Genomic DNA, 106,624 nt, shown 5'->3' with positions numbered 1-106,624 from the left:
TCCAAAGCCCGAAGCGGTCGCTTAGCGAGACCTTCTCCTCAACCGCCTCGTTCGGGTTGATCGCCGTGCTGCGCTCGTTCTCGATCATGTCGCGCTGACATCAGGTGGCGGCGGTTGGAGGTCGCGTAGAACAGCACATTGGCTGGTCGCCCCTCGATGCCGCCATCCAGCACCGACTTGAGCGCCTTGTAGTCGGCATCCTCCTTCTCGAAGGACAGGTCGTCGCAGAAGACCAGGGCGCGGCGGTCCTGGGCGCGCAGGATGTTCACGCAGGTCTCGGCAGGGTGCGGATGTCCTCCCGGTGGATTTCGATCAGCGCGAGGCTGCCGGGCCGCTCGGCATTCGCCGCGGCATGCGCGGCCTTCACCAGGGACGACTTGCCCGTGCCGCGGGCGCCCCAGAGCATCACGTTGTTGGCGGGAAAGCCGCGGGCGAAGCGCAGCGTGTTCTCCACCAGCAGGTCCTTCTGCCGGTCGATCCCCTGCAGCAGGCCGATCTCGACGCGGGAGACCCGCGGCACGGGGGAAAGGCGCGGGGCCGGTGTCGGGTGCCAGACGAAGGCATCGGCCCCTTCCAGGCGGGGCGGCTCGGGCGGCGGCGGCGCCAAGCGCTCCAGCGCCTCCACGATGCGGGTCATCAAAGCGATATCCATGGTCGTTTCCGGAAATTGGGCCGCCCTTGACGGGAAGGGGCGGAAGCTAGTTTGCGGCCGGCTTGCCCGGCAAGCCGGAACCACAAGGAATTCGCCCCGGATGCTCATCTCCCCCGCTTATGCGCAGGATTCCCTCGGGGGCGGCCTGGCGATGGTCACCCAGATCGCGCCCTTGCTGCTGATCTTCGCCGTCTTCTACTTCCTGCTGATCCGCCCGCAGCAGAAAAAGCAGAAGGAGCACAAGGCGCTGCTCGCGGCGCTGAAGCGCGGCGACCGCGTGCTGACCGCCGGCGGCATCATCGGCAAGGTGATGGTCGTGAAGGACGGCATCGACGAGGTTGAGGTTGAGATCGCCCCGAATGTCCGCGTCAGCGTCCTGCGCCAGACCATCGGCGACGTGCTGAAGCCGCTCGGTGCGAATGATTCCGGCGCCAAGAGCTGAGACGGCGTCTCGCAGTCGCGGTTCTTGCCGCCTGGGCGTTGCTGTCCGCGGCGCCGGTACGAGCTGCCTCGCCCGAGGCGGCTGCGACCCGACAGGCGGCTGGCGGCAGCATGGTGCAGCTTGCGGCCCAGCCTGCGGTCGCCATCCTGTTGCGCGGCGCGGCACGCGGCCGACAGCAGCAGGTCTATGAGGGGCTGCGCCTGCCCGGGCCGCCAGTGGCGCTGGTCGAGGACCGCTGGCTGGTCGGTTGGGGCTGCGCCGATCCGGAACCGCGCAGCGGCGTGCAGCGGGCGCGGCCTCTTCATGGCCTTCGATGCGGGAACAGAGCGGCTGTTCCTGATGCTGCTGGAGGACGGCGCGCCCATGTTCCTGGCCCCTGCGCGTACCGGCCATTGGCCGGCGATGCTGGAAAGGGCCTTCGCGGGCTTCGCGCCCGGCCTGGCTCACCCGCCGGCTTTCGACCAGGACTGAGCCGCAGGCAAAAAGAGGCGCCCGGTTGCCCGGGCGCCCCTGTCCTCCGGAAGCCCTGTGGACCTCAGGCCGACTGGCCGGACTTCAGCCCGCCCTGCTGCATCAGGCCTTCGACCACTTCCCAATCGACCAGTTTGTTCAGGAAATTGTCGAGGTAGTTCGGCCGGACGTTGCGGAAGTCCAGGTAGTAGGCGTGCTCCCAAACATCGACGCCGAGGATAGGCGTGCCCTCGCCGGTGGCGATCGGGTTGGAGCCGTTCGCGGTCTTGGTCACCTTCAGCTTGCCATCGGCGCCAACAACCAGCCAGGCCCAGCCCGAGCCGAACTGGGTCACGCCGGCCTGCTTGAAGGCCTCCTTGAACGGCGCCAAGCCGCCGAGGTCCTGGTCGATCTTGGCGGCCAGCTTGGCCGGCAGCTTGTCACCGCCGCCCTTGGGCGACATCACCTGCCAGAACAGGATGTGGTTCCAGTGCTGCCCGGCCTGGTTCAGCACCGGCAGGCCGTCGGTGCCGGCTTTACCGGCTTCCGCCACGATCTGCTCGAGGCTCTTGCCGGCGAGGCCCTTGCTCTCGACCAGGCCGTTGAGCGCGGTGACATAGGCGTTGTGGTGCTTGCCGTGGTGGAGCTCGAGCGTCTCCTGGCACATGCCCTGACCGGCGAGCGCATTGGTGGAATAGGGCAGCGGCGGCAGGCTGGAAGGCCATGGCGTTGTCTCCTCGTGCTTCGATGGAACGCGCCCGGAGCGGTCTTCCGCGAGGCCCGGGAGCCGGCGAAACAGCTAAGCGGGGTGCCGTGGCGCGTCAAGCAAGGGCCGGGCATAAGGCGCGGCATGGCCACAACGCCCGAACTCTCCCCGGTTGCAGAATTCGCCCGTCGGCATGACCCCGATCGCTTCCTCTGCGCGCTGTTCGCCCCTGTGGCGCTGCGCGAGCCCCTGTTCGCGCTGATTGCCTACAACCACGAGCGCTGGCCCGGGCGCGGGAGGCGGCGAAGACGCCGCTGATCGCATTGATGCGGCTCCAATGGTGGCGCGAGGCGGTGGAACATGCCGCCGAGGGCAAGCCGCCGCGGCGGCATGAGGTGGCCGGCCCGTTGCATGCGGCGATCGGCGCAGGCCTGCTGGATCCGGCCGACCTGGTGGCCCTGGCCGATGCGAGGGAGGCCGAGGCGGAGGAGGAAGGGCTGCCGACGCGGGAAGCCTTCTCAGCGTATCTGCGCGGCACTGCCGGCGGCTTCGCGGTCACGGCCGGGCGCCTGCTCGGCGCTGCACCCGGCCTGCTGCCGGCGCTCCAGCAGGCGGGGGCCGCCTATGGGCTGGCGGGGGTACTGCGCAGCCTGCCGGCCCTGGCGAGGCAGGGCCGCTGCCTGTTGCCGCAGGACGCACTCGCCGCCGCCAGGCTTACGCCGGAGGAGGTGGTGCAGGCACCGGCGCTGGCCGGGCCGGTGGTCGCGGCGCTCGCGGCCGATGGCGTTGCAGCGCTCGAGGCCACGCGCCGTGCTTTGCGCCCGCTCGGCCGGGCGGCGAATGCCGCGGCGCTGCCGCTGGTGCTGGCACGGCGCGACCTGCGCCGGCTGGCCGCCGGCCGGGCGCTCCCGGCAGGGGCGCGCGGCCTCGGCGACCGGTTGGCGGTGGTGCTGGCGGGCATCGCCGGACGGGCCTGAGGCCGGCGCCTCAGGCGAAGAGGAAATCCGCCGCGGTGAAGTCGGAATGGCCGAGGACGGTGACGCTGCCTGCAGCCCCCCTGGAGTGGCCGAGGGCAGGGCGATCACCTCCCCTGAAATACCGAGGTCGGCCATATGGTGGATGCCGAGCGCGGCGAAGTAGCGCAGATTGATCACGTCCCGCCCCGCCTCGAAATCATAGATGACGTCGTCACCATTGCCCGGCTTGAACAGGAAGACGTCGTGGCCGGTGGTGGCCCCTGCCTCCACCGTCGGCGCGTCGCCCACATCCAGTCGTTGCCCTGGCCGCTGACCAGCAGGTCGTCGCCGCCATGCGCGCCGGCGCCGAGCAGCCCGGCATCGCCGTAGATCATGCAGATGCCGCTGGCATTGCCGCCATGGATCGTGTCGTTGCCGGCCTGCGCTTGGCCGGTGATTCGGTTGCCGTCTCCGATCAGCACGGCATCGCCGGCGCGTAAGTTGATCAGGAGGTCGTCGCCGCCACGCGCATGGCCGGTCAGGTCGCCGTCACCGACGAAGAACCGGTCGGCTGTGCCGCTATTGCCGGCAATGGTGTCATTGCCGCCGACCGCGTCATCGGACAGCGCGCCGTCGCCGTAGATCGACTGCCAAGCATCGACCGAGGCTAGGATCGAGTCGTTGCCGCCATGCGCATGTCCGGCCAGCGTCAGCGCGTCGCCATAGACGTCACCGTGCTCGAGCGCGATCCGGTCATCGCCGCCGACCGTCCAGTCGGCCATGCTGCGGGCATCGCCGAAGGCCAGCATGTGCTCGACCCCACCGGACAAGTGGTCATTCCCGCCATGCGCATGGTCAGTCATCGCAACCGCATCGCCGTACAGGAAGTACTCCGTCGCCGAGCGGAGTGGTCCCATAGCCGCCCGCGGCGCAGAGCCGGTCGTCGCCGCCGCGCGCCTCGCCGCTGATGCTGGTGGCGTCGCCAATGATGACGATGCTGAAGCTGCCGGCGATCGACAGCACGTCATTGCCGCCGACGGCCGAGCCGGAAATCCAGTCGGCATCGCCGCGGACGCCGATATAGGAACCGTTGCCATAGAAGTGCAGATCGCCGCCGCGCGCCTGCTCCTCGAGGTCTGATTGCGTCGAGGATGTAGGTCGGCATGGTGAAGCCGTGGGTGCTGAGGCTGCGCGGCGCCAATTGGGTGGTGCCGCCATACACCGAGGTGGAGCCATACAGGGCGACCGCGCTGCTCGGGTCCCACCAACTGCCGTTGCTCATGCCGCGTGCTCCCGCCCATCGTTAGGAGGGAGCCTTGCCGAACAGATGGCAACTTATCGTTGATTTAGCGCAAGCTGCTATATCTTTGCGTCAGGCACGCTTGCGCCGCTTTGCCGGCGGAGCCTCGGTGGCCAGCAGCGGCGAGAGGAAACGCCCGGTATGGCTGCCCTCGGTTGCCGCCACCTCCTCCGGCGTCCCGGCGGCGACGATGCGACCGCCACCATCGCCGCCCTCGGGCCCAAGGTCGAGGATCCAGTCGGCGGTCTTGATGACCTCGAGGTTGTGCTCGATCACCACGACGGTGTTGCCGGTCTCGACCAGCTGGTGCAACACCTCGAGCAGCTTGCGGACATCCTCGAAATGCAGGCCGGTGGTCGGCTCATCCAGGATGTAGAGCGTCCGGCCGGTAGCCCGGCGCGACAGTTCCTTCGACAGCTTGATCCGCTGCGCCTCGCCACCGGACAGCGTCGTCGCCTGCTGGCCGAGATGGATGTAGCCGAGGCCCACTTCCTTCAGCACCCGAAGCTTCTCGGCAATGGCGGGGACGGCGGAGAAAAATTCGGCGCCTTCCTCCACCGTCATCTCCAGCACGTCGGCGATGCTCTTGTTGCGGAACTTCACCTCCAGTGTCTCGCGGTTGTAGCGCTTGCCCTTGCAGGCGTCGCAGGTGACGTAGACGTCGGGCAGGAAGTGCATCTCGATCTTGATCAGCCCGTCGCCCTGGCAGGCCTCGCAGCGGCCGCCCTTGACATTGAAGCTGAAGCGGCCGGGCTTGTAGCCGCGGGCGCGGCTCTCGGGCAGTTCGGAAAACCAGTCGCGGATCGGCGCGAAGAGGCCTGTATAGGTCGCGGGATTGGAGCGCGGCGTGCGGCCGATCGGCGACTGGTCGATGTCGATGATCTTGTCCAGCTGGTCGAGCCCCTCGATCTTCTCATGCGCCGAGGGCACGGTGCCGGCGCCCATCAGCCGGCGGGCCGCGGCTCGTAGAGCGTCTCGATCACCAGGGTCGACTTGCCGCCGCCCGAGACGCCGGTGACGCAGGTGAAGGTGCCGAGCGGGAATTCCGCCGAGACGTCCTTCAGGTTGTTGCCGCGGGCGCCGACGACCTTGACCGCGCGCTTGCGGTCCACCTTCCGCCGCGTCGCCGGAACCTCGATCCGCCGGCGTCCCGAGAGGTAGTCCCCGGTCAGGCTGGCCGGGTTGGCGGCGACCTCGGCGGGGGTGCCCTGGGCGATGACGCGGCCGCCGCCGGCGCCCGCGGCAGGGCCGATATCCACCAGGTGGTCGGCGGCGCGGATGGCGTCCTCGTCATGCTCGACCACCAGCACCGTGTTGCCGATGGTCGCGCAGCCGCCTGCAGCGTCGCCAGCAGGCGTTCGTTGTCGCGCTGGTGCAGGCCGATGGAGGGCTCGTCCAGCACGTAGAGCACGCCGGTCAGGCCGCTGCCGATCTGCGAGGCGAGGCGGATGCGCTGCGACTCGCCGCCCGAGAGCGTCGCCGAGGAGCGGCCGAGCGAGAGGTAGTCGAGCCCGACATCGACCAGGAATTGCAGCCGCTCCTCGATCTCGCGCAGGATCCGGCGGGCGATCTCCTGCCGCTGCGGCGTCAGCGTCGCCATGACCCCGGCAAACCAGTCGCGCGACTTGCGGATGGACAGCTCGGAGGCCTCGCCGATATGGCAGCCGGCGACCTTCACCGCGAGGGATTCCGGCTTGAGGCGGAAGCCCTGGCAGGCCTCGCAGGGCTTCTCCGCTTGGTAGCGGGCGAGGTCCTCGCGGACCCAGGGGTTGTCGGTCTCGCGGTGGCGGCGCTCGAGGTTGGGCAGCACGCCCTCGAAGGGCTTCTTCACGTCATAGGCGCGGAGGCCGTCCTTGTAGCGCAGCGTCACCACCTCCTCGCCGGTGCCGTGCAGGATGGCGGCGCGGACCTTGGCGGGCAGGTCGGCCCAGGGACGGCTCGTCTCCACCTTGTAGTGCCGCGCGAGGCTTTCGAGTGTCTGGTCGTAATAGGGCGATTGCGCGCCGGACCAGGGCGCGACGGCGCCTTCGGCCAGGCTGCGCAACTCGTCCGGCACCACCAGCTGCGGGTCGAAGAAGCTCTGCGTGCCGAGCCCGTCGCAGGTCGGGCAGGCGCCCTGCGGGCTGTTGAAGGAGAAGAGCCTCGGCTCGATCTCCTCGATGGTAAAGCCGGATTCGGGGCAGGCGAACTTCGCGCTGAAAACGGTGCGCGTGCCGCTGTCGGCGTTCTCGGCATAGGCGATGCCGTCCGAGAGGGCGAGCGCCGTCTCGAAGCTGTCGGCCAAGCGGGGAGCGATGCCGTCGCGGACCACGATGCGGTCCACCACGATCTCGATGTCATGCTTCAGCGTTTTCTTCAGCGCCGGCACCTCGGCGATCTGCTGCAGCTTGCCGTCGATCTTCACCCGCTCGAAGCCGCGGCGTTGCCATTCCGCCAGCTCCTTGCGGAACTCGCCCTTCTTACCGCGCACCACGGGCGCCAGCAGCAGCAGCCGCGTGCCTTCCTCCATCGCCAGCACGCGGTCGACCATCTGGGAAACGGTCTGCGCCTCGATCGGCAGGCCGGTGGCGGGCGAGTAGGGCACACCGACCCGGGCCCAGAGCAGCCGCATGTAGTCGTGGATCTCGGTGACCGTGCCGACAGTCGAGCGCGGGTTGTGGCTGGTGGTCTTCTGCTCGATCGAGATCGCTGGACTCAGCCCCTCGATGCTGTCGACATCGGGCTTCTGCATCAACTGCAGGAATTGGCGGGCATAGGCGGAGAGCGATTCGACGTAGCGCCGCTGGCCCTCGGCATAGATGGTGTCGAAGGCGAGGGAGGACTTGCCTGAGCCGGAAAGGCCGGTGATGACGGTCAATGTCCCGCGCGGCAGGTCGAGGTCGAGATCCTTCAGGTTGTGGGTGCGGGCGCCCCGGATGCGGATCTGGCCGGCGTTCAACGCGGCTGGCGGAGTGGCAGGCGGGGTGGCCATCGGGTTGCTCCACGGGACCCGGCAGGGCCCACGTTCACATTGTGTTCTTGGAGGAATGCCACCATATTAAGGCGGCGGAAAGGGGTCTTGGTGGGCCCCGGGCATGCCGCCGAACCTGCCCGGGACTCGCCCCGGGCTGGTCAGGGCAGTATGCTAGGCGCTCGATTCCGGGGGTTTGGACGGCATGGCCGGCAGCGTGAACAAGGTGATCCTGGTGGGCAATCTGGGGCGTGACCCGGAAGCCCGCAACATGCAGTCCGGCGGCAAGGTGGTCTCTTTCTCCGTCGCCACGTCGGAGACCTGGAACGACCGCGCTTCCGGCGAGCGGAAGGAGAAGACCCAGTGGCACCGGGTCGCCATCTTCAACGAGAAACTCGGTGAGATCGCCGAGAAGTACCTGAAGAAGGGCAGCAAGGTGTACCTCGAAGGCGCGCTCGAGAGCCGCAAGTATACCGACAAGGACGGTCAGGAGCGGGAGATCACCGAGGTGGTCATCAGCCGCTTCAAGGGCGAACTGACTCTGCTGGATGGCCGTGGCGGCGGCGGTGAGATGGGCGAAGGCGGTGGCGGCTTTGGCGGCGGGCGATCCTCCGGCGGCTATGGCGGCGAGCGGTCCGGCGGTGGTGGTGGCCGGAGCGGCGGCGGCGGCTGGGACAGCAAGCCGAAGGGCGGCGCTGACCTCGACGACGACATCCCGTTCTGAGGTCGGCAGTGGCCGCGGGGTGGCCCCGCCGCCATAAGAATACTAAGATGGTGGCCTTGGGGAGTGCCCCGGGCTGCTCCTCCGGCGGTCCAGCCTGCCGGAAGCGGTGGCCGGGCTCCGCAGGCGTGACCGGCGACCCGCGTCCCCTGACGATGCAGCACCCCCGGCGCCATGCAGCAGGCCGGCCCGGCGCCGGACGACGAGGAAGAACACCAGCGTGAGCGAGACCGAGAACGGCAGCGGCGGCATCCGCCCGGAAGACGCCGTGCCCGTGACCCTCGAGGAGGAGATGCGCCGCTCCTACCTCGACTATGCGATGAGCGTGATCGTCGCGCGCGCCCTGCCGGATGCGCGGGACGGCCTCAAGCCTGTCCATCGGCGCATCCTGCATGCGATGCAGGAAAGCGGCTATACCGCCGACAAGCCGCATCGCAAGTCGGCCCGCGTCGTCGGCGACGTCATGCGGCAAGTATCACCCGCATGGCGACGCCGCGATCTACGACGCCATGGTCCGCATGGCGCAATCCTTTTCGCTGCGCGTGCCGCTGATCGACGGGCAGGGCAACTTCGGCAGCATGGACGGCGATCCGCCGGCCCAGATGCGCTACACCGAGGTCCGCCTGGCGCGCTCCGCCTCCGCCCTGATCGAGGGCATCGAGGAGGACACGGTCGACTTCCAGCCGAATTACGACGAATCGGAGCAGGAGCCGCGCGTCTTGCCGGCCTCCTTCCCCAACCTGCTGGTCAACGGTGCCCAGGGCATCGCCGTCGGCATGGCGACCAATATCCCGACGCACAACCCGACCGAGGTGATCGACGCGACGCTGGCGCTGATCGCCGAGCCCGACACCTCCCTCGCCGACCTGATGAAGATCATCCCCGGGCCGGACTTCCCGACCGGCGGGCTGATCCTCGGCCGGGCGGGCATCCGTTTGGCCTTCGAGACCGGGCGCGGGTCCATCCCGCTGCGGGCGAAGTGCGAGATCGAGGAGATGCGCGGCGGCCGCCAGGCCATCGTTGCCACCGAGATCCCCTTCCAGGTCAACAAGTCGACGCTGATCGAGAAGATCGCCGAACTGGTCCGTGCCAAGGCGATCGAGGGCATCTCCGACCTGCGCGACGAGAGCGACCGCGACGGCATGCGGATCGTCATCGAGCTGAAGCGGGACGCGACGGCCGAAGTGGTGCTGAACCAGCTGTATCGCATGACGCAGCTGCAGACCTCCTTCCCGGTCAACTTCCTGGCGCTCGACAACGGCAAGCCCCGGCAGATGGGGCTGATCGACGCGCTGCGGTGCTTCATCGCATTCCGCGAGGAGGTCATCCTCCGCCGCTCGCGCTTCCGCCTGGCCAAGGCGCGCGAGCGCGGCCACCTGCTGATCGGCCTGGCCATCGCGGTGGCCAATATCGACGAGGTCATCCGCCTCATCCGCGCCAGCGCCGACCCGGCCGAGGCCCGCGCCGCGCTGATGGCGCGCGATTGGCCGGCCGGCGACGTCGGCACGCTGCTGGCGCTGATCGAGGATGCCGGCAACGTCGTCACGCCGGAAGGCACGGTACGCCTGACCGAGGCGCAGGCCCGTGGCATCCTGGCGCTCACGCTGAACCGGCTGACCGGGCTCGAGCGCAACAAGATCACTGCCGAGCTCGAGGAGATCGGCGGCCGCATCCGCGAGCTGCTCGACATCCTCGGCAGCCATCCCCGCCGGATGGAGGTGATGACCGAGGAGCTGCGCGCCGTCCGCGCCCAGATCGCCGCGCCTCGGCTGACCCAGATCGTCGACGGCATCGCCGACGTGGACGACGAGAGCCTGATCGAGCCGGGCAACATGATCGTCACGCTGACGCGGGACGGCTATGTGAAGCGCACTTCACTCGACACCTTCCGGGCGCAGCATCGCGGTGGCCGTGGCCGCAGCGCCGCCGCGACGCGGCAGGACGACGTGGTGATGCGCAGCTTCATCGCGCATACCCATCAATGGGTGCTGTTCTTCACGAGCCGCGGCATGGCTTTCCGCGAGAAGGTCTGGCAGCTGCCGGAAGGCGGTGCGCCAGGGCAAGGGGCGGTCGCTCCGCCAGGTGCTGGCGCTGCAGGAAGGCGAGCAGATCACCGCTGTGCTGCCGCTGCCGCATGACGAGAGCCTGTGGGAGGGCCTGCACCTGGTCTTCGCCACCGCCTCGGGCGGAGTCCGCCGCAACAAGCTGTCCGACTTCAAGAATGTCCGCGCCGCCGGGCTGATCGCCATGAAGCTCGACGACGGCGACGAGCTGATCGGCGTCTCCACCTGCCGGGAGGGTGACGACGTGCTGCTCGCCACCCGCAAGGGCCGCGCCATCCGCTTCCAGGCCAGCGAGGACGTGCTGCGCGTCTTTGCCGGCCGCGACAGCACCGGGGTGCGCGGCATCCGCCTCGGCAAGGGCGACGAGGTGATCGCGCTGAGCGTCCTCCGCCATGTCGAGGCGACGCCGGCCGAGCGCGAGGCCGCGATCCGCAACGCCGCCCAGCGCCGCCGCGGCGAGAACGGCAACGGCGCCGAGGAGACCGAGGCCGCAGCCGCCGAGGAGGTCGAGGACGGCGCGGAGGACGGCGCCGGCGACGAGGTCACCCTCTCGCCCGAGCGCGCACGCGAGCTGGAGGAGGCGGAGGAGATCATCCTCGCCATCACCGACGGCGGATTCGGCAAGCGCAGCCTCGCCTATGACTATCGGATCACGAGGCCGGGGCGGGCAGGGGCTGGAAGGCATGCTGTTCAGCCGGCGCACCGGCAAGGAGGTCGTGGCCACCTTCCCGGTCCGGCCGGGCGATGACGTGATGCTGGTGACCGACACCGGCCGGCTGATCCGCCTGCCGGCCGACCAGGTGCGCTTGACGCGCCGGCGCAGCCTGGGCGTGATGCTCCTCAGATTGAATGAGGGGGAACGCGTGAACTCTTGCTTCCCGGTCGTCGATGACCAGGGCGATGCCGCGAACGAAGCCGGCAGCGAGATCCAGCCTGGCGCAGACCGGCGCGCTGGCGGCGACCGAGCCGCCAGTGGGCACGGGGATCGAGCCGGGAACCGCCTCCGATGCGTGAGCGGATCGGCCTCTATCCCGGCACCTTTGATCCGGTCACAAATGGCCATCTGGACGTGATCGGCCGCGCTGCCGGATCCTCGACAAGCTGGTGGTCGGCGTCGCGATCAACATCGGCAAGAGCCCGCTCTTTCCTCTTGAGGAGCGGGTCGAGTTGGTTCGCGCCGAGACCGACGTGATCGCCGCCCGGACCGGCACGATCATCGAGGTCCGGCCCTTCGAAGGCTTGCTGGTCGGCTTCGCGCAGGAGTTGGGCGCCAGCATGATCATCCGTGGCCTGCGGGCGGTGACCGACTTCGACTACGAGTTCCAGATGGCCGGCATGAACCGCCGCCTGGACCATGACATCGAAGCGGTCTTCCTGATGGCCAGCGAGACGAACCAGTTCATCTCGTCGCGTTTCGTAAAGGAGATCGCCCGTCTCGGGGGCGATGTCTCCTCCTTCGTGCCGAAACTGACCCTGGAGCGGACCCTGGCGCGCGTGCGGGCGCCGACCCAAGGCTGAGGCCTGCCGTTCCATCAACCGGAGCTGACCCATGCTGCGACGACACCTCGCCGGCCTCGCCCTGCTCGGCGCCCCGACCCTCATCCGTCCTGCCCAGGCACAAGTTAAAGAGCGACTTGTCCTAACCCTGAAAGACGGTGACGTCACGATAAAGCTGCTGCCCGACGTGGCGCCGAAGCACGTCGAGCAGATCAAGCTGCTCGTCGGCCGCGGCTTCTACGACGGCACGCCCTTCCACCGGGTGATCGAAGGCTTCATGGCGCAGGGCGGTGACCCGACCGGCACCGGTACCGGCGGCGCCCGCGACCTGCCCGACCTGCCCGCCGAGTTCACCAACAAGTACCGCTTCATCCGCGGCATCTGCGGCATGGCCCGCAGCCAGAGCCCGAACAGCGCGAACAGCCAGTTCTTCATCATGTTCGCGCCGGCGCCGTCGCTCGACGGCCAGTACACCATCTGGGGCCGCGTCGTCGCCGGCATGGACGCCGTCGACAAGATCAAGCGCGGCGCCCCCGGCAGCGGCACGGTGACCAACCCGGATAAGCTGCTCCGCGCCCGCATCGTCACCGCCTGACCCGCATTTCCAAAAGGGATTTTTCCAATGACCAATGCAGCCGGCACCCCCGCGCCGGGAAACACGCTGATCCTCGGATTGAAGGACGGCCCTGTGACTATTGAGCTGCTGCCCGACGTGGCGCCGAAGCACGTCGAGCAGATCAAGCTGCTCGTCGGCCGCGGCTTCTACGACGGCACGCCCTTCCACAGGGTGATTGAAGGCTTCATGGCGCAGGGCGGTGACCCGACCGGCACAGGCACCGGTGGTGCGCGTGACCTGCCCGACCTCCCTGCCGAGTTCAATAAGGTCAGCTTCCAGCGCGGCGTCTGCGGCATGGCCCGCAGCCAGAGCCCGAACAGCGCGAACAGTCAGTTCTTCATCTGCTTCGGTGATGCGAGCTTCCTCGATGGCCAGTACACCGTCTGGGGCCGGGTGACCGACGGCATGGATGTCGTGGACAAGATCAAGCGCGGTGCCCCCGGCAGCGGCACGGTGAACGGCCCGGACAAGCTGATCCGCGCCAGCATTGCCTGACCCGCGCAGCGCAGAAGGACGAGCGAGCATGAGCGACGAAGCCGGCAGCCCCATCGAGATCCCGGGCGAGCCGCCGATCGAGGTGCCCGCGACCGAGGCGGCGACGCCGGAGGCCGCGGCGAGCGACGCAACGCCCGCCGAGCCGGAGGTGCCGGCCGTGCCGCCCCCCGCCGAGCCGGATCCGAAGCTTGAGAACACGCTGATTCTCGAGCTTAAGGACGGCACGGTGACGATCGAGCTGTTGCCCGAGATTGGCCCCCCAGCATGTCGAGCGCATCAAGACACTGGCCCGGGCCGGCTTCTACGACGGCACCCCATTCCATCGGGTGATCGAGGGGTTCATGGCCCAGGGTGGCGACCCGACCGGTACCGGCACAGGCGGCGCGCGTGATGCCGGCTATGCGGACCTGCCGGCCGAGTTCACCAACAAGGCGCGCTTCGTGCGTGGGACCTGCGGCATGGCTCGCACGGCGGCGCCGCACAGCGCGAGCAGCCAGTTCTTCATCATGTTCGCGCCGGCGCCGTCGCTCGACGGCCAGTACACCATCTGGGGCCGCGTGGTCTCCGGCATGGAAGCCGTGGACAAGATCAAGCGCGGCACCGGCGGCAACGGCATCGTCCAGGGGCCCGACCGGCTGGTGAAGGCGCGCGTCGCGGCGGATGCGCCGCCCGCGGCGGAAGCCCCCACCGGTTGACTTTCTCGCCGCCGCGCGCTTTTCCCGGCGCGCGGCGGCGCCGTGTGAGCCGGTAGCTCAGTCGGTAGAGCACGGGACTTTTAATCTCGTGGCCGTGGGTTCGAGTCCCACCCGGCTCACCATCTCCCTTTCTAGTTCGCAGATTGGCCGCGACCAGCGGCGGTGTCGGTGCCGGTTAGGATTTGGCGGGCGAAACACTCCGCATGCCAGTCACCCGCCGATTCGGGCCCGATTAGCAGCGCAAGCGCCTTCACCGCTGCGGCGGCCAAGGCTCGTGGCACGCCGTCCAGCCCTTCCCGTTGCAATATCGCTGTGTCAAGCGCTCAGTCCAACGGCAGCGGCTCGGCACCCGGCGGGCCGTATCGTGTCCGCCGACCCATCACGACAGGTTCGAAATCCCCGGTTCAGGAGTGAGCGACCGAAGACGTCGGGGTAACGCAATGGAGTGCCCTCAGCTTCCCTGACAGCCGATTGCCTGCCCTCGCATGACCGGCATCGGCAGCGTCGAGTGGGCGGGGTGGCCTGGTGCAAGTTGCCCAGGCAGGGCTGCCTGGCGGATTGACCGTGGCGGCGGAACATGCGGCACTCCGCCCGTCCCGCCGCGCCGCGGCGTCCTGGGAGGAAGCACCATGTTCATCGAGCAGCGCATCTACACCGCGCATCCCGGCAAGCTGCCGGCTTGGCTGAAGGCCTATTCGGAAATCGGCGGCCCCGCCTCCTCGCGCACCTTGACGCCGCTGATGGGCATGTTCACGGTCGAGTTCGGCCAGATCAACCGCGTGCTCTTCCTGCGCGGCTTCGACGACATCGACGAGCGCGAGCGCGGCATGGTCCGCCGCGACGCCGACCCCGAATGGCAGCGCTTCCTGCAGGAGACCCGGCCGATTGGCGCATTGATGGCGCAGGAAGCCAAGCTGCTGAAGACCGTCCCATTCTCCCCGATCCAGAAGGTCGGCCAGCCTTTCGTCAAAACGATTGAAGGCGACGCCATGTTCGTCGACCATCGGACCTATGATTTCGAGCCGGGTAAGATCAACGGCTGGCTGCAGGCCTATAGAGACCATCGGCAAGCCGGTGCAGGACAAGCACCTCGGCCAGCTGTTGTTCTTCGCGGTCACCGAATGCGGTCCGATCAATCAAGCGGTCTTCGCCTGGGCTTATAGCTCGCTCGGCGACCGCGACCGCCGCCGCGCCGCGATGGCAGCCGATCCGGGCTGGGCGGGATCCGCGAAGGCGACCGGCGGGCTGGGCGCGCTGAAGGCGCAGAACACCCTGGTTCTGAAGCCGGTCCCCTGGTCGCCGATTCGCTGAGAGGTTGAACATGCCCCCTGCGCTGGCTCGCAACCGCTCTTTTCGCCCTTGCTACTGGCACCGCGCAGGCGGGCAGACTCTGGATACCATCAAGGCGCGCGGCACGCTGGATTGCGGCGTCAATGTCGGCGTCGCCGGTTTTTCCCTGCCGGACAGCCAGGGCGTCTGGCGCGGCATGGATGCGGATCTCTGCCGCGGTCTTGCGGCCGCGCTGTTCGGCGATCCGAACAAGGTTCGCTTCGTGCCGCTGACCGCGGTGCAGCGCTTCACCGCGCTGCAATCGGCCGAGATCGACGTGCTGATACGCCAGACCACCCTGACCATGACGCGCGATACCACGCTCGGCCTGCGCATGGTCGCGGTGAACCTCTATGACGGCCATGGCTTCATGGTGCGGAAGGAGGCCGGCATCGACGATCCCAAGGGCATGGATGGCATGACCATCTGCCTCTCGCCGGGAACGACGAACGAGTTGGTGACGGCCGACTGGTTCCGCACCAATGGCCTGCGCTTCACGCCGCTGCTGCAGGAACGCATGCAGGACAATGCGCAGGCGTTGCAGGCCGGGCGGTGCGATGCGATCGGCACCGATGCGACGCAGCTCGCGGCGCTCCGCAGCCAGTTCACCAAGCCGGGCGACTTCATCATCCTGCCGCAGCGCTTCAGCAAGGAGCCCTATGGCCCGGTGGTGCGGCGCGACGACCAGGAATGGTTCGACGTGGTGCGCTGGACCATTTCCGCCCTGATCCAGGCGGAGGAGCTGGGCGTCACCAGCCAGAACACCGAATCGCTGAAAACAAGCCAGAGCCCTGACATCCGCCGCCTGCTGGGTGTCGATCCGGTGCTTGGCAATGCGCTGAAGCTCGACCCGGCCTGGGCGACGAATGCGATTCGCGCCATCGGCAATTATGGGGAACTGTTCGAGCGGCATCTCGGCCCGAAGACGGCCATCGGGCTCGAGCGCGGGATGAACCGGCTCTGGACCGAGGGCGGGTTGATGTATTCCTGGCCAATGCGCTGAAGCGCCGGGATCAGGACCGCCGCGCCGACAGGATCGCGGACCGGCCGGCCAGCGGGATCGGCGCCGCACGGTAGGCATCCAGCCCCGCCCGGCGCCGGGCGCGATTGGCAGCAGCGTGGCGCGTGCCGCCCTGTTCTCCAGCATCGCCGCCCCGCCGGGGTTTGTCGCCGCCATGGCGGCGGCCGGCACCGTAGGGAGCGCCTGCTCCGCCAGCCAGGCCGCGGCGACCCGGGCGCGGTAGGGCTCGGCGAAGCTGGGGGTTTGCGAATGATAGCCGCCCGCGGCCTGCAGCCAGTCGCCGCGGGCCGCCTGCAGTTCCGTCAGGAAGCGCGCGGCGTAGCGGGCATTGGCAAGCGGGTCGAAGGCCTCCTCCAGATTGGCGAAAGCTTGGGGGTGGTGCCGCAGGTTGACCTGCATGCAGCCGACATCGATGGAGCGCACGCCTTCGGCCTGCAGCGCGCGCACGGCGGCAATCGCTGCCGCCTTGTCCGGGAAGAAGCTGCCGCGTCCCTCGGCATTGATCGCCCAGGGCCAGGGATGGGTGGCGCCGGTCTGTGGGTCGCGCCGGCCGCTCTCGACCCGGCCGATCGCCGCCAGCAGCCGTGGCGGCAGGCCGCGCTCCCGCTCCGCCTGCGCTATGGCGGCCCGGCAGAGCGGGCCCGGTTCGCTACCCTGTGCCAGGGCGGTACAGGAGCAGCAGCCAGGGCAGCATGAGCATCAGGCAATAGGCGATGGCACGCACGGTAGGGATTCCGGCGCCCGCGGGATGCGGGCATGTCCGGGGGCAGCGCAACCGGCGTGCCAGGGTAAGGACGGGCCGAGCGGCGAAGCCCGGCGCCGGGAGGCTGGCCTCAGGCCGGGACGGCTAGAAATCGCGGCGCACGGCGGACCCAGCCGCGCGGCGCGGGTTCGGCATCCGGCTGCCGGGTCTGCCGTGCGGCCTCGATCGCGCTGGCGGATGGCTCGAAGACCACGTAGCCGCGGCCCCAGACGGTGCGGATTATCTCGGCAGCGCCCGAGGCCGTCAGCTTCCGCCGCAGCTTGCAGACGAAGACATCGACGATCTTCGAGATCCGGCGCCTCCGGATCGGCATAGAGCCGGGTCATGAAGCGTTCCTTGGTCAGCAGGACGCCCTTGTGGAGCATCAGGGTCTCAAGGAAGTCGAACTCGCGTGCGGTCAGGTTGACCCGCTTGCCGTCGACCATGACCGCATGCTGTTCCTGGTCCAGGGTAACGTTGCCGCAGACCAGCTCGGCCGAAGCGTAGCCGCGTGCCCGGCGCGCCATGGCCTGCATCCGGGCATGCAGCACCGGCAGGCGGACCGGGTGGAAGAGGACGTCGTCGGCCCCGGCATGCAGCGCGGCCTCTTCCTCCTCCGGCGCTGCCGGGCCGGTGCAGGACAGGATCACCGGCAGGGTCATGCCGCGGCGACGCAGGTCGCGCAGAGCCGGCAGGGCATTTCGCAGCGGCTGACCGACCCGCAGAAGCACCAGGTCGTACGGACCGCTGAGGGCAACGATGGAGGGCAGTTCGCCGATGCTCTCGGCCGGGTCGCACAGGACGCCGAACTCGGCCAGGGCGGCTTCGAGGTCGGCGGTGGAACCCATATCGGCGGCGACTGCAATGCGCATGTGATCTCCGAAAGCTACAACGCTTTGTTAGGTCACATGATAGTGTGCGCCACTTAGAGTACAATCATAAAGTACACATGCCTCGTTCATGATTGCCTTGCGTAACGCATCCGCCACCGGCCTGCGCAGCGTAACGCCAGACGGGGCCGCGGCGAAACAGCCAGCAGGAGGGCGGCCGTGCCTGACGACGGCCCCACCCGGCCCCTTTTCCGACAAGCGCTACGGAGACCTGCGATGCTGATCCGGATTCCACGCGGCTGGGAAATCCCCGACCGGGACGCCACCGCCGAGGCCCTGGTCTTCGGCCGCCGCGCTGCCCTGAAGGCCGCCGCCGGCCTCGGCGCCGGCAGCATCGCCCTGCCGGCCTTCGCCCAGGATGCGCCGCCCGCCCGCAACCCGCGCTACCTGGCGGGCCGGGAGATCACCGCGGAGAAGGACGCGACGACCTACAACAACTATTACGAGTTCGGTACCGACAAGGGCATCCACCGTGCGGCCCAGAAGCTGCCGCAGCGACCCTGGACGGTGAAGGTCGACGGGCTGGTCGACAACCCGCGTGGATTCGACATCGAGGAATTGCTGAAGACCATGCCGATGGAGGAGCGGGTCTACCGGCTGCGCTGCGTCGAGGCCTGGTCGATGGTGGTCCCCTGGACTGGCTTCCCCATTGCGGCGCTACTCAAGGCGGTTGGCCCCAAGTCGGAGGCGAAATACGTCCGCTTTGAAACCGCGGCGCTGCCCGCCGCCATGCCCGGGCTGCGGCAGTCCTGGTATCCGTGGCCTTATATCGAAGCCTGCACGGTCGACGAGGCGGCGAACGATCTCTCTTTCCTGGTCACCGGCGCCTATGGCAAGCCACTGCCGCCGCAGAATGGCGGCCCGGTCCGCTTCCACCAGCCCTGGAAATACGGCTTCAAGGCCGGCAAGTCGCTGGTGCGGATCAGCCTGGTAGCACAGCGGCCGAAGACCTTCTGGGAGGCGATCCAAGCCTCTGAGTATGGCTTCTGGGCCAATGTGAATCCGGAGGTCTCCCACCCACGCTGGAGTCAGGCGAGCGAGCGGGTGCTGGGGTCGGGCGAGCGCATTCCGACCCAACTCTTCAACGGATATGGCGAGTTCGTCGCCGGCCTCTACACCAACCTGCAGAAGGAGCGGCTTTGGGCCTGAGCCGTGGCGGTGGCGGGGGCTATTCCCCCGTCGCCGCCAGGATGCGATCCATCGCCTCGGTCCGGCCCAGTGCCCAGAGCACTGCATCGATCGGCGGGCTCTGTGTGCTCCCGGACAGTGCTATGCGCAGCGGCTGGGCGACTTGGCCGAGCTTGACGCCTTTCACCTCGGCGTAGTCGCGCAGCCAGCTTTCAAGGTCGGCACGCTCCCAGGGAGCGTCGGTCAGGAACTGCGCCAAGTCGGCCAGCCGAGCCTTGGCCTCCGGCGTCAGCAGGGCCGCAGCCTTGGCATCCATAGGCGGCGGGCCCTCGACCGCGGCGAAGGCAGCGAAGCTGGCAAGCTCCTCCAGCGTCTTCGCGCGTTCCTTCAGCACCGGCATCAGCGCCCGCACGCGGTCACCGCCTGAAGTGCCGAAATCGACCTTATGCTTCGCCAGCCGGGCCAGCACCTCGGCGGTCAGCCGGTCGTCGTCGGCGGCGCGCAGGTAGATGCCGTTCAGATGCGTCAGCTTGACGTAATCCATGCGCGAGGCCGCGCGGCCGACGCCGCCCAGGTCGAACAGCGCGATCGCCCGGTCGCGCGGAATGTGTTCCTCATCCCCATGGCCCCAGCCGAGCCGGAGCAGGTAGTTGCAGACCGCCTCGGGTAGGAAGCCCTGCTCGCGAAACTCGAGCGCGCCGACCGCGCCGTGCCGCTTCGAAAGTTTGGCGCCATCCGCCCCGTGGATCAGCGGAATATGCGCGGATTTCGGCCGTTGCCAGCCCATGGCGTCATAGACCATGCACTGGCGGAAGGTGTTGGTCAGGTGGTCGTCGCCGCGGATGACATGGGTGATCCGCATGTCGTGGTCGTCTACCACGACCGCATGCAGATAGGTCGGCGTGCCGTCCGAGCGCAGGATGATCATGTCGTCGAGCTCGGTATTGGCGACGCGCACCTCGCCCTGCACCAGGTCGGCGACCAGCGTCTCCCCGCCCTTCGGGGCCTTGATGCGGATGGCCGGCGCGACGCTCGGCGCGTCCTTTGGATCGAGCGCGATCCAGCGGGTGCCGTCATACTTGAAGGGACGCTTGGCCGCCTCGGCCGCTGCGCGCATCGCCGTCAGTTCCTCCGGCGTGTCATAGGCCAAGTAGGCTTGGCCCTTCGCCAGCAGCTCGCGCGCCACGGCCGCGTGGCGGGCCTCGTTCGCGGTTTGGAAGACCGGCGGCTCGTCCGGGCTCAGCCGTAGCCAGTCGAGGCTGTCGAGGATCTGCTGCACCGCCTCCTGCGTGCTGCGCTGGCGGTCGGTATCCTCGACCCGCAGCAGGTACTGGCCGCCGTGGTGGCGCGCGAAGAGATAGTTGAAGAGCGCGGTGCGCGCCCCGCCGATATGCAGGTAGCCGGTCGGGGAGGGCGCGAAGCGGGTACGGACGGACATGGTGCGGTTCCCAGGGCTGCGCCGCGCCGCGGCGCCATGCGGGCAGGCTCAGTAGTCCAGAACCTGCTGTTCGGGAAATCGTCTCGTGCCGCCCTCGTACTTCGAGCTTCTTTGTATCGATCACGTTTCGTCGATCAAATGGGGTATGCGGCCTCTTATATGCAGTTAAGGGTTGAGAAGCCCGAGTCGCTGCCCGTATGCGACTCCGGTGTCAATTCCATCGCACGCTCTGGCGCGGAATGGGTCGGCCGGCAGTCCTCCGCCCTGGCCGGTTCATTCAGCCTGCTGGCGGCGGAACGTGGCCGGCTGGCGCCCTGGTTGGCGGTTGCCCTTGGCACCGGCATCCTGCTGTATTTCGCCCTGCCGGCCGAACCGGCCGCGGCAACGATCTGGCTGGCGCCGCCGCTGCTGGCCCTGGCGATCTGGACCGCGGCGCGCTGGCCACTTGCCGGGTGGGCGGTGGGCCTCGCGGCGGCGGCGGCGCTTGGCTTCGGCATGGCCTCCTGGCAAGCCGGGCGGCAACCACCGATGCCGGACCTGCCGCGCGGCGCCACCCTCATCGAAGCCCGGATCGCCGCGGTCGAGCTGCTGCCCGAGGGACGCCGGCTGACGCTGGAGGCGCCGCGGCTGGACGGTGGCGCGCCGCTCGACCGGCACGTCCGCATCCGCCTGAAGCATGACGACCCTGCCGAGCCGCAGCCGGGTGACCTGATCCGTGTACGCGCGCTTGTCCGGGCCCCGGCGGCGCCCGCCTATCCCGGCGCCTGGGACTTCCAGCGCGCCGCGTGGTTCTCCGGCCTGGCGGGCAGTGGCTTCGCTTTGGGCCGCGCCGAGCTGACGCCAGGCGAGGCGGGGGCGCCGCTGCTGGCCGGACTGCGCGCGAAGATCGAGGCCCGTGTGACCGGCGCCATCCCCGGCGCCGCCGGCGCGGTCGCCGCAGCGCTGCTGACCGGTGGGCAGAGCGCCATCCCGGTGGCTGATCTCAGCGCCATGCGGGACAGCGGCTTGGCGCATCTGCTCGGTGTCTCCGGCCTGCACATCGCGATCGTCATGGGGCTCAGCTTCGGGCTGCTGCGGTGGCTACTGGCGTTGCTTCCGTGGGTGGCGCTGCGGCTGTCGGGGAAGGCGATCGCGGCGCTGGGCGCGCTCACGGTCGGTGGGCTCTACCTGCTGGTGACCGGCTGCGCGGTGCCGATGCAGCGCAGCTTCGCCATGGCGGCGCTGGCGACGCTGGCGCTGCTGACGGGGCGGCGGGCCCTCAGCCTGCGCGCCTGGGCCCTTGCTGCCGCGGCAGTGCTGCTGCTGCAACCGGCGGCGGTGCTCGGCGCCAGCTTCCAGATGAGCTTCGCCGCGGTGCTCGCCCTGATCGCCGGCTGGGACGCGCTGCGGCCGCATCTGCCGAAGCCGGGGCGTGGCGCCTGGCGTCAGCGGCTGGCGCTGGCGGCCTGCGGCGTGCTTGCGACCTCGGTGCTCGCCGGTGCGGCGACGACGCCGTTCGGCCTCCACCATTTCGGCCGGCTGCAGCTTTACGGCGTCGCGGCCAATGCGCTGGCGGTGCCGCTGACCTCGGCGCTGGTGATGCCGGCCGGCATGGCGGCGGCGGCGCTGATGCCCTTCGGGCTGGAGGATCTCGCCCTGGTTCCGATGGGCTGGGGGTAGAGGGCATCCTGGCCATCGCCCGCTGGGTCGCCGACTGGCCGGGCGCGGCGCTGACGGTGCCGCCGATCCCGGCCTGGGGCCTCGGTCTCTGCACCTTTGGTACGCTCTGGCTCTGCCTGTGGCGCGCGCGCTGGCGATTATTAGGTGTGCCGCTGTTGCTGCTCGGCCTGGCGAGTGGCGCTTGGCAGCGGCCGCCGGACATCCTGGTCTCGGCCGATGCGCGGCTGATCGGGCTGCGGGCGGGGCAGGGGCTGGCGGTCCAGAAGCTGGCCGGGGCTTCCGGGCTGACACGAGGAGATTGGTCGCGGCTGTATGGGGCGACCGGGGACACGTTGCTGCCGAAGGCCGGAAGGTTCAGCGCCGAAGGGATCGCCTGCACCACCGGGACCTGCGTGCTGCAGCCGGCGCCGGATGCACCCGCCGCCGTGCTGCTGCGCGGCGCTGCGCCGGCGGAGGCTTGCGCCGCCGCAGCGCTGGTGGTCTCGGCCGAGCCGGTGCGCGGACATTGCGCCGCGCAGGTGGTGGACCGCTTTGCGGTTTGGCGGAACGGCGCGCATGCCATCTGGTTGGAGCCGGGCGGGGTGCGGGTGCTGAGCGATCGTGCCGCGCGCGGCACCCGGCCCTGGGTGCCGTCCGTCCCGGTGCCGCGCGGCACGCCATCCCAGGATCCGCCGGCCACCATCGAGTAGAGACAGCGCAGATGCAGTCAGGATACCGCGCGATGCCAGTGGCATCCGACATCGCCGTGGAGTTGCTGCCGGGCACGGTCGACGTCGCCGCGGGGCTGGAGCCGGCGATCGAGGCCGCCTGGGTGGCGGCGCAGGTGCGGGCCCGCGGGCGGCTGTTCAATGGCCGCGTCTTCTCAGTCACCGGTCTCGCTGCAGGACGCATCGCCGGGCGGCTGGTGGAGTACCGCTTGGCGGTCGCGGCCTATGCCGACCCGGTGCTGGCCGCGGCTCTTGGGGTGAGACCGCTCGCGGTCTGTGGCGTGCTACGGATGCCGGACGGCATCCTGTTCGGCCGTCGCCAGCTTGGCGCGACCTATGAGGCCGGGCTCTGGCAGACGCCGCCCGCCGGCAGTGTCGATGCCGGCGCCGTGCGGGATGGGCAGGTCGATGCAGTCGGGCAGATCCGCACCGAGCTGGCGGAGGAAATCGGGCTCGATTGGTCGCGGGTCGACGACTGCCGCGCCATCACCCTGGTGCAGCACGCGGCGACTGGGGTGCACGACCTGGCTTTCCTGTTGCAAACGCCGGCACGCTTCGCCGAGGTGGCGGCCTGCCATGCCGCGAGCGGCTGTGCCGAGTACACCGAGTTGCGCGCCGTTCCGGAACCGGCGCTGGGCGCCTTCCTGTGCGCCGAGGGCGACCGGATGGTTCCGGCTGCGCCCCTGTTCCTGCGAGCGGCCGGGATCGGCTAGTACTTCCGCAGCAGCCCGATCAACCGGCCCTGCACGCGGACCCGGTCCGGTCCGAAAATCCGGGTTTCGTAGCGCGGATTGGCCGCTTCCAGGGCGATGGAGTTGCCTCGGCGGCGCAGGCGCTTCAGCGTCACCTCGTTCTCGTCGACCAGCGCCACCACGATGGAGCCATTGTCGGCGGTGTCGCCGCGGCGGATGATGACCGTGTCGCCGTCCAGGATGCCGGCTTCCACCATCGAATCGCCGGCAACTTCCAATGCGTAATGCTCCCCGCCGCCGAGTAGGGCGGCCGGCACTTCCACGCTGTTGCCGGAGTCCCGCAGCGCCTCGATCGGCAAGCCCGCGGCAATGCGGCCATAGAGCGGCAGCTGCACCGCCGCCGCTTCGCTTGTCTTCGGCACTCCGGGCAGGTTTGCGGCGAAGTTGCCCCGGATGACGTTCGGCGCGAAAGCCGGGTCGCGGGCTGCGGCCGGGACGGCAGGCTGCGCCGCCTCCGCGGTGCGGCGCGGCGCCATGTTTTCCGGCAGGCGGATCACTTCCAGTGCCCGGGCCCGATGGGCGCGGCGGCGCAGGAAGCCGCGTTCCTCGAGCGCCGTGATCAGGCGGTGGATGCCCGACTTGGACTTCAGCTTCAGCGCCTCCTTCATCTCCTCGAAAGAAGGGGAGAAGCCGGTCTGGCGCAGATGCTTGTCGATGAAGATCAGCAGCTCGTGCTGCTTGCGCGTGAGCACCGTATCGCCTCCGTCCTTGGCCGCGCCCCTCCCGCCACGCGGGAACAAGGGGCAACCGAGTCGGCCTGTTCTACGAAGGTTCTCCGCGTCGGGTCAAACGGTTTTCCACAGGTCGGGCGTTCAAATCCCGAGATCGCCCAAGGGGATGACTTCCACCATCGCCCCGGCGGGCAGGGCCGGGGCACGCGGCGCGCGCAGGATCAGCGCCTCGGCCCGCGAGAGGACCTTCAGCATGGAGCTGTCCTGCAACGGGAAGGGGGTGGCGACGGGCTGGCCGTCCGGCCCCGGCGCGAAGGTCGCCCGCAGATGGTCGAGATCGCCGGTCGTTCTCTGCCAGCGGCGCCCGGCCAGGGCGCGCAGAGTCCGCGGTGGCCCACCCGGCAAGCCGGACAGGCGCTCGATCGCCGGGATCAGGAACTGCACGGCACAGACCATTGCGGAGACGGGATTGCCCGGTAGGCCCAGCACCGGCGTCGCGCCGAGCCGGCCCCAGATCAGCGGCTTCCCCGGCCGCATGGCAATCTGCCAGAAGTCCAGATCGAAACCCTGGGGACCGAGCGCCGCCTGGACCAGGTCGTGGTCGCCGACACTGGCGCCGCCGGTGGTCACCAGCAGGTCGCAGGCACGGGCGGCGGAGGCGGCCTGGGCGATGGCGTCCCGATCGTCGGGCGCGATCGGCAGCACCAGCGGGTCGGCGCCGGTCGCGCGGACCAGCGCGGCCAGGGCGTGCGCATTGCTGCTGACGATGCCGCCGGTCGGGATCGGGTCGCCGGGCAGGGCGATTTCGTCGCCGGTTGCCAGGATGCCGATCCGTGGCGCCCGGTGCACCGCCAGCCAGGCATGGTTGGCGGCGGCGGCCAAGCCGATGTCGCGGGCGGTCAGGCGCTTGCCGGCAGCCAGCAATTCCTCTCCGGCGGCGAAGTCGAGTCCACGGGCGCGGATCCAGCGGCCGGGGCGGACGCTCTCGGTGACCCGCACTTGGTTGCCCGTCGCCTCGGCGTCCTCCTGCAGCAGGATGGCATCGGCGCCGGGGGAACGAAGGCACCGGTGAAGATCCGCACCGCCTGACCCGGGCCGACCTCCCCGGCAAAAGGATGGCCGGCCGGGGCGGCGCCGATGACGTCCAGGCTCGCCCCCACCAGCGCCTCGGCAGCGCGGACGGCATAGCCATCCATCGCCGAGACGTCGGCCGGCGGCTGGGTGACCCGGGACAGCACGGGGCGGGCGAGAATGCGATTCCAGCCGCTGGCAAGCGGCAGCGTCTCGGCCGGGGTGGCGGCAAGGCTGGCCAGGATACGGCTGCGGGCTTCCTCGACCGAGATCATCGCATTTCCTCAGAAGCTATTGCTCCTGCAGCAAATCTCAGCAGGAGAGCTTCATCTCGCATGATCACTCGGCCTCATAGGTGCCGGACTTTCCGCCCGATTTATGCACCAGGCGCACCGCGTCTATCCGCATCCCGCGGTCGATCGCCTTGCACATGTCATAGATCGTCAGCGCCGCGACCGTGACCGCTGTCAGGGCTTCCATCTCGACTCCGGTGCGGCCGCCAACCTTCACCAAAGCCTCGATGTCCACCGCATTCGGCGGGGCCGCGACGAGGTCGACCGTGACTTTCGACAGCATCAATGGGTGACAGAGCGGGATCAGGTCGCTGGTGCGCTTGGCGGCCATGATGCCCGCTAGGCGAGCTACGCCGAGGACGTCTCCCTTGCCGATCTGGCCTTCCTGAATGCGGGCCAGGGTCGCCGGGTCCATCACCACCCGGCCGCGTGCGACGGCGACGCGATCGGTCTCGATCTTGGTCGAGACGTCGACCATCACAGCCCGACCCTGCTCATCGAAATGGGTGAAGCCGGTCAATGGCCTGTGCCCCGGTCCTGAGAGATCGCTAGAGGGCGTGGACGAAGCTCGTGCGCGGCCGCCGTGACATCCTGCTGGCGCATCATGTGCTCGCCGACCAGAATGCAGCGGGCGCCGGCGGCGGCCATGCGGCGCACGTCGTCCGGGGTGCGGATGCCGCTCTCGGCGACCGGGATACGGTCTGCTGGCACCTGCGGGACCAACTGCTCCGAGGTGGCAAGATCTGTCCGCAAGGTCCTGAGATTTCGGTTGTTCACGCCGATCAGCCGGCTGTTCATGCCGAGCGCGCGGTCGAGTTCGCGTTGGTCGTGCACCTCGACCAGCACCGACATGTCGAGGCTGTGGGTCAGGTCCTCAAGCTCCTCGGCCTGCTCGTCGCTGAGCGCCGCCATAATCAGCAGGACGCAGTCGGCGCCCATCGCCCGGGCCTCGTAGACCTGCCAGGGATGAACCATGAAGTCCTTCCGCAGCACCGGCAACGGGCAGGCCGCGCGAGCCAGCTTCAGGTGCTCCACAGAGCCCTGGAAGTAGGGCGTGTCGGTCAGCACCGAAAGGCAGGTGGCGCCGCCCTCGCAATAGGCCTCGGCCAGCTTCGCCGGCTCAAAGGGATCGCGGATCAGCCCGCCGGAGGGCGAGGCGCGCTTGATCTCGGCGATCAGCCCGACCCGGCCCTCCGCCACCGCCTCGCAGAGTGAGCGGACAAAGTCGCGCGGCTTGGGGGCGCCGCGGGCCTGGCGCTCGATCTCCGACATCGGGGTGGCCGCGGCCCGGGTGCGTACCTCCTCGTACTTATCGGCGAGGATGCGGGCGAGGGTGTCGGGCACCTCGAGGTCGGGGGCGATGATGTGAGGGGCGTTCATGGCTCTGCGGCATGGTTGGGAGAGGGGCAGCCCAGGTCGGATACGGTCATGGCGCGGTTGCCTCCTGCAGGCGGGCGAGTACGCCGGAAGCGGCCCCGCTGTCGATGGCCCGGGCCGCGATCGCCGCGCCTGCCCGGAGATCGGCGGCCCGCCCGGCCACCACAAGGGCGGCCGCGGCATTGAGCAGCACGATATCCCGGTAGGCACCGCGGGCGCCCTGCAACAGCGCCTGAAGAGCGGCGGCGTTCTCCGCCGGCTCGCCGCCGCGAGATTGCCTCGGGCGGCGCACGGTCCAACCCGGCATCCTCAGGCGCCACGGTGAATTCCCGGATACGGCCGGCCTCGAGCGCCACCACATTGGTCTCGCCGGACAGGGCGATCTCGTCCAGCCCCTGGCCATGCACCACCCAGGCCGCCTCGGTGCCAAGCCGGGCGAGGGTCTCGGCCATCGGCCGCAGCCATTCGACCGCGAAGGCGCCAGTCAGCTGGCGCCTGACCCGGGCCGGGTTGGAGAGCGGGCCGAGGATGTTGAACAGGGTCCGGGTGCCGAGCTCGACCCGCGGGCCGGCGGCATGGCGCATCGAAGCATGGTGCCGCGGAGCCCAGAGGAAGACCATGCCGGCTGCTGCCAGCACGGCTTCCAGCCGGTCAAGCGGAACGTCGAGATTGACCCCGAGCGCCGACAGCGCATCTGCAGCGCCCGAGCGCGACGACAGCGCCCGGTTGCCGTGCTTGGCGACCGGCACGCCGCAGCCCGCGACGACGAGGGAGGTGGCGGTCGAGATGTTCAGGCTGCCCGAGCCGTCGCCGCCGGTGCCGACGATGTCGATGGCCCCGGGCGGCGCCTCGATCGCCGCCATCCGGGCGCGCATGGCGCGGACTGCGCCGGTGATCTCCGGCACCGTCTCGCCGCGCACCCGCATGGCCATCAGCAGGCCGGCGATCTGCGCCGGCGTCGCTTCGCCGGCCATAATGATGCCGAAGGCGGCCTCGGCCTCGCTTTCAGCCAAGTGCTCACCGGCGGCGAGGCGGCCAAGGACCGGCTTCAGCGTATTCACGCCGGCACCCTGGCCTTCGCCAGAGTTAGGAAGTTCCGCAGCAGGTCGTGGCCGTTCTGGGAGGCGATGCTTTCCGGGTGGAATTGCACGCCCCAGACCGGCAGGTCGCGATGAGCCATGCCCATGACCAGCCCATCGGCGGTCCAGGCAGTCGCCTCAAGTTCCGGCGGCAGGTCGTCGCGGCGGACGATCAGGGAGTGGTAGCGGGTGGCCTGGAAGGGGTCGGGCAGGCCGGTGAACAGGTCCGTACCACGGTGGTGGATGTCCCAGACCTTGCCATGCACAGGCTCAGGGGCGCGGATGACGGTGCCGCCGAAAGCCTGGCCGATCGCCTGATGGCCCAGGCAGACGCCCATCAGCGGCACCCGCGCCGCGGCGGCGGCGCCGATCAACGGCAGGCAGATGCCGGCCTCGTTCGGCGTGCAAGGACCAGGCGAGAGCAGGATCGCGTCCGGTCGCATCGCCAACGCGTCCTGGCTGGTGATGGCGTCGTTGCGCCGAACAACCACCTCCACGCCCAGATCGCCCAGGAAGTGGAAGAGGTTGAAGGTGAAGCTGTCGTAGTTGTCGATCAGCAGGATCATGACGCGGGATTCTCGGGCCGGTGCTTGGCCGGGTCAAGCAAGGCCTCGGCTGCCGGATCCGGCGCGGTGCGGCCCTGCTGGCCGGGGCGCGGCTCGGCCGGCCGGGGAAGAGCGGCGGGCTGGAGGGGCCGCCTATGACGTCGAAATCGAAGTCGCTGCGCTGCATGCTGGCCTCCGGGTGTAAGGGGCCGCCACCGGACCGGCTGCATTCGCGTTGACTGTCCAGAGACGCGAAAGCCGCCAGCGAGTGGCGGCTTTGGGATCGTCTCTGCTCTGCGCGAGGTCCTCAGGCCGCCGGTGAATACCAGCGGTACCAAAATCGCGCGATGGGGGATGTGTCCCCGGACATGTGCCGGACACTAAGCCTGCCGGCGGGCAGGAGGCAATAGCTCAGAAGCCGTAAAGCCGCGCCGGGTTGTCGGCCAGGATCGCCTGGCGCTGGTCGTCCCGCGGCGCCCACGCTCCGAGCGCGTCCAGCAGCACGCCGTCATCCGGCACCTCCTCCGGGCTGTGCAGGAGGGGTGCGGCCAGTCGGTGCCCCAGACGCAGCGTTCCGGCGCGGCGGCGATCATGGCGCGGGCCATGGCGGCGACATCGGCATAAGGGGCCCCCGCGGCCGAGGAGCGGTAGCCGCAGAGCTTGGCCCAGGCGCCCCGCTCCAGCAGCCGGATCATCGCCTTGAAGCCGGCGCTTTCGGTGCCGCCCTCGGCCGCCTTAACCCCGCCCATATGGTCGATGACGACGGGGCAGGGCAGCCGCGCCAGCACATGCTCCAGCGCCACCATCTCCTCGGCATGGGTATAGAGCTGCAGATGCCAGCCGAGTACGCCGAGCTTCTCTCCCAAAGCCTCCAGCTGCTCCAACGGCGTGCCGTTGCCGGAGACGGCGTTGAACCGCACGCCGCAGGCGCCACGTTCGCCCATGGCGCGCAGCGCCGGCACGTCGAAGCTGTCGTCGACCACCACCACGGCGCGGGCACGGTCGGCGCCGAGCGTCGCGACCGCATCCAGCGAGACCGCGTTGTCAGTGCCGTAGATGCTCGGCTGCACCACCACCGTGCGGGTCAGGCCGATGGTCGAAAGCATCTCCCGGTACATGGCGATGCTTGCCTCGGGCGGCGTGTAGCCGCGGCCGGGCGAGAGCGGGTAGCGGCCGTAAGGGCCGAATATATGCATGTGGCAGTCAGTGGGATCTGGCGGGGCCGTCCAGCCGGGCCTGGACGTGACGCGCGCGCGGGCCGGGGCAGGGGCGGGTCATGGGCGGTTCCTCCGTTGCCGGCATCGGGCCGGCTACGCCGCCGGCTGTCAATGCCGGCGGCCCCGGCCAGGCGGCTACTTCCGCCCTGCGGCGAAGCGCACCGCTTCCTCCGCCGCGCGGAACAGCGCGCGGGCCTTCTGCTTCGTCTCCTCGTATTCCGCCACCGGGTCGCTGTCGGCCACCACGCCGGCCCCGGCCTGCACATGCATCACGCCGTCCTTCACCAGCGCGGTGCGCAGGCCGATGCAGGTGTCCATGCCGCCATCGGCGCCGAAATAGCCGAAGCCGCCGGCATAGATCCCGCGCCGGGAGGGCTCCAGCTCCTCGATGATCTCCATCGCCCGGACCTTGGGCGCACCGGTCAGCGTGCCCGCCGGGAAGCCGCCGGCCAGCGCGTCGATCGCGGTCAGCCCGTCGCGCAGCCGGCCCTGCACCTCGGAGCCGATATGCATCACCCTGGCTGTAGCGCTCGACTTGGGACTGGCTGGTCACCTTGACGCTGCCGATGGCGGCGACGCGGCCGACATCGTTGCGGCCGAGGTCGAGCAGCATCAGGTGCTCGGCCCGCTCCTTCGGATCGGCCAGCAGCTCGAACTCCAGCGCCTTGTCTTCTTCCGGCGTCGCGCCACGACGCCGGGTGCCGGCCAGCGGACGGACGGTGACCGTGCCGTCGCGCAGCTGGACCAGGATTTCCGGGCTGGCGCCGACCGCGGCGAGATCCGCCGAAGTCGAAGAAGAACAGGTAGGGCGCCGGGTTGATCCGCCGCAGCGCGCGGTAGAGCGCAAAGGGTGGCAGGGCGAACGGCACCGAGAAGCGCTGCGAGGGCACCACCTGGAAGCAGTCGCCGGCGCGGATGTACTCCTTCGCCGTCTCGACCGCGGCGATGAAGCCCTCCCGGGTGAAGTTGCTGGAGGGCTCCGGCAGGGTCGGCAGGCTGACCGGCGCCGCCGGCCGGGGCAGGGGACGGTCGAGCGCCGCCTCGGCTTCGTCGAGCCGGGCCTGGGCGGCGTCCCAGGCGGCCTGGGGGTCGAGGCTCGGCTGCGGCCAGACGGTGGTGAAAAGGCTGAGCGCGTCCCGCACATGGTCGAAGACCGCGACCAGGGTCGGCCGCATCAGCACCGCCTCGGGGATGCCGATGACATCCGGGTTCTTGGCCGGCAGGCGCTCGATCAGCCGGACCATGTCATAGCCGAGATAGCCGAACAGGCCGGTGGCGATCGGCGGCAGGCCAGCGGGCAGCGGCATCAGGTTGGCGGCGACCAGGGCGCGCAGGCTCTCCAGCGCGTCGTCGCCGGCCGGCTCGAAGGCATGCGGCGCGGCCAGGGCATGGCGGTTCAGCTCCGCCCGGCCGCCGCGGCAGCGCCAGATCAGGTCCGGCTCCAGCCCGATGGCGGAATAGCGGCCACGGGCGGCGCCCCCTCGATGCTCTCGAGCAGGAAACTGTTCGGCTTGCCATGCGCGAGCTTGAGGAAGGTCCCGACCGGCGTATCCAAGTCCGCCACCCGCTCCCGCCACAGCACCTGACCATGCCCCGCGGCAAGACCTGTGCTGAAGCTGGCGAAATCGGGAAGCGGCATCGGGGTGATCCTGTCATGCGGCGCCGGCGGCGCCCGCCGGTTCTAGCGAGTGCGGGATGATGTGGCGAGGATCGTGCCGCTGAGCCTAGGCTCATTCTCAGGCATGATCGGCTTTCCGGTCCTGCCCAAGAAAGCATGGGAGAACCGTTCATGACCTCGCGTCGCACGCTTCTCGGGGGCGCGGCTGTCGTCGCGCTCGCCGGTCCACGCCTTGCCGCCGCCCAGACCTCGCCCGGTGTGACCGCCACCGAGATCCGCATCGGCAACACCATGTCCTACAGCGGGCCGGTCTCCAGCCTCGGCATCCAGGGTAAGACCATGGACGCCTGGTTCCGCAAGCTGAACGACGATGGCGGCATCGCCGGGAGAAAGATCAAGTTCCTGTCCTACGACGATGCCTATAGTCCGCCGAAGACGGTCGAGCAGGTCCGCCGGCTGGTGGAGCAGGACCAGGTTGCCTGCCTGTTCAGCAACCTCGGCACGCCGACCAACAGCGCCGTGCTGCGCTACACCAACCAGCGGAAGGTGCCGAACCTTTTTCCATCGACCGGCGCCGACAAATGGAGCAACTACCAGGAATTCCCTGGACGATGGGATTTCCACCGAGCTACCGGATCGAGGCGCAGCTCTACGCCAAGCATATCCTGGCGGCGCATCCGGGCGGGCGGATCGCCATCCTGCATCAGAACGACGATTTCGGCCGCGACTACGTCCATGGCGTGCGCGACGTGCTGGGGCCGAAATTCGATGAGGGCACCAAGGTGCTCAGCTACGAGAGCACCGATCCCACCATCGACCAGCAGATCCTGTCGCTGCAGGGCAGCGGCTGCCAGGGGCTGGTGCTGGCGGTGACGGCGAAATCCGCCTCGATGGCCATTCGCAAGATGTACGAGATCGGCTGGAAGCCGACCACCTGCGTGCATTACGGCGCCAATTCTGGTGGGCGTGGTGATCGCGCCGGCCGGGATGGAGAAGGCGGTCGGGCTGACCACCGCGGCCTATATGAAGGACCCGACCGACCCGGCCTGGGCGCAGGATGCCGGGATGCTGGAATGGCGGGCCTTCATGGCGAAGTACATGCCGGATGCCGACCTGACGGACGCGAATCCTGTCTACGGCTACACCGCCGCCAGGGCGATGGAGCAGGTGCTGCGGCAATGCGGCGCCGATGCCGGCCGGGAGAACATCATGCGCCAGGCGGCCAGCCTGAAGGATGTCGAGATCGCCACCCTGCTGCCGGGGATCAAGCTGAATCCCAGCCCGACCAACTACCGGCCGATCCGGCAGATGCAGCTGCAGCGCTTCAACGGGAAGACCTACGACCGCTTCGGCACGCTGATGTCGGGCGAGGTGAGCTGAGGGGCCCGGGGAGAATACCTTCTCCCCGGCGCCTCAAGGCTGCGCCAGCGTCTCCAGCATCCGCGGGTTCAGCCGGACATCCGGACCGCGCCCGCAGCGCGCCGAGGAACTGCACGTCGATATCCTGCGCCATCGCCTGGGCGACCTCGCCGCGCAGCCGCTTCAGCCCGGCGGCATCGGCCGCCGGGTCGCCAGGGTGATCGCCTGGACCTGGGCGACCGCGAAGCCATCCCGGGTCTGCACCATGGTCGTCTCGTGCAGCTTAAGCTCGAAGAGCGGCGCCAGCAGCTTCGGCGGTACCGCCGCACCCTGCTGCGGGTCGCGCCGCACCGCGCCGACCTCGCGCGAGCCGAGCCCGGCCGCCGCGGCGGCCTCGGCCAGCGGCTTGCCCTCCTTGGTCGCGGCGAGCAGCCCGGCGGCGCGGGTCTCCTGCGCGCGGCGCTTCGCATCCGCCTCCCAGGCGGCACGCACCGCGGGCTCCACCGTCTCGAAGGGGCGCAGCGCCGGCGGGGTGATGTCCTTGATCTCGATGGCGACGAAGCCGGCCTCGGTCTCCTGCAGCCGCGGCGCGGTGCCGCGCTCGGCGGCGAAGACCGCCTTCATCAGCGGGGCGCGGGCGGCCTCGATCACCGGCAGCGCGACCGGCTTGCCCTCCGGGTCCAGCCCGGCCGCATCGGCGCGGATGGTGGCCAGGCCGAGCCCGAACTGCTTCGCCACCTCGGCCAGGGTGGCGCCGCCGGCCAGCGCATCCTCGATCTTGTTGGCGCGCTCGAAGGCGATGTCGGCGGCCTTCTCCTGCGCCAGGTCGCGCTTCAACTGGTCGTGCACCTCGGCCAGCGGCTTCTCCTGCCCGGGCTCGACCTTCTCGACCTTGAAGACGTGCCAGCCGAAGGGGCTCTGCACCGGGGCGGTCACGGTCCCCTCGGGCGCCGCGAAGGCGGCCTCGGCCAGCTCCGGCACCGGCAGCCCGGCGCGCTCGACCTCGCCGAGCTCGACCGCCTCGCCGCCGGCGGCCTTGGCCTGGGCGGCGATCGCCTCGAAATCGGCGCCGCCGGTCCAGGCGGCCGAGATCGCCTGCGCCTTGGCCTCGTCCGGCAGCAGGGCCTGAGCCAGGCGGCGACGCTCCGGCGCGCCGAACTGGCCGCGCCGCGCGTCATAGGCGGCGGCGACCTCGGCCTCGGTCACCTCGACCTCGCGCGACAGCAAGTCGGCGGTCAGCACCGCGACCGTCGCCTCGCGGTATTCGGGGGAGGAGAAGCGGTCCGCGTTGTTCTCGTGGAAGCGGCGCAGCTGCGCCTCGTCCGGCGCCGCCGGCTCGGGCGCCTGGGCATTGGGCAGGGTGACCAGCGTCACGTCGCGCTGCTCCTCCAGCCAGCGCAGCAGGGGGTCGGCCAGGGCATCCGGCGCGGCGACGCCGGAGCGGACCGCCATCGCGACCTGCTGCCGCGCCAGGTCGGCCCGGATCAGGTCGAGGAAGCGCGCCTCGCTGAGGTCGTTGCTGCGCAGGAAGTTCTGGAAGACGGCCTGGGAGAACTGGCCATCCAGGCCGCGGAAGCCCTGGATGCCGAAGACGAATCCGCGCACCGCGCTGTCCGGCACCGCGACCTTCAGCCGCTCGGTCTCCGCCCGCAGCACGCGGTCCAGCACCAGCTGGTCCACCGCCTGCTCGGCGATGGCGCGGCGGATGCGCGGATCGTTCTCGAACTGGCTGCCGAGCTGGCGGGCGAGCCGCTGCATCTCCCGCCGCATGGCGGCCTGGCCTTCTCCAGCGTCACCGGCTGGCCGGCGACGCGGGCGAGGGAGGTATCGGGGCGAAGAGGTTCTTCGCCATGTCGCCGATGCCCCAGACGGCGAAGGAGAGGATGAGCAGGACGAAGAGGGCCTTGGCGATCCAGGTCCCGGCGAGGCGGCGGAGGGCGGTGAGCATCGGGTTCCGTGCGCGCGCTGGCGGCTGCCATAGCGGAGAAGGGGCCGTGTTGCCAAACCGGGGCGCGGCGGATACGGGGCGGCGATGGAATGGAGGACGCCATGACCCCCGGAGTGCGCCCGCTGATCGCCGGTAATCGGAAGATGCATGGCAGCCTGGCCGAGGCCGCCTCGCTGGCGCGCGGGCTGCGCGAAGGGCCGCCCAGGCGGGCAAGGCGGAGCTGCTGGTCTGCCCGCCCTTTCCTTATCTTCATCTGGTGGCCGGCCAGGGCGGCCTGGCGGTGGGCGGCCAGGACTGCCATGCCGCAGCCAAGGGCGCCAATACCGGCGATGTCGCCGCCGCCATGCTGAAGGATGTGGGCGCCAGCTACGTCATCCTCGGCCATTCCGAGCGCCGGGCCGACCATGCCGAGAGCGATGCGGCCGTCCGCGCCAAGGCCGAGGCGGCCCTGGCAGCCGGCCTGACCCCTATCGTCTGCGTCGGCGAGTCGGAGGCGCAGCGCCTGGCCGGGGAGGCCGAGACGGTGGTCACCGGCCAGCTCGACGGCAGCCTGCCTGACGGCTTCGCGGCGGCCGGTGGCGTGGTGGCCTATGAGCCGGTCTGGGCGATCGGCACCGGCCGCACCCCGACCGAGCCCGATATCGCCGCCATCCATGCGGCGATCCGCGCCAACTTGGTCGCGCGCTTCGGCGCGGCGGGGCAGGGGCTGCGCCTCCTCTATGGCGGCTCGGTGAAGCCGGGCAACGCCAAGGCGATCCTCGCCCTGCCGCATGTCGACGGCGCCCTGGTCGGCGGCGCCAGCCTGGTCGCGGCGGACTTCCTGGCGATCGCCGCCGCAGCGGCCTGACGCCGGCGCCGCCTCCGCCGCAGTGCTGGTTCAGCCGGCCCCGACGCTGCCGAGGCAGGCATCCGTGGCACGGGCGAGCGCCGCCTGCTCGAAGGGCTTGTCGAGGCGTGGCAGGCCCCGGGTGTCCTCGCCCTGCAGCTCGGCATAGCCGGTGGCCAACAGCACCGGCAGCCCGGGCCGCAGACGGTGCAGCGCCTCGGCCAGCTCGAGGCCGGTCATCCCCGGCATGGCATAGTCGGTGATCACCAAGTCGGCCGCGAGGCCGGCTTGCAGCCGGTCAAGGGCCTCGTGGGCCGAGGCTGCCTCGATCACGTGGTGCCCCAGATCCTCCAGCATCGCCGCCGTGCTCGCCAGCACCAGCGGATCGTCATCGACCAGCAGGAGCGTGCCGCGGCGGCCCGAGACCGGCAGCGGCATCGCCCGCCCGCGCTCCGGCGCCGGCGCCGCGGCCCGCGGCAGCCAGAGCTCGGCCACGGTGCCGACGCCGGGCGCGCTGCGCAGCACGAAGCGGCCGCCCGATTGCGCCGCCAGCCCATGCACCATCGGCAGACCTAGCCCGGTCCCCTTGCCGACCCCCTTGGTGGTGAAGAAGGGCTCCATCGCCTGGGCCAATGTCGCCTCGTCCATGCCCTCGCCGGCATCGCTAACGCTCAGCACCACGTAGCGGCCGGCCGGCAAGCCGGGGGCCTCCCCGCCGGCGACCTGCCGCTCGGCGGCGGAGATCACAATCTCCCCGCCGCCGGGCATGGCGTCGCGGGCATTGGCCGCCAGATTGAGCACGGCAAGCTCGAGCTGGTTGGCATCGACGAAGGCCGGGGGCAGGTTGGACGGAAAATCGGTCCGCAGGTGCACCCCGCCGCCGAGTGCGCCTCGCAGCAGTTCCGCCATCCCGCGCACCAGAGCCGGCAGGTCCACGGCAGCCGGGTCCAGCGATTGCCGTCGGCCGAAGGCCAGCAGCCGCTGGGTCAGCGCAGCGCCGCGCTGGGCACCCTGCAGCGCATTCTCCAACAGCCGCGCGGCGCGGGCATCGCCTTCCGGCATGCGCTTGCGCAGCATCGCCAGGCTGCCCAGCACGGCGGTCAGCAGATTGTTGAAGTCATGCGCGATACCGCCGGTGAGCTGGCCGACCGCCTCCATCTTCTGCGCTTGGCGCAGGCTGGCCTCGGTCGCCCGGCGCCGCGCCATCTCCTCCCGCAGCCGGCCGTTGATGGCGTCCAGCTCGCGCGCCTGCCGCGCCAGGTCGAGCCGGAGGCGGAGATTGGCGGCGAAGTCGCAGCTCGACCGCAGGGCGCTGATCGACACCGCCGCCAGGAAGACCAGGATCATGGCCGCCGCGCCCAGGCCGCGTTCGGTGCCCTCCAGCGCGTAGCGGGCGACAAAGGGCAGTGCGGCGGGCAGGATGAAGGCCAGCAGGGGTCGGGAGATGCGCATGGTGCAGGCCGGCGGCGCCGGCGCACATGCCACCAACCAGGAAGACCCAGAAGAGCTGATAGGTCTCCGATCGCGGCCAGAGCCAGATCGCCCCGCTGCCCAGAGTCAGCCCCGCGGCGAAGGCGCCGGCGGCGCCGATAAGGCCCCAGCGCCACGCATGCGCCCGCGCCGCCGGGTCGCGCCGCCAGGCGATAGTCGCCAGCAGCCGGGCCGCCGCGACCAGCACCATCGCCGCAAGCCAGCCGAGCGCCCGGCGATCGCCCCCGGCACCGAGCAGGATCGCGGTCATCAGCGTCGCATTGACCATGGCGACGCCAGCGGCCACCGGCATCTGGCGGTACAGCACGGCGACCCGCTCGGCCGCGATTTCGGCCTCGGTGGCCGCGCGGTCGAGCCGATGCGCGCCGGGCAAGCCTCCGGCGTCCGATCCCCGCCCGCGCTTCGCAGGCCCTGCTGGCATCCTCCCGCCCTCTCACCCGAGGCCTGGCTGCAATCAATACACTGCCGGGGGCCGCCGGCGTCAGAGCTTCATGCGCATGGATGCAATTCAGGGCCGGGTCGCGCGGTCAGGCAACGACCGGAGCGGGGCGCGGCCGCACGCGGGCACCGAGCGCCATGACCGCAGCGAGCAGGCAGGCCACCCCGGCCAGGTAGAAAGCCGGCAGATAGCTGGCCAGGGCGTCCCGGCTGAGGCCGCCGCCCAGGGCGGCGATGGCACCGCCAAGCTGATGCGCGGTGAAGATCCAGCCGAAGATGAGCGGTGCCTTGTCTCGGCCGAAGGCGGCGCCGGCCAGCTTCACCGTCGGCGGCACCGTGGCGATCCAGTCGAGACCATAGAATACCGCGAAGAGCGACAGCCCGTAGAAGGAAAAGCTGCTCATCGGCAGGAACAGCAGGGAGAGGCCGCGCAGCCCGTAATACCAGAACAGCAGCTTGCGATTGTCGTAGCGATCGGACAGCCAGCCGGACCCGATGGTGCCCACGAAGTCGAAGACGCCGATCAGCGCCAGGACCGAGGCGGCCTCGACCTCGGCCATGCCGAAATCGCTGCAGAGCGGGATGAAATGCGTCTGCATCAGACCGACGGTCGAAAGGCCGCAGATTGCGAAGGTCACGAACAGGATCCAGAAGACCCGGCTGCCGGAGGCCTCGGCCAGGGCGCCGAACGCGTTGCGGACCGGGTTGCCGGTGGCCTGGCGGGGCGGGGCCACCGCGGTCTCGCCATAGGCCGGCAGGCCGAGCTCGGCCGGATGGTCGCGGCCGAGCAGCCAGAACAGCAGCCCCGCGATGAGGCAGGCTCCGAGCCCAGGCAGCAGGGCGACGCGCCAGCCCTCGTGCTGCGCCAGCCAAGCGGCCAGCGGCAGGAAGACCAGTTGCCCGGTGGCGTTGGCCGCGGTCAGCATGCCGAGCACCAGGCCGCGGCGGGCGACAAACCAACGATTGGCCACCGTCGCGCCCAGCACCAGCGCGGTCATGCCGCTGCCGATGCCGGTCAGCACGCCCCAGGACAGCCAGAGCTGCCAGGGCGCGGTCATCGCCATCGACAGGATGCAGCCGAGGACGACGAGGCAGAGCGCCGCGACCACCGTCCGTCGCAGCCCGTACCTCTGCAGCAACGCCGCGGCGAAGGGTGCCATCAGCCCGAACAGCAGCAGCCGCAGTGCCAGGGCGCCTGAGATGCTGGCGGTATCCCAGCCGAATTCCCGCTGCACCGGCAGCAGCAGGGCGCCGAGGATGCCGAGCGCTCCGGCCGAGGCGAGCGCGACCAGAAAGGTCAGCCCGACCATGACCCAGCCGTAATGGATGCCGCGGCGGGCGAGCCTGGGTGCGAGTAGGCCTGCGAGCATGGGCGCGTGTCTCCGGGTCAGGCCGCCTGGGGCGGGCGTAGAGATCGGTGGCGACGAGGGCGGCGAGGGCGATGCGGAGCGCGAGGGCGGCCTCCGCCCCGAAGCGGTCAGCGAAGTCGCGCTGCGCCGCAGCCCAGAGCGGCCCGGCCTGGGCGAGGCGGGCCTCGCCCGCCGGCGTCACGGTGAGGGCACGGCGGCGGCGGTCGTTGGGGTCAGCGCCGATCGCCAGCAGCCCGTCGCGCTCCAGCGGGCGGAGATTCCGCCCCAGGGTGGTGCGGTCCATGACCAGATCCTCGGCCAATTCGTTGATGGTGCTGGGCCCGCGGCGGCGCAGCCGGGCGAGGATGGAGAATGCAGGCGTAGTCAAGCCGGTGGGGGCCAGGCGCTGGTCGTAGAACTGGGTGACATGGCGGGCCGCCTTGCGGATGGCGAGGCAGTTGCAGTGGTCGGGCGTCGGGAGCGGCAGCGCCATAAATGTAAAATAAGCGCATATACGCTCAATGCAAGCCTCGCCTTCGCCCCGCTTGCGCCGGCGCCTGGGCGGCGCATATCCGGGCCGATGCTCCCGGATCCGCGCCTCGCTCCCGTCCTGATCGGTTCGGAGATCTACCGCCGCTCCTCCTATGGTCCGAAGCACCCGCTGGCGATCCCGCGCGTCTCCACAGCGCTCGACCTGATCGCGGCGATGGGCTGGCTCCCTTGAGCGGTTGGGTGCCGGCGCCGATGGCAACGCCCGACCAACTCGCCCGTTTTCATCAGCCCGACTACATCGCGGCGCTGCAACGGGCCGAGGCGACGCAGCGGGTCGACCCCGATGACAGGGCCCGCTTCCACATCGGCGCGTATGGCAACCCGGTCTACCGCGAGGTCTTCTCGCGCCCTGCGACCTCGGCCGGCGGGTGCATGCTGGCGGCGCGGCTGACGCGGCACGGCGGCATGGTGCATTGCCCCGGCGGCGGCACGCATCATGGCAGACCGGACCGCGCCAGCGGGTTCTGCTACCTGAACGACCCGGTGCTCGGCCTGCTGACCTGGCTCGACGAGGGGCTGGACAACATCCTCTACGTCGACATCGACGCGCATCACGGCGACGGCGTGCAGGACGCCTTCCACGACGACCCAAGGGTGTTCACCCTCAGCCTGCACGAAGCGGCGCGTTGGCCCTTCACCGGCGCCGTCGCCGACCGGGCCGGCGGCCATGCGCGCAACCTGCCTGTGCCGGCCGGCTTTCACGACAGTGAGATGCTCTGGCTGCTGCACCAGGCGATCCTGCCGATCGTCCGGCACCTGCGGCCACAGGGGATCATGCTGCAGGCCGGCGCCGATGCGCTGGAGGAGGACCCGCTCTCACGCCTGGCGCTGTCCAACAATGCGCATTGGGGCGTGGTGCGGGCGTTGATGGGGAGGCACCGCGGCTGATCGTGCTGGGCGGCGGCGGCTACAACCCCTGGTCCGTCGGGCGCTGCTGGGCCGGCATCTGGGCCACGCTGAACGGCTTCGAGATCCCGGACCGCGTCACACCGGAAGCCGAGCGCGTGCTGCGCGCGCTGACCTTTTCCCGGGCGGCCGGCCGCGACCCGCCGGAGCACTGGTTCACCACGCTGCGCGACGCGCCCCGCCGCGGCGTGGTGCGGGCCGAGGTGCAGCGGGTGGCGGTCGCGGCGCTGCGCGATTTGCCGGCACCCGCCGCGGCGACGTAGGCCGTGGTGGAACCGGCACGGCGCTTGGTGGTTGCCAGCCCAATGGCGGGGCCGGTCCGCCGGCGGGAGAGATCGCCCCATGAGCTTCGCCATCGCGCTCGCCGCGCTCGGCTTCCTGATGCTGGTCGCCTATCGCGGCTACAGCGTCATCCTCTTCGCGCCGGTCGCCGCCCTCGGCGCGGTGCTGCTGACCGACCCGATGGCGGTGCTGCCGGTCTATACCGGCCTGTTCATGGACAAGATGGTCGGCTTCGTGAAGCTGTACTTCCCGGTCTTCATGCTGGGCGCGGTGTTCGGCAAGCTGATCGAGCTGTCTGGCTTCTCCCGCGCCATCGTCTCGGCGGTGATCGGGATCCTGGGGCGGGAGCGGGCGATCATCTCCATCGTCCTGGTCTGCAACCTGCTCACCTATGGCGGCGTGTCGCTCTTCGTCGTGGTCTTCGCCGTCTATCCCTTCGCGGCCGAGGCCTTCCGGCAATCGGACATCCCGAAGCGGCTGATCCCCGGGACCATCGCGCTCGGTGCCTTCAGCTACACGATGGATGCACTGCCGGGCACGCCGCAAATCCAGAACATCATCCCGAGCACCTTCTTCGGCACCGACAACTGGGCGGCGCCGATCCTCGGCGTGGTCGGGGCGATTTTCATCTTCACTTCCGGCATCGCCTACCTGTCGTGGCGGGTGCGCCAGGCCGCCATGCGCGGCGAGGGTTACGGCACCGGTCATGCCGAGGAGCCGCCGCCGCCGGGCGACGAACGCCTGGCGCATCCGGCGGTCGCCATCGCCCCGCTGGTCGTGGTCGGGGTGCTGAACAAGCTGTTCACGGGGCTGATCCCGGCCTGGTACGGGCGGACGCATGAGGCGGCGCTGGCGGGGCTCGACCACCCGATCACCACCCAGGTCGGCTCGGTTGCCGCGATCTGGGCGGTGCAGCTTGCCTTGCTCTGCGGCATCCTGATCGTACTGGCCCTCGCATGGCGCCAAGTCACCGCGCGCTTTGCCGAGGGCAGCAAGGCCGCGGTCGGCGGCGCGCTGCTGGCCAGCATGAACACCGCCTCGGAATACGGCTTCGGCGCCGTCATCGCGGCGCTGCCCGGCTTCCTGGTTATCCGCGAGGCGCTGGCCGCCATCCCCAATCCGCTGGTCAACACCGCCGTCACCGTGACCGCCCTGGCCGGAGTCACGGGATCTGCCAGCGGCGGCATGAGCATTGCGCTCGCTGCGATGGCGGAGCAGTTCAAGGCGGCCGCGACCGCCGCCGGGATACCCTTCGAGGTGCTGCACCGCATCGCCGCCATGGCCAGCGGCGGCATGGACACGCTGCCGCATAACGGCGCGGTCATCACTCTGCTGGCGGTGACCGGCCTGACCCACCGGCAGAGTTACGGCGACATCTTCGTCGTCACCGGACTGAAGACCGCGGCGGTCTTCGTGGTGATCGGCCTCTACTACCTGACCGGGCTCACCTAAGGCAGGTCCAGGATGCACCGGGCAAAGACCTCCGGCGCCTCCTGCGGTGGATTGTGCCCGACGCGGGGGATCACCCGTCGCTCGTAGGGGCCGGTGAAGTACCGGGCATGGCCGGCCGAGCCCTCGACCGGGCCGACGCCATCTGCCGCGCCATGCGGGGCGATGGTCGGCACCGTGATGCGCGGCTGGGCTGCCAGCGCCGCTTCGATCGGCTCCAGCGCCGGGTCGCCAGCGGCGTAGCCGAAGCGGTGACGGTAGGACTGGATTACGACACTGACGAAATCCGGGTTGTCGAAGGCCGTGGCGCTGGCGGTGAAGGTGGCGTCGTCGAATGTCCAGTCCGGCGACCAGAGCCGCCAGAGCAGCCTTGCGATGCCGGCCCGGTTGGCTTCCAGCCCGGCCCGGCCGCGCGCGGTGTGGAAGTAGTACTGGTACCAGTGGCGGTGCTCCTGCTCCGGCGCGGCCGGGTGGACGGCGGCCGCGATGTCCTGGATATTATAGCCGGTGCAGGAGACCAGTCCGGCGCAGCGCTCCGGCCATAGGGCGGCGACCACGCAGGCGGCCCGGCCGCCCCAGTCGTAGCCGGCGAGCACCGCCCGCGGGATCGCCAACGCGTCGAGCAGGTCCAGCAGGTCGCGGCCGAGCGCCGCCTGCTGGCCGGAGCGTGGGGTCGCCGCCGAGAGGAAGCGGGTCGGGCCGTAGCCGCGAAGATAAGGCACGATCACTCGCCGCCCCGCCGCGACCAGGAACGGTACCACTGCGTCATAGCTGTCCGGTGCATAGGGGAAGCCATGCAGCAGGACCACGGGCGGGCCATCCGGCGGTCCGTGCTCGGCATAGGCGATGGCAAGGGTCGGGGTCAGGGCGGTGCGGAGCGTCGGCATCGTCCGAGCATGCCGCCCGGCAGGCCCAGCGGGGAAGGGGCGTTGGCCGCGCCCGCCCAGAATGGCATGCTGCGACCATGCTCCGACGCTCCCTCCTCGCCTTCGCCGGCCTCCTCACCGCCCGTCCCGGCCTCGCCCAGACCGGTCCCCAGCCGACCCTGCCGCAGGAACCGCTGGTGATCGTCACCCGCGACGGTAAGCGGCACGAATTCAAGGTCGAGATGGCGCTCTCGCCGGACCAGCAGACGGTCGGGCTGATGTTCCGCCCCTCGGTCGCCCCGGATGGTGGAATGCTGTTCGACTGGGGCACCCCGCGCGAATCCACCATGTGGATGCGCAACACGGTCAGTTCCCTCGACATGGTCTTCATCACCCAGGACGGCCGCATCCACCGGATCGCAGAGCGCACTGTGCCCTATTCCCTGGCCACAATCGAAAGCCGCGGCCCGGTCCGGGCGACGCTCGAGCTGGCTGCCGGGACGGCAGAGCGGCTCGGGCTGCATGTCGGCGACCGGGTGCTGCAACGGATCTTCGGCACAGCTCCCTGACCAGCCGCCGGCGCCGACAAATCCGCGCCGGAACGGCTTTGCCGCATCGCACCCCATTGCCCCGGCGCGCCCGGGACCATAGGTTGCCGGCGACGGGGCGTGGCGCAGTCTGGTAGCGCATCTGCTTTGGGAGCAGAGGGTCGGAGGTTCAGAATCCTCTCGCCCCGATACTGGCGTTGAGGATCACACCATGGCTGGCCCGACCGAGACCGTCCGCATCTACATGCCGCCCCGCAATGCTATGCAGTCGGGCCGCGGCCGGACTCTGGAATGGATCCTGGGATCCGCGCCCGGCGAGAAGCAGCGGCTCGATCCGCTGATGGGCTGGTCCGGCTCGGGCGACACCAATGGCCAGGTCCGCCTGCGCTTCCCGACGCGGGAGGAGGCGGTGGGCTATGCCGAGGCGCGCGGCCTGCGCTACGAGGTCGAGGAGCCCAAGCCGATCCGCATCAAAGCCAAGGTCTATGCCGACAACTTCCGCTTCGGCCGGACCGATAACTGGACGCACTAATACGGGTCGCGCCGCGTCGTCCAGGCCCGGGCGCGTGAACCCGCTGTGAAAGCAAGGTGCTACGGCATTGCCGCATTCCTTTATGGATGCAGGCCGCCATGGTACCCGGCGGCGTACGAAGCCGCCATGTCACCCTTTGCTGCGCCGCCGGTTCCGTCGGCGCATCCGCGCCCGTAGCTCAGCTGGATAGAGCACGCGCCTTCTAAGCGTGTGGTCGCAGGTTCAAGTCCTGCCGGGCGCGCCAGCTTCCCGGGGCCTGTTTTCACGGCCCTGCCGCCTTCACGCCGCGCCAGGACATTTTCCGTGGCGTCCAACCTTCAGTTGGATCAGCGTCATCTCGTAATGCGATGACCTGCGGCGGACAGGGCGACCCAAGGACGCATGGATCCCATTCCTCCTCGCACCGAGGATCCCGCGGATGCCTGGCGTCGGTCCCGGCGTCTTGGGGCCGCAGCCCTGCTGCTGGTGCTTGGCTTCATCTGGGCCGCGGCCGCGGTGCTGCTGGTGCATGGGCGGGCCGTGGCGCTGGAAGCGGCCGATGCCTGGGCCGAGGCCCAATCGAGCACCGCCGCCCAGACGCTTCTGCGCAGCTTCGAGGCCGTCCACGGCCTGCACGACCTGGTCCGCGTGCGGCAATCGCTGCTGCGTCAGGGCGATATGCCTGGCGTCGCGGCGGTCGAGGCGCTGCTGACCGCGACGGCACGGGAAGGCCGCTTCGGGGTGGTCCAGGTCGCCATGATCGGCCGCGACGGGATCCAGCTCTGGGGCTCGGCGCCCGGCGCGGCCGGCACCAACCTCGCCGACCGCGATCATTTCCGCATTCACGCGTCCGGCGACGAAACCGGACTTGCGGTCAGCCGGCCGTTGATCGGCCGCACCACCGGGCGCTGGTCGGTTCAGGCGACACGGCCGCTGGAAGCCGCGGATGGCAGCTTCGAGGGGGTCGCCGTTGTCTCCCTCGACCCCATCGCGCTATCGCATGAGTTGCAATCGCAACTGAACGGCGCCGGGCGGATGGTGGTCGTCCGCCGGCTGCAGGATGGCTCCCTCATCGCCCGGGGGAGGGATCCGGAAACCACGCTCGGGCGCGATCCGAGCCCCGACCATGCCCTGGTCGCCGCAGCCCGGGAGGCGCCTACCGGAGCGGCTCGCCTATCACAGCAGCCGGGACGGGCGAACCCTGCTGGCCGGCTACCAGGTGCCGCGCGCCCTGCCGCTGATCGTCAGCGTCGTCTTCGAGGAGGCGCGGGAGCTGCAGCCTTGGCGGCAGCAGCGCAATGTCGTGCTGGCCGGCGCGGTGGCGCTGTCCCTGGCTGTGGTGGCCCTGTTCGCCATGTGGCTGGGCCGCCGCCGGATCCGCCACGCGCAGCAACGCTTGGTGCGGGAACGGATCGAGGCGGCGGAGGCCTTGGCCCGGCAAAGGGCCGAGATCCTGGCGGTCATGGCGCATGAGATCCGCACGCCTCTGACCGGGGTGCTGGGATTCGGCGAACTGCTGGCGGCGGCTCCCTTGCCGGCCGAGCAGCATCGCCATGCCGAGGTTGTGGTGGAGACCGGCCGGGTCCTGCTCGCAGTGGTGAACGACATCCTCGACCTGGCCAAGATCGAGGCCGGGCGGGTCAGCATCGAGATGCAGCCCTTCCGAATTCGGCCAGGTGCTCCGGCAGTCGCTGGCGCTCAGCCAAACCCTGGCCGGGGAGAAGGGGCTCCGGATCTCGCTGGAGGCGGACCCGTCGCTGCCGCCCTGGGTCGCCGGCGATGCCACCCGGCTGCGTCAAGTGGTCGGCAATATCCTCTCGAACGCCGTGAAGTTCACCGAGCGCGGCAGCGTAACCCTACGCGCCAAGGCCTTGGGACCGGCCGAAGGCGGCCTCGATGCGGCTGCGGGTGGAAACGGAGGATACCGGCATCGGCATCCCTGCCGAGGCGCAGTTGCGGCTCTTCGAAATGTTTGAGCAAGCCGAGACCGGCCGCCGCTTCGGTGGCGCCGGGCTTGGCCTGGCGATCTGCCGCCGGCTGGTCGAGGCGATGGGCGGCAGCATCGGCGTCACCTCGCAGCCTGGCCGCGGCAGCATCTTCTGGTTCAAGCTCCCGATGCGGCTGGCCACGCCGCCCGAGCCGGCCGGGCCGCCGGTGATCCAATGCGGCCCGCCCCTGGATGTGCTGGTCGTCGACGACGTAGCGACCAACCGCATGCTGATCCGGGCCTATCTGGTCGGCGCCGGCCATCGGGTGACGCTGGCGGAGGACGGGATCGAGGCGGTCGCCGCGGCGCAGCGGCGGCGATTCGACGCCATTCTGATGGATGTGAACATGCCCGGCATGGACGGCACCGAGGCGACGCAGCAATTGCGCTTGGGCAAGGGACCAAACGCGCGCACGCCGATCATCGCGCTGACCGCCAGCACTTCGCGCGAGGAGCGAGAGCGGGTGCGGGACGCCGGGATTGCCTTGCACTTGGCCAAGCCGGTCAGCCGGGTGGCGCTGCTGCAGGCGTTGCAGCGGGTGACAGCGCCGGCGGTCTAGAGTGCCTCCCGTTCACCATGCCTCACGGCAACCACTCCAGCTGATCGGGATCTGCTCTAGCTCCGCACCACGCTGCGGATGGCGAAGCTCGACTGGATCCGGGCGACGCCGGGCAGGCGGGACAGCGCGTCCTTGTGGATGCGCTCGTAATCCGCCGCGTCGCGTGCCTCGACCCGCAGCAGGTAGTCCGACAGGCCGGTCATTAGGTAGCACTCGCGCACCTCCGGGCAGCGGCGCACCGCGACCTCGAAGCGCTGCATGCTGTCGTCCGTCTGCCGCTCCAGCGTTATCTGGACGATGACCGTGACGCCCTCGCGCGCCGGTGCCTCGGCGATGATGGCGGTATAGCCGCGGATGACCCCGCGGTGCTCCAATAGCCGCAGCCGGCGCAAGCAGGCGGAGGGCGAGAGGCCGACTTCCTCGGCCAGGGCCGCATTGCTCATGCGTCCATCGGCGCGAAGGAGCCGCAGCAGGGTCCGGTCGGTGTCATCCAGCGAGTGCATCGAATTTTTCTGCAGATCTGCCGCAGATGATGCGGCAGTTTGCAGGCTTGCGGCAGGCAATTCGACGCATCGGCGGGAAATTCGCGCGGCGCGGCGCCTGGCCTTCCGTTGGCAGAACGGAGGCGGCGATGCGGGTCCTGGTCCTTGGCAGCGGCGTGGTCGGCGTGACGAGCGCTTGGTACCTCTCGAAGGCGGGCCATCAGGTCACGGTGCTCGACCGCCAGCCGGCGCCGGGCATGGAGACCAGCTTCGCCAATGCCGGCCAGGTCTCCCCGGCTATTCCGCACCCTGGGCCGGCCCCGGCATCCCGATCAAGGCGATGAAGTGGCTGCTGATGCGGCACCGCCCCTTCGTGCTCTGGCCGGCGCTGGACCATGGGCTGTACCGGTGGCTCGGCCAGATGCTGGCCAACTGCAACCTCGCGGCCTACGGCATCGACAAGGGCCGCATGGTGAGGCTGGCCGAGTACAGCCGCGACGTGCTGCGCGACCTGCGCGACGAGACCGGCATCGCCTACGACCAGCGCACCCAGGGCACCCTGCAGCTTTTCCGCACTCAGAAGCAGCTCGGACGCCGTCGGCGGCGACACCGCGGTGCTGGATGCGTATCAGGTGCCCTATGAGGTGCTCGACCCGGCCGGCTGCATCGCCGCCGAACCGGCGCTGGGCCTCGTTCCCGGCAAGTTCGTCGGCGGCCTGCGGCTGCCGGGCGACGAGACCGGCGATGCGCATGTCTTCACCCAGCGCCTGGCCGCGCTGGCCGCGGCGCGCGGCGTCGTTTTCCGCCATGGCGTGACCATCGCCGCGCTCGAGACCGAGGGGGATGCCGTTGTCGGCGTGACGACCTCGGAAGGCCGGCTGACGGCAGATGCGTATGTCGTCGCCATGGGCAGCTATTCTTCGGCGCTGCTGCGGCCGCTGCATGTCGAGGTTCCGGTCTATCCGGTGAAGGGCTATTCGCTGACCCTGCCGGTGACGGAGGAGGCCGCCGCGCCGGTCTCGACCGTGATGGACGAGACATACAAAGTGGCGATCACTCGGCTCGGCGACCGCATCCGGGTCGGCGGCACGGCGGAGCTCGCCGGCTTCTCCCTGCGGCTGCGGAAGCCGCGGCGGGAGACGTTGGCGCATTCGGTCGGCGACCTCTTCCCGCGCGGCGGCGACCCGGCCCAGGCGAGCTTCTGGACCGGGCTCCGGCCGATGACGCCGGACGGCACGCCGGTGGTCGGGCCGACGCGCTACCGCAACCTGCACCTCAATACCGGGCATGGCACGTTGGGCTGGACCATGGCCTGCGGCAGCGGGCGGCTGCTGGCGGACCTGATGACCGGCCGGGCGCCGGAAATCGCCGCCGACGACCTGGCGCTGTCGCGCTACGCCATGGCCTGAGGGTCAGGGCAAAGGTAGGCCCATTCGACCCCTGCAGGCCGCGGCGCCATCCGTGCTACTTCCCTGGCATGGAAACCAAGCCGCCGATCCCCCGCGCCGTCCTTGTTGGCATCCAGCTGCCCGAGGTCGATGACGTCTCCCACGCCGCCAGCCTTGAGGAACTCGGGCGCCTGGTGAAGACGCTGGGCTACGAGGTGGTGGGCTCGGTGTCGCAGCGGCGCGAGGGTACCGGCGCCGGCTCGCTGCTCGGCAGCGGCAAGCTGGCGGAGCTCGCGGCGGCTGACCGGCGGCAGCGGCCAGGTCGGATCTATGGCGCCGCCGCCGAAATCCAAGGCGCGCCGGCGCTTCGAAGGCGCGGACGCGGCGGAGGAGCCGGCCGAAGCGGCGCCCGAGGCTGGCCGCAGGCCGGAATTCGTCATCGTCGACCATGAGCTCTCGCCCAGCCAGATCCGCAACCTGGAGCGCGCCACCGGGGCCGAGGTGCTCGACCGCACCGGCGTCATCGTCGAGATCTTTCACCGCCATGCCAATACGCGGGAGGCGAAGCTCCAGGTGGAGATGGCGCGGCTGAAATACGTCGCGCCTCGGCTCCGGGAATCCTCGGGCGGCGGCGAGCGGCGGCAGGGGCCTGGTGCCGGCGAGAGCAACCTCGACCTTGATCGCCGCAAGATTCGAGACCGGCTCGCCGAGCTGAAGGAGCAGCTTGAGGCGGTGCAGCGGGACAGCGACAACCGCCGTTCCGCGCGGCGGGACCAGCTGCGTGTGGCCCTCGTCGGCTACACCAATGCCGGCAAGTCGTCCCTGATGCGGGCGCTGACCGGCAGCCAGGTGCTGGTGGAGGACAAGCTCTTCGCCACGCTCGACACCACCGTCCGCATCCTGCAGCCGGAGACCCGGCCGCGCGTGCTGGTCTCCGACACCGTCGGCTTCATCAAGCAGCTGCCGCACGACCTCGTCGCATCCTTCCGCTCGACCCTGACGGAGGCGCTGGAAGCGTCGCTGCTGCTTTATGTGGTCGATGCCTCGGACCCGACCCACGAGGCGCAGCTCGAGGTAAGCCGCAGCGTGCTGCGCGAGATCGGCGCGGATGCAGTGCCGTCGCGCCTGGTGCTGAACAAGCTCGACCGGATGGATGCCGCCGGGCGCGCCGCGCTGGTCGAGAAGCATCCCGATGCAATCATGCTCTCGGCCCATGCCCCTGCCGATGTCGCCGCGTTGCGGGAGACCATCATCGGCTTCTTCGAGGCGGAGATGGTCGAGGATGTGCTGGTGCTGCCCTATGCCAAGCAGGGGCTGATCGGCGAGGTCTACGAAAGCGCGCGGGTGCTGTCGGAAGATTACGACGAGGCCGGACGCGTGCTGAGGATCCGCGGACTGCCCGGCGCCCTCGCGCGGCTGCGGCGGAGCTTGGCGGCGGCCTGAGGCGGCGCCTTGACGCCCTCGGCCGGGGCAGCGAGCCTCGCCGCCCATAGGGGAGATGCACCATGGAAACCCGCATGCTCGGCCGCAGCGGCATCAAGGTCAGCCGGCTCTGCCTCGGCACCATGATGTTCGGCGGCCCGACCGATGCTGCCGCCAGTGAGCGGCTGATCGCCCGCGCCGCCGAGGCGGGAATCAACTTCCTCGACACCGCCGATGCCTATAACGGCGGCAGGTCCGAGGAGGTCGTCGGCGCCGCCATCAGGACAAACCGTTCTGCCTGGGTGCTGGCGACCAAGATCGCCAACAAGGTCGGCAAGAATCCGAACGAGGGTGGCCTGTCGCGCCGATGGGTCATCCAGGGGACCGAGGCCTGCCTGAAGCGGCTCGGCACCGACCATGTCGACATCCTCTACCTCCATAAGGAGGATCACGCGACGCCGCTCGAGATCACGGTGCGGGCGCTCGGCGACCTCGTTCGCGCCGGCAAGATCCGCCATTTCGGCGTCTCCAACTACCGGTCCTGGCGTATCGCCGAGATTTGCCGGCTTTGCGACCAGCTCGGTATCGACCGGCCGATCGTCTCCCAGCCCTACTACAACGCCATGAACCGCCAGCCCGAGGTCGAGCAGCTTCCCGTCGCAGCGCATTACGGGCTCGGCATCTTCCCTTATTCGCCGCTGGCCCGCGGCGTGCTGACCGCGAAGTACCGGCCCGGCGAGACGCCTGAACCCGGCAGCCGCGCCGCCCGGCAGGACAAGCGGATGCTTGAGACCGAACTGCGGCCGGAATCGCTGGAGATCGCCCAGCGCATCCGGGACCACGCTGCCGCGCGCGGTACCTCGTCGGCGCATCTCGCGATCAACTGGGTGCTGTACAATCGCCTGGTCACCGGCTGCATCGTCGGGCCGCGGACCGAGGCGCATCTTGAGGACTACCTGGCCGCGCTGTCCTACCGCTTCACCGCCGAGGACGAGGCGCTGGTCGATGCGCTGGTTCCGCCCGGCCATCCCTCCACTCCCGGCTACAACGATCCGCAATACCCGATCGAGGGCCGCATCCCGGCAACCGCCTGAAACCGCTGGCGGAATGGCGGCCGGGGGCGCAGTCTCGCCAGCATCCGGGAGCCGATGACCGATGCCACTGACCCAGCTGATCTACGCCTCCCGGCCCTTCGGCTTCGATGCCCAGATTCTCGACGACATTCTGCTGGGTGCCCGCCGCAACAACGAGCGGGACGGCATCACCGGCGCGCTGGTCTGCCGCGCCGACCTCTATGTGCAGATTCTGGAAGGCGAGCGCGCCGCGGTGACCGCGACCTTCGGCCGCATCCTGCGGGACGAGCGGCATGTCGAGGTGACATTGATCTGGTATGGCGACACGCCCTTACGGCTCTTCCCCGATTGGGCCATGCGGGACGACCCGGCACGGAGCTGGATGTGGGATCAGGCCGCGGTGCGGCTGGGTGCGGCGCGGGAGGCCGGGGCAGGGGCCTATCGCCGGCTCTTCGACCGGGTGTCGCAGGAGCCGCAGGAGAAGCTGGCGTGGTAGGGCCGCTCAGCCGGGCTTGAGGTCGCCCATCACCGTCGGGATCAGCTCCGACACTGTCGGGTGGATATGCACCGCCCGCTGCATCACCCATGCCGGCGCCTTGGCATACATCAAATCGAGCAGGCCATGGATCGCCTCGTCACCCTCGACGCCCAGAATGGCGGCGCCGAGGATTTGCCACGTCGTCGCATCGACCACGACCTTGATGAAGCCGGTGGTTTCGCCCTTCTCGACCGCGCGGTTCACCCGCGTCATCGGCCGCCGGCCGATCAGGATGTCATGCCCGGCGGCGCGCGCCTCGGCCTCCGATAGCCCGACGCGGCCGAGCGGCGGGTCGGTGAACAGCGCGTAGCAGGGCAGCCGGTCCGTCACCTTCCGCGCCGCAGCGTCCAGCAGGTTGTCGGCGACGATCTCGTAGTCGTTGTAGGCGGTATGGGTGAAGGCGCCTCGGCCATTGCATTCGCCGAGCGCCCAGACGCCGGGGACGCTGGTCTGCAGACTCTCGTCCACCGTGATGAAGCCGCGCCCGTCGCGGGTGATGCCGGCAGCTTCCAGGCCGAGATCGTCGGTGTTCGGGCGTCGCCCGGTCGCCAGCAGGAGGTGGGAGGCGTGTATGTCCGGCGTCCCTTCCAGATTGACCACAACGCCGTTCTCCCCTGGCGCGACCGCGAGGCCCTTGGCGCCGACCCGGAAGGCGACGCCCTCGGCCTCCAGCATCGCCCGGATCGCGGCGGAGACCTCCTCGTCCTCGCGCGGGATCAGCCTTGGCGCCAGTTCCACGACCGTGACGGCGCAGCCGAACCGGCGGAAGGTCTGCGCGAATTCGAGGCCGATATAGCTGCCGCCGATGATCGCCAGGTGTCGCGGCAGGATATCCAGTTGCAGCAGAGTGCTGTTGGTCAGCCAGGGCACCGTGTCCAGCCCGGGGATCGGCGGCGCCGCGGCGCGCCCGCCGACATCGAGGAAGATCCAGGGCGCCTCCAGCCGCTGCCCGTTCACCGTGACCGCATGCGGACCGGCGAAGCGGGAATGGCCATGCAGCAGGGTGATGTTCTCGGTGGTCCCGAGGGAGTGTGCCAGCCCGTCGCGCGAGCGGGCGACGACAGCGTCCATCCGGGCCTTCACCTTCGGCCAGTCGATGCCCACCTCACCCGGCAGGACGATACCGTATTCGGCGGCACGGCGCGCCTGCTGCGCCACCTTGGCGCTGGCGACCAGGGTCTTGGTCGGGGTGCAGCCGGTATTGACGCAGGTGCCGCCCAGCGCGGCACGTTCCACCATGGCGACGCGCCGCCCGGTGGCGGCCAAGCGGAAGGCGAGGAAGGGCCGGCCTGGCCGGCCCCGATCACGATCGCATCGAATGCCGCCACCGCCGCCTCCCGCCGTGTCGCATCGGAAAGCCCTGGCGGCACCGGGCGCTTCCGACGGACACGAAGTTGTTAGGCTGCGGAGAGTCCGGCGCAGAGGAAGGGCACGATCTCTGCCACCGCCCGGTCGAAGTCGCCGCTGTCGCAGGCACCGCCCGACATCGCTTCCAGCCGCCCGGTGCGCAGCAGCGTGTAGCGATAGGCCCCCATCATGAAATAGAGACGCCAGCAGAGCGTCTCATGCGTCAGGTGCGGCAGCACCCGTTGGAACTCGTCGACATAGGCCAGGGTGGTCTCGTCATAGACAGTGCTGAGCACGTCCTTCGAGATGTCGTCGGGCTCGGTATGCAGCCTCGCATGCATGCGCATGGTGGCGCGGCCTTCCGGCGTCTTGCCGTTCAGCATGAAGGGGGTGACGAAGCTGGCCACCAACTCTCCCAGCGGGATCGGCCCGCGGGCATGCGCCGCGCGAGCCTCGGCCAGCGCCTTGCTGCGGGCTTCGGTCACCTGAACCGCGCCGCGCAGATAGGCCGCCTTGAACAGATCCCGCTTGGCGCCGAAATGGTAATGCAATTGCGCGAGGTTGACCCCGGCGGCCTGCGCGATCGCCCGGGTGGACGCGGCGGAATAGCCGTGCTCGGCAAACAGCTCCTGGGCCACGTCCAGGATCCGGTCGCGCACGCTGGCGACTGCCCCGCTGGCCGGTACCTCGGGGCCTGCCGGCCTGGTCTTCTCGGTCACCGTCATCCTCGTTGAGCCCACCTTGTCCGGCGCTGCCGAATCCTATAGCGCCGCAGCCTGTCCTTGACACGACAGGCCCCTCGCGTCGAGATTTGGTCGGGCGACCGAACACGTGATGGAGACGGGCATGAGCGCAGCGCTGGACATGGACGGGGTCACGCCGATGCGCAGCCGCACCGACCCGGTCGCCCGGGCCCGCGCCATCGCCGGCATCATCGAGCGCGACGCCCCGACCATCGAGGCCAACAAGCGCTTCACGCCCGAGGTGCTGGACGCGCTGCACGGCAGCGCTTTGTTCCGCACCCTCCTGCCTCGTGCCTATAACGGGGAGGAAGTGACCCTGCCACTTTCTTCCGGATGCAGGAGGTGATCGCCGCGGCGGACGGCTCGGTCGGCTGGTGCCTCTGCCAGGCCTCCGGATGTTCCTTCTCGGCCGCCTATCTTGCGCCCGAGGCCGCTTGGGAGGTCTTTGGCGACCCACGGGCCGTGCTGGCCTGGGGCTTCGGCAACGGCGTCGCCCAGGTGGTCCCCGGCGGCTACCGCGTCTCCGGCACCTGGGGCTTTGCCAGCGGCAACCGCCATGCGACCTGGATGGGTGGGCATTGCCGCGTGGTCGAGCCGGATGGGACCATCCGCAAGAACCCGGACGGCACGCAGCACGAGCGCACGATGCTGGTGCCGCGGGAGAAGGTGCGGTTCCACGATGTCTGGAACGTGGTCGGTTTGCGCGGCACCAATAGCGACACCTACACCTTCGAGGACATCTTCGTGCCGGAGGAACTCGCCGTCTGCCGGGACAGCGACGAGGAACGCAGGATCGACGCGCCGCTGTACAAGTTCACCACCACCAACCTCTATGCCTCGGGCTTCGCCGGCGTCTCCATGGGCATCGCCCGCGGCATGCTGGATGCCTTCACCGAGATGGCGAAGACCAAGACCGCCGCGGCGATGACCAAGCCGATGCGCGAGAGCGAGGTGATCCAGAACGGCATCGCGCAATGCGAGGCCAAGCTCCGTTCGGCCGGCGCCTGGCTGGTCGAGGTGCTGGACGAGGCGCATGGCATCGCCGCCCGCACCGGCGAAATCACCATGCATGAGCGCGCCATGGTACGGCTGGCCACGACCTCGGCGATCCATCGCGCGAAGGAGGTTGCCGAATGGGCCTATCACGAGGCCGGGGCGAGCGCGATCATGGTCGGCGGGCCGTTCGAGCGGCGGATGCGGGACATTCACGCCTCGGCGCAGCAGGTACAGGGGCGGACGGCGCATCTCGAGATGTGCGGCCAGCATTTCCTCGGGATGAATCCATCCGGCCGGTTCTTTTAGGGGAGGCATGTCATGCCATTGGAAGGCCTGAACCACTACACCATCCGCCCGGTCGATCTGGAGCGGACCCGGCAATTCTATGAGGACGTGCTCGGGCTGCATGTCGGCTACCGGCCGCCGCTGAACTTCCCGGGCTACTGGCTCTATGTCGGCGACAACCCGACGGTCCATCTGATCGGTCCGCGTGCCGACGACGCGCATCCGAAGCACCGCAGAATCCGGCCCGACCGGGCTGCTCGACCACATCGCCTTCACCTGTACTGGGCTTGCCGAGATGAAGGCGCGGCTGGCCCAACGCGGCATCAAGCACGAGGAGCGGGTGATCCCGCGCGACCGGCAGACCCAGCTCTTCATCCTTGATCCCGACGGCGTGGCGGTCGAGCTGAACTACCCGCCGGAGGAAACGCCCGCCGCCGCGTGATCGACCGCCGCTTGGTCGTCCGACCGAGTCCGGTCTAGGCTTGCGGCACGGCGTCCGGAGAGGCGCCGGCCGCGAGGAAAGCCATGGTCCAGGATTTCGCCGCCGGCCGCATGGGCCGACGCAGCATGATCACCGCTGCCGGAGCGCTTGCGGCACCGCTTAGTCGGGCGCAGGGCATATGGCCCGAACGCCCCGTCACGCTGGTCTGCTGCTTCCCGCCGGGCGGGTCCACCGATACCTCAGCGCGGCTGGTGGCGCCCGGCATGGCCGAGATCCTCGGCAAGCCGGTAGTGGTCGAGAACCGCGCCGGCGCCGGCGGCAATATCGGCATCGGCTATGTCGCCCGCGCCGCGGCGGATGGCTACACGCTGCTCTGCGCCAGCAGCGTCTTCGTGGTGAATGCCAGCCTCTACCGCAACGCGCCCTACGACCCCTACCGCGACTTCGCCCCGGTCGGCACGCTCGGCGCCTCGCCCAACCTGATCTGCGTGCGGGCCGACAGCGGCATCACCTCTCTGGCGCAGCTGATTGCCCTCGCGAAGGCGCAGCCGGAGCGCTTCAACTACGCCAGCCCGGGCATCGGCACGACGCCGCACCTGGCCGGAGAGGTGCTGAAGCTGCGCACCGGGATCCAGATGCAGCACATCCCCTTCCTCGGTGCCGGGCCGGCGGTGCAGGCGATCCTGGCCGGGACGGTGGAGGTGCTGGTCGCCAGCCAGGGCGGCTCGGTCGAGGCAGCGCGGGCCAGCGGCCGGACTCTGGCCTTGGCGCAGACCGGCGCGACCCGCTCGCCCGACCTGCCGGATGTGCCGACGCTCGGCGAAGCTCGGCATCCCCGACGCGGTGTCGGAGACCTTCAACGCGCTCTATGCGCCGGCCGGGACGCCGGCGCCGGTCGTCGAGCGCCTGGCGTCCGCGGTACTGGCGGTGCTGGCGCGGCCCGATGTCGCGCAGCGCTACCGCGTGGCGGGTGTTCCGGTGGTGCCGGAGGGCGCGGAGGGACTGAAGGTGCGGGTGGCGCGGGAAGTCCCCTCTGGCGCGAGGTGATCCGGCAGGCGAAGATCGCGGTGGAATGAGGGGGACGTCGCCGTGAGCCAGGAATGGCATGAAATCGTGGTGGAGGCGCTGAAGGCGAACGACATCCGCCTGATTCCCTATGTGCCGGACAACGTGCTGAAGCCGCTGATCGCCGCCATCCACGCCGATCCCTACTTCACCGCCTTCACCACGGCGCGGGAGGAGGAGGCGGTCGGCATCGTCGCCGGCGGCGCCATGGCGGGAATGCGCGGCATGGTGCTGATGCAGACCAGCGGCTTCGCCACCTTGGCCAATGTCCTGGCCAGCCTGCCCTGCGCCTACCAGATCCCGGTGCTGCTGATGGTCAGCGAGCGCGGCACGCTGGGCGAGTTCAACATCGGCCAGGCGGCGGTCTGGCGGACCATGCGGCCGACCCTGGAGTCGCTCGGGATGGAGCACCACGTGATCACCCGGCTCGACGAATGCGGCTTCATCGTCGACCGCACGATCAAGCAGGCGCTGCTGACGCAGCAGCCGGCGGCGCTGATCCTCTCGCCGCTGCTGACCGGCGGGAAGGCCTCGCCCGTGAAGGCGGGGGCTGAGCCATGGCGGACAATACCCACCGCATGAACCGCTTCGACCTGATGCAGCGGATGGTCGCGCGCCTCAGGCAGGAGGAAGCCGTCATCGGCGGCATCGGTCATACCAATTTCGACCTCTGGTCGGCGGGGCACCGGCCGCAAAATTTCTACATGCTGGGCAGCATGGGGCTGGCGGTGCCGATCGCCCTCGGCGTGGCCCTGGCGCAGCCGCAGCGGCGCGTCTTCGCGCTGGAGGGTGACGGGTCGATCCTGATGCAGCTCGGCTGTTTGGCGACGGTGGCGACCCTGCGGCCGAAGAACCTGACCATCCTGGTGATGGATAACGGCAGCTACCAGATCACCGGCGGCCAACCGACGCCGGCGGCGGGCAGCGCGGATTACGTGGCGATCGCGCGCGGCTGCGGGCTGGCGAACTCGGTCTGGGCGAAGGACGAGACGGATTTCGAGCGGCTGGTGGAGGCAAGCCTGGCCGGCGAGGGGCCGAACCTGATCGGCCTGAAGCTGGACGATGCGAAGCCCCCGACTCAGACGGAGCGCGACCCGGCGCAGATCCGCGACCGGTTCATGCGCGGCATGGGCGCGAAGACAAGCAAGCTGCCGGGATAGCGGGCGGGGAGCGCTCGCCGCGCCCCGCTACACCACCTCGACCTTCGCCGCCCGGGCGATGTCTCCCCACTTCTGCCGCTCGGCCAGCATGAAGGCGAGCTGCGCCGCCAGGAGTCATCGCCTGCGTCCCGGCCCCCATCTCCGCCAGCCGCGCGACATATGCCTCGTCAAGCGCCACGCGGTTGATCGCCGCGTTCAGCGTCGCCACCAGCTCCGGCGGAGTCGCCTTCGGCGCCATGTAGGCGTACCAGGCGACGTAATCCGTCTGGTCCAGGCCAAGCTCGATCGCCGTCGGCACCTCCGGCGCCCGGGGCGAACGATCGCGCGAGGTCACCGCGAGCGGCCGCAGCCGGCCGGCGCTGATATGCCCCCAGCCGGCGCCGAGGCTGTCCACCATCACCGGCACCCGCCCTGCCACCACGTCCAGCTGCGCCGGCGGCGTGCCGCGATAGGGCACCGCGGGGATGTCGAGCCCGTGCCGCAGCTTGAAGCCCTCGACGATCAGGTGGTTGATCGTCCCCGCGCTCGGCAGCGCGTAGTCCAGCTTGCCCGGAGCGACGCGGGCGCGCTCGACCAGCTCGCCCAGGCTGCGTGGGCCACTTTCCGGGTTCGCCACCCAGACCATGGGAGAGGTCACCGGGCAGGCCACTGCCGCCAGGTCTTCCACCGGGTCCAGCGGCATGCCGCGATAGACGCTGACATTGATGGAAAGCGAGCCGATCGCGGCGAAGAGGATGGTGTGGCCGTCGGGCGCTGAGCGCTGGACTTCCTGCATGCCGATATTGCCATTGGCGCCGGGTCGGTTCTCGACCACCACCGGGACGCCCAGGATCTCGCTCAGCCGCGGCGTCTTCAGCCGGGCGTAATTGTCGAAGCCGCCGGTGACGGAGGGCACGATGATGCGGATCGGGCGATTGGGCCAGGCTTGCGCGCGGGCGCCCAGCGCAGGCAGCGCCAGGGAGGCGCCGAGCAGGGCGCGGCGGGGCAGGGGCATCGGGTTTCCTCGGGCGTGTCCTTCCCGGCAGCCTAGCAGCGCCGCTTGACAGGGCAATGCGGGCGTCAGCAGGCTGCCCGCCTGCACCGGCCGCGAGAGCCGACCACCTGGAGGATGCCCCGATGCCCGCCCGCTTCCCCGGCCACGAGCCGCGCGGCACCATCCCCGCCGTGCTGCTGCCCTTCCACGACGACCTCTCGATCGACGAGGTGTCCTACCGCGCGCATCTCCGCGACGTGGCGTCGGTGCGCGGCGTCACCGCCATCACCACCAATGCGCATGCCTCGGAAGTCGCCTCCTGCGACCCGGAGGAGCAGGAGCGGGTGCTGGCGGTCACGCTTGAGGAGATCGGCGACCAGATCCCCGTGGTGAACGGCATCTATGCCGACGGCACGCTGCAGGCGGTGCGGCTGGCGAAGCGGGCCGCGGCCGGAGGCGCCTCGGCGCTGCTCGTCTTTCCGCCCGGGGTGCTGGCGCGCGGCAATGCGGCACGGCCTGACTGTCTCGCCGACCATGTCCGCGCCATCGCCGCCGCCACCGACCTGCCGCTGATCGTTTTCCAGTATCCGGCGGTGACCGGCCTGACCTATCCGCTGGAGACGCTGGTCAGGCTGGCCGAGGAGGTGCCGAGCTTCCGCGCCATCAAGGACTGGTGCAACGACCCGGCGCTGGCGGAGCGGCATATCGAGGTGCTGCACGGCCTGCGCCGGCCGGTGAACGTATTGTCGACGCACAGCGCCTGGCTCTTCGCCTCGCTCGTCACCGGCGCGGCTGGGCTGCTCTCCGGCTCCGGCAGCGTCATTGCCGAGCTGCAGGCGCGACTGTTCGATGCGGTGCAGGCCGGCGACATGGCGGCGGCGCAGACGCTCAATGCCCGGATCCGCCCGACCGCGCAGGTCTTCTATGCCGACCCTTTCTTTGACATGCACAACCGCATGAAGGAGGCCCTGGTGCTGCTCGGCAAGCTGCCCCGCGCCGTGGTCCGCCCGCCGCTGAAGAAGCTGGAGCAGATGGAGATCCGCCGCATCGCCGACGCCCTGGTGGCGGCTGGGCTGCTGGAGCGCACGCGCCTGGCAGCCGAGTAGCAAACCTACAGAAAACGAAGGGGGTTTGGGGGAAGCGCCTTCCCCCAACCTTCCTTTTTCCTACTGCATCGCCGCCCGGTACTTCTCCAGCATCTGCGCGCCCTCGGGCCCCGCCCGCTGCGCCCATTCCCCGGTCAGCGTCTCGCCGATCGTCTTCAGCTCCACCATCATCTGGTCCGACGGCGCCGGCAGCAGCATGCCCTTCTCGCGCAGCCGGTCGGACTGCACGACCTCCGCCTGTTTCGCCAATTCCTTGCCGCGCGTCGCCGCCGTCGCCGCGGCGGCGAGCAGCGCGGCGCGGGTGGGCGCATCCAGCGCTTGCAGCGCGCGGGTATTGGCGAAAACCGCATTCCGCGTCCGCATGCCGCCGACATTGTACCAGTACTTCGTGAAGTCCCAGGCGGTGACGTTCACCCCGCTCTGCGCCGAGGTGAACATGGAGGTTATGACGTTGGTGGCGAAGGCCTGGCTGACCTCGGCCAGCTGCACCGTCACCGGGGTCGCGCCCATCAGCTCCGCCATCCGGCCGGTGACGTTGTTGTAGGCGCGGAAGCGGGTGCCCTTCAGGTCCTGCACGCTGCGGAGCTCGGTCTTCGCGTAGAAGCCCTGCGCGTCCCAATGCACCATGTAGAGCAGGCTCAGCCCCTGGCGCTCCAGCCGGGCGCGGACATAGGGCTCGGTCGCCGTGTTCAGCGCCTCGGCCTGCGGCCAGGTCCAGGCCAGGAAGGGGACGCCGTCCACCTCGAAGAAGGGATCCTCGTTCGCATAGGCGCTCAGCAGGACCTCGCCGAGCTGCACCTGGCCGGTCTGCACGCCGCGCTTGATCTGGCCCATCGGCAGCAGCGTGGCATTGTTGTGCAGCTGGATCGCCAGCTTGCCTTCGGTCGCCTTCTCCACATCGGCGATGAAGGCGCGGATATTGGCTGTGTGGAAATTCTCGGCGTAGGGCGTTGCCATCACCCATTTGGTCTGGGCGGCGGCAGGGGCGGCAAGCAAGGCGGAAATTCCCAGCACTCCGGCCCATCTGGTCCAGCGGTTCATCGGCTTCGTCTCCCGGCAAGGATGGCGTTGTCGCTGGCGTATCCTACAGGGAAGGTTCCATGGCCGGCGTGACACGGCAAGGCTTGCCGCCAGTGCATTCCCCGCCCGATGATCCGGCGCCTGCCAGAGAGTCGCCCGATGCCCGACACCCATGCCCCCAGCCCCGCCCGCCTGGTGATCCAGCAGCCGGAGGAAGCGCGCAGCTTCTGGCAGCCGGTACCGGCCAACGGCTTCGTCCGCTGCCTGCTGGACCAGGCGAATACAGGGTCGGAGACCCCCTTCGCCTTTGGCACTCAGACCGTGGATCCCGGCTGTCATGTGCGGGAACACATGCATGACGCGAACGAGGAAGTGATCTTCGTCATCGCCGGGGAGGGCGAGGCGCATGTCGAGGGCGGGGTGCATCCAATGCGGCCGAACAGTTGCTTCTTCTTCCCGCGCAACCGGCCGCACTCCTTCCGCAACACCGGCACGGCGCCGCTGACCTTCGTCTGGTGCATCCTGCCGGGCGGACTCGAGACCTTCTTCGCCCGCATCGGCCGCCCGCGTGCGGAGGGCGACACGCCGCCGGCGCCCTTCCCGCGCCCGGAGAATGTCCTGGAGATCGAGGCGGAGACGGTCTTCGGCAGCCTGCCGCCGAAAGGCTAGCCGCGCGCCGCTGCCGGTTTGATCCTGGGCAAAGCTTGACTTCGACGCGGCGACGCTCGGTCAGACAACCGAGGGCCTTTGGGCGGAAATGGCGTCGGGCAGCACGACGGTGGCGCGGAATACCGGCTGCATCCCAATCGCGCCGGTTGCTTGGCGAGGGCGATGGCCCCCAAGTTTTCCGCTATGCTGCCCGGGCTGCTTTCGCTCAAGCCCGGGCGCGATAGCGTGGCGCTACCTCACGGCGTGACGGGTTGGGGCCCATCGCCAGCCTTGCCGCGTTGTAGGTGGTCCATTGTGCCTCCTCGGCCAGCGGCGGGATGGTCACGGTCTCGCCGCGGTCGAGACCGAGCAGGGCCGCGTCGACGAGGTTGCCCGCCTCCATCACCATCTCGGACGGGAAGGCGTTCACATCGGTGCCGGAGCGCTCCCAGATCTCGGTACGCGTCGCGCCGGGCAGCACCGCCTGCACATGCACGCCAGCGTCGCGCAGCCGGTTGGCGAGCGAGAGCGACAGGTTCAGGATATAGGCTTTGGAGCCGCTATAGACGCCGTCATAGATCTCCGGCGCCAGCGCCAGGACGGAAGCGATATTGACGACGGCGCCGGCGCGCCGGGCGGCGAAGGCCCTCGCTGCGGCGCCGGCCAACAAGGTGGGGGCGGTGACGTTCAGCGCGATCAGCCGTTGAACCTCGGCGGGCCCGTTCTCCAGCAGCCCGCCCTTCATCGACATCCCGGCATTGTTGACCAGCAGAGTGATGGCGGGGTCGGTCGCCAGCCGGTCGGAAACCAGCGCCAGGGCCGCGGACTCGGTCAGGTCGGCCGGCAGGACCTCGACGGTGCGGCCGCTCTCGGCACGCAGCCGCGCGGCCAGGGCTTCCATCCGCCCGGCATCGCGGGCGACCAGGATCAGGTCGTGGCCACGGCGGGCGAGACGGTCGGCGTAGACCGCGCCGAGGCCGGTCGAGGCGCCGGTAACGAGCGCGGTACCAAGGGGGACGGTGCTCATCTCGGGACATCTCCTGCGGGTTTGACGACTGACCGGATGCTGGTCATTTTACTTGCATCATGCAAGTTTACCCCGGGCGCGATGACGTGGATGGGAGGATCCAGGCGCCCGGTCCACCGCACCCCGCTCCGACCTCCTCCCGGCAAGATTTAGGGCACGCGCCCGCACGGGCCTTTGCCATCGGCAGCAGGAGGAGGCGGTCCATGCCAGAACCGCCGGCCCCGCTCAGGCCTGGGTCTCGGGCAGCCGCACCTCGAGGCCATGCAGCGCCTCGGTGATCTGGATCTGGCAGGAAAGCCGCCGCCCCGGAGGCCGCGTGCCCAGCGCATCCTCGATCATGTCGCCCTCGTCCAGGCCGGGGCCGCCGACCACTTCCCGCCAGGGCTCCGCCACATCCACCATGCAGGAGGCGCAGGCGAGGCTGCCCGCCGCAATCCGCCGGTAGCCTCGCCACATTGTGCCGCACCCCGACCAGCATGACCGTGTCGTCCTCGCCGGACTCGAAGTCCTGTCGGCTGCCATCCGGCTGGATGAAGGTGATCCGCGCCATAGCCTGCCCCTTCCGCTGCGGCGCCGGTCTCACCCAGCCGGACGTCGGGCGCAAGCCGGGCACGGGACTTCCGGCGCAAGCCGCACCGGTGCAGGCTGCGCGCCCGAGGATGGAGAGCGAGAAGCATGGCCTACAAGCCGTTCCGACTTGGCGGGAAAGGTGGCGCTGGTCACCGGCGGCAATGGCGGGATCGGCCTTGGAATGGCCCAGGCCATGGCGGAGGCCGGCGCCGACATCGCCATCTGGGGTACAAATGCGGCGAAGAACGCCACCGCTCGCGCCCAGCTCGAGGCCTGCGGCGGCCGGGTCCTCGCCCTCGAATGCAACGTTGCCGAGGAAGCCGAGGTCGAGGCCGGCTTCGCCGAGACGCTGCGGGTGCTCGGCCGGGTCGATGGCTGCTTCGCCAATGCCGGCGTCTCCGGCGGCCGCAGCGGCCCCTTCGTCGATCGTACGGTCGAGGATTGGGACCGCGTGCTGGACATCAACCTGCGGGGCGCCTTCCTCACCTTCCGCGCCGCCGCCCGGCACATGAAGGCGCGGGCCGAGGCGGGCGACAAGGGCGGCGTGCTGGTCGGCACCGCCTCGCTCGCGGCGATCGAGGGCGCGGCGCGGAACGAGCATTACGGCGCCTCCAAGGGAGGCATGACCGCGATGGTCCGGGCGCTTGCGGTCGAGCTCGCCCGCTACGGCGTGCGCTCCAATTCCATCCTGCCCGGCTGGATCGAGACGGACATGACCGCGCGCGCCACCAACGACCCGGAATTCGCCGGCAACGTCCTGCCGCGCGTGCCGATGCGGCGCTGGGGGACGGGCGCGGATTTCGGCGGCATCGCGGTCTACCTGATGAGCGGCGCCTCGGCCTTCCACACCGGCGACACCTTCGTCATCGACGGCGGCTACGCGCTGTACTGAGCGGGCGCGCCCCTGGACCGGGCCGCGGCTTCCGGTCCAGGCTCGGTGCCCGCGAACCGGACCGGCGCCAAGCGCCGGCCGCTTGGGAGGAACCATCATGGCACGCCGTTTCATCGATATCTCGGTGCCGCTCAAGGCCGGCATCCGCTCCGATCCGCCGGAGATGCTGCCGCAAATCGAGTACGTCGATCATCACCAGTCGGCGCCCCGCATGGCGGCCTATATGGGCGTGCCGGTCGAGGCCATGCCGGAGGGTGAATACGCCGCGGTGGAGCGGGTGAACATCAGCACCCATAACGGCACCCATCTGGATGCACCCTACCACTACTTCTCCCGCATGAACGAGCGGCTGGTGCCGGGTGGCGAGCCGTCCTGGCGGATCGACGAGGTGCCGCTGGAGTGGTGCCACAACCCCGGCGTCAAGCTCGACTTCCGGCACTTCGAGGATGGCTACGTGGTGCAGCCGGCGGATGTCGAGGCCGAGCTTAAGCAGATCGGGCATGAGCTGAAGCCGCTCGAGATCGTCGTGGTGAATACCCGTGCCGGGTCGCGCTACGGCGAGGAGGATTTCATCGATGCCGGCTGCGGCATGGGCAAGGCGGCGACGCTTTGGCTGCTGGAACGCGGCATCCGCCTCGTTGGCACTGATGGCTGGTCCTGGGACGCGCCGTTCAGCCATACCAAGCGCCGGGTCGCGGCGACCGGCGATGCCGGGCTGATCTGGGAGGGCCATCGGGCGGGACGGGAGATCGGCTATTCCCACCTCGAGAAGCTCAGCAACCTCGAGTCGCTGCCGGCGGACGGGTTCCAGGTGGTCTGCTTTCCGGTGAAGGTGCATCGCGGCTCGGCCGGCTGGACCCGGGCGGTGGCGATCATCGATGAGTGAGGCCGGGCAGGAGGGGATCCCGCAGCATGCCTGGCTGGTGGACCGCCGGAGAGGGTGCCAGGCATGCCTTCCTCCGGCCGCCGCTCAGACCTGGGCGAACAAGCGACGCAGCGCCGGCATGGCCTGCTGCAGCACGCAGCGCTCGCCTTCCTCAAGCCGATCGAGGCCGGCATGGAGGCGGCTGAACAGCGCGGTGCGGACCGACGTGGTGATCTCTTGGCCACGCTCGGTGAGGACGAGTTGCATGCGGCGGCGCGAGGTCGGGTGGCGGCTGCGGAGCACGTAGCCTTCGGCGGCGAAGCTTCACCAGCATGACCGAGGCTGTGGGGAGACGGACGCCGAGATAGGCGGCGACTTCGGAGAGCGAGGCGCCGGGCGCGAGCAGCAGGTAGTTCAGGATGCGGAACTGCGGCGGCGTCAGGCGGCCGTCAGGGACGGCGCGGACAGCCTCGGTCGCCATGATGCGGTTCGCCGTCATCATCATGGCGAGCAGGGCAGGGGGTAGGTCTTCCCGCGGCGGAGACTCGCCCGGCGTGGCGCTGGTTGAGAGGATCTGGATGGACGGCGCAATCGGTCCTGCGCCCTGGACATTCCGTGAGTTGCATGGCTCACCGACTATCGAAGCCTGTGCGCGCTTCTTCAAGCGCAACGAGTTGCTCCGACGGGGCCAGGAAGTAACGAGTTCATCATGAATCTGTCGGTCGATTGACCAATGACATATTGCGTACATTTTTGTATCGGTTCCCGGCAACCACGACACTTTCGCGTCAAACCCGCGGGTAACGGCCGATTCCACGTCGAGATGCTCATCCGGCGGCTGCCTGCAAAGGCGCGGATGCACGCCAAACATCCGTTCGGCTTGCTCTGGCTGCTCGCAAGTTGCGTGTGGTCCCTAACGATATCGTGACGAACCCGCGCAAAGCCGCGGAACGCAAAGGCCTCAGCCTCTCTGGTTCGCGATCAAAATGGCTGGTTGGCCGCCCAAATTCTCCGTGCCGGTCTGACGATTCGGGTCCGAGATCGGCGCCCTTGCAACGAAGGCGGACGCAACGCCGTGGAGGACTCCCTCGTCCAGCACCATCACCCGTCGCGGCCTTCCGGGCGGAGCCGCACCGCTCGTCACCCTAACGAGCCTGGCGTCCGCCCAGCCTCCCTGAAGGCCGAGCCGTCCCGTCAGGGTGATCGTGCCCTTCCCGCCGGGCGGCGCCACCGACATGCTGGCCCGGCTGGTCACCCAGCGACTCGGCGATAGGCTCGATCCATCGCTGGTTATCGAGAATCGGCCCGGCGGCAGTGGCGTGGTCGGCAGCCAAGTGCTGCTCGGCGCCCCCGCGGATGGTCATTTGCTGATCCTGGCGACCGGCAATACCCATACCGTCCTGCCGGCCGCCAATCCGAAGCTACCCTTCGACCCCACGGCCGTCGTGCCGGTGACAGGCATCGCCGCGGCGGTGATGGCGCTGGTGGCCCGGCCCTGGCACCGCCGATCTCGCACGCGTCCTCGAGAAGGCGCGGGTGGCGCGGCCCTCGCTCGCCTACGGGTCCTATGGCGTCGCCACGGTCTCCCATGCCGCCGGGGAGGGTATCCGTTTCGCCGCCGGGATAGAGCTGACCCATGATCCCTATGGCGGGGCCGGGCCTGCGGTGCTGGCCGTCACCGCCGACCAAGTGGAGTGCTGCATCGTGCCGGTCGCGGTCGCCAATCCGCAGCGCAGCCGCTGCATGATCCTGGCTGTGGCCAGCCCGCAGCGCTTCCCGCTGGTGCCGGACCCGCCGACGCTGACCGAGGCCGGCCTGCCGGTCGTGGCGGATTTCTGGATCGGCTTGCTCGCCGCCCCCGGCACGCCGCCCGCGATCGCCGAGAGCCTGGATGCCGCGGTCGTCGCGGTACTCGGCGGCGACTTCGCCGAAACACTGCGGACCAACGGCTTCAGCCCGCTCGGCGACGGCCCGGTCCGCTTCGCCGCCTATTGGGCCGAGGAGCCGATCCGCTGGAGGAAGGTGGTGCGCGAGGCCTGGATCACCATCGAGGGATAGACCGGACCGTAGGATGGCGTGAGCGCCCGGCCCCGTACATCCCATTTGAATGCCGCCCTCTACGGAGGTGCGTGGCCTACGCGTTGACCAAAACGCCGTAGCTGGCCCCCTGGCGTGATTTGCTGCGGTGCGGCAGCATTCCGGCTCATCCCGGACCGAGGCACCATGCCGCAGATCGACGCCGACCGCTTCCTCCGCGACCTGAACGAGCTACGGCAGATCGGCGCCTACAAGACCGGCGTCCACCGGCCGACCTATTCGCCGGAGGACATGGAAAGCCGCCGTTGGCTGATGGCGCGGATGGCCGAGATCGAGGCTCGACCCCGCGATCGACGGCATTGGCAATGTCTATGGCCGGCACCGCGGCGCCGGGCCGCATCTGCTGGCCGGCAGCCATATCGAAACCCAGAATCACGCCGGCTGGCTGGACGGCGCACTCGGCGTGGTCGCCGGCCTCGCCCTGGCGCGGGCCGGGCTGCCGGTCGATGTCGTCGCCTTCGCCGATGAGGAGGGACATTTCGAAGGTGGCTTCCTCGGCAGCCGCTCCATCCTCGGTCTGCTGCCGGATGACGAGATCGACCGCAGCCGCAACCGGAGCGACGGTACGCCGCTGCGCAGCGCGCTGGCCGCAGCGGGCCTCGCCAACAAGCCGCGCATGCAGCTGGAGAAGGGCCGCCACAAGGGCTTCTTCGAGATGCACATCGAGCAGGGGACGCAAGCTGGAGCGCGCCGGGCTGCAGGCCGGCGTGGTCACCGGCATCGTCGCCATCTGGCAGTGGCGCATCACCATCGATGGGATGCAGGACCACGCCGGCGGCACGACGATGGCGGAGCGGCGCGATGCCGGGCTGGCCGCCGTGCGGCTGCTGGCGATGATCGACCAGGAATTCCCCAGGGTCTGCGGCGAGCGCAGCGCATGGACCTGCGGCCGCATTGCGGGTCGAGCCCGGCGCACCGAGCATCATCCCCGGCAGGGCGGATATCCTTTTCCAGTTCCGCGACATCGACCTGGTGGTGCTGGAGCGTATGGAGCGCTGCCTCCGTGCCTGCGTGCAGGAGAGCAACCGGCGTGAGCGCACCACGGCGACGCTGCTGAACATCAGCAAGTCGCTGCCTGCCCCCTGCGACCCGGCGATGATGGCGGCGCTGGATGCCGCGGCCGAGAGCCTAGCGCCCGGTCTCTGGCAGCGGATGCCGAGCGGGGCGGGGCACGATGCGCAGTACATGGCGCGCGCCATGCCGGTTGCGATGCTCTTCACGCCCTCGATCGGCGGCATCAGCCACCACTGGGCGGAGGATACGAAGGAGGAGGATCTGGCTCTCTGCATGCGCATCCTGGGCGACGCGGCGGCGCGTTACTTGGCGGGATAGACAGCGGCCGCGAGGCAAAGGGCCAGGGAACCGCAGCCGCGTAATTCGTTTTCCTTACGATCCGATGATGGCGGCCATCCAGCCTGGCTGGTAGAGCCCGCTGATTGGGCCGGCCGCGTCCGGTCCGCCCGCAACCGCGGCGAGGTCGCGGCATAATCGTGCGCCTCGGTTGGACGGTAGCAACAAGACAGGAAGGCCGATGCCCGACGCCGTGGCGGAGCGCGCGAGGAAGCTGCCGACCCTGCGCGCCTATCTCGCCGCGCTTGCTGCCGCCGTCCTCCTGCCGGCTCTTGGCGTCGGCGCGGCCGCGGTTTGGACCGCCGTGCAGGGCCAGCGTGCCGCCTTCGAGAACGGGCTGCGCGACACCGCGCGGGCGCTGGCGGCAGCGGTCGACGCCGAGGTCGCCGGGGTGGGGGCGGCGCTGGCGGCCTTCGTCACCTCGCCGGCTTTCGGCCCCGACCCGGCCGCGCCGGATTTGGCGGCGGTGGATGCGCAGGCCCGCCGCATCGCCGGGCGGATCGGCGCGGCGCTCTACCTGGCGCGGCGTGACGGCACCCGCCTGGTGACCACGCGTGCGCCGGGCGGCACCCCGCTGCCGCCCCTTGCCGGGCGCGAACTGGTCGAGCGAGTCTTCGCCACCCGGCGGCCCGCCCTGGGCAATCTGGTCATCGGCTCGGTCTCCGGCGTACCCACCATCGCGCTTGGCGTCCCGGTCTTCGACCAGGCCGGCCAGGTCGTCCTGATGGCCGGCGCGTCGTTCGATGCCACCCGGCTGAGCGACCTGCTGGCGGCGCGGGGCCGGGACGGGGCCGCCTTCGCCGCCCTGGTCGATGCCGCCGACGTCATCGTGGCCCGCTCGCGCGACCATGACCGCTTCGTCGGCCAGCGGGTGCTGGACTGGGTGCTGACCGGGACGCAGGGCCGCGAGGGCGGCCTGATGCACGGGCCGAAGCCGCCTCGGCGATGAGACGATCAGCGCCTTCCGCCGCCTGACTGGGGTGCCCGGCTGGATGATCATCGTGGGTGAGTCCGTCGCCGTCCGCGATGCGGCGGTCTGGCGAGGCAGTTGGCGCCCTTGCGGTCGGCGGGTTGGGTGTCCTCGGTCTCGCGCTCGGCGCCGCCCTGGCCACCGGCGCGCTGGTGGTCCGCCCGGTCCGCGCCCTGACCCGGCAGGCCGAGGCGGTGGCCGCCGGTGTTGGTTCGGAGGCGCCCGAGGCGGCGAGCCGGTTTCCCCGCGTGGCCGAGTTCGAGCGCCTGCGCCTGGCGACCGGCCGGGCCGAGGGCGACCCTACGGGCCGAGCGCGACCGGGCGAGGCTCTATTTCGACGTGGCCGGCGCCATGCTGCTGGTGCTCGCCCCGGACGGCACGGTGCGGGCGATCAACCGGCGCGGGCTTGAGGTACTGGGGCTGGAGCGGGACAGCGAGGCCATCGGGCGGGACTGGATCGCCACTTTCATCCCGGCGCGTATCCACCCGGAGGTACGGCCGGTCTTCGCCGCCCTCGCCACCGGAATGGGCGAGCCGGCGGTATTCGGCAGCTTCGAGAACCCGGTTCTGCGCGCCGACGGCACCGAGCGACTGGTGAGCTGGCGCAATGCCACGCTGCGCGACGCCGCCGGCGCGCCAGCCGCCGTGGTCGCCTCGGGCGAGGACATCACCGAAGCCCGCGCGGCCGAACGGCACCAGCGCCTGCTCGCCCGCGAGGTGGACCATCGTGCCAAGAACGTCCTCGCCGTGGTGCAGTCTATCCTGCGGCTGACCCCGGCGCGGGATCCGGCGGCCTTCCGCACGGCGGTGGAGAAGCGGATTGCGGCGCTCCGGTCGGGCGCATGGGTTGCTGGCCGCCGGGCGGTGGCAGTCCACCGAGCTGCGGAGCCTGCTGGAGCTTGGATTGCGCGCCCATGCGGGGCCGAGAGCGCCATCCGGCTGCATGGCCCGCCGCTGCCGGTCGCCTCCACTGCAGCGCAGGCGGTGGCAATGCTGGTGCACGGCTGGCCACCAACGCCGCAAAGCGCGGCGCGCTGTCGGTACCGGGCGGGCAGTTGACGGTGAGCTGGTGCGCGGAGGGAGAGACCATGCTGCGGCTGCACTGGGCCGAGGCAGGCGGCCCCGCGGTCGCCGGCCCGCCGGCCCGGCGCGGCTTCGGCTCGCAGGTAGTCGAGGCGGTGGTGCGCGGCCAGCTCGGCGGCTCGGTGCGGCGGGACTGGGCGCATGACGGGCTGGTGGTCGAGGTGACGCTGCCGCTGGCGCGCCTGCAGGCCGCCCCGGCGAAAGGCATCGGCACCCCGGTCTGTCGTCCCTAATCCAGCGGCATCAGCGACACATGGGCCGCGACGATCCGCCAGCCCTCAGGGAAGCGCACCCAGGTCTGGCTCTGCCGCCCGTGCCGCGCGCCGCGCAGGGATCCCGTGTTCGCCGTGGCGAAGTCGCGGCCATAGGTGGTGATGATCGTGTTCTGCAGCGTGCGCTCGAGGCCTACCGGCGAGCGCCCGGCGCGGAAGGCGGCGATCATCTCCCAGCCCAGCAGGTTCTCGGCCGGGCCGTAGCGCAGCGTGCGAACATCCTTGCGGAACAGCTCCTGCAGTAAGGCGACGTCGTTGGTGACCAGTGCCCGCTCGTACTCGGCGAACATGGCCCGCATCTCGGCCAGAACTTCGGGAATATCGACCTGCATCAAACCTGCTCCTTGGCCTTCATGTAGGCGCGCCACCCGCCGGTGGCCGAGATGTCCGGGGTGGCGAGCACGCCTGCCGTCTCGCAGAGGAAGCCGAGCGGCGTCGAGCCATCCTCCAGCGTCACCCGGCCGAAGCCGAGCGGCGGCGGGATCTCGGCCAGGAAGGGGCCGATGCTCGCCACCGGAAAGGCCCAGACCTCGCCGGCGATGGCGACGCCCCTCGGTCACCCGCACCAGGCCTGGCCGGCTGCCGAGGTCGTGGAGGCGATAGAGCGGCGCGGTGCGCGCGGCGGTGACGAAGCGCCCGCCATGCCGCAGCACCTGCGGGTTCAGCGGCAGCCCCGCCATATGCGCGCCGATCGCCAGCAGCGTGATCTCGCCCGGCGCCAGCGCCGGCAGGGCGGTCGGCGGCGGGATGACTGCGCCGGTGGCGCCCAGCGTCACGCCGGCCACCGCGTGCAGCGCGGCGCCGAGCCCGGCCAGCCGTGCCTCGGCGAAGGCCGAGGCCGACCAGCGTGACACCGGCGGGACGGCCATCGGCACGGAAGCCGGCGGGCACGGCGAGTGCGGACAGGTCGCAGATGTTGACGAAGTTGGTGTAGGTGCCGAGCCGGCTGTTGGCCGCGACGGGCTCTGCCGCCAGGTCGGCCAGGGTCGGCGTGCCGGGCGCGGTCGGCAGCAGCAGGACATCGGTCCCGGCGAACAACGCGCGCGCCAGGCGGCGCGCCTCGGCGGCGGCGTGGAAGTCCTCCCAGGCATCGATGGTAAGCTTGGGCAAGCCGGCTTCCAGGATGCCCCGGGTCACCGGGTGGATCGCCTCCGGCTTCGCCGCCAGCAGGTCGCGCAGCGCCGCGGTGCGCTCCGCCACCCAGGCACCGTCATAGAGCCGCCGGGCGATCGCCAGGAAGGGCGCGATATCGACGCGGGTGAGCGTGCCGCCCAGCGCCTCGGCCCGGGCCAGCGTCGCGTCGTACAGCGCGGCATCGTCCGGGCTGTCGAAGACCAGCTGCTCCGCCAGCGGGGCTGCCAGTCGCCAGGCCGGTTGCGGCACCGGCGCCGCGCACCAGCCCGCGGGGGCGGCGCGCGAATAGCGGTCGGCCGCGGCCGGGCCGGCCATCACCTCGAGCACCGCGGCGGCATCGGCGACGGTGAGCGCGAAGACCGAGACGACGTCGAGCGAGCGGCAGGCCGGCACCACCCCTGGGTCGGCACCAGCCCGAGGCTCGGCTTCAGCCCGACGATATTGTTCAGCATCGCCGGCACCCGGCCGGACCCGGCGGTATCGGTGCCGAGGGAGAAGGCGGCGATGCCGGCGGACACGGCGGTGGCCGAGCCCGAGGAGGAGCCGCCTGGGACGCAATCCGGCACCACCGGGTTGCGCGGCGTGCCGAAGGGGCTGCGCGTGCCGTTGAGCCCGGTGGCGAACTGGTCGAGGTTTACCTTGCCGAGCAGCAGGGCGCCGGCCGCCAGCAGGCGGGCGACGACGGGCGCGTCCTCGGCCGGCACATAGGCATAGTCGGGGCAGGCGGCCGTGGTCGGCATGCCGGCGACGTCGATATTGTCCTTCACCACGAAGGGCACGCCGAACAGGGCGCGTCCCTGCGGCCCCTCGGCGGCGAGCGCCGCGGCGCGGGCGCGCACCGCGTTCGGCGGCACCCGGGCGAGGAACAGCGCCGGGTCGTCCCAGGTGGCGATCCGCGCCAGCGCCGCATCGGCGACCGCGGCGGGGCTGCCGCCGGCGGCATAGAAGCCGGCTAGCGCGGGCAGGGTGAAGACCTCGGGCGCGGTCATGCGGGATAGTCCAGCAAGGCTGCGGCAGCGCGCAGCAGCTCGCCATCCCGGGCGCGCAACGCGTCGAGGATGCGGAAGTGGTCGGCCCCGGCGATCGGCACCAGCGGCCCTGGGATATGCGCCTCGGCCCGCGCGGCGTGGAAGGTGCGGGACTGCCGGCGCAACTCCGGCAGTTCGCCGGTGCCATAGGCCACCGCCATGGGCTTCCGGACCATCGGCTGGCGCAGCGGCGACAGCGTCTCGATCTCCGCCTCGGTCAGCTGCAGCTTGTCGTTCAGGTAGGTGTCGCGGATCGGTGCCAGCTCGAAGACGCCGGAGATGGCGAGCCCGGCCGTGACTGCCGGATGGCCGACGCAGGCGCCGACGAGATGCCCGCCGGCCGACCAGCCCGACAGCACCACGCGCCCGGCGATGCCATGGGCAGGGCCATGCTCCTGCAGCCAGGACAGCGCGGCATGGATCTCGGCCACGATCTGAGTCAGCGAGGCGTCGGGCGCCAGCGTGTAGCCGGGGAACCCGACCGACCAGCCGCGGGCGAGGGCGCCTTCGGCGAGCACGCAGAAATCCTCCCGCCGGTTGCGCTGCCAATAGCCGCCATGCACGAAGACCAGGCAGGGCGCGTCCGCCGCGGCGGCGGGGAAGAGGTCCATTTGCACCGCTCGCCCGGCGCATAAGGCAGGTCGAGATGGCCCGGATGCGCGGCACGGAACGCGGCGGAGGCGGCATTGCGCGCGGCGATCAGCGCGGCGCTATCGGCGACGGCGCGGGTGTTGTCATAGGCGGCGTCGCGCTGGTCGCGCGTCGCGCCGGCCCAGAAATCGGCCATCGGGTAGGGCGTCATGCGGGGTCTCCGGCCAGGTCGCGGCGCATCAGCACCACCTGGATGTTGCGCTTGATCTCGTGCTCCAGCCCCACCTGCACCCAGCCGAGCCCCGCATAGAGCGGCGCCGCGGTCCAGGTGTAGAGCCAGAGCGTCCGGACGCCGGCGGCGCGGGCGAAGCCCTCGACATGCCGCACGAGCGCGCTGGCATGGCCGCGGCCGCGGAAGGCCGGGGGCACATAGACGCCGGCGAGCCAGGGGGTGAGGTCGGGGCGGCTGTCCAGATCGTCATGTGCCAGGCTGGCCGTGCCGGCGGGGGCGTCGCCGTCGAACAGCACGAAGCTCTCCTCCGGTCCCTTCGTTGGGCCGAGGATCAGCGCCGTGAGTTCCGCCACGCTGCGCCCGCCGGGCCGGCCGAAGGCCTCGACAAGCCAGGCTGCGACCTGCGGCGCAAGCTCCGGGTGGTCCGAGACGGCGAGGATGCGGGTGGACATGGTCGGGATCCCGGCTGCGGGGGCGGGACGCTATCACCGGACGCCATGGACCCACTAGGGATGCCCGCCCAGCAGCGCCGAGAGATGCCGCCGCAGCGCGTTGAACTCGGGCGAGGTCGGGTCGCGCGGCCGGGCCAGGGCGATGCGTTCGTCGGCGACTATCCGGCCCGGCCCGGGCGACATCACCACCACCCGGTCGGCGAGAAGGATCGCCTCCTCGATCGCATGCGTGACGAAGATCACCGTCAGCTTGGTCCGCGCCCAGATCTCCAGCAACTCCTCCTGCAGCCGCTCGCGGGTGAAGGCGTCGAGCGCGCCGAAGGGCTCGTCCATCAGCACGACCTCGGCGTCGTTGGCGAGCACGCGGGCGATCGCCACGCGCTGCTTCATCCCGCCGGAGAGCTGGTGCGGATAGGCATCGGCGAAGCGGGTGAGGCCGACGGTGTCGACGAAGCGCTTCGCGGTCGCGGCAACCTCCGACTTGGGCCGGCCGCGCGCGGCGGGGCCGAAGCCGACATTCTGGGTGACGGTCAGCCAGGGGAACAGGCCGTAATCCTGGAAGACCATGCCGCGGTCGGGGCCGGGGCCTGGGACCGGCTTGCCCCACATCAGCAGCGCGCCTGGTTCGGCACCTCGAAGCCGCCGACCATCCGCAGCAGCGTCGACTTGCCGCAGCCGGACGGGCCGATCAGGCAGATGAACTCGCCCTTCTCGATCCGCAGCGAGACATCGGACAGCGCGGTGATGCTCTCTGCCCCGAAGGCGAAGCACGTGGTCACCCGCTGCACGTCGAGGATCGGCAGCATGGTGCCGGCGCGCACCGGCACCGCCGAGAGGTCATCCATGTTGCGGGTTCCAGCGCAGCAGCCGCCGCCCCAGCATCTGCACCAGCTGGTCCGAGACGAAGCCGAGCAGGCCGATGGTCACCATCCCCGCGATGACGATCTCGGTGCGGGATAGCTGTCGCGCCTCCATGATGATGGCGCCGAGCCCGGTCTGCACGCCGGTCATCTCGCCGACCACGATCACCACCCAGGCGAAGCCGAGGCCGAGCCGCAGCCCGGTGAAGATCGAGGGCAGCGAGGCCGGCAGCACCACCTTCCAGAAGATCGCCCGGGCGCTCACGCCGAGCATCGCCGCCGCCTCGAACAATCTTCCCTCGACGCTGCGGACGCCGAAGATGGTGTTCAGCAGGATCGGGTAGAAGGCGCCGAGAAAGACCAGGAAGAAGGCCGAGCGCGGGCCGATGCCGAAGACGATCATCGCCAGCGGCAGCCAGGCGGTCACCGGGATCGGCCGCAGGATTTGCAAGGATGGATCGAGCAGGTCGCGCACCACGGCGATGCGGCCGATCAGCATCCCGAGCGGCAGCGCGACCAGGGCCGCCAGGGCGAAGCCGCCATAGACCCGGCCGAGGCTGGCCAGCGTGTGCTCCAGCAGGGTCGCCGAATAGAGGTCGTCCCAGACCCCGCCGAAGGCGAGGTCCCACCATTGCACGGCGACGTCCCAGGGCGGCGGGATCAGGCTGAAGGCGCGCCCGCTGGTCGTGAGGTGCCAGGCCAGCAGGCCGAGCACCGGGGCGGCGACCGCCAGCAGCGCCTGGCGAGGCGAGACGCCCCGCCCGGCACGCGCGCTCATGCCGCCGTCTTCGCCAGCTTCGTCCGAGAACTGGGTGGCGAAGAAGCTGCCGAAATCCGGCATCGCGCGGATCTGCTTCAGGCTCAGCATGTGGTCGGCATAGGTTTTCGACCGCTGCACCATCTCTGGCGTCATCTGCCAGTTCAGCTCGACATTGGGCAGGCTGACCTCGAGCGCCTCGCGCTTCATGCCGAGCCGGGCGACCGCGGTCTCGATCGTCGCATCACGGTTGGCCATGCCGAACTCGCTCGCCTTCCGATGGACGCGCAGCATCTGCCGCACCAGGTCGGGCTTCTGCGCCACCGTCTCGGCATGGGTGGCGAAGATCATGTTCAGCGAGCCCATCGGCGTCGAATAGGGGTATTCCACGATCTTGCCGATGCCGGAGGAAACCGAGACGCCGGGCCCAGGCTCGGCGCCGACATAGGCATCGACATCGCCGCGGGCGAGGGCGATCGGCATCTCGCTGAAGGACACGCGGATGGATTGGATGTCGCGGATGGTCATGCCCTCCATCCTCAGCCGCTCTAGGATGAAGACCTCCTGTGTCGAGCCCGGCCAGATGCCGACCTTCTTGCCGCGGAGATCAGCGAGCTTGCCGATCCCACCCTCCTTGCGCGCGACCACCGCCATGCCGCGGTCGCAGCAGGAGCCGACTACCACCACCGGCTCGCGCGCCGCGGCGCCGAGGATGCCGGCGGCGATGCCGAAGGCGCCGAAATCGACCGACTTCGTGACGACGGCGTTCTTCGACTCGGTCGGGCTCTCGAAGACTACGATCTCGATCTTCATCCCGTCCGGCTGGAAGCGCTCGTACATATAAGGCGCGATCGAGTGGATCAGGCGCAGCGCGCCGACCTTCACGGTAACGCCCTGGGCGCGGACTGCGGGTGCCGCCAGGCCGGCGGCGCCGGCGGTGAGCGAGCTTGCCAGGATGCTGCGGCGGGTGATGGTCATTGGCGTGGGCCTCCCGGGCGGATCGACGTCCCGCCGCGGAATGCAACGGCCATGCCGGGACCCTAGGGCCGTGCACATGCCCCGGGCGGCGGTCGCGTCGCCCAGGGCATAGGCAGCTCTGCTCAGCCGGCGCGCAATTCCCGCACGGGCTTGCCGGCAAGGTAGCCCGCCACCGCCTCGACTGCCCCGGCGAAATAGGCACGGTAATTCTCCTCCGTCACATAGCCCAGATGCGGCGTCAGCACGGTGTTGGGTGCAGCGAGGATGGGGTGCCCGGGCGGCAGCGGCTCGGTGTCGAAGACATCGATCCCGGCGCCGGCGATCCGCCGCTCGCCCAGCGCCGTGATCAGCGCGGCCTGGTCGATCAGCGGCCCGCGGCTGGTGTTGACGATCACGGCCGAGGATTTCATCCGGGCGAAATCGGCCGCGCCGATGATGCCGCGCGAGCGGTCCGACAGGATGAGGTGCAGGGTCACCACATCCGCCTCGGCCAGCAATTGTTCCTTGCTGACGGCCGTGGCGCCTGCGGCCTCGGCCTTTTCCGGCGTCAGGTTCTGACTCCAGGCGATGACCTTCATGCCGAAGGCGGCGCCGACCCTGGCGACCCGACTGCCGAGATTGCCGAGCCCGACGCAGCCGAGCGTCTTGCCTTCCAGCGTGTTGCCGAGCCTTACCTGCCAGCGGCCCTCGCGCAGCGCCGCTTCCTGCTCCGGGATCCGGCGCATGAGGGGAGAGGATGAGGCCCCATGTCAGGTCGACGGTCGGATGCGCGAAGGAGGGCGTACCGCAGACCGTGACGCCGCGCTCCGCGCAGGCCTCGAGATCTATGCCGCGGTTGCGGCCGCCGGTTGTGATGAGAAGCTTCAGGTTCGGCAGCTGCTCGATCAGGGCGCGCGGGAAGGGGGTGCGCTCCCGCATCGCCAGAATGGCGTCGCAGGGCTTCAGCCGGTCCAGCAGCGCGGGGCCGGTGACGGTGTCGCGGTACTGCTCGATCTGGATTGAGGCGGGCAGCCGGTCCCAGGGGCCGAGCGCCAGGGTGACCCCCTGGTAGTCGTCGAGGATGGCCAGGCGCTTGATCTCGGGCATCGGTCTCTCTCCCACGGATGGACCCGTCATGGCGGGGCCTGCCGCCGCCAGCAAGCCCGGGGACGACAGCGGCCGGCGTTCGGGCGCGACGCTGCGCCACTGCGGCTCGTTGTCGTCTGCGCGGAGGTCCACGCGTGCGGGCGTTCACGCCCTGCCGCGATCCGCGCTAGCCCCGCAGCCCCCGCAATGGATCGAGGATCACCGCCACATCGATCGCTTCCTGCAGCACGGCGCCCTGCACCGGTGTCAGCCAGCCGGCGGCCGCCGCCAGCATCCCCAGCACCGACAGCCCGATCCCGGCGACGACGCCCTGCAGCGCAATGCCGCGGACCCGGCGGGCGATGCGCATGGCCTCGGCCAGCCGGTCGATCCGGTCGACCAGCACCACCGCATCCGCCGCCTCGGCGCTGGCCGCTGCCCCTCGGGCCCCCATGGCGACTCCGATATCGGCCGCCGCCAGCGCCGGCGCGTCATTGACCCCGTCGCCCAGCATCAGGACCGGACCGGCCGGCTTTTCGCGCAGCACGGCGGCGACCTTCTCGGCCGGGCTGCGCTCCGCCAGCACCGCATCGACCCCGAGCCGCGCCCCGACCGCCTCGGCGACCGAGGCACGATCGCCCGAGAGCAGCACGATCCGCAGAATGCCGGCCGCTCGCGCCGTTGCCAGCATGGCGGCGGCGTCCTGGCGCAGCGGGTCGGCCAGCACCAGCAGCCCGGCCGGCGCGCCGTCCACTGTGACGCAGACCCGCAACGCGCCGGGCGCCTGAGCATCTTTCGCAGTGCCGGCATCGGGCCAGCCATGCGCGGCGACGAAGCCGGCGCCACCAAGCGCCACCGCGCGGCCGCCGACCCGGCCGGCAATGCCGGACCCGGCTTCCTCCCGCACCGCCTCGGGGATGGTCAGGACGAGCCCTGCCGACCGCGCCGCCTCGACCAGGCCGATGGCGACGGGATGACCGCTGACCTGGTCGAGCGAGGCGGCCAGACGCAGCAGCTCTGCCGGCGCCATGTTGCCCGCCGGCCGGGTCTCCAGCAGGCGGACGCGGCCTTCGGTGAGCGTGCCGGTCTTGTCCAGCAGCAGGACCCGGACGCGGCCCAGCAGCTCCAGCGCAGCGCCGCTCTTCACCAGCACGCCGGCGCGGGCCGCGCGCGACAGGCCGGCGATCAACGCCACCGGCACCGCCAGGATCAGCGGGCAGGGGGTCGCGACCACCAGAACCGCGAGCGCGCGGCGCGGATCGGCCGAGACCAGCCATGCGGCGCCGACGATCAGCAGCGTCACGCCGAGGAAGCCCAGCGCCCAGCGGTCAGCCAGCCGCGCCATCGGCGCCCGGCTGGCCTGGGCTTGTTCCACAAGACGGATGATCCCAGCCAGGGTGCTGTCGCCGGCGGTCTGCTCGGCCTGCAGCTCGAAGGCCTCGCCGACATTCGTGGCGCCCGACAGCGCCGGCGCGCCGGGGCGAGGACCATGGGGGTCGCCTCCCCGGTCAGGGCCGCCGCATCCAGCACGGCGGGGCCAAGGACGTGGCCGTCGACCGGCACCACCTCGCCCTGGCGGACCAGCACCCGGTCGTCGGGCCTGAGCGCCTCGATCGGCACAGTCTCCAGCCCGGCCGACCCGTGCCGGGTGGCGCGACGCGGCTGGCGGGAGAGCAGGGCAGTCATTTCCCGCCGGGCCCGCTGCCGCGCATAATCCTCGAGGAAGCTGCCGCCGGCGAACATCAGGGCGACGACGGCGGCAGCAAGGTCCTCACCCACCGCCAGGGCGCCCGCCATCGAGAGCGCGGCGAGCAGGTCCAGCCCGGCCTGCCCGCGCAGCATGCCCTGGACGATGTCGCGCAGCAGCGCCGCCAGGACCGGCAGGGTCGCCAGCGCGAAGACGCTGTCCGCCAGATCGGGCGCCAGCCAGACCAGCGCCAGGCCCAGCACCAGCCCGGATGCGGCCCAGGCGAGCAAGGCCAGCCGCAGGCGGTGGAGTCCGGCGGCATCAGGCCTGCGGCAGCAGCACCCGGGTAGCGGCATCGCGCAGCCGGGGCGGGACCGGCACGGTGCGGGTCTGCTCGGCCCGGGCGACATAGACGTGGACGAAGTGGCCCTCCGCGCTGGCGCGGTCCTCGGCATTGCGGAAGATGCCGAGCTCGTAGCGGATCGATGAGGCGCCGAGCCGGCCGCAGCGGATGCCGCAGGTGACCAGGTCGGGGAAGGCGATCGGCGCGAAATAGCGGCACTGGGTCTCGACCACGAGCCCGACCTCGGTGCTGCTGCCGAGGTCGAGCACCTGATGGGCGATCAGGAACTGCGCCACCGCAGTGTCGATCCAGGAATAATAGGTGACGTTGTTGACGTGGCCGTAGACGTCGTTGTCCATCCAGCGCGTCGGAATCTCGGTGAACCAGCGGTAGTCGGCGCGGGTGCCGACGGGGACCTTGCCGCTCATGTCAGCGCCTCCTCGACCAGGGCATTGTCGACGCAGTCGGCGAAGGCGGGGATGTGGCTGATGGCGCCGGCGGCGAGCATGGCGCGGCCCAGCGTCTCGAAGGCCTCCTGCGGGAAAAGCGGCCCGGCATCCCAGAGGCCGAGCGCCTGGTAGCGGGCGATGGCACGGCTGCGATGCGCCGCGGGGACATCCGGAAAGCGGGGGGCGATGCGCGCGGCGACCTCCTCGGCCGGCGCGGTCCGGATGACATCGAGCGCCTCCGCCATCGCCCGGATCATCGCCCGCAGCGGCTCGCGTTTTGCCGCGATACCCGCCTCGGTCGCATAGAAGGCGGTATAGGCGGTATGGCCGCGGCTCGCCTGGGCATGCCAGACGGCACCGCCGGCATCCTCGACCTGGCAGGCGAAAGGCTCGAACACCTGCGCCAGGTCGAGCCGGCCGCTGACCACCGCCGCGGCATTCGCCGACATTCCCTGGCCGCGCACCGTCTCCAGTGCACCCCAGTCCATCCCCCGCGCCGCGACATCGCCGCGCAGGCACCAGACCGGCGTCGGCACTTCGGCGACCAGGCCAAGCTTCAGGCCTGCCAAGTCCTCGATACGGAAGCCCTGCCGCGGCGCGGCGCCGAGCAGCAGGAAAGGGTCGCGCATCACCACAGCGCAGAAGCTGCGCAGGGTGCAGGCGGGGTCCTGCGCGCGCAGCAGCATGGGACGCATCGGCCCGGACCAGGCAAGGTCGGCTTCCCCTGCCAGCAGCCTGGCGCAGGCGGCGTCGGCGGTGCCGGCCGTCACCATCTCCACGGCCACGCCCTGGCGGGCGAAGGCATCCAGCGACTCGGCCAGGTAGAAGGGCGCGTAGAAGAGGGCCCTAAAGGGCTCCAGCAGGGTCATCCTGTGCATGGCTATTCCCGACTCTGGCAGCCCATTATCGCCGCTATGGCCGATCCGGCGAGTCCATGGCGGCAGCGGCCCGCCGCGGGGTGCGGACTTGGGGAACCGTATGCATTCGGGCTTCGCCGCCCGGAGCCACGCTGCTATGCACGCAGGGAGGCCGGCGCACCCGCGCAGGCCACCGAAATGTCCCCGCCCGCGTGGCCGAGCCGAGAACGCCTTGAGCAGCCAGACCCTTCCGGAATCCTTCAGGCTACGTGCCGGCAACTTCAACCTGCTGGTGCTGCGCCTGCTCGACCCGCGGCCGGAGACGGTCTTGCCCGCGCTCGGCGACCAATTCCGCCGGGCGCCCGGTTTCCTGCGCTTCGCCCTGATCGTCATCGGCTTGGCCGATCTGGCCGTGGCGCCGGAGGAAGTTGACTTCCGCGGCCTGATCGAAGGGCTGCACGCGCTCGAGATCGTCCCGATCGGCACCACGGGGGGCAGCCCGCAGATGCGCCAGGCAGCGACGGCGGCCGGCCTGCCGCCGCTGCGCGTCGTCGGCGGCCGCGACTCGGAGGCCGAGGCGCCGGCGGCCAGCGCGATCCCGCCGGCCGACGCTGCGCCGCCCGCCGTCCCGACGCCTGCGCCCGCTGCGGCGCCGCCGGCCGCGGGGGACGCGCCGGTCGCCCCGGCCTTCCAGGGCAGCGGTCGCACCGCGATGGTGGTCACCGAGCCGGTGCGCTCAGGCCAGCGGATCTATGCGGAAGGCGCCGACCTGATCGTCACGGCCACGGTCAATCCGGGCGGCGAGGTCATCGCCGACGGCAATGTCCACGTCTATGGGGCGCTGCGCGGCAGGGCGATCGCTGGCGCGCAGAACGACACCGAGGCGCGGATCTTCGCCTTGAATTTCGACCCTGAGCTGATCGCCATCGCCGGATTCTACGCGGTGCGCGAAGGGCTCGGGGCGGCACCGATCGGCCGGCCGACGCAGGTTCGGCTGGACGGCGAGGAGATGCGGTTTGCGCCGCTCGGGTAAACGCCGGCGGGCGGGCGCCAGGTCGGCACCGGCCGCGGGTGACAGGATGCAACAGGGGGATGCGTCGATGGCGCAGGTGATCGTCGTGACGTCGGGCAAGGGGGGCGTGGGCAAGACCACCACCAGCGCCGCCATCGCGACCGGGTTGGCCCAGGCCGGCAAGAAGACCGTTGTAGTTGATTTCGATGTCGGCCTGCGCAACCTTGACCTCATCATGGGGGTCGAGCGCCGCGTCGTCTTCGACATCGTCAACGTCATCCAGGGCGAGGCGCGGCTGAACCAGGCGCTGATCCGCGACAAGCGGGTCGAGGGGCTGGCAATCCTCCCAGCCTCGCAGACCCGGGACAAGGACGCGCTGACCAAGGAGGGTGTCGCCGGGGTCATCGAGGAGCTGAGCCAGGATTTCGACTACATCCTCTGCGACAGCCCTGCCGGGATCGAGAAGGGGCGCTGCTGGCGCTCTATTTTGCCGATCAGGCGATCGTCGTGACGAACCCAGAGGTCTCCTCGGTCCGCGACAGCGACCGCATCCTCGGCGTGCTGCAGTCGAAGTCGAAGCGGGCGGAGGAGAAGCGGGAGAAGGTGAAGGAGCACCTGCTCGTCACCCGCTATGACCCCAACCGGGTCGAGCGCGGCGAGATGCTGAAGCTCGAGGACGTCCGGGAGATCCTGGCGATCCCGCTGCTCGGCGTAATCCCGGAGAACGAGAGCGTGCTCAAGGCGTCCAACACCGGCACGCCGGTGATCATGGATACCGAGAGCATTGCCGGCCAGGCCTACAAGGACGCGGTCGCCCGCTTCCTCGGCCAGGAGCTGCCGCACCGCTTCTTGGAGCCGGACAAGAAGCCTGGCCTGCTGCGTCGCCTGTTCGGGGGGAGGGCTGCCTGATGAGCTGGCTCGATTACTTCCGCGCCAACCGCAAGCCGGAGCCACCCAGCGCCACCGCGGCGAAGGAGCGGCTGCAGATCGTCCTGGCGCATGAGCGCATCGGCCGGACGCGGGAGGATTTCCTGCCACGGCTGCAGCAGGATTTGGTCGCCGTGGTCGCCCGCTACGTGGCGATCGACCCGGGCAAGGTGAATGTCGCGCTGGACCGAGGCGGCGACATCTCGACCCTGGCGATCGAGATCGAATTGCCGGGCGCGCGGCCGGCCCCGGCCGGGGCTGCGGCACGGGCCTGACGGTCGCTGTCAGGCGGCGCCGGCCTGGATGATGACGCCCACCGAGGTCGTGGTATAGCCGCCCAGCGTCAGGCGCAGGTGCGGCGCATCCGGTGGCCCGCCTTGATGCGGATAGGGTGGCACGTCGACGAGCTGGTCGAAGAGGTGCTGCCCGCCGGGCGGGTCCTGCATCGGCAGCATCGCGTGCCCGTCCGCCGCCAGTGCCTGCGCCAGTCGGTCGAGGTGACGGCGCTGGAAGAGAACGGTCGAGCCGGTGGCGAGCGTCGGCCCCTCTTGGTCGAGGTTGTACTCGGTGGTGTGCACGGCGATGCCGCCCCGGCGGAGGCACCGCATCGCCATACGGATGAAGGTTTCGCCCGCCTCGAGCGAGCCGAGATGCTCGAGCGCGCAGACCGACCAGATGAAGTCGAACCGACCTTGCAGGAGATCCTCGGGGATCGCGGTCATGTCCACTGGGCGGAAGGCGAGGAGGCGATCGCATTCGGCCGGCTGCGCCAGTCGAGGCCGGTACAGGCTGAGGGCTTGGTTCGCATGCTGGCCGCTATCCCGCCAGGCGCCTGCCCGGTCGTCCGCGGCGTCGAGATCCGTCGCCAGCACCTCGATCCCCCGCCCGACGAGGAAGGCGGGCAGGTCCTCCCTGCCGACCGCGAAGCCGAGGCCGCGGCGGCCGGCCTTGAGCATGCCGGCTTCCCAGAGCGCCTGCGGGACGAAGCAGTCCTCCCAGAGCTTGCGGTGGTAGCGCGGGGCGGTGCCGAGGGCGTGGCACCAATGGCGCAACCAGGCCTGCTCCATGTCGGCCTGGCAGCAAATGCGGCTGCCGAGCCCGACCCTGCAGGGTTCGTCGGGGAGCGCCGTGGCCTCGGCGATCCCGGCAAGCCTGGCTCGGGCCAGGGTTGCGGCGAGCATCTTCACGTTGAACCGCAGCGTCCGCGCTTCGTGCAGGGCTTCCGATGAGGGCTCGGCAGGCGGTGCAGGTTGCGGCTCCGCCGCGAGTGCAGGGGCAGCGCCGTGGGTGGCGGCCAGAACTTCGGCGAGGGCATGCTCCGTCGCCGGCCCGGCGGCACCAGGCACGGCCGCGTCCGCCGCCCCGTCCGCCAGGAGGACCCAGGCCTGGGTCTCGGAATTCCCCTCGCCAGCATGTGGGCTGGTCAGGTGCTCCACGCCGTCGGGACGGCGGCGCTCGGTGGTGGAAAGCCGGTCGTTGCAGGCGCGGGCGAGGGCCAGGACCCGCTCGGCCTCGGTCGGGCTCAATCCTGCTGGCCGGCCGCGCGCCGCAGCAGGACGACGCGCAGCGCGCGCAGCAGGAGCGCGGCCTTGTAGGTCCAATAGGCGCCATCCTCGGCCCATTCGCCATTTGCCTGGCGGCTGCGGACAACGATCGTATCGAAGGGCAGGCTCGCCTCGCCGACCGGGACCATGACCGTGCCGAGCCGGAGTGCCGCGAGCGCGCGGCGCAAGGCCGGCGCGATCCGCGCATCGCAGCCCGGCTCGACCAGCCGGGCCAGGGCCAGGATCGCGGCGGCGTGGCAATCGAGGTAGCCCGTGTCTGCCCCGCTGTCGAAGAACACGCCGTCATTCATGCCCTGTTGCTGGCACTGCAGGAGCAGGTCGAGCGCGGCACCGAGCGCGAGGCGGTACCGCGCCTCTCCTGTCCCGCGCAGCATGCTGTCGAGCGCCAGGATGACAAAGGCTAGACCGCGGACATAGACGCGGTGGCCAGCCGCACCGCCTTGCGGCGTGACGGTGGTGAAGGAAGGCGTCGAGGTGCCGGTCGAACCATGCCCGCAGCGCTGCCAGGCGATCCGGCGGAACCGGCGTCGCGTAGCTGTCCGCCATGCCGTGCCGCCAGTAGGTGACGATAGCGTTCAACTCGGCGCCGTGGTCGTAGCTGGCACTCGGGTCGATGCCGGCCAGCGCCGCCCGCGAGGTCGAGCAGCCTCCCGACCATCGGCGCCTGTGCCAGGTCGCCGCCGGCGAGCAGCAGCCTGTCCTCGGCGATGGCAAACTCGCCACCCGCCGGTATCCGAGGTGCCGCATGGCGCAGCACGACCCATTGCAGCCGGCCATCCGCCAGGGTGGTGGCGCTGAGGCTGGCGACGTGGTCGGGCCGCCTGGGGCGGAGGTAGAGCGTATGGGCGAAGCCCGGATTGCCGGCTTCCGTCAGAAGAATCTGCTGGAGTGGTCCACGATGCAGGTAGGCCGCGCCGGCAGGCGGCAGCTTCGGCGTCGCATAGGTCCCCTCGGTGCCGACATGGCAGGCGCGCGGGATGTCGGAAAGGGCGTCGCAGGCGGTGGTCAGGCGGACATGCGACAGCAGGATGCCGGGTGCCGCCCGGAGCGTCACCTGCAGCAGGATGGCGGCGCTGTCGGCGCGGATGTCGTAGCTGTAGCGCAGCGTTGCCACCGGCTGCGGCCGGCGGCTGAGCAGACCTCGCCGGCGCCTCGATGGTGCTTTCGTGGAACAGGGTGATGCCGTCGACGGTGCGAAGGAGACCGCAATCCGTGATGCAGTCCTCGACGTCGATGCAATGCTTGCGGCCTGCCAGCTGGAATTCCACCAGATGGCCGGCATGCACCGCTGCCACCCGCTCGCGGCCGTCATTGAACCGGCTGGATTGCCGCAGCACGCCGCGGGACAGGTCGCCCTCGAAGCGGTGGAAGGGCGTGACGACCAGGAAGTCCTTCGGGTCCAGCCGGCGCGCCTCGATCTGCGGCGCCGCCAACCGACGCCAGATCGCCTCACCGGGGGACATCGCCAGCACGAAGTCGAGGACGCAGTCGGCCAGAGCCGGCTCGGCATCCCGCACCGCGGGCAGGGCGAGGAGTTCCAGCGCCTTGGCGTTGTCGTCGGTCCAGTACCAGTGGCTGTCGTTGAACGGCTCCGCTGTCTCCGCGATCGCCCGCATGGCGGCGCCCTGAACGGTGACAGGCTGCAGCAATCGGGCCTTGATGAAGGCCAGGCCGTCGCGGATCCCCGCCGCCAGGGACGGGTGCGGGGCAGTGTCGGGATCGGCGTGCATCGGTGTCGGTCTCCGCTGGCACTCCGCCGCATAGCGCCGGGCCTGTTCGGCGGAAAGGCGTGCTCGCATCCTGTAGCCCGGTTGACGCCGGCGGAGTTCGCGCGGCCGGTGACGGCGGGAATGCGGCGATCCGGCGTTTCCTGCTTCCTGATCGGCTGATCCGGTCTTGCCGGGCCCGGCCTGCCGTTCCAGTCAGGCTACGGCTGTCCTAGGATAACCGGGTGCAGCACTCATCCTCTCCCAATCGCGCCGCCCTCTCGCCGCCCGAGTCTTGCGGGCTTGATCCCGCGGCGCTCGTCGATGCCGTCGACTTCGCCCTGGCGCATCCATCACCCTGGCCGCGTGATATCCGCGCGCATATCGAGGCCGGCTTCTTCGAGCCTCCGCCGGACAATGCCATCCTCGGCCCGGTCCGCCCACGCGGCGGGCCGAACGGGCTGCTGCTGCGGCATGGCCGGGTGGTCGCGCGATGGGGCGACACGCGGCAGGTCGACATGACCTTCAGCGTGGCGAAATCCTACCTGGCGCTTCTTGCCGGGCTAGCAGTCGGTGACGGGCTGATCCCCGATCTCGACGCGCCAGTCCGCACCCTGGTCGAGGATGGCGGCTTCGACTCGGCGCAGAATGCCGGCATTACCTGGCGGCACCTGCTGACCAATACCTCGGAGTGGGAGGGCACGCTCTTCGGCAAGTCCGACCTGGTCGACCGTGGCCGCAACCTGGTGGTGGAAGGAAAGGGACAGAAGGGCCTGGCCCGGCCCCTGCACCCGCCCGGGACCTACTGGGAATACAACGACGTCCGGGTGAACCGCCTCTCGCTCGCGCTGCTGCGGCGCTTCGGCCGCCCGCTACCCGAGGTCTTCGCCGAGCGGATCATGCGGCCGATCGGCGCATCCGCCGATTGGGAATGGCATGGCTACGAGACCAGCTGGGTCGAGCTCGGCGGCCGGCGCGTGCAGAGCGTCTCGGGCGGCGGGCACTGGGGCGGCGGCGTCTTCATCCATGCGGAGGACCAAGCGCGGATCGGCCAGCTGGTGCTGCAGGACGGTGTCTGGGAGGGCCGGCGCCTCCTGCCGGTCGGCTGGGTGGCGGAGTGCCGCACGCCCTGCGCCTTGAACCCGGCCTATGGCCTGCTGTGGTGGCTGAACACCGGGCGGGCGAAATGGCCGAGCGCCAGCGCCGAGAGCTACACCTTCTCCGGTGCCGGCGGGAACATCACCTGGGTGGATCCGGCGGCGGAGACGGTTGCGGTGCTGCGCTGGGTGGACGCGACCAGGCTGGACGGCTTCATGGCGGCGGTGGGGGCGGCCCTGCGGAGCTGAGCCACGCCCGCGCCTTCAGCCGCGACGGTCCATCGCGTAGCGGCCCGGACCGATCAGGGCCAGCAGCAGGAAGCCGCCGGCGATGCCGAGGTTCTTCAGGAACTGGGTAAGCTGGGCGACATATTGCGGAAACTGGGCTGCCGCATCGATCCCCCAGAACCGATGGCCGGTGGCCGCGGTGATCAGGGTGAAGAGGCAGAGCGCCAATGCCACCCAGCGGGCGCGGATGCCGAGCAGCAGCAGGACCGGCAGGCCAAGCTCGGCCAGGATCGCCACCCAGACCATGACGCCCGGAACCGGCATGCCGAGACCTGCGAAGTAGCCGGTGGTGCGCTCCACGGCCATCAGCTTGAAATAGCCGGAGACGAGGAACAGCGCGCTCAGCATGATCCGGGCGAGCAGCAGCCCGCCATCGAGGTTGGCGGTGCGGTCGGGGTTTGCGGCGGAGTCGGACGGCATGGGGGCTCTCCCAGGATGGAACACCAGCCTGGACTAGAATCGCCCCCTTGCGGAAGCGGGAGCCACGCCGTCAGCGCGGCGGGCTGACCGCGTGTTCCCGCAGGCTGGCGCCGGTCACCGGATCGACCTCGCGCAGCAGGACGTCGTAGCTCCAGAGGCTGGCCAGGTGGCGCAGCACCTGCCGGGCCTCCTGCTCCTCCAGCAACCGTCCAGCGGCGACGCGGTGTTCCAGGATCAGCTTGCGGTCGCCGCCAAGGTCAACATCGACGACCTGAATGTCCGGGTCCGACCATGCCGGGTCGTATTGCTTGGCCAGCGCGCGGCGCAGCCGGCGATAGCCGCGCTCGTCATGCATGGCATCGACCCGCAGCACCGGCTGGGCGCTGTCATCCACGAGGTGGAAGAGCTTCAGCTTTCGCATTAAGTGCGGGCTGAGGAATTGCAGGATGAAGCTTTCGTCGCGGAATTCGGCCCAGCCATGCCGCAGAACCGGCATCGGGTCGCCGCAGCCCGCGAAGTCGGGGAACCACTCGCGGTCCTCCTCGGTCGGCTCGCGGCAGATGCGCTCGATATCCTCCATCATGGCGAAGCCGAGCGCGTAAGGATTCATCCCGGAGTAGCGCTGATCGTCGAAATCCGGCTGCATGATGACCGAAGAGTGGGAGTGGAGCACCTCCAGCCAATGGCCGTCGGAAATCCGGCCTTGCTCGTGCAGCCGGCCGAGGATGCGGTGATGGGTATAGGTGGCGCAGCCCTCGTTCATCATCTTCGTCTGGCGCTGCGGGTAGAAGTATTGCGCCACATTGCGGACGATGCGGAGGATCTCGCGCTGCCAAGGGGCGAGGCGAGGGGCCGATTTCTCCAGGAAGTAGAGCACGTTCTCCTGCGGCAACTGCAGGAGCGTGCGGCGGCGCTCCTCCTCACCCTTGGCCGCCGGGGCGCTCGCCTTTTCCGGCAGGGTGGACCAGAGCACGTTGAACATGCGCTCGTCATGCTCGCGCCGTTCGCGCTCGCGCTTTTGCTCCGACATCAGGTCGGGCGCACGGCGGCGATGACGGTGGACGCCGTAGTTCATCAGCGCGTGCGCACTGTCCAGCACCCGCTCGACCGCCGCCTCGCCATGCTGCTCCTCGCAGGATTGGACATAGGATTTGGCGAATTCGAGGTAGTCGAGGATGCCCTTGGCATCTGTCCACTGTTTGAAAAGTTCGTTGTTCTTGAAGAAGTGGTTGTGGCCGAAGGCGGCATGCGCGATCACCAGCGCCTGCAGCGTGGTGGTGTTTTCCTCCATCACGTAGGAGACGCAGGGGTCGGAGTTGATGACGATCTCATAGGCGAGGCCGCGCAGTCCCTTGCGGTACAACGCCTCGTGCTGGGCGAAATGCTTGCCGAAGGACCAGTGCCGGTAGAAGAGCGGCAGGCCGGTGCTGGCATACGCGTCCAGCATCTGCTCGGCGCTGATCACCTCAATCCGGTTGGGGTACCAGCTGAGGCCGAGCTTCCTGCCGGCGATCTCCTCGCAGGCGTCGTGGATGCGCATCAGGGTGTCGAAATCCCAATCGGCGCCCTGGTAGAGCAGCCGATCCTCGGGCTTGACGATGACGTTCATGCGCTGGCCCCTTCGGTCACGCCGCGCTTGGCAAACAGTTCGCGGAACACCGGGAAGATCTCCCGACGGTGGCGCACCTTCTTCATCGCCAGCGGCGCGCCGGCATTCACCAACGCTTCATAGGTCCGCCAGAGATCAGTCGGGCCGCGCGGAAAGCCGGGGATGCCGTGCTCACCCTCCCGGCCAACCTCGATATAGGCGTAGTACTGGCAGGCCGGCAGGATCGTATCGACCAGCAGCCGGGCGGTCTTCTGGCTGTCGCCGGCGGCATTGTCGCCGTCCGAGGCCTGGGCGGCGTAGATGTTCCACTCGGCCGGCGGGAAGCGGTCGGCGACCACCTTGCGCATTTCCTCGAGCGCGGTCGAGACCAGCGTGCCGCCGGTCTCCCGGCTGTGGAAGAAGGTCTCCTCGTCGACCTCCGAGGCCTCATGGGTGTGCCGAATGAAGACCAGCTCCACATGCTTGTAGCGCCGCTGCAGGAACAGATAGAGCAGCGTGTAGAAGCGCTTGGCGAGGTCCTTCATGTCCTCGGTCATCGAGCCGGAGACATCCATCAGGCAGAACATCACCGCCTGGGCGACCGGACGGGGGAGGGCTCGAAGCGCCGGTAACGGACGTCGATCGGGTCGATATAGGGAATGCGGCGGCTGCGCAGCAGCTGCTTTGCCAAGCTCCTGCCCGCAACGCCAGCACGCGCTCGGCATGCTCCGGCTGGCCTTCCAGGGCGGCGATCTCGGCTTCCAGCGCCTCCACCTCCTCCGGCTTCGGGCGGCGCAGGGCGATCCGGCGCGACAGGCTGTTCCGCATGGTGCGGGGCAGGGAGAGATTGGCCGGCGAGCCGCTGACGGAATACCCGGCGCGGTGCCAGACCGGGTCGGCGCCGTCGACCAGCCGGCGCTTGGCCATATCCGGCAATTCGAGGTCGTCGAGGAAGAGCGAGAGGAATTCCTCCCGGCTCAGGACGAAGCGGAAGGTGTCCTCGCCGCTGCCATCGGGCGAACCTTCCGAGCCGCCGCCACCGCCACCGCTCGGCGGCCGCTGGATCTCATCGCCCTCCCGGTATTCCTTGTTGCCGGGCAGCACATGGTCCCGCGTGCCGCCCTGGCCGAGATGAAAGGAGGGTTCGCGGATCCCGTGCAGGGGGATGGTGACCTCCCCCTCATCGGCCGAGCGGATGTCCCGCTTGGCCGAGGCGTCGCGGACGGCTTCCTGCACCAGGGATTTGGCCCGGCGCAGGAAGCGTTGCCGGTTGGGAAGGCTCCGGCCGCTGGGATTGAGGCGGCGATCCAGGATCTGCATGCAGCGGCGTGCCTTCCGGGTTGCGCGGTCAGCCGGCCTGCTTCACGCGCATATACCATTCGACCAGCCGGCGAACCTGGCGCTCAGTATAGCCGCGCGCGGTCATCCGGGCCACGAATTCACCGTGCTTCTTCTCCGACTCGGAGTCCTTCTTGGAGCCGAAGCTGATCACCGGCAGCAGGTCCTCGACCTGGCTGAACATGCGCCGTTCGATCACCTCCCGAATCTTCTCGTAGCTGGTCCAGGAGGGATTCTTGCCGCCACGGTTGGCCCTCGCTCGCAGCGCGAACTTGACCACCTCGTTGCGGAAGTCCTTCGGATTGGCGATGCCGGCCGGCTTCTCGATCTTGGTGAGCTCCTGGTTCAGCAACTCCCGGTTCATCATCTGGCCGGTGTCGGGGTCCTTGAAGTCCATGTCCTCGACCCAGGCATCGGCATAGGCCACGTAGCGGTCGAACAGGTTCTGGCCGTAGTCGTTGTAGGATTCGAGATAGGCCTTCTGGATCTCGTTGCCGATGAACTCGGCGTAGCGCGGGGCCAGCTCGCCCTTGATGAATTCCAGGTAACGCTTCTCGGTCTCGTCCGGCATCTGCTCCCGCCGGATTGCCTGTTCCAGTACGTACATCAGGTGCACCGGGTCGGCGGCGATCTCGGTCGTGTCGTAGTTGAAGGTCGCCGCCAGGATCTTGAAGGCGAAGCGGGTGGAGGCACCGTCCATGCCCTCGTCCGGCCCGGCCGCGTCGCGGTATTCCTGCATGTTCTTCGCGCGCGGATCGGTCTCCTTCAGGCTCTCGCCGTCATAGACCCTCATCTTGGCGTAGATGTTGGAGTTTTCGTGCTTCCGCAGCCGCGTCAGCACCGAGAACCGCGCCAGCATCTCGAGCGTCGAAGGGGCACACGGATTGGCGGCGAGTTCCGAGCCGCGCACCAGTTTTTCGTAGATCCGCTGCTCCTCGGTCACCCGCAAGCAATAGGGCACCTTGATCACGTAGATACGGTCGATGAAGGCTTCGTTGTTCTTGTTGTTCTTGAAAGCCTGCCACTCCGATTCATTGGAGTGGGCCATGATGATGCCCTGGAAGGGGATGGCGCCGATATTCTCGGTGCCGATGTAGTTGCCCTCCTGCGTCGCGGTCAGCAGCGGGTGCAGCATCTTGATCGGCGCCTTGAACATCTCGACGAATTCGAGGATGCCCTGGTTGGCGCGGTTCAGACCGCCGGAGAAGCTGTAGGCGTCCGGGTCGTTCTGGCCATACATCTCGAGCTTGCGGATATCGACCTTGCCAACCAGGGAGGAGATGTCCTGGTTGTTCTCGTCGCCCGGTTCGGTCTTGGCCACTGCGATCTGCCGCAGCCGGCTGGGGCGGACCTTCACCACCCGGAACTTGGTGATGTCGCCGCCGAATTCGTCCAGCCGCTTCAGCGCCCAGGGGCTCATCAGCCCGGTCAGGCGGCGGCGCGGGATGCCGTAGCGCTGCTCGAGCATGTCGCCCAGGCGTTCCGGGTCGAACAGGCCGAGCGGGCTTTCATAGACCGGACTCATCTGGTCGCCGGCCTTCAGGACGTAGATAGGCTCCTGCTCCATCAGCGCCTTCAGGCGCTCGGCGAGCGAGGACTTGCCGCCCCCCACCGGGCCGAGCAGGTAGACGATCTGCTTCCGCTCCTCCAGGCCCTGGGCGGCATGGCGGAAGAAGCCCACGATCCGTTCGATCGTGTCCTCCATCCCGAAGAATTCCGAGAAGGCGGGGTAGATGCGGATCGTCCGGTTCAGGAAAATCCGGCCAAGCCGGGTATCCTTGGCGGTATCCACCACCTCGGGCTCCCCGATCGCCTTGAGAATGCGTTCGGGTGCGGTCGCGTAGTGGCCCGGATCAGTCCGGCAGCCCTCAAGAGAATTCGGCAATCGACATGTCCGATTCCTTGCGGGACTCATAGGCCCGTGCGTAATCGGCGAAAATGTCCTGCATGGTGTCCATCGGCGGCCCCTGGAAGCACTGCCACGAGTGTGCAACGCCGACAGCATGGGCTTTGCCATGGCAGAGTGCGGTAAACTTTTATTGCTGCGTCGCACTCCAGCCGTGTAGAGTGCAAATCACGGCAGGGGGAGGCGACCCGCGCGGAGGCGCAGGATCGCCCGAGACCGCTTGTCATTCAAATCATGACCAGCGCCACCTGGCTTTTTTGCCAGTAGGACAGGGTGATCGCTTGTGGATCGCTTCATGATTGCGACAAAAAGTAACTTGGCCATGTTTCAGGCAGCGACTAGCTGTTGCGGCGGCATCTCGCGTCTTGCCGATCTGGCCCGACACTGCGATGGCGTCCGCCCGGATACCGGGCCCGCCTTGGCCGGGTTGGGGCGCACGCAATGGAATCCCGAGGCGGCGCCGGCCGGCAGACCGATGATCCACCGGCGTCAGTGACGCAAAGATTAGCGGGAACCATCGGTTCCCGCCGCCGCCGCGGGTTGCGCAAATTTCTCCCCGCATCCCGGGCGGAAGCGGATCGCCACTGCCGGGCAGGGCCCGGCCGGCACATTGCGGTCAGTCGTCCGAATGGGCCGGGCTGCCGGCCAGCACGCCGCCATCGATGATCATGTGCTGCCCGGTCATGAAGCTTCCCGCGGCGCTCGCGAGGAAGACCGCCGCGCCGGCGATCTCGTCGGGCTCGCCGATCCGCTTCAGCGGCGTGTCCCGGGTCCGCTTCTTGTAGTTCACCGGGTCCTCCCACAGCGCCCGGGCGAAGTCGGTGCGCACCAGGCCGGGGGCGATGCAGTTCACCCGGATGTTCTTCGGCCCCCATTCGCAGGCCAGGTTCCGCGCCAGCTGCAGGTCGGCCGCCTTGGTGATGGCATAGGCACCGAGGTTGACCGAGCCCTTGAAGCCGCCGATCGAGGAGACGATCACGATCGACCCGCCGCCGCGCGCCTCCATGCTGGGGATGCACATGTGGGACAGCCACATGTTCGACTTCACGTTGGTCGCCATCATCTTGTCGAAAATGTCGTCGGCGATCCCCATGGCCGGGCCGAAATGCGGGTTGATCGCGGCGTTGCAGACCAGGATGTCGACGCCACCCCATGTGGCGATCGTCTGGTCCGCCAGCGCCTGGAGCTCCGGCTTCCGGCCGATGTTGCAGGCCGTGGCCACGGCCTCCCCGCCCTTGGCCACGATCCCGTCCACCACGGCCTGGCAGGCATCGAGCTTGCGGGAGGAAACGACGACCTTGGCGCCGTGCTGCGCCAGGCGCTCGGCGATGGCACGGCCGATTCCGCGGCTGCCGCCGGTGACGATGGCCACCTTGCCGGTCAGGTCGAACAGGGTCGGTTCGGGCATGTCCTGGGTTCCTCCGTTGCTTGCTATGGGTGAGTCTCCGCAGCGCGTCCTGGTGGCGTCAACCCGCGGCTGGGCGATTTCTGCCTTGGCCCGAGGCTGGGCCAGGGCTCCCGCCAACCGATCGGGAGAGCGCCATGACCGAAACCGCCCAGGACCTGCCGCATGCCGTGCCGCTCGAAGGGGCCTCCAACCTGCGCGACCTCGGCGGTTGGCCGGTGGCGGATGGCAGGCGGGTGCGGCGCGGGCTGATCTTTCGATCCGCGACGCTTGCCAACCTGACCGAGGCCGATCAGGCGCGGGTCTCGGGTCTCGGCATCCGCACGGTGTGCGACCTCCGCGGCGTGAACGAGGCGGCCCTGCGGCCCTCTCGGCTGCCGCCTTCGGCGGAACGTGTGCACCTGCCGATCGAACCCTCGGTTGGCGCTTCGCTGCGCGACCTGATGCTGCGGGAGGAGTCGACCGGAGAGGATGTCGTCTCCCTGCTGCGACGCGCCTATATCGACTACCTCGCGCGCTTCATCGACGTCTATCGCGCGCTGTTCGGGCTGCTGCTGGAGCCCGGGCGGCAGGCGGTGCTGTTCCACTGCTCGGCCGGCAAGGACCGGACCGGGGTGGGGGCGGCGCTGGTCCTGACGGCGCTGGGCGCGACGCGGGAGACGGTGGTGGCCGACTACGAGGCGACGGACCGGATCTGGCGGCGCGACCATTCGCTGCCCGAAGGCACACCGGCCGGGCTGGCCAATGCGCTGCTCTCGACCCATGCCGAGCTGCTGGAAGAGACGCTCGACCGCGCCATCGCCGCGCATGGCGGCCTACCCCTGCTGCTGGAACAGGGGCTCGGCCTCGACGCTGCGCGGCTGCGGGCGCTGCGCGAGACCTACCTGGAATAGCCCCGCCGCCCCGGTCCAGGCCTTGCATCGACCCGACATCGACTGGAGCACGCGCAACATGAATTTGGTGATGTCCTGGGACGAATGGGCAAGGCACGACGCAGTGGCGCTTGCCGACTGGGTCCGTGCCGGGGAGGTGACGCCGGCGGAACTGGCCGCCCAGGCTGCCGCCGGCATCGCCCGGACCGACCCGGCGTTGAGCGCCGTCGTCGAGCTATTCGATGACGTCGTCGCCGACCCGCTGCGCGACGGCATGGATCCCGCCGGCGCCTTCGCCGGCGTGCCCTACCTGATGAAGGACCTCGGCCCCACCCTGAAAGGGCGGTTGCAGGAGATGGGCTCGCAGCTGATGCGCGGCAACCGTGCCGCGGCCGATAGCTTCTTGGCCGGGCGCATCCGCCAGGCCGGGCTGAACGTCATCGGCCGCACAACCACACCGAGATTCGGCTGCTGCAGCGCCGCCGAGAACCCGGCCGTCTATGTCACCCGCAACCCCTGGGACACCGGCTACACCACCAACGGCTCCTCGGCCGGCACCGGCGCCATGGTGGCCGCCGGCGCGGTGCCGATCTCGCATGCGACGGATGGCGGCGGCTCGATCCGCATCCCGGCCGGAGCCTGCGGCAACATCGGGCTGAAGGTCTCCCGCGGCGTCTTCTCGATCGCGCCGGCGGCTTCGGACCTGACCGGGCTGGTCTCGATCCAGGGCTGCCAGAGCCGCACCGTGCGTGATACCGCACTGTTCGTGGACAGCTGCCGCGGCGGCGCGCCGGGCGAGTTCATGCCCTACTGGATGCCCGCCGAGCCCTATGCCGAGCTGATCCGGCGCGATCCCCCCGCCTGCGCATCGCCTTGTCGCATGAATGGGGCGACTACCGCGCCACGCCGCATCTGGTGGCAGAGCTCGAGAAGGCCGGACGCTTCCTCGAATCCCTTGGCCATCACGTGGACTGGGCGCTGCCGGCGGTCGATCTCCGCGCCGCCTTCGCTGCGCAGACAGATTGCTACATCGGCAATTTCGCCCAGACCGTCGGCAACCTGATCGCCGCACGCGGGCTGGACCGGCCGCCCGAGGGGCTGGTCGAGCCGATCAATATCCGCATCTGGGAGGAAGGCCGGCACATCTCCTTCGCCGACCGGGCGCGGATGCAGGCGGTGTTCAACGCCACCTCCCGCGGCTTCGCCGCCTTCTTCGAGGATTGGGACATCATCCTGACCCCCATCACCGCGCTGCCGACGCCGCCCATCGGCACGACGGAATACCTGACGATCAGCGACAATCCCTCGGTGCGCGACTGGTTCGGCAATCTCTGGCGCAACTTCGCCTATACGCCGCTGGCCAATCTCTGCGGCATCCCGGCGATTTCCCTGCCGATGGGCGTGCAGGAGAGCGGCCTGCCGCTCGGCATCCAGGCCCAGGCGAGGCAGGCGAATGATGGGCTGCTGCTGCAACTGGCGGCGCAGGTGGAACGGGCGCTCGATGGGCACTGGAATGATGGGCGGCGCCCGGGGGTGCATGTGACGGCGTAGGGAAGACTGGGGGAGAAGGTATTCTCCCCCAGGCCCCCTCATCTATTTTTCTGGGTCGGGACCCTCCGCGCGGCGAGCGCCAGACCCACAAAGAGGAAGGGAGGGGTTCGGGGAGGGAATACTTTTCCCTCCCCGATCTTTCCTCTACGGCCGCATCCCATGCGCCCGCATCCCGGGCTCCAGCACCCGCTCCGCCAGCCCGGCGAAGTCGCACAGCAAGCGCCGTGTCTGCCGCGGGTCGATGATCTCCTCGACCCAGAAGGCCTCCGCCGTCCGCAGCGGGCTGCGCAGCGGCTGCAGCCGCGTCTCAATCGCCTCCAGCGTCGCCGAGCGATCCTCGGCGGCGTCGAGGTCGGCGCGGTATGCCGCCTCGATCCCGCCCTCGAGCGGCAGCGATCCCCAGCGCGCCGAGGGCCAGGCATGCCGCACCGAGAACCGGCTGGCCGGCTGGTGCACCACGCCGGCGACGCCGAAGGCATTACGGACGATGACCGTGCACCAGGGCACGGTGGACTGGTTCACCGCCGCCATGGCGCGGACGCCCCAGCGGATGGTGGCACGCTGCTCGGCCTCGAGCCCGATCATGAAGCCGGGGCAGTCCATGAGGTAGACGACCGGCAGGTGGAACGTCTCCGCGAGGTCGACGAAGCGGACCACCTTGGCGCAGGCATCGGCCGTCCAGGACCCGGCATAGAACATCGGGTCACCGGCCAGGACCGCCACCGGCAGCCCGTTCAGCCGCGCCAGGCAGGTGATGACGGAGCGGCCAAAATACCGCCCCATCTCGAAGACCGAGCCGCGGTCCATCACCCCCTCGATGATCGGCCGCATCCGATAGGGCTGGCGGATGTTGCGCGGGATGACGCTCAGCCAGCTTTCCTCGGTGCGGTTCGGGTCGTCCTCCGAGGGCAGGCGCTTCGGCAATCCCCAGACATGCCCGGGCAGGTAGGAGAGGAAGCGCCGGGCGGCGGCGAAGGCCTCCTCCTCCGAGTCCACGGCATGGTCGACGGCGCCGGCCTTGCACTGGATCTCCCAGCCCCCGAGCTCGGCCTTCGACAGGTTGTTGCCGAGCGCATTCACCACCGGCGGCCCGGCGACGAACATCGCCGAGGTCTCCTTCGTCATGACCGAGAAATGCGTCGCCGCCAGCCGTGCCGCGCCCAACCCGGCGACCGAGCCGAGCCCGAGCCCCACCACCGGCACGCGGGAGAGGTTGTCGCCGGTCAGGTGGTACATCGCCTGGCCGCCGATGCCGCCCGGCAGGTTGGCGCGGCCTGTTGTCTCGATGGTCTTGACCGAGCCGCCGCCGCCCGAGCCCTCGATGATGCGGATGATCGGCAGGTCGGAGGTCGGCCGCCATCCGCTCCGCCATGATGGGCTTCTCCTTGATGGTGGCGTCGGCGCTGCCGCCGCGGACGGTGAAGTCGTCCCCCACCACCACCACCGGCCGGCCGTCCACCAGGCCGCGACCCATGACGCAGTTGGAGGGGTGAACTCCACGAGCGTGCCGTCCGGCCCGTAGCTCGCCTTGCCGGCAATGGCGCCGACCTCGTGGAAGGAGCCGGGGTCGAGCATGGCATCGACCCGTTCCCGCACCGTCAGCCGGCCACCATCGTGCTGGCGCTTGACCTTGTCGGGCCCGCCACATCGCCTTCGCCATGGCCTGGCGGCGGGCGAGGTCGTCCAATTCGGGCTGCCAGCTCATTCGTTCCACTCCCATGCCTTGCCGGCATTCCAGCATGCGGTGGCGCCAGGCGGTAGCCGGGCCTATCTTCGCCCCAACCGCGGAGGACACCCCAATGCCCGATCCCACCATGGCTGCCCCGGAAGCCTGCATCGTCGGCTGGGCGCATACGCCCTTCGGCCGCGCCGAGGCGCCGGACATCGAGACGCTGCTGGCCCAGGTGGGCCGCGCCGCCATCGAGGATGCCGGGATATCCCCGGCCGATATCGATGCCGGCTTCGTCGGCGTCTTCGGCGAGGGCTTCACGAACCAGGGCTTCCCGAGCTCGCTGATCCTGCAATCGGTGCCCGAGCTGCGCTTCAAGCCGATCACCCGCTACGAGAATGCCTGCGCAACCGGCACCGCCGCGATCCACGGCGCGCTCGACTTCCTCGCCGCCAAGCGCGGCCGCTTCGCCCTGGTGCTGGGCGCCGAGAAGATGACCGCGACCCCCGGCGCCCAGGTTGGCGAGATCCTGCTGAACGCCAGCTACCGCAAGACCGAGCAGGACATCCAGGGCGGCTTCGCCGGCGTCTTCGGCCGCATCGCCGAGGCCTATTTCCAGCGGCATGGCGACCAGTCCGACGCGCTCGCCGCCATCGCCGCGAAGAATCACAAGAACGGCGTCGACAACCCTTACGCACAGATGCGCAAGGACCTCGGCTTTGCCTTCTGCCGCGCCGAGTCCGAGAAGAACCCCTTCGTCGCCCCGCCGCTGAAGCGGACCGATTGCAGCCTCGTCTCGGACGGCGCCGCGGCGCTGATCCTGACCGATGCCGAGACCGCGAAAGCGATGCAGAAGGCGGTCCGCTTCCGCGCTGCCGTGCAGGTCAACGATTTCCTGCCCATCGCCGCCCGCGACATCATCCGCTTCGAAGGCCCACAGCGCGCCTGGCAGCAGGCGCTGGACCAGGCCGGGCTTTCCGCTGTCACCGATCTCTCCTTTGTCGAGACGCATGACTGCTTCACCATCGCCGAGCTGCTGGAATACGAGGCGATGGGCCTGGCGAAGGAAGGGCAGGGCGCCCGCGCCATCCTCGACGGCGTCACCGCGGCCGATGGCAAGCTGCCGGTCAACCGCTCCGGCGGGCTGAAGTCGAAGGGCCACCCGATCGGCGCGACCGGCATCTCGATGCATGTGCTGACGGCAATGCAGCTGACCGGCACAGCGGGGGCGATGCAGCTGCCGAAGGCCGATATCGGCGGCATCTTCAACATGGGCGGCGCCGCCGTCGCCAACTACGTCTCGATTCTCCGAGCGCGCCTGAGGGGCAGGGAGGGCTTTGCCCTCCCTGAACCCACCCGCCGGTCTCAGCCGAGCCAGCTCAGCAGCAGGTCGATGACCTGCTCGGGCTGCTCCTGCTGCACCCAGTGGCCAGCGCCTTCCACCAGATGCACCCCCTGCATCCTGGTGCAGGCCAGCTCGCGCATGCGGCGCAGCGCGCCTGGCGTCTGCTCCACGCCCCAGTCGCTGCCGCCGGCGATGAAGATCGAGGGCACGTCGATGGTGCGGCCGGCGAAGACCTGCGCCTCCGCCTCGAACAGCCCAGTGGTGCGGCAGCGGTACCATTGCAGCCCGCCCTGGAAGCCGGTGCGGCCATACTCCTCGGCATAGACGGCCAGTTCGCTGTCGGGCAGCCATTGGCAGGCTGCGATCGCCGCGGCGTCCGGCATCTCCGGCGCCACCGTCTCGGCCATGCCCTTGCCCAGGTCCATGACATAGTAGGTCGGCAGCCTGGCCAATGATTCGGCGGTCCAGCCGGCAAGCGGGAAAGGCTTGTTGCCCGGCCAATCGGCGCTTTTCATGTGGTAGTAGGCGCGCAGGAAGGCATGGACTCCCCTGCGGGCTGCGCCACGTCTCCTCATTGGCGCCGCGCTCCGAATAGTACCATTGGTAGTGCTTGCGCGGCCGCTCCAGCGCCGCCAGCGCGGCGTGTACGTCCATGGCCGGGGCGCGCGGCGGCGCTTCCTCGGGCAGGGAAGGCGGGCCGGCGAAGGGCGCGCTCATCAGCGCCACGCGACGGAAGACGTCCGGCCGCACCAGCGCGCACCAGGCTGCGACCGGCGAGCCGAAATCATGCCCGATCACCGCCTCGACATGGCCGAGCCCGAGCGATGCCACCAGGCCGAGTTGGTCGCGCACCAGGTTGAGCATGCGGAAGGGCGAGAGATCAGCGTCGTAATCAGCATTCCAGCCCGTGGTGCGGCCATAGCCGCGCTGGTCCGGCGCAACCACGTGATAGCCGGCCTCTGCCAGGGCCGGCATGACCTTCCGCCAAGACCAGGCGAGTTCCGGGAAGCCGTGCAGCAGCAGCAGGCAGGGATTGCCGGGCTCGCCCGCCTCTAGCACATGCATGGTCAGGCCGTTGATGCCGGGGATCATTCGCGCGCGCATGCCCTCCGGCAGCACGGCATCGTCGAGGGGCGGCAGCTCGGACATCGTTTCCTCCGGTTTGCGTTATGCAAGGAGCCTAGCAGCCGCCGAAGGTCCGTGCGCCGCTACCCGGCGCTGCGGTCCCACAATTCGGCACCGTGTCGGCGGAATAGCCGGAGATGAAGTCCTGCGCCGCGCCGGTCACCGGGTCGAAGGCATGCCGCCGCACCGCGCCGATATTCCCGCCGTAGCAATGGATGCTGATACTCGGCGCATCGGCCAGGGCATTCTCCACCAGGTGGATGTCGGTGCTGTCGGGGCGGACCAGTGCCACCTCGCCTGGCCGCAGCCGGTCCCGTCGCCCGGGCTGCGGCGGCGTGCCGGGCGGGCCGAGGCGGTATTCGGTCGAGATCTCCTCGCCCCGCGTGCGCCACCAGCCCCCAGACTAAGTGGTCGTGAATCGGCGTGCGCTGTCCAGGGCCCCAGACGAAGCTGACGATGCTGAACCGCTCCGCCGGGTCGCAATGCAGCAGGAACTGGCGGTAGCGTGGCCCGGGCACGGCGCAGGCGTCAGGCAGCCAGTCATCCACCGCCACCAGGTCGCGCAGCAGTCCTGCGCCGGCTTCCTGCAGCACGTCCGCGCTCCCGCCGGCATCAGCCAGCCGGGTCATGCCCTGCACGAAGTCACGCAACCGGCCGATGTTTGCCATCTTCTTCCCCCGAGCGATTGCGAAGCAGCATGCCACGCGGCGCAAGCCGTACTCAATTGCGGAGACGCAAATGACCGAAGGGCCCGAGCTTCTCTTCTTCGCGGATGACGGCAGCATCCCGAACAACCCACGGCTGCCGGCGCTGCTGTTCCGCGCCGCGCTGCCGCCGGGCGACCCAACCGCCGCCGAGGCGCTATTCGCCGCGCATGGCTGGCCGCCGGCCTGGCGTAACGGCATCTACCCCTATCACCACTACCACCCGGACGCGCATGAGGCGCTGGCGATCGCCGCCGGGTGGGTGCGGGTGATGCTGGGCGGGGAGGGCGGCCAGGCGCTCGACCTTGCCGCCGGGGACGTGGTGGTGCTGCCTGCCGGGGTCGGCCACCGCAACCTCGGCGCCAGCGAGGACCTGCTGGTGGTCGGCGCCTATCCCGTCGGGCAGTCGCCCACGGAATACCGCGGCCGCCCCGGCGAGCACGACCGCGCCGTCCCGCAGATCACCGCCGTGCCGGACCCGGCGCGCGAGCCGGTGCGGGGCCGCGCCTGGCCGCTCTAGGCGCGCGCGCCGGAAAGTGACCCGATCGCGGCCGGCAGCGCCATGCGGCGCCCGGCGGGGCTGCTAGGCTCCCGCCGCTCGGGGGTGGCGAATGACGGGGGCGATGCGGCGCGGCCGGCGCGGGCCTGGCGGATGAATGCGGGAGCTCCTTGCCCTGCTGGCCTTCGGCATCGCCTTCGTCGCGGCCCTGGCCGGGCTGCGGCTGCGCGACCGACTGCCGGAGCACCACCTGGATGGCGAGATCGCGCGATGCGGTGAAGCTGGTGATGGGGCTGGTCGCCACCATGTCGGCGCTGGTGCTCGGCCTGCTGATCAGCGTGACGCAGACCGCCTACCGCACCCAGAGCGACGAGCTCGCCTTGCTGGCGGCCAACATCGTCGCGCTCGACCGGGTGCTGCTGCATTACGGGCCTGAGGCCGCGCCGCTGCGCGCGATGCTGCGGCAGGGCGTCGCCGAGGAAGCGCTGCATGTCCTCGAGCAGCGCAAGGCCGGGGGCGGCACCCGGGGGAGGCGATGCAGCCATTCCATGCGGCGCTGTGGCAGTTGCAGCCGGACAAGGATGCCCAACGCCTGGGCCTTGCCAGGGCGATCGAGTTGACTGTCGCGATCACCCGCACCCGCATGCTGTGGTGGTGGAGCAGCAGGTCAGCGCCCTGCCGGCGCCGTTCCTCGTCGTGCTGATCTTCTGGCTGGGGATGCTTTTCCTCGGCTTCGGGCTGATGACGCGGCTGAATGCCACGGTGGTGACCGCGATGCTGGTCGGCGCGCTGTCGGTCGGCGGGGCGATCTTCCTCATCGTCGAGCTCGACCGTCCTTATGACGGTCTGATGCGCATCTCGGACCGGCCGGTGCGGGCGGCGCTGACGGCCTTGCAGCCGTGATGGCGCATCGCGCCATCCGGTGACAGGCTGCGCCCGACAGGAAGGAGAGCGCCGCGATGACCGACGTTTTCGAGATCATGCACACCACCCGCGCGATGCGGCGGTTGAAGCCGGACCCGGTGCCGGACGAATTGGTGGTGCGCATCCTGCGCGCCGGCGCCTCCGCGGCGAATGGCGGCAACACCCAGAAGTGGCGCTTCCTGGTGCTGAAGGACCCGGCCCGGAAGCAGGCGGTGCAGCGCTGGTACAAGCGGGCCTATGACGAGGTGATCGGGCCGCGCTACGCCGGCAGCGCGCCGCCGCCCGGCATCGATGCGGCGCGCTACCATCGCCAGCACCAGGCGGTGGAATACCTGACCGACCACTATGCCGAGGCGCCGGTCTGGATCGTCGCCTGCCTGATGGAGGACAAGCCGATGCGCTGGTCCGGCGCCTCCATCTACCCGGCGGTGCAGAACATGCTGCTGGCGGCCCGCGCGCTCGGGCTCGGCTCCACGCTGACGACGCGGCACCTGATCTTCGAGGCGGAGTCGGAGGCGGCGCTCGGCCTGCCGCCTGGCGTCCACAGCTACGCGATCCTGCCGATCGGCTGGCCGATGGGGAATTTCGGCCCGGTCGGCCGCGGGCCGCTGGAGGAGATCACCTATCTCGACAATTGGGGCGAGACCTGGGAGGCGGCGCGGGGCGGCTGAGCGAAGCGGGGCCGGGGCCTGCGCCCCGGCCCGGTCCCCTCAGACCGCCTCGCCGACCAGCACGACGCGGCCGGTGATCTGGCCGTTCTTCAGCCGGTTCAGCACCGCGTCGGCGTTCTTCTGCGGCGTCAGCTCCACCGGGATGGCCGGAATCTGGCCCTTCTTGGCGATGCCGATCAGCGCGCGCAGCTCCTTCACGTCGCCGACATAGCTGCCCTGGATGGTGATGGCGCGGATCGGCATCAGTGGCAGCGGGATGTTCATCTCGCCGCCGAAGAGGCCGACCTGCACCAGCTTGCCGCCCTTGCGCAGCGCGTCGAAGGCGAAGCGGCTGGTCTGGGTGCCGTTCACCAGGTCGATGATGCCGGCGACCGGGCCGCCGCAGGTCTCGACGATGCGCTTGGCGGTGTCCTCGCCGGCGGCCAGCACCGTGTCGGTCGCGCCCTGCTGCTTCGCCGCGTCCAGCTTCTTCTGGTCAATGTCGACAATGCAGATGCGCTTGTGGCCGAGCGCCTTGAGGATGGCGATGGCGTTCAGCCCGAGCCCGCCGGCGCCGACCAGCACGATCGCCTCATTCGGGTCCATCGGCAGCAGCTTGTTGATCGCCGAATAGACCGTCACGCCGGAGCAGGCATAGGTCGCCGCCAGCGCCGGGTCGACGCCCTCGATGTCGACCAGGTGCTTCACATGCGTCGCCAGGACATGCGTGGCGTAGCCGCCGTTCCTGGTAGACGCCGAGGCTGCGCGGCGAGAGGCACATGTTCTCCTCGTCCCGCTGGCAGACTGCGCACTTGCCGCAGCCGACCCAGGGGTAGACCACGCGCAGGTCGCCGACCTTGCTGCCCTGGTTCGCCGCATCGGGGCCGAGCTTGACCACGCGGCCGACGATCTCGTGCCCCATCGCCAGCGGCAGCTTCACGCCGCGATCGGTCAGCCGCATCTTGCCGCGGGAGCCGAGGTCGTACTCGCCTTCCCAGATATGCAGGTCGGAATGACAGACGCCGGCATGCGTCACCTCGAGCAGGACCTCGGCGCCCTGCGGCTCCGGCGTCGGCATCTCGATTTCCTGCAGCGGCTTTCCGGTCTCGACGACGGCCCAGGCGCGCATGGTGTTCTCTCCCGTTGAATAAGGCCGCGCATGGGACATCCGGCCGGCCGCCGGGTCAAGGCATGCAGCCGCAACGCATCCTCGCCTCGCGCTTTATCGCCGCATCGAACGGAGGAGACATGGGCAATGAGCGAGTTCCTGTCGCGCCTGGGCGGTGCCGCGTTGAACGACATGAAGGGCACGCCGCTCGACCGCATCCTGAATCACCTGATGGGTGGGCAGCCCGGCGCTTCCGGGCTGCAGGCGCTGGTCGACCGGCTGCGCAACGCGGGACTTGGCGATCGAGTCGAGAGCTGGATCGCAACGGGCGAGAACCGGCCAGTCCAGCCGCAGGAACTCGACCGCGCCTTCCCCGGCCAGGAAGCCGATGCCATGGCGCATGAGGCGGGGATGGAACGCCCGGGCCTGCTCGCGCTGCTCAGCCAGGTGCTGCCGAAATTGGTGGATGCGATGACGCCGGAGGGGCAACTGCCGAAGCCGGGCGGGGATCCGTCGATCGGCGCGGTCCCTGGCAGCGCCGGCGGCATGGGCGCCGCGGGCGAGATGCCGCGCGGCGGTTCGGCGGCGGCCCCACTCGGCGGCGCGGGTGGCGGGGCGCTGCACCATGCCGGCCAGGGCGCGGGCGGCGAGGCGGGGATGCCCCGCTTCGGCACCGGGACGACCTCGGACGCGGCGGCCCCGGCCTCCGGCCTGCTCGGCCCGAAAGCCGGCGGGCCCGACCGGGAGGCCTAATCGACCTTGATGCCGCGCTCGCGCACCACCTGGCCCCACTCGGCCATCTGACCGTCGAGGAAAGCGGCGAAGGCCTCGGGGAGGAGGCGGCGATGTCCACCCCCTGGCCCTCCTCCAGCCGCTGCCGGGTCGCCGGATCGGCCAGCGCCGCGGCGAGCGCGGCATGGAAGCGCGCCAGCACCGGGCCCGGCAGGCCGGCCGGGCCCAGCATGCCCCAGAAGGCCTCCGCCGACACGCCGGGGAAACCGGCTTCGGCGAAGGTCGGCAGGTCGGGCAGCGCCGGCGAGCGCTTCGCACCGCTCTGCGCCAGCGCCCGCAGCCGCGTGCCGACCTGGCCGCCCAGCCCGACGCGGGAGGCGATGGCGAGGTCCACCTCGCCCGCGGCCGCCGCCGTCGCCAGCGGCCCGCCGCCGCGATAGGGCACGTGGATCAGCCGGAGACCGGCGGCCTGCTGCCAGACCTCCATGGTCAGGTGCGCCAGGCTGCCGGCGCCGACCGTGCCATAGGTCAGCGTGTCCGGCTTCGCGCGCGCCGCTGCGGCGACCTCCTCCAGGCTCCGCCAGGGGCGGCCGAGCGGCGTGGTCAGCAGCATGGGCGCGGTGGCCAGCAGCATTACCGGGGCGAAGTCGCGCCGGGCGTCGAAGCCGGCCTGGGGGTTCAGCGCATTGGTGGTGGCGAAGCTGTCGAAGACCAGCACCCAGGTCTGGCCGTCCGGAACCGCCCGCGCCGCCGCCGCGGTGCCGAGCGCCCCGGCGGCGCCCGAGCGGTTCTCGATCACCACCGGCACGCCGAGGCTGGCCTGCAGCGAGGGCACCAGCAGCCGGGCGATGGTGTCGACGCTGCCGCCGGGCGGGAAGGGGGCGATGATGCGGATCGGGCCGCTCGGCCAGGACTGGGCGAAGGCAGGCGTCGAGAAGAAGGCAAGCAACGAGCGGCGGTGCATCGGCGACATCCCAAAGATCGGGGAGAGAATATTCTCCCTGAGCCCTTCAGCTGTTTTCGTCAGTCTGGCTTGACCCCGTTCTCGCGGACGACCTTTCCCCAGGTCTCGATCTGCTGGGCCAGGAAGTCGCGGAACGTGGCGCCGTCGCGCGGGGCGAGGTCGATGCCCAAGACGTTCACCAGCCGCTCCTGCACCGCCGGTACCGCCATGGCCTTCCGCAGCGCCTCGGCGTAGCGGGCCTGGATCGCGGCCGGGGTGCCGGCCGGGGCCAGGGCGCCCCAGAAGGCCTCTGCCTCCACCGGGATGCCCATCTCCTTCAGCGTCGGTGCCTCCGGCCGGCCGGACCAGCGCTTCGGGCCGGTGCTGGCCAGCACCCGCAGGCTGCCGGCCTGGATCTGCTGCACGAAGATCGTGCCGGTGGCGGTGGGGAGGTCGACCTCGCCGGCGGCGGCGGCGACCGCCAGCGGCCCGCCGCCGCGATAGGGCACATGCACCAGGCCGACGCCGGCCGCCTTCTGCAGCAGCATCATGGTCAGGTGCGCGAGCGAACCGTTGGCGATGGTGCCGAAGGTCACCGTGTCCGGCTTGGCCTTCGCCGCCGCCAGCATCGAAGGGAAATCCCCCAGGGACGCCCCTTGGGCGTGGTGACCACCATCGGCGCGGTGCCGAAGAGCAGCACCGGCGCAAGGTCCTTCTGGGTGTCGTAGCCGAGGTTGGGAATCAGCGCCGGGTTCACCGCATGAGTGTCGAACACATGCAGGAAGGTCTGCCCGTCCGGCGCCGCCCGGGCCACCTGCGCCGCGCCCAGCGCGCCCGAGGCGCCCGCCCGG

Annotated in this window: 110 protein-coding genes, 3 tRNA genes and 22 pseudogenes (2 of these 135 only partly in view); 70 read left to right on the top strand and 65 right to left on the bottom strand. The window is 70.0% G+C overall.

What is annotated here, in order from left to right; genetic code table 11:
• Window positions 1-652, bottom strand: a pseudogene (locus tag ACQ86J_RS01540) (ATP-binding protein); it reaches 197 nt to the left of the window's first position.
• A 100-nt stretch (window positions 653-752) separates the two neighbouring features.
• On the opposite strand from ACQ86J_RS01540, the gene yajC reads away from it, so the two are divergent.
• Together yajC and ACQ86J_RS01530 are read left to right on the top strand one after the other, a co-directional pair.
• A complete protein-coding gene (gene yajC / locus ACQ86J_RS01535) occupies window positions 753-1,094 on the top strand; it encodes a preprotein translocase subunit YajC (protein WP_431269748.1) in 342 nt (113 codons plus the stop codon).
• Window positions 1,095-1,397: 303 nt separating this feature from the next.
• Window positions 1,398-1,565: a hypothetical protein gene (locus tag ACQ86J_RS01530; RefSeq protein WP_431269747.1), complete on the top strand. Its 168-nt coding sequence runs from the start codon at window positions 1,398-1,400 to the stop codon at window positions 1,563-1,565.
• 64 nt (window positions 1,566-1,629) lie between these two features.
• Here the strand turns inward: ACQ86J_RS01530 and ACQ86J_RS01525 are convergent, their stop codons facing one another.
• Complete coding sequence (locus ACQ86J_RS01525; RefSeq protein WP_431269746.1) at window positions 1,630-2,211, bottom strand: superoxide dismutase; 582 nt, start codon at window positions 2,209-2,211, stop codon at window positions 1,630-1,632.
• Window positions 2,212-2,394: 183 nt separating this feature from the next.
• Between ACQ86J_RS01525 and ACQ86J_RS01520 the strand changes: the two genes are divergently transcribed.
• On the top strand, window positions 2,395-2,568 hold the full coding sequence (locus ACQ86J_RS01520) for a hypothetical protein (protein WP_431269745.1): 174 nt from the start codon (window positions 2,395-2,397) through the stop codon (window positions 2,566-2,568).
• 8 nt (window positions 2,569-2,576) lie between these two features.
• Entirely contained in the window at window positions 2,577-3,227 is a 651-nt protein-coding gene (locus ACQ86J_RS01515) for a squalene/phytoene synthase family protein (RefSeq protein ID WP_431269744.1), read from the top strand.
• A gap of 173 nt (window positions 3,228-3,400) precedes the next feature.
• Here ACQ86J_RS01515 and ACQ86J_RS01510 read toward each other — a convergent pair whose 3' ends face one another.
• The 3 genes and pseudogenes from ACQ86J_RS01510 to uvrA form a co-directional block, all read right to left on the bottom strand.
• Window positions 3,401-4,069, bottom strand: coding sequence for a hypothetical protein (locus ACQ86J_RS01510; RefSeq protein WP_431269743.1), 669 nt, complete (start codon window positions 4,067-4,069; stop codon window positions 3,401-3,403).
• Window positions 4,062-4,424 carry a hypothetical protein gene (locus tag ACQ86J_RS01505; RefSeq protein WP_431269742.1) on the bottom strand — a complete coding sequence of 121 codons (363 nt, stop codon included), beginning with the start codon at window positions 4,422-4,424 and terminating at the stop codon, window positions 4,062-4,064. Before ACQ86J_RS01505 ends, ACQ86J_RS01510 begins: the two co-directional genes overlap by 8 nt.
• Window positions 4,425-4,578: 154 nt before the next feature.
• Window positions 4,579-7,477, bottom strand: a pseudogene (gene uvrA, locus ACQ86J_RS01500) (excinuclease ABC subunit UvrA).
• Window positions 7,478-7,661: 184 nt separating this feature from the next.
• On the opposite strand from uvrA, the gene ssb reads away from it, so the two are divergent.
• From ssb to ACQ86J_RS01445, 11 genes and pseudogenes are all read left to right on the top strand, one after another.
• Window positions 7,662-8,180: a single-stranded DNA-binding protein gene (ssb, locus tag ACQ86J_RS01495; protein WP_431269741.1), complete on the top strand. Its 519-nt coding sequence runs from the start codon at window positions 7,662-7,664 to the stop codon at window positions 8,178-8,180.
• A gap of 289 nt (window positions 8,181-8,469) precedes the next feature.
• Window positions 8,470-11,166 (top strand): annotated as a pseudogene (gene gyrA, locus ACQ86J_RS01490) (DNA gyrase subunit A); the annotation flags it as partial.
• 80 nt (window positions 11,167-11,246) lie between these two features.
• A pseudogene (gene coaD, locus ACQ86J_RS01485) lies at window positions 11,247-11,758 on the top strand (pantetheine-phosphate adenylyltransferase).
• 31 nt (window positions 11,759-11,789) lie between these two features.
• Entirely contained in the window at window positions 11,790-12,332 is a 543-nt protein-coding gene (locus ACQ86J_RS01480) for a peptidylprolyl isomerase (protein WP_431269740.1), read from the top strand.
• Between the two features lie 27 nt (window positions 12,333-12,359).
• On the top strand, window positions 12,360-12,848 hold the full coding sequence (locus tag ACQ86J_RS01475) for a peptidylprolyl isomerase (RefSeq protein ID WP_431269739.1): 489 nt from the start codon (window positions 12,360-12,362) through the stop codon (window positions 12,846-12,848).
• Window positions 12,849-12,996: 148 nt separating this feature from the next.
• Window positions 12,997-13,543: pseudogene (locus tag ACQ86J_RS01470) on the top strand (peptidylprolyl isomerase).
• A 46-nt stretch (window positions 13,544-13,589) separates the two neighbouring features.
• Window positions 13,590-13,665, top strand: a tRNA-Lys gene (locus tag ACQ86J_RS01465).
• Window positions 13,666-14,172: 507 nt separating this feature from the next.
• Window positions 14,173-14,706 (top strand): NIPSNAP family protein, encoded by a 534-nt coding sequence (locus ACQ86J_RS01460; RefSeq protein WP_431269738.1) that lies wholly within the window; start codon window positions 14,173-14,175, stop codon window positions 14,704-14,706.
• The gene (locus ACQ86J_RS01455; RefSeq protein WP_431269737.1) at window positions 14,645-14,854 is read left to right on the top strand and encodes an NIPSNAP family protein; all 210 of its coding nucleotides are present in this window, start codon (window positions 14,645-14,647) and stop codon (window positions 14,852-14,854) included. Before ACQ86J_RS01460 ends, ACQ86J_RS01455 begins: the two co-directional genes overlap by 62 nt.
• Before the next feature lie 10 nt (window positions 14,855-14,864).
• Window positions 14,865-15,875, top strand: a complete 1,011-nt coding sequence (locus tag ACQ86J_RS01450) for an amino acid ABC transporter substrate-binding protein (RefSeq protein ID WP_431269736.1) — start codon at window positions 14,865-14,867, stop codon at window positions 15,873-15,875.
• A 115-nt stretch (window positions 15,876-15,990) separates the two neighbouring features.
• Window positions 15,991-16,116, top strand: a complete 126-nt coding sequence (locus tag ACQ86J_RS01445) for a hypothetical protein (RefSeq protein WP_431269735.1) — start codon at window positions 15,991-15,993, stop codon at window positions 16,114-16,116.
• Window positions 16,117-16,199: 83 nt separating this feature from the next.
• Here ACQ86J_RS01445 and ACQ86J_RS01440 read toward each other — a convergent pair.
• Both ACQ86J_RS01440 and ACQ86J_RS01435 read right to left on the bottom strand, forming a co-directional pair.
• A pseudogene (locus tag ACQ86J_RS01440) lies at window positions 16,200-16,463 on the bottom strand (lytic transglycosylase domain-containing protein); the annotation flags it as partial.
• Window positions 16,464-16,726: 263 nt separating this feature from the next.
• A complete protein-coding gene (locus ACQ86J_RS01435; protein ID WP_431269734.1) occupies window positions 16,727-16,969 on the bottom strand; it encodes a helix-turn-helix domain-containing protein in 243 nt (80 codons plus the stop codon).
• On the opposite strand from ACQ86J_RS01435, the gene ACQ86J_RS01430 reads away from it, so the two are divergent.
• Together ACQ86J_RS01430 and msrP are read left to right on the top strand one after the other, a co-directional pair.
• Window positions 16,869-17,564: a hypothetical protein gene (locus tag ACQ86J_RS01430; protein WP_431272789.1), complete on the top strand. Its 696-nt coding sequence runs from the start codon at window positions 16,869-16,871 to the stop codon at window positions 17,562-17,564. The two genes, ACQ86J_RS01435 and ACQ86J_RS01430, sit on opposite strands and share 101 nt — an antisense overlap.
• A 177-nt stretch (window positions 17,565-17,741) precedes the next feature.
• The gene (msrP, locus tag ACQ86J_RS01425) at window positions 17,742-18,674 is read left to right on the top strand and encodes a protein-methionine-sulfoxide reductase catalytic subunit MsrP (protein ID WP_431269733.1); all 933 of its coding nucleotides are present in this window, start codon (window positions 17,742-17,744) and stop codon (window positions 18,672-18,674) included.
• Window positions 18,675-18,693: 19 nt separating this feature from the next.
• On the opposite strand, the gene gltX is transcribed toward msrP, so the two are convergent.
• Window positions 18,694-20,091 carry a glutamate--tRNA ligase gene (gene gltX / locus ACQ86J_RS01420; RefSeq protein WP_431269732.1) on the bottom strand — a complete coding sequence of 466 codons (1,398 nt, stop codon included), beginning with the start codon at window positions 20,089-20,091 and terminating at the stop codon, window positions 18,694-18,696.
• Window positions 20,092-20,409: 318 nt separating this feature from the next.
• Between gltX and ACQ86J_RS01415 the strand changes: the two genes are divergently transcribed.
• The 3 genes from ACQ86J_RS01415 to ACQ86J_RS01405 are packed head-to-tail and all read left to right on the top strand — an operon-like array spanning window position 20,410 to window position 23,170.
• Window positions 20,410-21,750, top strand: a complete 1,341-nt coding sequence (locus tag ACQ86J_RS01415; protein WP_431269731.1) for a ComEC/Rec2 family competence protein — start codon at window positions 20,410-20,412, stop codon at window positions 21,748-21,750.
• A gap of 56 nt (window positions 21,751-21,806) precedes the next feature.
• Window positions 21,807-22,439 (top strand): hypothetical protein, encoded by a 633-nt coding sequence (locus ACQ86J_RS01410; protein ID WP_431269730.1) that lies wholly within the window; start codon window positions 21,807-21,809, stop codon window positions 22,437-22,439.
• Between the two features lie 32 nt (window positions 22,440-22,471).
• The gene (locus ACQ86J_RS01405; protein WP_431269729.1) at window positions 22,472-23,170 is read left to right on the top strand and encodes a hypothetical protein; all 699 of its coding nucleotides are present in this window, start codon (window positions 22,472-22,474) and stop codon (window positions 23,168-23,170) included.
• On the opposite strand, the gene lexA is transcribed toward ACQ86J_RS01405, so the two are convergent.
• The 11 genes and pseudogenes from lexA to ACQ86J_RS01350 form a co-directional block, all read right to left on the bottom strand.
• Entirely contained in the window at window positions 23,167-23,901 is a 735-nt protein-coding gene (gene lexA / locus ACQ86J_RS01400; protein WP_431269728.1) for a transcriptional repressor LexA, read from the bottom strand. The genes ACQ86J_RS01405 and lexA overlap by 4 nt on opposite strands.
• Before the next feature lie 120 nt (window positions 23,902-24,021).
• A pseudogene (locus tag ACQ86J_RS01395) lies at window positions 24,022-25,226 on the bottom strand (molybdopterin molybdotransferase MoeA).
• A 64-nt stretch (window positions 25,227-25,290) separates the two neighbouring features.
• Window positions 25,291-25,722, bottom strand: coding sequence for a cyclic pyranopterin monophosphate synthase MoaC (moaC, locus tag ACQ86J_RS01390; protein ID WP_431272699.1), 432 nt, complete (start codon window positions 25,720-25,722; stop codon window positions 25,291-25,293).
• 38 nt (window positions 25,723-25,760) lie between these two features.
• The gene (gene trpC / locus ACQ86J_RS01385) at window positions 25,761-26,624 is read right to left on the bottom strand and encodes an indole-3-glycerol phosphate synthase TrpC (RefSeq protein ID WP_431269727.1); all 864 of its coding nucleotides are present in this window, start codon (window positions 26,622-26,624) and stop codon (window positions 25,761-25,763) included.
• Window positions 26,625-26,670: 46 nt separating this feature from the next.
• A pseudogene (trpD, locus tag ACQ86J_RS01380) lies at window positions 26,671-27,682 on the bottom strand (anthranilate phosphoribosyltransferase).
• A complete protein-coding gene (locus tag ACQ86J_RS01375; RefSeq protein ID WP_431269726.1) occupies window positions 27,679-28,266 on the bottom strand; it encodes an anthranilate synthase component II in 588 nt (195 codons plus the stop codon). Before ACQ86J_RS01375 ends, trpD begins: the two are co-directional and overlap by 4 nt.
• A 359-nt stretch (window positions 28,267-28,625) precedes the next feature.
• Window positions 28,626-29,441: an amidohydrolase family protein gene (locus tag ACQ86J_RS01370; RefSeq protein WP_431269725.1), complete on the bottom strand. Its 816-nt coding sequence runs from the start codon at window positions 29,439-29,441 to the stop codon at window positions 28,626-28,628.
• Between the two features lie 156 nt (window positions 29,442-29,597).
• Window positions 29,598-29,975 carry a chorismate-binding protein gene (locus tag ACQ86J_RS01365; RefSeq protein WP_431269724.1) on the bottom strand — a complete coding sequence of 126 codons (378 nt, stop codon included), beginning with the start codon at window positions 29,973-29,975 and terminating at the stop codon, window positions 29,598-29,600.
• An 88-nt stretch (window positions 29,976-30,063) separates the two neighbouring features.
• Window positions 30,064-30,309: pseudogene (locus ACQ86J_RS01360) on the bottom strand (chorismate-binding protein); the annotation flags it as partial.
• Window positions 30,310-30,373: 64 nt separating this feature from the next.
• A pseudogene (locus ACQ86J_RS01355) lies at window positions 30,374-30,892 on the bottom strand (anthranilate synthase component I); the annotation flags it as partial.
• Window positions 30,892-31,101 (bottom strand): hypothetical protein, encoded by a 210-nt coding sequence (locus ACQ86J_RS01350; protein ID WP_431272788.1) that lies wholly within the window; start codon window positions 31,099-31,101, stop codon window positions 30,892-30,894. The pseudogene ACQ86J_RS01355 and the gene ACQ86J_RS01350, both read right to left, overlap by 1 nt.
• 150 nt (window positions 31,102-31,251) lie before the next feature.
• Here ACQ86J_RS01350 and ACQ86J_RS01345 point away from each other — a divergent pair, with 150 nt between their 5' ends.
• A complete protein-coding gene (locus ACQ86J_RS01345) occupies window positions 31,252-31,953 on the top strand; it encodes an ABC transporter substrate-binding protein (RefSeq protein WP_431269723.1) in 702 nt (233 codons plus the stop codon).
• 87 nt (window positions 31,954-32,040) lie between these two features.
• Window positions 32,041-32,460, top strand: coding sequence for a hypothetical protein (locus tag ACQ86J_RS01340; RefSeq protein ID WP_431269722.1), 420 nt, complete (start codon window positions 32,041-32,043; stop codon window positions 32,458-32,460).
• Between the two features lie 162 nt (window positions 32,461-32,622).
• On the opposite strand, the gene ACQ86J_RS01335 is transcribed toward ACQ86J_RS01340, so the two are convergent.
• Window positions 32,623-34,209, bottom strand: a complete 1,587-nt coding sequence (locus ACQ86J_RS01335; RefSeq protein WP_431269721.1) for a peptidyl-prolyl cis-trans isomerase — start codon at window positions 34,207-34,209, stop codon at window positions 32,623-32,625.
• A 22-nt stretch (window positions 34,210-34,231) separates the two neighbouring features.
• Window positions 34,232-34,387, bottom strand: a complete 156-nt coding sequence (locus tag ACQ86J_RS01330) for a SurA N-terminal domain-containing protein (protein ID WP_431269720.1) — start codon at window positions 34,385-34,387, stop codon at window positions 34,232-34,234.
• 113 nt (window positions 34,388-34,500) lie between these two features.
• Between ACQ86J_RS01330 and tpiA the strand changes: the two are divergent.
• A pseudogene (gene tpiA / locus ACQ86J_RS01325) lies at window positions 34,501-35,234 on the top strand (triose-phosphate isomerase).
• Window positions 35,235-35,264: 30 nt separating this feature from the next.
• Here tpiA and ACQ86J_RS01320 read toward each other — a convergent pair.
• The 3 genes and pseudogenes from ACQ86J_RS01320 to ACQ86J_RS01310 form a co-directional block, all read right to left on the bottom strand.
• Window positions 35,265-36,665, bottom strand: a complete 1,401-nt coding sequence (locus ACQ86J_RS01320) for an ATP-binding protein (protein WP_431269719.1) — start codon at window positions 36,663-36,665, stop codon at window positions 35,265-35,267.
• 566 nt (window positions 36,666-37,231) lie between these two features.
• Window positions 37,232-38,512, bottom strand: coding sequence for an MFS transporter (locus tag ACQ86J_RS01315; protein ID WP_431269718.1), 1,281 nt, complete (start codon window positions 38,510-38,512; stop codon window positions 37,232-37,234).
• Window positions 38,513-38,738: 226 nt separating this feature from the next.
• Window positions 38,739-38,984 (bottom strand): annotated as a pseudogene (locus ACQ86J_RS01310) (MarR family winged helix-turn-helix transcriptional regulator); the annotation flags it as partial.
• A gap of 227 nt (window positions 38,985-39,211) precedes the next feature.
• Between ACQ86J_RS01310 and ACQ86J_RS01305 the strand changes: the two are divergent.
• The 3 genes from ACQ86J_RS01305 to ACQ86J_RS01295 all read left to right on the top strand — a co-directional run bounded on the left by ACQ86J_RS01305 (window position 39,212) and on the right by ACQ86J_RS01295 (window position 41,683).
• A complete protein-coding gene (locus ACQ86J_RS01305) occupies window positions 39,212-39,931 on the top strand; it encodes a hypothetical protein (protein WP_431269717.1) in 720 nt (239 codons plus the stop codon).
• Between the two features lie 2 nt (window positions 39,932-39,933).
• Window positions 39,934-40,212, top strand: coding sequence for a hypothetical protein (locus tag ACQ86J_RS01300; RefSeq protein ID WP_431269716.1), 279 nt, complete (start codon window positions 39,934-39,936; stop codon window positions 40,210-40,212).
• A gap of 79 nt (window positions 40,213-40,291) precedes the next feature.
• Window positions 40,292-41,683: a GntP family permease gene (locus ACQ86J_RS01295; protein WP_431269715.1), complete on the top strand. Its 1,392-nt coding sequence runs from the start codon at window positions 40,292-40,294 to the stop codon at window positions 41,681-41,683.
• Here the strand turns inward: ACQ86J_RS01295 and ACQ86J_RS01290 are convergent.
• The gene (locus ACQ86J_RS01290) at window positions 41,680-42,567 is read right to left on the bottom strand and encodes an alpha/beta fold hydrolase (RefSeq protein ID WP_431269714.1); all 888 of its coding nucleotides are present in this window, start codon (window positions 42,565-42,567) and stop codon (window positions 41,680-41,682) included. The genes ACQ86J_RS01295 and ACQ86J_RS01290 overlap by 4 nt on opposite strands.
• A gap of 77 nt (window positions 42,568-42,644) precedes the next feature.
• Between ACQ86J_RS01290 and ACQ86J_RS01285 the strand changes: the two genes are divergently transcribed.
• From ACQ86J_RS01285 to ACQ86J_RS01255, 7 genes and pseudogenes are all read left to right on the top strand, one after another.
• Window positions 42,645-43,115 (top strand): DUF192 domain-containing protein, encoded by a 471-nt coding sequence (locus tag ACQ86J_RS01285; RefSeq protein WP_431269713.1) that lies wholly within the window; start codon window positions 42,645-42,647, stop codon window positions 43,113-43,115.
• A 93-nt stretch (window positions 43,116-43,208) separates the two neighbouring features.
• Window positions 43,209-43,283, top strand: a tRNA-Pro gene (locus ACQ86J_RS01280).
• Window positions 43,284-43,305: 22 nt separating this feature from the next.
• Window positions 43,306-43,626, top strand: coding sequence for an ETC complex I subunit (locus ACQ86J_RS01275; RefSeq protein WP_431269712.1), 321 nt, complete (start codon window positions 43,306-43,308; stop codon window positions 43,624-43,626).
• Window positions 43,627-43,793: 167 nt separating this feature from the next.
• Window positions 43,794-43,870: transfer RNA gene (locus ACQ86J_RS01270), tRNA-Arg, on the top strand.
• 221 nt (window positions 43,871-44,091) lie between these two features.
• Entirely contained in the window at window positions 44,092-45,078 is a 987-nt protein-coding gene (locus ACQ86J_RS01265; protein WP_431272787.1) for a PDC sensor domain-containing protein, read from the top strand.
• Window positions 45,068-45,181: pseudogene (locus ACQ86J_RS01260) on the top strand (histidine kinase dimerization/phospho-acceptor domain-containing protein); the annotation flags it as partial. The gene ACQ86J_RS01265 and the pseudogene ACQ86J_RS01260, both read left to right, overlap by 11 nt.
• 320 nt (window positions 45,182-45,501) lie before the next feature.
• On the top strand, window positions 45,502-46,152 hold the full coding sequence (locus ACQ86J_RS01255; protein ID WP_431269711.1) for a response regulator: 651 nt from the start codon (window positions 45,502-45,504) through the stop codon (window positions 46,150-46,152).
• 56 nt (window positions 46,153-46,208) lie between these two features.
• Here the strand turns inward: ACQ86J_RS01255 and ACQ86J_RS01250 are convergent, their stop codons facing one another.
• Window positions 46,209-46,655, bottom strand: coding sequence for an Lrp/AsnC family transcriptional regulator (locus ACQ86J_RS01250; RefSeq protein ID WP_431269710.1), 447 nt, complete (start codon window positions 46,653-46,655; stop codon window positions 46,209-46,211).
• 128 nt (window positions 46,656-46,783) lie between these two features.
• Here ACQ86J_RS01250 and ACQ86J_RS01245 point away from each other — a divergent pair.
• The 5 genes and pseudogenes from ACQ86J_RS01245 to ACQ86J_RS01225 all read left to right on the top strand — a co-directional run bounded on the left by ACQ86J_RS01245 (window position 46,784) and on the right by ACQ86J_RS01225 (window position 51,013).
• A pseudogene (locus ACQ86J_RS01245) lies at window positions 46,784-48,043 on the top strand (D-amino acid dehydrogenase).
• A 68-nt stretch (window positions 48,044-48,111) separates the two neighbouring features.
• Window positions 48,112-48,474: a hypothetical protein gene (locus tag ACQ86J_RS01240; protein WP_431269709.1), complete on the top strand. Its 363-nt coding sequence runs from the start codon at window positions 48,112-48,114 to the stop codon at window positions 48,472-48,474.
• Window positions 48,461-49,465: a GTPase HflX gene (hflX, locus tag ACQ86J_RS01235; protein WP_431272698.1), complete on the top strand. Its 1,005-nt coding sequence runs from the start codon at window positions 48,461-48,463 to the stop codon at window positions 49,463-49,465. Before ACQ86J_RS01240 ends, hflX begins: the two co-directional genes overlap by 14 nt.
• A 62-nt stretch (window positions 49,466-49,527) precedes the next feature.
• The gene (locus tag ACQ86J_RS01230) at window positions 49,528-50,538 is read left to right on the top strand and encodes an aldo/keto reductase (RefSeq protein ID WP_431269708.1); all 1,011 of its coding nucleotides are present in this window, start codon (window positions 49,528-49,530) and stop codon (window positions 50,536-50,538) included.
• A 61-nt stretch (window positions 50,539-50,599) separates the two neighbouring features.
• Window positions 50,600-51,013, top strand: a complete 414-nt coding sequence (locus tag ACQ86J_RS01225; RefSeq protein ID WP_431269707.1) for a BLUF domain-containing protein — start codon at window positions 50,600-50,602, stop codon at window positions 51,011-51,013.
• Between the two features lie 6 nt (window positions 51,014-51,019).
• On the opposite strand, the gene ACQ86J_RS01220 is transcribed toward ACQ86J_RS01225, so the two are convergent.
• Together ACQ86J_RS01220 and ACQ86J_RS01215 are read right to left on the bottom strand one after the other, a co-directional pair.
• Entirely contained in the window at window positions 51,020-52,321 is a 1,302-nt protein-coding gene (locus ACQ86J_RS01220; RefSeq protein ID WP_431269706.1) for an FAD-containing oxidoreductase, read from the bottom strand.
• A 131-nt stretch (window positions 52,322-52,452) separates the two neighbouring features.
• The gene (locus ACQ86J_RS01215; RefSeq protein ID WP_431269705.1) at window positions 52,453-53,127 is read right to left on the bottom strand and encodes a TetR/AcrR family transcriptional regulator; all 675 of its coding nucleotides are present in this window, start codon (window positions 53,125-53,127) and stop codon (window positions 52,453-52,455) included.
• 121 nt (window positions 53,128-53,248) lie between these two features.
• Here ACQ86J_RS01215 and ACQ86J_RS01210 point away from each other — a divergent pair, with 121 nt between their 5' ends.
• The 6 genes from ACQ86J_RS01210 (at window position 53,249) to ACQ86J_RS01185 (ending at window position 57,093) form a co-directional block, all read left to right on the top strand.
• Window positions 53,249-53,491, top strand: coding sequence for a hypothetical protein (locus tag ACQ86J_RS01210; protein ID WP_431269704.1), 243 nt, complete (start codon window positions 53,249-53,251; stop codon window positions 53,489-53,491).
• Window positions 53,479-54,447 (top strand): acyl-CoA dehydrogenase family protein, encoded by a 969-nt coding sequence (locus ACQ86J_RS01205; RefSeq protein ID WP_431269703.1) that lies wholly within the window; start codon window positions 53,479-53,481, stop codon window positions 54,445-54,447. The genes ACQ86J_RS01210 and ACQ86J_RS01205 overlap by 13 nt, the downstream gene beginning before the upstream one ends.
• Window positions 54,448-54,459: 12 nt before the next feature.
• Window positions 54,460-54,807: a VOC family protein gene (locus tag ACQ86J_RS01200; RefSeq protein WP_431269702.1), complete on the top strand. Its 348-nt coding sequence runs from the start codon at window positions 54,460-54,462 to the stop codon at window positions 54,805-54,807.
• Between the two features lie 144 nt (window positions 54,808-54,951).
• The gene (locus tag ACQ86J_RS01195; protein WP_431269701.1) at window positions 54,952-55,944 is read left to right on the top strand and encodes a Bug family tripartite tricarboxylate transporter substrate binding protein; all 993 of its coding nucleotides are present in this window, start codon (window positions 54,952-54,954) and stop codon (window positions 55,942-55,944) included.
• A 13-nt stretch (window positions 55,945-55,957) separates the two neighbouring features.
• Complete coding sequence (locus ACQ86J_RS01190; protein ID WP_431269700.1) at window positions 55,958-56,515, top strand: thiamine pyrophosphate-binding protein; 558 nt, start codon at window positions 55,958-55,960, stop codon at window positions 56,513-56,515.
• Window positions 56,491-57,093 (top strand): thiamine pyrophosphate-dependent enzyme, encoded by a 603-nt coding sequence (locus ACQ86J_RS01185; protein ID WP_431269699.1) that lies wholly within the window; start codon window positions 56,491-56,493, stop codon window positions 57,091-57,093. The genes ACQ86J_RS01190 and ACQ86J_RS01185 overlap by 25 nt, the downstream gene beginning before the upstream one ends.
• On the opposite strand, the gene ACQ86J_RS01180 is transcribed toward ACQ86J_RS01185, so the two are convergent.
• Complete coding sequence (locus ACQ86J_RS01180) at window positions 57,050-58,087, bottom strand: Bug family tripartite tricarboxylate transporter substrate binding protein (RefSeq protein WP_431269698.1); 1,038 nt, start codon at window positions 58,085-58,087, stop codon at window positions 57,050-57,052. The genes ACQ86J_RS01185 and ACQ86J_RS01180 overlap by 44 nt on opposite strands.
• Before the next feature lie 122 nt (window positions 58,088-58,209).
• On the opposite strand from ACQ86J_RS01180, the gene ACQ86J_RS01175 reads away from it, so the two are divergent.
• Entirely contained in the window at window positions 58,210-59,172 is a 963-nt protein-coding gene (locus ACQ86J_RS01175; RefSeq protein WP_431269697.1) for a dihydrodipicolinate synthase family protein, read from the top strand.
• A 60-nt stretch (window positions 59,173-59,232) separates the two neighbouring features.
• On the opposite strand, the gene ACQ86J_RS01170 is transcribed toward ACQ86J_RS01175, so the two are convergent.
• Window positions 59,233-60,213, bottom strand: a complete 981-nt coding sequence (locus ACQ86J_RS01170; protein ID WP_431269696.1) for a TRAP transporter substrate-binding protein — start codon at window positions 60,211-60,213, stop codon at window positions 59,233-59,235.
• Between the two features lie 138 nt (window positions 60,214-60,351).
• Between ACQ86J_RS01170 and ACQ86J_RS01165 the strand changes: the two genes are divergently transcribed.
• On the top strand, window positions 60,352-60,861 hold the full coding sequence (locus ACQ86J_RS01165) for a cupin domain-containing protein (protein ID WP_431269695.1): 510 nt from the start codon (window positions 60,352-60,354) through the stop codon (window positions 60,859-60,861).
• A 205-nt stretch (window positions 60,862-61,066) separates the two neighbouring features.
• On the opposite strand, the gene ACQ86J_RS01160 is transcribed toward ACQ86J_RS01165, so the two are convergent.
• Window positions 61,067-61,867: an SDR family NAD(P)-dependent oxidoreductase gene (locus tag ACQ86J_RS01160; RefSeq protein WP_431269694.1), complete on the bottom strand. Its 801-nt coding sequence runs from the start codon at window positions 61,865-61,867 to the stop codon at window positions 61,067-61,069.
• Window positions 61,868-62,092: 225 nt separating this feature from the next.
• Window positions 62,093-62,323 (bottom strand): hypothetical protein, encoded by a 231-nt coding sequence (locus ACQ86J_RS01155; protein ID WP_431269693.1) that lies wholly within the window; start codon window positions 62,321-62,323, stop codon window positions 62,093-62,095.
• A 253-nt stretch (window positions 62,324-62,576) separates the two neighbouring features.
• Here ACQ86J_RS01155 and ACQ86J_RS01150 point away from each other — a divergent pair, with 253 nt between their 5' ends.
• Together ACQ86J_RS01150 and ACQ86J_RS01145 are read left to right on the top strand one after the other, a co-directional pair.
• On the top strand, window positions 62,577-63,329 hold the full coding sequence (locus tag ACQ86J_RS01150; RefSeq protein ID WP_431269692.1) for an SDR family NAD(P)-dependent oxidoreductase: 753 nt from the start codon (window positions 62,577-62,579) through the stop codon (window positions 63,327-63,329).
• A gap of 97 nt (window positions 63,330-63,426) precedes the next feature.
• Window positions 63,427-64,215, top strand: a complete 789-nt coding sequence (locus ACQ86J_RS01145; RefSeq protein WP_431269691.1) for a cyclase family protein — start codon at window positions 63,427-63,429, stop codon at window positions 64,213-64,215.
• Between the two features lie 84 nt (window positions 64,216-64,299).
• Here the strand turns inward: ACQ86J_RS01145 and ACQ86J_RS01140 are convergent, their stop codons facing one another.
• On the bottom strand, window positions 64,300-64,497 hold the full coding sequence (locus ACQ86J_RS01140; RefSeq protein WP_431272786.1) for a hypothetical protein: 198 nt from the start codon (window positions 64,495-64,497) through the stop codon (window positions 64,300-64,302).
• Window positions 64,498-64,558: 61 nt separating this feature from the next.
• Window positions 64,559-64,675 (bottom strand): annotated as a pseudogene (locus tag ACQ86J_RS01135) (hypothetical protein); the annotation flags it as partial.
• A 754-nt stretch (window positions 64,676-65,429) separates the two neighbouring features.
• On the opposite strand from ACQ86J_RS01135, the gene ACQ86J_RS01130 reads away from it, so the two are divergent.
• The gene (locus ACQ86J_RS01130) at window positions 65,430-65,834 is read left to right on the top strand and encodes a tripartite tricarboxylate transporter substrate-binding protein (protein ID WP_431272697.1); all 405 of its coding nucleotides are present in this window, start codon (window positions 65,430-65,432) and stop codon (window positions 65,832-65,834) included.
• Complete coding sequence (locus tag ACQ86J_RS01125) at window positions 65,731-66,252, top strand: Bug family tripartite tricarboxylate transporter substrate binding protein (RefSeq protein WP_431269690.1); 522 nt, start codon at window positions 65,731-65,733, stop codon at window positions 66,250-66,252. The genes ACQ86J_RS01130 and ACQ86J_RS01125 overlap by 104 nt, the downstream gene beginning before the upstream one ends.
• Window positions 66,253-66,397: 145 nt before the next feature.
• On the opposite strand, the gene ACQ86J_RS01120 is transcribed toward ACQ86J_RS01125, so the two are convergent.
• The gene (locus ACQ86J_RS01120) at window positions 66,398-67,186 is read right to left on the bottom strand and encodes a hypothetical protein (protein WP_431269689.1); all 789 of its coding nucleotides are present in this window, start codon (window positions 67,184-67,186) and stop codon (window positions 66,398-66,400) included.
• Here ACQ86J_RS01120 and ACQ86J_RS01115 point away from each other — a divergent pair.
• From ACQ86J_RS01115 to ACQ86J_RS01095, 5 genes are all read left to right on the top strand, one after another.
• Window positions 67,186-67,623 carry a M20/M25/M40 family metallo-hydrolase gene (locus ACQ86J_RS01115; RefSeq protein WP_431269688.1) on the top strand — a complete coding sequence of 146 codons (438 nt, stop codon included), beginning with the start codon at window positions 67,186-67,188 and terminating at the stop codon, window positions 67,621-67,623. The genes ACQ86J_RS01120 and ACQ86J_RS01115 overlap by 1 nt on opposite strands.
• A gap of 199 nt (window positions 67,624-67,822) precedes the next feature.
• Window positions 67,823-68,590 (top strand): cache domain-containing protein, encoded by a 768-nt coding sequence (locus ACQ86J_RS01110; protein ID WP_431269687.1) that lies wholly within the window; start codon window positions 67,823-67,825, stop codon window positions 68,588-68,590.
• 122 nt (window positions 68,591-68,712) lie between these two features.
• Entirely contained in the window at window positions 68,713-69,021 is a 309-nt protein-coding gene (locus ACQ86J_RS01105) for a hypothetical protein (protein ID WP_431269686.1), read from the top strand.
• Window positions 68,951-69,670: a PAS domain-containing protein gene (locus ACQ86J_RS01100; RefSeq protein WP_431269685.1), complete on the top strand. Its 720-nt coding sequence runs from the start codon at window positions 68,951-68,953 to the stop codon at window positions 69,668-69,670. Before ACQ86J_RS01105 ends, ACQ86J_RS01100 begins: the two co-directional genes overlap by 71 nt.
• Window positions 69,671-69,699: 29 nt before the next feature.
• Window positions 69,700-69,927 carry a hypothetical protein gene (locus ACQ86J_RS01095; protein ID WP_431269684.1) on the top strand — a complete coding sequence of 76 codons (228 nt, stop codon included), beginning with the start codon at window positions 69,700-69,702 and terminating at the stop codon, window positions 69,925-69,927.
• On the opposite strand, the gene hpxZ is transcribed toward ACQ86J_RS01095, so the two are convergent.
• The 9 genes and pseudogenes from hpxZ to ACQ86J_RS01050 form a co-directional block, all read right to left on the bottom strand.
• The gene (gene hpxZ, locus ACQ86J_RS01090) at window positions 69,924-70,298 is read right to left on the bottom strand and encodes an oxalurate catabolism protein HpxZ (protein ID WP_431272696.1); all 375 of its coding nucleotides are present in this window, start codon (window positions 70,296-70,298) and stop codon (window positions 69,924-69,926) included. The two genes, ACQ86J_RS01095 and hpxZ, sit on opposite strands and share 4 nt — an antisense overlap.
• Window positions 70,298-70,646, bottom strand: a pseudogene (locus ACQ86J_RS01085) (allophanate hydrolase-related protein). Before ACQ86J_RS01085 ends, hpxZ begins: the two are co-directional and overlap by 1 nt.
• Window positions 70,647-70,863: 217 nt before the next feature.
• Window positions 70,864-72,089: pseudogene (locus ACQ86J_RS01080) on the bottom strand (allophanate hydrolase); the annotation flags it as partial.
• Window positions 72,086-72,739, bottom strand: coding sequence for an alpha/beta hydrolase (locus ACQ86J_RS01075; RefSeq protein WP_431269683.1), 654 nt, complete (start codon window positions 72,737-72,739; stop codon window positions 72,086-72,088). The gene ACQ86J_RS01075 and the pseudogene ACQ86J_RS01080, both read right to left, overlap by 4 nt.
• Window positions 72,740-72,926: 187 nt before the next feature.
• Window positions 72,927-73,403: a GNAT family N-acetyltransferase gene (locus ACQ86J_RS01070; RefSeq protein WP_431269682.1), complete on the bottom strand. Its 477-nt coding sequence runs from the start codon at window positions 73,401-73,403 to the stop codon at window positions 72,927-72,929.
• A gap of 54 nt (window positions 73,404-73,457) precedes the next feature.
• Window positions 73,458-74,012, bottom strand: a complete 555-nt coding sequence (locus ACQ86J_RS01065) for an ABC transporter ATP-binding protein (protein ID WP_431269681.1) — start codon at window positions 74,010-74,012, stop codon at window positions 73,458-73,460.
• Window positions 74,012-74,248: an ATP-binding cassette domain-containing protein gene (locus ACQ86J_RS01060; protein WP_431269680.1), complete on the bottom strand. Its 237-nt coding sequence runs from the start codon at window positions 74,246-74,248 to the stop codon at window positions 74,012-74,014. The genes ACQ86J_RS01065 and ACQ86J_RS01060 overlap by 1 nt, the downstream gene beginning before the upstream one ends.
• Window positions 74,241-75,998: an ABC transporter permease subunit gene (locus ACQ86J_RS01055; RefSeq protein ID WP_431269679.1), complete on the bottom strand. Its 1,758-nt coding sequence runs from the start codon at window positions 75,996-75,998 to the stop codon at window positions 74,241-74,243. The genes ACQ86J_RS01060 and ACQ86J_RS01055 overlap by 8 nt, the downstream gene beginning before the upstream one ends.
• A gap of 122 nt (window positions 75,999-76,120) precedes the next feature.
• Window positions 76,121-76,723: an NAD(P)-dependent oxidoreductase gene (locus ACQ86J_RS01050; RefSeq protein WP_431269678.1), complete on the bottom strand. Its 603-nt coding sequence runs from the start codon at window positions 76,721-76,723 to the stop codon at window positions 76,121-76,123.
• Here ACQ86J_RS01050 and ACQ86J_RS01045 point away from each other — a divergent pair.
• Complete coding sequence (locus ACQ86J_RS01045) at window positions 76,722-77,000, top strand: hypothetical protein (protein WP_431269677.1); 279 nt, start codon at window positions 76,722-76,724, stop codon at window positions 76,998-77,000. The two genes, ACQ86J_RS01050 and ACQ86J_RS01045, sit on opposite strands and share 2 nt — an antisense overlap.
• 250 nt (window positions 77,001-77,250) lie before the next feature.
• Here ACQ86J_RS01045 and ACQ86J_RS01040 read toward each other — a convergent pair whose 3' ends face one another.
• From ACQ86J_RS01040 to ACQ86J_RS01025, 4 genes and pseudogenes are all read right to left on the bottom strand, one after another.
• Window positions 77,251-78,492 (bottom strand): heavy metal translocating P-type ATPase, encoded by a 1,242-nt coding sequence (locus ACQ86J_RS01040; RefSeq protein ID WP_431272695.1) that lies wholly within the window; start codon window positions 78,490-78,492, stop codon window positions 77,251-77,253.
• Window positions 78,493-78,611: 119 nt separating this feature from the next.
• A pseudogene (locus ACQ86J_RS01035) lies at window positions 78,612-78,749 on the bottom strand (heavy metal translocating P-type ATPase); the annotation flags it as partial.
• Between the two features lie 322 nt (window positions 78,750-79,071).
• Complete coding sequence (locus ACQ86J_RS01030) at window positions 79,072-79,521, bottom strand: acyl-CoA thioesterase (RefSeq protein ID WP_431269676.1); 450 nt, start codon at window positions 79,519-79,521, stop codon at window positions 79,072-79,074.
• Window positions 79,518-80,420, bottom strand: a complete 903-nt coding sequence (locus ACQ86J_RS01025) for an ABC transporter substrate-binding protein (protein ID WP_431269675.1) — start codon at window positions 80,418-80,420, stop codon at window positions 79,518-79,520. Before ACQ86J_RS01025 ends, ACQ86J_RS01030 begins: the two co-directional genes overlap by 4 nt.
• Before the next feature lie 211 nt (window positions 80,421-80,631).
• On the opposite strand from ACQ86J_RS01025, the gene minC reads away from it, so the two are divergent.
• The 3 genes and pseudogenes from minC (at window position 80,632) to minE (ending at window position 82,613) form a co-directional block, all read left to right on the top strand.
• Window positions 80,632-81,432, top strand: coding sequence for a septum site-determining protein MinC (gene minC / locus ACQ86J_RS01020; RefSeq protein ID WP_431269674.1), 801 nt, complete (start codon window positions 80,632-80,634; stop codon window positions 81,430-81,432).
• A 67-nt stretch (window positions 81,433-81,499) separates the two neighbouring features.
• Window positions 81,500-82,320 (top strand): annotated as a pseudogene (gene minD / locus ACQ86J_RS01015) (septum site-determining protein MinD).
• The gene (minE, locus tag ACQ86J_RS01010) at window positions 82,320-82,613 is read left to right on the top strand and encodes a cell division topological specificity factor MinE (protein WP_431269673.1); all 294 of its coding nucleotides are present in this window, start codon (window positions 82,320-82,322) and stop codon (window positions 82,611-82,613) included. Before minD ends, minE begins: the two are co-directional and overlap by 1 nt.
• Before the next feature lie 9 nt (window positions 82,614-82,622).
• Here minE and ACQ86J_RS01005 read toward each other — a convergent pair whose 3' ends face one another.
• Genes ACQ86J_RS01005 through ACQ86J_RS00995 form a run of 3 tightly spaced genes read right to left on the bottom strand, consistent with a single transcriptional unit; the run spans window position 82,623 to window position 85,017 of the window.
• A complete protein-coding gene (locus ACQ86J_RS01005) occupies window positions 82,623-83,864 on the bottom strand; it encodes a methyltransferase domain-containing protein (RefSeq protein WP_431269672.1) in 1,242 nt (413 codons plus the stop codon).
• A complete protein-coding gene (locus ACQ86J_RS01000) occupies window positions 83,861-84,277 on the bottom strand; it encodes a hypothetical protein (RefSeq protein WP_431269671.1) in 417 nt (138 codons plus the stop codon). The genes ACQ86J_RS01005 and ACQ86J_RS01000 overlap by 4 nt, the downstream gene beginning before the upstream one ends.
• A gap of 26 nt (window positions 84,278-84,303) precedes the next feature.
• Window positions 84,304-85,017 (bottom strand): hypothetical protein, encoded by a 714-nt coding sequence (locus ACQ86J_RS00995; protein WP_431269670.1) that lies wholly within the window; start codon window positions 85,015-85,017, stop codon window positions 84,304-84,306.
• 52 nt (window positions 85,018-85,069) lie between these two features.
• Here ACQ86J_RS00995 and ACQ86J_RS00990 point away from each other — a divergent pair, with 52 nt between their 5' ends.
• Entirely contained in the window at window positions 85,070-85,792 is a 723-nt protein-coding gene (locus ACQ86J_RS00990; protein WP_431269669.1) for a hypothetical protein, read from the top strand.
• A 62-nt stretch (window positions 85,793-85,854) separates the two neighbouring features.
• Complete coding sequence (locus ACQ86J_RS00985; RefSeq protein WP_431269668.1) at window positions 85,855-86,955, top strand: serine hydrolase domain-containing protein; 1,101 nt, start codon at window positions 85,855-85,857, stop codon at window positions 86,953-86,955.
• 15 nt (window positions 86,956-86,970) lie between these two features.
• On the opposite strand, the gene ACQ86J_RS00980 is transcribed toward ACQ86J_RS00985, so the two are convergent.
• From ACQ86J_RS00980 to ACQ86J_RS00955, 6 genes are all read right to left on the bottom strand, one after another.
• On the bottom strand, window positions 86,971-87,414 hold the full coding sequence (locus ACQ86J_RS00980) for a DoxX family protein (protein WP_431269667.1): 444 nt from the start codon (window positions 87,412-87,414) through the stop codon (window positions 86,971-86,973).
• A gap of 70 nt (window positions 87,415-87,484) precedes the next feature.
• Window positions 87,485-89,023 (bottom strand): SpoVR family protein, encoded by a 1,539-nt coding sequence (locus ACQ86J_RS00975; RefSeq protein WP_431269666.1) that lies wholly within the window; start codon window positions 89,021-89,023, stop codon window positions 87,485-87,487.
• Window positions 89,020-89,559 (bottom strand): DUF444 family protein, encoded by a 540-nt coding sequence (locus ACQ86J_RS00970; protein WP_431269665.1) that lies wholly within the window; start codon window positions 89,557-89,559, stop codon window positions 89,020-89,022. The genes ACQ86J_RS00975 and ACQ86J_RS00970 overlap by 4 nt, the downstream gene beginning before the upstream one ends.
• Window positions 89,450-90,322: a DUF444 family protein gene (locus ACQ86J_RS00965; protein ID WP_431269664.1), complete on the bottom strand. Its 873-nt coding sequence runs from the start codon at window positions 90,320-90,322 to the stop codon at window positions 89,450-89,452. The genes ACQ86J_RS00970 and ACQ86J_RS00965 overlap by 110 nt, the downstream gene beginning before the upstream one ends.
• Window positions 90,323-90,350: 28 nt before the next feature.
• Window positions 90,351-92,255, bottom strand: a complete 1,905-nt coding sequence (locus tag ACQ86J_RS00960) for a PrkA family serine protein kinase (protein WP_431269663.1) — start codon at window positions 92,253-92,255, stop codon at window positions 90,351-90,353.
• A 607-nt stretch (window positions 92,256-92,862) separates the two neighbouring features.
• On the bottom strand, window positions 92,863-93,654 hold the full coding sequence (locus ACQ86J_RS00955; protein ID WP_431269662.1) for an SDR family NAD(P)-dependent oxidoreductase: 792 nt from the start codon (window positions 93,652-93,654) through the stop codon (window positions 92,863-92,865).
• Window positions 93,655-93,788: 134 nt separating this feature from the next.
• Here ACQ86J_RS00955 and ACQ86J_RS00950 point away from each other — a divergent pair, with 134 nt between their 5' ends.
• The 3 genes and pseudogenes from ACQ86J_RS00950 to ACQ86J_RS00940 all read left to right on the top strand — a co-directional run bounded on the left by ACQ86J_RS00950 (window position 93,789) and on the right by ACQ86J_RS00940 (window position 96,074).
• Window positions 93,789-94,544, top strand: coding sequence for a tyrosine-protein phosphatase (locus tag ACQ86J_RS00950; protein ID WP_431269661.1), 756 nt, complete (start codon window positions 93,789-93,791; stop codon window positions 94,542-94,544).
• A pseudogene (locus ACQ86J_RS00945) lies at window positions 94,459-95,250 on the top strand (amidase family protein); the annotation flags it as partial. The gene ACQ86J_RS00950 and the pseudogene ACQ86J_RS00945, both read left to right, overlap by 86 nt.
• Before the next feature lie 146 nt (window positions 95,251-95,396).
• The gene (locus tag ACQ86J_RS00940; RefSeq protein WP_431269660.1) at window positions 95,397-96,074 is read left to right on the top strand and encodes an amidase family protein; all 678 of its coding nucleotides are present in this window, start codon (window positions 95,397-95,399) and stop codon (window positions 96,072-96,074) included.
• Between the two features lie 144 nt (window positions 96,075-96,218).
• Here the strand turns inward: ACQ86J_RS00940 and ACQ86J_RS00935 are convergent, their stop codons facing one another.
• A complete protein-coding gene (locus ACQ86J_RS00935; protein ID WP_431269659.1) occupies window positions 96,219-97,670 on the bottom strand; it encodes a carboxyl transferase domain-containing protein in 1,452 nt (483 codons plus the stop codon).
• A gap of 203 nt (window positions 97,671-97,873) precedes the next feature.
• Between ACQ86J_RS00935 and ACQ86J_RS00930 the strand changes: the two genes are divergently transcribed.
• On the top strand, window positions 97,874-99,412 hold the full coding sequence (locus ACQ86J_RS00930) for an acetyl-CoA acetyltransferase (protein WP_431269658.1): 1,539 nt from the start codon (window positions 97,874-97,876) through the stop codon (window positions 99,410-99,412).
• 285 nt (window positions 99,413-99,697) lie between these two features.
• On the opposite strand, the pseudogene ACQ86J_RS00925 reads toward ACQ86J_RS00930, so the two are convergent.
• A pseudogene (locus ACQ86J_RS00925) lies at window positions 99,698-100,063 on the bottom strand (alpha/beta fold hydrolase); the annotation flags it as partial.
• Between the two features lie 205 nt (window positions 100,064-100,268).
• Window positions 100,269-100,505 carry a hypothetical protein gene (locus tag ACQ86J_RS00920; RefSeq protein WP_431269657.1) on the bottom strand — a complete coding sequence of 79 codons (237 nt, stop codon included), beginning with the start codon at window positions 100,503-100,505 and terminating at the stop codon, window positions 100,269-100,271.
• Between the two features lie 446 nt (window positions 100,506-100,951).
• Between ACQ86J_RS00920 and ACQ86J_RS00915 the strand changes: the two genes are divergently transcribed.
• The 4 genes from ACQ86J_RS00915 (at window position 100,952) to ACQ86J_RS00900 (ending at window position 103,011) form a co-directional block, all read left to right on the top strand.
• A complete protein-coding gene (locus ACQ86J_RS00915) occupies window positions 100,952-101,437 on the top strand; it encodes a cupin domain-containing protein (protein ID WP_431269656.1) in 486 nt (161 codons plus the stop codon).
• Window positions 101,438-101,670: 233 nt separating this feature from the next.
• A complete protein-coding gene (locus ACQ86J_RS00910) occupies window positions 101,671-102,036 on the top strand; it encodes a hypothetical protein (RefSeq protein WP_431269655.1) in 366 nt (121 codons plus the stop codon).
• Window positions 102,037-102,067: 31 nt separating this feature from the next.
• Window positions 102,068-102,319 (top strand): hypothetical protein, encoded by a 252-nt coding sequence (locus ACQ86J_RS00905; protein ID WP_431269654.1) that lies wholly within the window; start codon window positions 102,068-102,070, stop codon window positions 102,317-102,319.
• 56 nt (window positions 102,320-102,375) lie between these two features.
• Complete coding sequence (locus tag ACQ86J_RS00900; protein WP_431269653.1) at window positions 102,376-103,011, top strand: nitroreductase family protein; 636 nt, start codon at window positions 102,376-102,378, stop codon at window positions 103,009-103,011.
• Between the two features lie 39 nt (window positions 103,012-103,050).
• Here ACQ86J_RS00900 and ACQ86J_RS00895 read toward each other — a convergent pair whose 3' ends face one another.
• Window positions 103,051-103,698, bottom strand: a complete 648-nt coding sequence (locus ACQ86J_RS00895) for a zinc-binding dehydrogenase (RefSeq protein WP_431269652.1) — start codon at window positions 103,696-103,698, stop codon at window positions 103,051-103,053.
• The gene (locus ACQ86J_RS00890; RefSeq protein WP_431269651.1) at window positions 103,583-104,119 is read right to left on the bottom strand and encodes an alcohol dehydrogenase catalytic domain-containing protein; all 537 of its coding nucleotides are present in this window, start codon (window positions 104,117-104,119) and stop codon (window positions 103,583-103,585) included. The genes ACQ86J_RS00895 and ACQ86J_RS00890 overlap by 116 nt, the downstream gene beginning before the upstream one ends.
• A 30-nt stretch (window positions 104,120-104,149) precedes the next feature.
• Between ACQ86J_RS00890 and ACQ86J_RS00885 the strand changes: the two are divergent.
• Window positions 104,150-104,536 (top strand): annotated as a pseudogene (locus ACQ86J_RS00885) (YidB family protein); the annotation flags it as partial.
• A gap of 1 nt (window position 104,537) precedes the next feature.
• Here the strand turns inward: ACQ86J_RS00885 and ACQ86J_RS00880 are convergent.
• The 3 genes in view from ACQ86J_RS00880 to ACQ86J_RS00870 are tightly spaced (at most 59 nt apart) and all read right to left on the bottom strand, a layout consistent with a single transcriptional unit that may run on beyond the window.
• Entirely contained in the window at window positions 104,538-105,794 is a 1,257-nt protein-coding gene (locus tag ACQ86J_RS00880; RefSeq protein ID WP_431269650.1) for a tripartite tricarboxylate transporter substrate-binding protein, read from the bottom strand.
• A 59-nt stretch (window positions 105,795-105,853) separates the two neighbouring features.
• Window positions 105,854-106,402, bottom strand: coding sequence for a Bug family tripartite tricarboxylate transporter substrate binding protein (locus ACQ86J_RS00875; protein WP_431269649.1), 549 nt, complete (start codon window positions 106,400-106,402; stop codon window positions 105,854-105,856).
• Window positions 106,366-106,624: the 3' portion of a tripartite tricarboxylate transporter substrate-binding protein gene (locus ACQ86J_RS00870; protein WP_431269648.1), read on the bottom strand. The gene runs 200 nt beyond the window's last position; the window shows 259 of its 459 coding nt (coding positions 201-459); its start codon lies beyond the right edge, outside the window — the gene reads right to left on this strand; it ends in the stop codon at window positions 106,366-106,368. Before ACQ86J_RS00870 ends, ACQ86J_RS00875 begins: the two co-directional genes overlap by 37 nt.

The organism is Dankookia sp. P2 (assembly GCF_050632255.1).
GTDB lineage: Bacteria > Pseudomonadota > Alphaproteobacteria > Acetobacterales > Acetobacteraceae > Paracraurococcus.
The sequence above is the reverse complement of the archived record's forward strand: the minus strand, read 5'-3'. Positions and strand labels throughout refer to the sequence as shown.

What these genes read in the sequence shown, in the direction of transcription:
- ACQ86J_RS01335 (WP_431269721.1), bottom strand. Translation starts at nt 34,209, where the DNA reads ATGCGGCGGGAGATGCAGCGGCTCGCCCGCCAGCTCGGCAGCCAGTTC.
- ACQ86J_RS00970 (WP_431269665.1), bottom strand. Translation starts at nt 89,559, where the DNA reads ATGACCGAGGACATGAAGGACCTCGCCAAGCGCTTCTACACGCTGCTC.
- ACQ86J_RS01065 (WP_431269681.1), bottom strand. Translation starts at nt 74,012, where the DNA reads ATGTGGGGCAAGCCGGTCCCAGGCCCCGGCCCCGACCGCGGCATGGTC.
- ACQ86J_RS01155 (WP_431269693.1), bottom strand. Translation starts at nt 62,323, where the DNA reads ATGTGGCGAGGCTACCGGCGGATTGCGGCGGGCAGCCTCGCCTGCGCC.
- hpxZ (WP_431272696.1), bottom strand. Translation starts at nt 70,298, where the DNA reads ATGCAGGTCGATATTCCCGAAGTTCTGGCCGAGATGCGGGCCATGTTC.
- ACQ86J_RS01195 (WP_431269701.1), top strand. Translation starts at nt 54,952, where the DNA reads ATGGTCCAGGATTTCGCCGCCGGCCGCATGGGCCGACGCAGCATGATC.
- ACQ86J_RS00900 (WP_431269653.1), top strand. Translation starts at nt 102,376, where the DNA reads ATGACCGACGTTTTCGAGATCATGCACACCACCCGCGCGATGCGGCGG.
- ACQ86J_RS01130 (WP_431272697.1), top strand. Translation starts at nt 65,430, where the DNA reads ATGCTGGCCCGGCTGGTCACCCAGCGACTCGGCGATAGGCTCGATCCA.
- msrP (WP_431269733.1), top strand. Translation starts at nt 17,742, where the DNA reads ATGCTGATCCGGATTCCACGCGGCTGGGAAATCCCCGACCGGGACGCC.
- ACQ86J_RS01255 (WP_431269711.1), top strand. Translation starts at nt 45,502, where the DNA reads ATGCGGCTGCGGGTGGAAACGGAGGATACCGGCATCGGCATCCCTGCC.
- ACQ86J_RS00910 (WP_431269655.1), top strand. Translation starts at nt 101,671, where the DNA reads ATGGCGAGATCGCGCGATGCGGTGAAGCTGGTGATGGGGCTGGTCGCC.
- ssb (WP_431269741.1), top strand. Translation starts at nt 7,662, where the DNA reads ATGGCCGGCAGCGTGAACAAGGTGATCCTGGTGGGCAATCTGGGGCGT.
- ACQ86J_RS01230 (WP_431269708.1), top strand. Translation starts at nt 49,528, where the DNA reads ATGGAAACCCGCATGCTCGGCCGCAGCGGCATCAAGGTCAGCCGGCTC.
- ACQ86J_RS01210 (WP_431269704.1), top strand. Translation starts at nt 53,249, where the DNA reads ATGAGCGCAGCGCTGGACATGGACGGGGTCACGCCGATGCGCAGCCGC.
- ACQ86J_RS01240 (WP_431269709.1), top strand. Translation starts at nt 48,112, where the DNA reads ATGGAAACCAAGCCGCCGATCCCCCGCGCCGTCCTTGTTGGCATCCAG.
- ACQ86J_RS01060 (WP_431269680.1), bottom strand. Translation starts at nt 74,248, where the DNA reads ATGGATGACCTCTCGGCGGTGCCGGTGCGCGCCGGCACCATGCTGCCG.
- ACQ86J_RS01170 (WP_431269696.1), bottom strand. Translation starts at nt 60,213, where the DNA reads ATGAACCGCTGGACCAGATGGGCCGGAGTGCTGGGAATTTCCGCCTTG.
- ACQ86J_RS01510 (WP_431269743.1), bottom strand. Translation starts at nt 4,069, where the DNA reads ATGACTGACCATGCGCATGGCGGGAATGACCACTTGTCCGGTGGGGTC.
- ACQ86J_RS01075 (WP_431269683.1), bottom strand. Translation starts at nt 72,739, where the DNA reads ATGGACCTCTTCCCCGCCGCCGCGGCGGACGCGCCCTGCCTGGTCTTC.
- gltX (WP_431269732.1), bottom strand. Translation starts at nt 20,091, where the DNA reads ATGTCCGTCCGTACCCGCTTCGCGCCCTCCCCGACCGGCTACCTGCAT.
- ACQ86J_RS01050 (WP_431269678.1), bottom strand. Translation starts at nt 76,723, where the DNA reads ATGCGCCGGATCCCGGAGCAGGAAGCGGCGCTGCGCGAGGGCCGCTGG.
- ACQ86J_RS01120 (WP_431269689.1), bottom strand. Translation starts at nt 67,186, where the DNA reads ATGCGGCCGCAGGTCCATGCGCTGCGCTCGCCGCAGACCCTGGGGAAT.
- ACQ86J_RS01165 (WP_431269695.1), top strand. Translation starts at nt 60,352, where the DNA reads ATGCCCGACACCCATGCCCCCAGCCCCGCCCGCCTGGTGATCCAGCAG.
- ACQ86J_RS01525 (WP_431269746.1), bottom strand. Translation starts at nt 2,211, where the DNA reads ATGTGCCAGGAGACGCTCGAGCTCCACCACGGCAAGCACCACAACGCC.
- ACQ86J_RS01000 (WP_431269671.1), bottom strand. Translation starts at nt 84,277, where the DNA reads ATGCTGCGCGGGACAGGAGAGGCGCGGTACCGCCTCGCGCTCGGTGCC.
- ACQ86J_RS01055 (WP_431269679.1), bottom strand. Translation starts at nt 75,998, where the DNA reads ATGACCATCACCCGCCGCAGCATCCTGGCAAGCTCGCTCACCGCCGGC.
- ACQ86J_RS01205 (WP_431269703.1), top strand. Translation starts at nt 53,479, where the DNA reads ATGCAGGAGGTGATCGCCGCGGCGGACGGCTCGGTCGGCTGGTGCCTC.
- ACQ86J_RS01370 (WP_431269725.1), bottom strand. Translation starts at nt 29,441, where the DNA reads ATGCATATATTCGGCCCTTACGGCCGCTACCCGCTCTCGCCCGGCCGC.
- ACQ86J_RS01030 (WP_431269676.1), bottom strand. Translation starts at nt 79,521, where the DNA reads ATGAGCGGCAAGGTCCCCGTCGGCACCCGCGCCGACTACCGCTGGTTC.
- ACQ86J_RS01025 (WP_431269675.1), bottom strand. Translation starts at nt 80,420, where the DNA reads ATGCACAGGATGACCCTGCTGGAGCCCTTTAGGGCCCTCTTCTACGCG.
- ACQ86J_RS01250 (WP_431269710.1), bottom strand. Translation starts at nt 46,655, where the DNA reads ATGCACTCGCTGGATGACACCGACCGGACCCTGCTGCGGCTCCTTCGC.
- ACQ86J_RS00875 (WP_431269649.1), bottom strand. Translation starts at nt 106,402, where the DNA reads ATGCTGGCGGCGGCGAAGGCCAAGCCGGACACGGTGACCTTCGGCACC.
- yajC (WP_431269748.1), top strand. Translation starts at nt 753, where the DNA reads ATGCTCATCTCCCCCGCTTATGCGCAGGATTCCCTCGGGGGCGGCCTG.
- ACQ86J_RS01450 (WP_431269736.1), top strand. Translation starts at nt 14,865, where the DNA reads ATGCCCCCTGCGCTGGCTCGCAACCGCTCTTTTCGCCCTTGCTACTGG.
- ACQ86J_RS01175 (WP_431269697.1), top strand. Translation starts at nt 58,210, where the DNA reads ATGCCCGCCCGCTTCCCCGGCCACGAGCCGCGCGGCACCATCCCCGCC.
- ACQ86J_RS01070 (WP_431269682.1), bottom strand. Translation starts at nt 73,403, where the DNA reads ATGTCCACCCGCATCCTCGCCGTCTCGGACCACCCGGAGCTTGCGCCG.
- ACQ86J_RS01285 (WP_431269713.1), top strand. Translation starts at nt 42,645, where the DNA reads ATGCTCCGACGCTCCCTCCTCGCCTTCGCCGGCCTCCTCACCGCCCGT.
- trpC (WP_431269727.1), bottom strand. Translation starts at nt 26,624, where the DNA reads ATGAACGCCCCTCACATCATCGCCCCCGACCTCGAGGTGCCCGACACC.
- ACQ86J_RS00930 (WP_431269658.1), top strand. Translation starts at nt 97,874, where the DNA reads ATGCCCGATCCCACCATGGCTGCCCCGGAAGCCTGCATCGTCGGCTGG.
- ACQ86J_RS00975 (WP_431269666.1), bottom strand. Translation starts at nt 89,023, where the DNA reads ATGAACGTCATCGTCAAGCCCGAGGATCGGCTGCTCTACCAGGGCGCC.
- ACQ86J_RS01215 (WP_431269705.1), bottom strand. Translation starts at nt 53,127, where the DNA reads ATGACGGTGACCGAGAAGACCAGGCCGGCAGGCCCCGAGGTACCGGCC.
- ACQ86J_RS00915 (WP_431269656.1), top strand. Translation starts at nt 100,952, where the DNA reads ATGACCGAAGGGCCCGAGCTTCTCTTCTTCGCGGATGACGGCAGCATC.
- ACQ86J_RS00880 (WP_431269650.1), bottom strand. Translation starts at nt 105,794, where the DNA reads ATGCACCGCCGCTCGTTGCTTGCCTTCTTCTCGACGCCTGCCTTCGCC.
- ACQ86J_RS01375 (WP_431269726.1), bottom strand. Translation starts at nt 28,266, where the DNA reads ATGATCCTGCTGATCGACAACTACGACAGCTTCACCTTCAACCTCTTC.
- moaC (WP_431272699.1), bottom strand. Translation starts at nt 25,722, where the DNA reads ATGGTCGACGTCTCGACCAAGATCGAGACCGATCGCGTCGCCGTCGCA.
- ACQ86J_RS00890 (WP_431269651.1), bottom strand. Translation starts at nt 104,119, where the DNA reads ATGCGCGCCTGGGCCGTCGTCGAGACCGGAAAGCCGCTGCAGGAAATC.
- ACQ86J_RS01180 (WP_431269698.1), bottom strand. Translation starts at nt 58,087, where the DNA reads ATGCCCCTGCCCCGCCGCGCCCTGCTCGGCGCCTCCCTGGCGCTGCCT.
- ACQ86J_RS00965 (WP_431269664.1), bottom strand. Translation starts at nt 90,322, where the DNA reads ATGCAGATCCTGGATCGCCGCCTCAATCCCAGCGGCCGGAGCCTTCCC.
- ACQ86J_RS01320 (WP_431269719.1), bottom strand. Translation starts at nt 36,665, where the DNA reads ATGCGCATCTCCCGACCCCTGCTGGCCTTCATCCTGCCCGCCGCACTG.
- ACQ86J_RS01110 (WP_431269687.1), top strand. Translation starts at nt 67,823, where the DNA reads ATGCCCGACGCCGTGGCGGAGCGCGCGAGGAAGCTGCCGACCCTGCGC.
- ACQ86J_RS01345 (WP_431269723.1), top strand. Translation starts at nt 31,252, where the DNA reads ATGACCTCGCGTCGCACGCTTCTCGGGGGCGCGGCTGTCGTCGCGCTC.
- minE (WP_431269673.1), top strand. Translation starts at nt 82,320, where the DNA reads ATGAGCTGGCTCGATTACTTCCGCGCCAACCGCAAGCCGGAGCCACCC.
- ACQ86J_RS01480 (WP_431269740.1), top strand. Translation starts at nt 11,790, where the DNA reads ATGCTGCGACGACACCTCGCCGGCCTCGCCCTGCTCGGCGCCCCGACC.
- ACQ86J_RS00960 (WP_431269663.1), bottom strand. Translation starts at nt 92,255, where the DNA reads ATGAGTCCCGCAAGGAATCGGACATGTCGATTGCCGAATTCTCTTGAG.
- ACQ86J_RS01200 (WP_431269702.1), top strand. Translation starts at nt 54,460, where the DNA reads ATGCCATTGGAAGGCCTGAACCACTACACCATCCGCCCGGTCGATCTG.
- ACQ86J_RS01315 (WP_431269718.1), bottom strand. Translation starts at nt 38,512, where the DNA reads ATGCTCGCAGGCCTACTCGCACCCAGGCTCGCCCGCCGCGGCATCCAT.
- ACQ86J_RS01160 (WP_431269694.1), bottom strand. Translation starts at nt 61,867, where the DNA reads ATGAGCACCGTCCCCCTTGGTACCGCGCTCGTTACCGGCGCCTCGACC.
- ACQ86J_RS01295 (WP_431269715.1), top strand. Translation starts at nt 40,292, where the DNA reads ATGAGCTTCGCCATCGCGCTCGCCGCGCTCGGCTTCCTGATGCTGGTC.
- ACQ86J_RS00955 (WP_431269662.1), bottom strand. Translation starts at nt 93,654, where the DNA reads ATGCCCGAACCGACCCTGTTCGACCTGACCGGCAAGGTGGCCATCGTC.
- ACQ86J_RS01275 (WP_431269712.1), top strand. Translation starts at nt 43,306, where the DNA reads ATGGCTGGCCCGACCGAGACCGTCCGCATCTACATGCCGCCCCGCAAT.
- ACQ86J_RS01365 (WP_431269724.1), bottom strand. Translation starts at nt 29,975, where the DNA reads ATGCATATCGGCTCCGAGGTGCAGGGCCGGCTGCGCGACGGGCTGACC.
- ACQ86J_RS01350 (WP_431272788.1), bottom strand. Translation starts at nt 31,101, where the DNA reads ATGCCGCTTCCCGATTTCGCCAGCTTCAGCACAGGTCTTGCCGCGGGG.
- ACQ86J_RS01185 (WP_431269699.1), top strand. Translation starts at nt 56,491, where the DNA reads ATGGCGGACAATACCCACCGCATGAACCGCTTCGACCTGATGCAGCGG.
- ACQ86J_RS01045 (WP_431269677.1), top strand. Translation starts at nt 76,722, where the DNA reads ATGAGGGGAGAGGATGAGGCCCCATGTCAGGTCGACGGTCGGATGCGC.
- ACQ86J_RS01460 (WP_431269738.1), top strand. Translation starts at nt 14,173, where the DNA reads ATGTTCATCGAGCAGCGCATCTACACCGCGCATCCCGGCAAGCTGCCG.
- ACQ86J_RS00950 (WP_431269661.1), top strand. Translation starts at nt 93,789, where the DNA reads ATGACCGAAACCGCCCAGGACCTGCCGCATGCCGTGCCGCTCGAAGGG.
- ACQ86J_RS01290 (WP_431269714.1), bottom strand. Translation starts at nt 42,567, where the DNA reads ATGCCGACGCTCCGCACCGCCCTGACCCCGACCCTTGCCATCGCCTAT.
- ACQ86J_RS00980 (WP_431269667.1), bottom strand. Translation starts at nt 87,414, where the DNA reads ATGCCGTCCGACTCCGCCGCAAACCCCGACCGCACCGCCAACCTCGAT.
- ACQ86J_RS01405 (WP_431269729.1), top strand. Translation starts at nt 22,472, where the DNA reads ATGCCAGTGGCATCCGACATCGCCGTGGAGTTGCTGCCGGGCACGGTC.
- ACQ86J_RS01530 (WP_431269747.1), top strand. Translation starts at nt 1,398, where the DNA reads ATGGCCTTCGATGCGGGAACAGAGCGGCTGTTCCTGATGCTGCTGGAG.
- ACQ86J_RS01435 (WP_431269734.1), bottom strand. Translation starts at nt 16,969, where the DNA reads ATGCCGATCCGGAGGCGCCGGATCTCGAAGATCGTCGATGTCTTCGTC.
- ACQ86J_RS01515 (WP_431269744.1), top strand. Translation starts at nt 2,577, where the DNA reads ATGCGGCTCCAATGGTGGCGCGAGGCGGTGGAACATGCCGCCGAGGGC.
- ACQ86J_RS01145 (WP_431269691.1), top strand. Translation starts at nt 63,427, where the DNA reads ATGGCACGCCGTTTCATCGATATCTCGGTGCCGCTCAAGGCCGGCATC.
- ACQ86J_RS01475 (WP_431269739.1), top strand. Translation starts at nt 12,360, where the DNA reads ATGACCAATGCAGCCGGCACCCCCGCGCCGGGAAACACGCTGATCCTC.
- ACQ86J_RS01330 (WP_431269720.1), bottom strand. Translation starts at nt 34,387, where the DNA reads ATGCTCACCGCCCTCCGCCGCCTCGCCGGGACCTGGATCGCCAAGGCC.
- ACQ86J_RS01520 (WP_431269745.1), top strand. Translation starts at nt 2,395, where the DNA reads ATGGCCACAACGCCCGAACTCTCCCCGGTTGCAGAATTCGCCCGTCGG.
- ACQ86J_RS01225 (WP_431269707.1), top strand. Translation starts at nt 50,600, where the DNA reads ATGCCACTGACCCAGCTGATCTACGCCTCCCGGCCCTTCGGCTTCGAT.
- ACQ86J_RS01095 (WP_431269684.1), top strand. Translation starts at nt 69,700, where the DNA reads ATGCTGCGGCTGCACTGGGCCGAGGCAGGCGGCCCCGCGGTCGCCGGC.
- ACQ86J_RS01505 (WP_431269742.1), bottom strand. Translation starts at nt 4,424, where the DNA reads ATGGCGGCACCACCCAATTGGCGCCGCGCAGCCTCAGCACCCACGGCT.